Raw genomic sequence first — 104,458 nt, forward strand, 5'->3', positions numbered from 1 at the left:
TTGCAAATTTTTTAAGCAAAATTTTAAAAACTTTTTTATTAATATCCTAGTACTCTATAATTCTTAAATGCTTACCTAAAAGCTCTCCTGCGCTTTACTGATATTCTCTCGTTTTCAGTGGGGCAAAAGTACTCTATTTTAACCTACACTTCCAAATATATTTAACATAAAATTTACTTTTAAATAGTTTTTAACACTTAAATATTTGAATACTAGATATAAAAAAATGAAACACTGGTTAATTTTATCTAAAAGTCATAGATTATGGACTCGAATCCATATTATTTTGAGTATATATAATGCTTAAAAATTCGGCAAATGATTTTTCTAATCCCCTAATATCACCACTTTTTAAATTTAAACCACCTACACCAGATTCATCTGATTTAATTTTTGTAGCGGATATTTGAAAATATTGTGCATCATCACCTAATTTTTGATTTATTTTTATTGTAGAACCCAGGATTTTTTTTGTAGATATTGTATAAATCTCATCTGGTGTTGTCTTAAACACTAAATAAGACCTTGGAGAGATTATAATATCTTCTTTATTAATATTAATTTTTTGATTTTTATCCGATGATGCAAATATATATAATCGATTAGTTTGATTCACCAGCTTATTTTTTGGCATATAATATAAAGCCAGTTTATAATTAGCCGGATTAAAAGGTTGCTTTGTTCCATCTACATTTTCAAAAGGCTTTAATAAAAATGTATTAGCTCCAATTTCTTTTGCTTTTTTATAAATAAGCGAAAAAATAGCTTGGTCATCTTTTGAAAACCCTTGTATTTCAACTTCCCCTAAGTATTGCGCATCATTGGCTTCTTTTTCTATTTTATATAAAAACTTATCTTGATTATTGTTGGTTTTTTCAACTTTGGTTAACAACACATTTTGTGTAGAAACTAAATGTATGAAAAACATAAAAAATAAGATGTTTAAATTTCTCATGATAATTATTAATTTATGTTGAAAGAATTTCTATACATTCTTCTAAACTATTTTCCCAATGTTTTAATTCAATATGATAAGTTTCCTCAATTTTATCCAAACACATAGTGCTCCTTTTAGGCCTTTTTGCTGCAGTCGGATATTCCTCACTGGTTAATGGCTTCAACAGTATAGATGAGTTTGTAAAATCCGCTATTTTTTTTGCAAAGTTAAACCAAGTCGTCTCTGGATAGTTAGAAAAATGATAAATGCCAAATTCTTTATTAGGAGCTTCCACTATATTCATTATTGTTTCTGCTAGATCATTTGCATTAGTAGGTTGTCCAAATTGATCTGCCACAATACCTAATTCATCTTTTTGAGAAAAAAGATGAAGCATGGTTTTAACAAAGTTGTTATTAAATTCTGAATATAGCCACGAAGTTCTCAAAATAATTGTTTCGAAGTTTCGTTCCAAAGCCAATTCTTCTCCCTTTAACTTTGATCTACCATACACTCCTTGTGGATTTGTAAAATCATCTTCGGAATAACAAAGATTTGTTTCACCATCAAAAACATAGTCAGTTGAAACATGAATTAGGACTGTTTTAAAGTCTGAGCAAGCCTGAGCTAGAAAACCAACTCCCTCTGCATTTATAGTAAATGCCTTCTCTTCCTCCTTTTCTGCTAAATCAACAGCTGTATAAGCAGATGCATTTATACAAAATTCAGGTTTGTTGTTATAAAAAAAATCATTAATCTGATCCTCATTAGTAATATCTAACGTATTTGAATCAGTAAAAATAAATTCATAATCATGTTCAAAATTTGGAGCTATTTTTTTCATACAATTACCTAGCTGCCCATTACTTCCTATTACTACTATTTTTTTCATTATGAATTTTTTGCATTTTGCGACCTTAAAAACTTGACTCTTGATTTAAAGTCCTTTTGCTCTAAATCTACGTAAAATTGGTGAAATAAATCTTTAACTTCTGGGGGATGAACTGCGGATTTTCTATTTTTTAGATTAAAGTAGATTATGGTAACCCAAAGTACCGCATGAACTACCTTTCTATCAAGGCTCATCATTATTATTTCTATTTTTGAAGTTCTATCCTCTATTTCAATCGTTTTACTACTTATTATTACTTGTGTATTATATCTTACTTCTTTTAGATAAGCTATTTCATTTTGTATTGCAATCCAAGTACATCCCGTCTTTTTTGTATATTCTTCATAGGTAAATCCATAAAATGTTTCTACATGATCTTCTCTAGCATTAAACATATACTCCAAGTACTTTACGTTGTTCAAATGCCCTATTGGATCGCAATCACTAAATCTGACTTTTACCGTAGTTGATACTTCGTTTTTCATTTGACAAAAATAAAAAAACCACCTCTAAGAGAGATGGCTAATTTTATAAATCTTTGTTAATTTGTCATTCATTGATTAAAGACCTAATGCTTTTTTAACATCTGGTGTAGCATCAATTCCTGCTCTATAAATAAATGCAGAAGAATTAGCGTCCATAATGTAATCGTAACCTTTATCTTTAGCAACTTTTGTCACAATTTCATTTAATTTTTTCTCAATTGGCTCATATGCAGTATCTCTTTTTGCTACGAAATCTTTTTGTGCTTTATCTTGCATCTGATTGATTTCCTCATTCAATTTTGATAATTCTGCTTCTCTGGCTTTGTTTTCTTCAGCTGTTTTTTTAGGAGCTTCATCTGTATACTGCTTTAATTTTGCTTGTCCTGCATCAGCTTTCTTTTTGATTTCAGCCTGTTTTGCATCTAAGAAAGTTTTCAAGTCAGCATCAGCTTTTTTCTTTTCTGGCATTGCATCAAGAACGCCCATTACATCTAAAGTAGCAATCTTTTGAGCTTTTGCCGTACCTACAGACACAACCATCATTACTGCTGCAAATAATACGCTTAATTTTTTCATAATTGGTAAAATAAATAATTTAATTTTTAGATTTTAAATTTTAGCAAAAGTTAATTCTAACAATTATTTTTTGCTTTTAGCACTGTTTTTTTTATCTTTTTCTGTGTCTTTAAGTAAAATATCTAATACTTTGTCTGTATAATCATATCTTTTTTGAAGAAAAATGACATTAACATTATTGCTTTTATCAAGAACTATGCCCAAACCATTTTTCTCGGACATTGTTTTAATTGCATTCCAAATCTGATCTTGAAAAGGTTGAACTAAATTTGTTCTTAGCTTTGTAATTTCTCCATTGGCTCCAAACCTTAAACTTGTTGTTGTTTTAACGTTTTTTTCTAAATCCATTACTTCCTTTTCTCTTAGCTTTAGCTGTTCACCAACCAACAATACTTTTTCATTTTCAAAAGCGGATCGCTTTTTTTCGTATTCTGATTGTAAGTTTTGTAGCTCGGATTGCCAAGTATCAATTTGTGAATTTAGTCTGGATTCTGCTTCTTTGTACTGAGGAAGTTTGTTTAGTATATAATCTGTATCTACTACACCTATTTTCTGTGCATTCCCAAAGCTAAAAAGCAAGAATAATAAAAACGTAAAAATGATTTTAAGATTTTTCATATTGTGATTTATAATGACTGGTTCATTAAGAAGTGTGTCTTCCATCCAGATGGATCTGTTCCACCTATTGTTTTATCAAATCCATAAGCAAAGTCAAATCCAATTAGACCAAATGCTCCCATATATACTCTTACCCCAAAACCAACAGATCTTTTCAATTGAAATGGATTATAATTACTCCAAGAGTTCCAAACATTCCCTCCTTCAGCAAAAGTTAAGGCATAAATTTTGGCTGTTTGACTTAATGAAATTGGATATCTAAGCTCTAATGTAAACCTATTATAAATTGTTCCCCCTCCTCTTTGAGTAATATCATCAGATTCTCCTCCAAATGTGGACGCATTTTCATACCCTCTTAAAGGTATTAACTCTCTACCATCAAATCTACCTCCAAAAAGTCCTGTACCTCCTACATAAAATCTTTCAAAAGGAGGTGGTCCTAATTCTTTATTATACCCATCCATGAATCCCATTTCTGCCGAAGACCTCAATACTAGCTTCCCTACCACTTCATTATAAATATCTGCTTTGAATTTTATTTTGTAAAATTCCATCCATTTATATTTTTCTGTAGGACTCAGTTTTGAATAATCTTTATTATTAAATAATGAATAGGGAGGTGTAAATTTACCTGATAATTCAATATTTGAACCCATTGTTGGGAAAATTGGATCAATTCCTGCAGAATTTCTGCTTAAGCCAATATTAAGACTTAAGTTATTAGCACTTCCATAATATTCTGTTGTTCCTCCAAAATCAAAAGGGTAATTTTTGAAATTATAGTTTTGATATTGGATTCCAGTGTATAATGAAAAGTAATCATCTGGCCATTTTAACAATCTATTTAATCCGACCGATGCCGAAAATATATTTAGTTTTTGAGCCTCACCATATGCATCCGAATATTTTACTCTAGAGTTATTTAAACTCACAGAAAGTGCAGTAGGCCTTGTTCCAAATACCCACGGTTCTGTAAATGATACTCCATAGTTTTGGAAATATTGTCCTGCTTGAGCCTGAATAGATAGTGTTTGTCCATCCCCTTGAGGAACAGGTCTAAAATCTTTAAATTTAAGAAAGTTTTTTAGGGAAAAATTATTAAATGTTAGCCCTAAAGTTCCAATAAAGCTATTTCCTCCATAACCAGCTTGTAGCTGCACCTGTGAAGAGCCTTTTTCAACAAGTTTCCATGTAATATCCACAGTATTATCTTGTTGGTTTGGCTGAATATCTTGTCCTATTTGTTGAGGGTCAAAAAATGACATTCCTGCTAAATCAAAATAGGTTCTTTTAATATCACTTTTAGCGAAAAGATTTCCTGGTTTTGTTCTTAACGAACGAAGAATAACATGGTCATGTGTTGTTACATTCCCTTGCCACGCTACTTTATTCCATGTTGCTTTTTCCCCTTCATTAATACGAACTTCCAGATTAATCTTATCTCCATCTACGGATTTTTCCACAGGTGTTACATTGGAAAAAAGATATCCATTATTCATATAGACCGATTTAATATCAGAGTCATCTTCTTTACCTCCATCTTCTCCCACTTTTTTATTAAATCCTACTGCATCATAAATATCTCCTTTTTTATATCCTAGAAGTCTTTGTAAATATTCTGTAGCATATACCGTATTTCCTGTAAATGTAATATCTCCAATATAATATTGTTTTCCTTCTTTAAGCTTTACATTGATTTCATAATTCCTATTCTTATCATTTCTCCAAACAGAATCGGAAATAATTGCAGCATCTCTATACCCTAAAGAATTATAATAATTAATTAAACTTTGTTTATCTTCTTGATATTTTTCTTCAATGTATTTTGAAGACTTTAAAATACCACCAATTCCAAATCGTTTTTGCTTAGTTTCTTTGAAGGCTTTTTTCCTAAGTTTTGCATCACTTACATGTTCATTCCCTTCAAATTCTATATGATTGATTTTAACTCTTTTACCTTTCTCAACATTAATTGTCCAATCTACTAAAGCAGGATCACTTGCATTTACTTTATCTTGAATAGATATTCTTGCATCTGCAAATCCTTTTTTAATATAGTCTTTAGGAATATTTGTTTTGAGACTGGAAACTAAATTTTGAGTAATTTTCGTTCCTGGTTTAAGATTATTGTCTTTTGCTAATTTTTCATTCTTGGACTTTCCTATACCCTTTCCTGTAAATTTAACCTCTCCAAGTTCCTTAAGATCTTGTAAATAAAACTTCAACACAACTGTTTCTCCTTCAATACTTTGAATATATACTTCAACCTCAGAAAAGGATTGAGTATCCCACAGTTTTTTGATTGCATTACTAATTTTTTGTCCAGGAATATCCACGGCTTCACCTTTTGTAAGTCCTGTAAATCTCAATATTTGAGCTGGCGTATATTTTTTTACCCCATCTACAACAATATCTTTTAATGTATATGTCCCCGCTTGGTTTTCTGTATGCACAGGAGTATTCATTTTTGTACTATCCTGTGGAATAGCCTGTCCATAAAAATGTGCAGATGCTGCAAACATTATGATGGGTAATAGTCTAAGCTTCATATTATCGTAGTCTTTCTTTTCTAAATTTTTACTGGATTTTTATTTGGTCGCCGGTAAGTCCGTATCTTCTTTCTTTGTTTTGATAATCTACAATACATTGAAAGAAAATATCTTTTGTAAAATCTGGCCACAGAACATCTAAAAATTGCAATTCTGCGTAGGCTATTTGCCAAAGTAAGAAGTTACTTATTCTGATCTCACCACTTGTTCTTATAAGTAAGTCTACAGGTGGAAAATCTTTAGTATAGAGATAGCTCTCAAATAGTTTTTGATCAATACTATCAATATCAACTTTTCCTTCTTTTACATCGACACTAATATTTTTCACGGCATTAAGTATCTCGTTTTGTGAGCCATAACTAAGTGCTAATACGAGATTTCCCTTTATATTATCTTTTGTCAGCTCTACTACACGAAGTAATTGCTCTTTTACTAATGGCGGTAATTTCTCTATATTCCCAATAACATGCATTCTTAGACCTTTACTGAAAATTTCATCGGCCTCTAGTAACAATGTTTCCACCAATAAACTCATCAATGCATTCACTTCTTCAGGTGGACGATTCCAATTTTCTGAGGAAAAGGTATACAATGTTAAATATGGGATATTAATCTCATTACATGCATTAATAGCATTTCTAACTGCATCAATAGCATTTTTATGGCCAAAAGTTCGTTTTTCACCACGAGATTTAGCCCATCTTCCGTTGCCATCCATGATAATAGCAACATGTTTTGGTAAATTCTCAGAATTTATTTTATCTTTAATCAATGACATCTTATTAATCACAATAACATGGAGGTCTTCCAAAAGAGTATGTAAGTCCTAGGCTGAATGTATTGATCCAATCCTTAGATCTTGTATCTCCTGTATTTCTTTTAACCAAAAAATCTTGTTCTCGTTCTTTTGATACACTAAGATATGCACCAGATTGCAATAAAGATCCTCCTGTAGCAGGATTCACTATATCCCCATTATAGGTAGATACCACATCTTTGGTGAGAATTTTACTATAATCCAATTGATCTGTCAATGTATATCTGAATGTAGCTTCAGCAAAAACAGCCCAGTTATAATTAAATTTATATTTCAAACCCACTCCAAAAGGGATCGTCATAGTGGTTTTTGTTCCGGTAGAATATATAGGTGTAGTCGTAAAATCCAATTCATTAATTGGAGCTTGAGCTACTCCATCTGCATCTCTTCTAAAGTCGTTTACCAATGTAGCTTTTGGGGCATCAAACATCAAACCTCCTATACCTCCAAAAATATAAGGGCTTACCATACTTTTTTGTTCATTATTTACCGGGAAGAAATTATATTCGAAAACCAAACTCGCTTCATATACATCATTTTTCCCAAATGCTCCTCTATTTCTTCTATAATCTTCTTTCGCAACTTTATCACTAAATTGAATCTGATTATATCCAAGGTCTAATCTAACAGTTTGATAAGGATTAAAATTAAATCGATATAGTACACCTCCATAAATCGGCACCCCCCATTCTGATGCTCTACTTAAATCCAATGGCTTTTGTAAAATATAGTTTGTTCTTCCTATATCCCCTACTAGGCTGCTCATACCTAACCGAACTCCAAGTTCGTGTCTTTGTGCTTTAATACTCACCACAGTCCCTAAAGCGGCAAGGAAGCTAAACAATAATTTTTTATTCATAAAAGAATATGGATTTATAGTTATAATTAAAAATTAATTTTTGCAAATATAAAACTTTTTTATATTAATGATAATCTTAATGTTTCGTTAAAAATAAACAAAAAAACATAATTTGTTATAAAGTAAACGGTAAAGAATCAAAAATATTCTTTTTTTAATAGATTTTACATGTATGACCATGAAATAGCCCTCATTAATTGAGGGCTAAATAGTTTTACTTCTTACTAATCATAGACCTTACCCTATTTCTTAGCCTTATTAATAACGGTTCTTTATAATTTTTATCTTCATCAAAGTAACCATAACCGTAGCCATAACCGTAACCGTAGCCATAACCATAGCCATAACCTTGCTTCGTATTATAGTCATTATATACAAGCCCTAAATGTTCTATTTCTCCATTATGATATTTCTCGGTAATCATTTTTAGCATATACTGTTCAGTATATTCATGACGAACTACGTAAATATTTGCATCCGAATATTTCATCAACTCATATGAATCGGCCACTAAGCCCACCGGTGGTGAATCAATGATAATATAATCATAAATATCTTTAAGCTCTTCAATAAATTTAATGTTTCTTGAACTCATCAAAAGCTCAGATGGATTGGGAGGAATAGGTCCAGAAGTAGCTACATCGAGATTAGGAATTTTCGTTTTATTAATAATCTGATCAATTGACACCTCACCTGTTAAATAGTTTGATATACCATACTGATTATTAATATTAAAATCACCGAAAATTTTAGGTTTCCTCAAGTCCATTCCTAATAAGATTGTCTTCTTATCACTCAAACCAAGAACTGAAGCTAAGTTTATCGAAATATAGGTTTTACCCTCTCCTCCAATAGATGAAGTAACGAGAATAACTTTACTTTTACCATTTTCAATAGATAAAAACCTCATATTTGCTCTTATTCCTCGGAATGCTTCCGATACAGATGATTTAGGTTGTTCTAAAACCGTAAGCATATTGGCATTATTATTATTTCCAATTACTCCGAGTAAAGGAATTTTTGTAGCATTAATAAGCTCTTTAATATTTCTAATCTTAGTGTCTAGAAGTTCTCCAATTAATATAAATAAGAGAGGCAAGAGTAATAATCCCACTATGATTGCAGCTTTTGTACCCTTAACATTAGGACCGATTGGCATCTGCCCTAGATTTTTAGCGGGGTCAATAACTGTGACATCTGACTGATTAGCCGCCATTTTCATTTGTGTATCATTTTGTCTTGACAAAAGACTATTATATGTTGCAGCAATCATATTGTAGCCTCTTTCTGCGTCCAGATATTTTCTTTCTTTTTCAGGATAGCCAGATAATTCTGCATTTGCATCAGAGATTCTTTGATTAATTTTACTAATCTCATTATAATACACTGTATAATAATTCCTTAATAAACCAGAAGAATTGAAACGAGTCTCATTTATTAATCTGTTTATTTCCTTTATAGGTTCAGAATTCTGCGTATAAATAGTAGACATTTCTCTTCTCTTTTCATACAGTGCTTTTAGCTCTGATACGGTAGCCGAAAAGGCTCCATCCTTAAACCCTGCTGCATCTGTACTGATCATTCCATCAAAATCTTTTACATCAATCGAGTTTCTAATACTATTCAAAGAACTTAACTTGCTTTCTATATCTGCTTTTTTAGCTTCTAAATCTTTAATTTCCAATAAAGTTTTCTCATCTCTATTTTTAATATCATAAAGCTTTTCGGAAGTCTTTAAATAGTTCAGTATAGTTGCACTAGAATCTAGTTTTTTCCTTACTGTATCTAAATTCTTTTTAAGATAAATTGCGGTATTCTTATCTACAATCATTTTATCAGCCTCTCTTTTCTTTTGTAGCTGACTCACAGATCTATTTAAGAAGTTTACAGCACCATTAAGATTGTACCCTTTTTTAGTGATAATCATTATAGAACCAATCTCCTTATCAAACTCTACAGACATCGTTGAAACGATATCATTAACCGATTGATTAACCGAACTAAGATTAACTATAATATTATCTAATTTTATTTGTGTAGATACAGGATTTGGTAAAAGCTTAAATTTTAGATTTGGAGAAGTATACCACTCACCGACTTTAATAATTTTATTAGCTGGTCTTGGATATGGGGCCACATTTTGAAGTCCTTCAGCTTCATAGCTATATAAGCTTGTTCCTTCTCCTTTATCAGGTAAATTTACTTCATATGTATTTCCTCCTTTAGGAATCAGAGTAATTGGATAATTGATTTGTTGAAGGTGTTTTCTATCAATTTCTAGGAAAACCGGCGAATCATCCTTATCTAGGTAGGTAGTTTTTATCGTTCCTTTTGTAGAATAGCTAACAAAAAGATCAAGTTCTTTCACAAGAAACTCATTATGAGATCTTGACAAGAGCATTTTCTTTAAATAGATTCCATCCTGATTTCCATTTTGTCCCCAAATGAAATTAATAGACTGGTTAGGCGTAAAGTAACTTGCTGTATTATTGGAAACACTCAATGATAAATCTGAGGCATAAATATTTTGCGCATAATATTTACCATATACCCACGAAATACAGTAACCAATAAAAAGCATCAAGACAAACCAATACCAGTTTTTTAATGTCCTTCCTAAGAAATGTTCAATATTAAATAAGGTAAAAGAACCGTATTTTTCTTTTTGAGAGTCATTCTTCTCTACCTTCGCGTCTTTTTCTGGAATCATGATTAAAGATTTTTAAGAAGTAAATAAATTGACAACGCCGTAGTAATTACAGATACCCCAGTAGTTAAAGTCTGGATAGGATCTTTTCCAAATCCATTTAAACTTTTCCCTCTCGTATTAAGATAAATTTCATCACCATTTTGTACATAATAGTAAGGTGAGTTCATTACATCTTCACGAGTAAGGTCTATTTTTGCAATTTTGATTCCTTCAGGTAACTTTCTATGGATTACAATGCTCTTTCTATCAATGGTTCTATTTAATCCTCCATTAATAGCTAGTGCTTCTGTGATAGTCAGTGTATTCTTATGGGCTACTTTTTCACCTGTAACGCCTGTTGTTTCGACATCTCCAAGGATATAATAAGTAATCCCGTTTGTATTTAATCTTACTTCTGACTTCCCATCTTGAAAGTTTTCATTCACTTTATCTTGAATTTCTTGGGACACCTCCTCAATTGTTCTCCCTTCTGCTTTGATATAGCCAATTCCAAAAACATGAATATCTCCTTTGGAGTCGACTTTTAAGCCATTAAAATAATACATTGAATTTCCTCCTACTCCACCTCCATTAGCACCAATATTAACTGCTCCTTGATTTATCGGAACATTTGTTTGTCCACCATTTCCTACAGTATTTGTATTCAGGGAAGAATAAAACTGAGCTGCATCACCTTTAGGAGTTGTAACAATATTGAGGTTTAGGATGTCATTCTTTGAAATTCTATAAATAGGAATATTATAGGGGACTAATCCTTCCTCGTTAATGACAAGGCTCTCATTTGGCTGCATGTATCTTACATCTTTTGTTGTAATACAAGATGTAAAAAGGAAAGGTAATATCAAAAGGAATAAATATTTATAATTCTTCATCATACTTCTAAGTTGTTTACAAAAATAAAAAATTAATTGTTACTTTTTTTGTTCTTAAAAACATATATAAAATTAGGTAAATAAGCACCTAAAAAACCCAGTATTAATATAATCACCAAAAGTATATTTATATTTATATGTCTCAAGAAATAGGCTATAGCCACGATCATAACATAGTATAATATAATATAAAAGCTTGCTCTTCTATGGGTAAGATTAAGTTTAAGTAATTTATGGTGTATATGATTTTTATCCGCTTCAAAAGGAGATTTCTTATTATATAACCTTATTACAATAACATTCAAGGTATCTACGATTGGAAGAATCAATATTGCAACAGCGACTACCGGAGCAGATTGTAGGTGATATCTAGGAACGTTAGGTAGGTCTTTATCAATGAAAATATCAATAAAACAAATTGAGGTAAAAGCCAATAAGAATCCTAAAAGCATAGAACCTGTATCTCCCATGAATATTTTGTTAGCTCTTTCATTGGAGAGATTATAATATAAGAAAGCTAAAACAGCTCCGATAATAATTACAGAAAAAACGACTAATGGATAATTATATTCACCTAATCTATAATAACTTACCCCAAAAAGCGCACTACAAATAACAGAATATCCTCCAGCAAGTCCATCAATACCATCTATTAGATTAAATGCATTAATAAGAATAATAAATGTAATAATACTAAAGAATACACTTATAAAATATTCTAATTCATAGATACCCAGTATACCAAATAAACTTCTTATCCTTATATCTGACCCTATTACAATAATAGATGAAACAACTACTTGTGCAACAAGTTTTTTGTAAGCTCTCATTACCACAATATCATCCATCACCCCGATATAAAGAAGGATAATCAAAGAAGCAAATAAGAACTTATACAGATCAAAAAGCTCATATGCAAAAATCGAGGCACATATACCTATTGAATAAAAAACGGCAATTCCTCCTAGATTTGGTATTCTTCGAAGATGAGAGCTCCTAATACCTGGCTCATCCATAAGATTTTTTCTTTTGGATATTTTAATTATTGTAGGTATAGAATAAAAAGTTATAAAAAAAGAAAATAAGAATCCCAATCCTATTTTCACGTAAAAAATAGGAATCCCCATTAGAGTTAAGAACAATTCAAAATTTTTCATTTTTCTTTTAAGTACTTTATTACAGACTTATGTAAATGGAATATCCAAAAGGCCTATCGACATAACAGTACTTTAACATTTGTGTTTAAATTATTTTTCTTATCAATTTTTTTTGTCCTGCAAAAAAAAGTAGATAAAATATCTTTTTTTTCAGAGGCAAATATAGAAGATAATTTTTATCAAAACGACTATAGTTTAAGATATCTTTAATTTTAATATTTCTATTTCTCATAAATTGCTCAAGCTCAGACGCCATCAGATAAAAAGTTTCCTCTTTTTTAACAAAAGCAAGATAAGCCAGAAAAGAATATACCCCTTCAAAGATTTGAAAATTTTTCAGTTCTTTTTTTTTATCTGAATATTTAGATTTTTCAAATATTTCTTCTACGTCTTTTACTGCTTTTAATATATCTAAGCCTTTCTCCGTATGTGTTTTTGTTATAGAATCTTTACGCTCTAAGTACTGATAATGAAAACTTTGAGTCTGAGCAATGATCTCACACTCTAATAAAAGTTGAGGAATAAGCTGAATATCTTCAAAATGAGCTCCGGTTTTGAATCTTTTTGTTTTGAAAAGGCTTTTATGAAAAAGTTTATTGCATGCAAAGTAACTTAAATCTGAAAAAATTGAAAAGTTATCTTCCAGCTTTATTTTTTCCGGCATATTAGGTATTTGTGTAAGCTTTTGAACAATTTTCCCCAATTCGTCTACCTTCTGAATATTACAAATAACCATTTTAGACTGATGTTTTTCAGCTAAGTGATACATCTCTTCAAACATAGTTTCTGTGACATAATCATCACTATCTACAAAACCAATAAAATCTCCGGTTGATCTGTCAATTCCAAAATTACGAGCATCACTTAATCCTCCATTTTCTTTATCAAAAGCTTTAATTTTTTCAGGATACTGTTGGGTATACTCTTTAATGATTTTTCCAGAACGATCTTTGCTTCCATCATTTATAACAATAATTTCAATTTCTTGAAGGGTCTGGTGAACCAATGAATCAAGACAATTTGCCAAATAATTTTCGACATTATACACCGGAACAACAATAGAAACTTTTGGGGGAACATTTATTACCATAGATTATATTTTCGTCAGCCGTGAACTTAACCAACCTTTTTTGGCTTCATCAAAATCTTTTCTTGAACAAGGAATACAATTTTCTATATTTTCATCCTCTCCGAAATACCATAAATTAGTAAAGGTATCTCTCTTAAAAGAATATTCTCTATCATCAACCAGCACATAAAAAATCTCATAATGACGTTCTTTTGGATGAGATCGTTGAATATTAATGCCTTCTATTAAATACCAAATCATTTGTGCTAATAGCTGTTGATTTAATTGATTTTCAGAATAAATATTATAATTAAATAAGCCTATAGATTTGATATTTTCACTTAAACCTACTTCTTTCATATAGGCACAGATTTCTCTTTTATTCAAGCCATTTACTTGTGGATTCATCGAAAAAGGTTCTGCAAAACTCTCGACAGCATCACAGTTTATAGTGACCAAATCTGCTTTTCTAAAAAACGGCTCTGTTTTTTCTGTAGAATTCATCATTTCAGCAAGGCGAACGATATCAAACTCAACCTCTTTAATAAGTTTTACAGAATCCATTTCATTTAAATGCTTTTGATATCCTAAATGATGATAGTTTTTAATAGAAAAAGTTTTAGAACTCAAAATTTTGCCCAAAAAAGTATCCTCATTAATATTATCTCCTTGTTTAAGTGATATAACATTACTAATTTGTGTATAGTTGATATTTTTTTGATGAAAATTTAGTGCCGAAAATAATGAAAAAGCAAAATCATTGGATCCTCCAATAATAATCGGAATGGCTCGTTTATAATGACAAGCTGATAAAACTTCCTGTAAAATGTAATGAGAGTCCTGAACTGATTTCCCCGAAACTAAATCCCCTAAATCTACAATCGGAATTTCGAAATCCAATCGGGAGAGTCGATAAAATGTCTTTCTAATATTCGAAAAATCCTGCATTTCCGCATCTCCATTAGCTCCTCTATAATCTGATACAAATAGAAGAACGATACTATCTTCTTTAATCTCTTTTGTGATCAAATTACCAATCTGCCAGCTTTCAGTTTTGAAACTCTTAGGCGAAATAATAAAATCTTCAAAATTCATGCTTCAATATTTCTTAATTCATACCAAAAATATTAAAATAAAATTATTTACCAAGCATTAAAAAGCCGCTAACAACAATGTTAACGGCTTTTGACTTACTATTTCTTTTTTGAAGTTACCTTTTTAACAACTTTCTCTTTCTTAGGAGCTGTAGCTTTTTTAGCAGTGGGTTTCTTTTTCTCCGCAAAAGCATTTTTATCTTGATCGGTAATCCATTTTTTTACCTCATCGAGAGAAATCTGCTTTAGTTCATCAGCTTCATATTTGGTATCATCTTTTTTCTTTGGAATCTTAAACATGGCTTTACCAAATTTGATAAAAGGCCCCCACCTTCCATTTTCGATGGATATTTTTTCTTTTTCCCATTGCTGGATATAACGATTTGCTTCTTTCTCTAATTTTGCATCGATTAATTCGTTAATATCATTTTGTGAAAGATTATCAAAATTGTATCTTTTGGGTACGTTCACAAAAATATCTTTATATTTTATAAAAGGTCCAAATCTTCCGGTTCCCTTTGTTACAGGCTCTCCTTTATAGCTAGCAATAGGAGCATCTGCTTTTTTCTTTTCATTAATAATTTCTTCTGCTCTGTTCTGGTTTACTGAAAGTGGGTCTTCACCTTTTGGAATACTTATGTATGTTTCTCCCCATTTAACATAGGGCCCAAATCTTCCTACTCCTACAGAGACCGGATTACCTTCAAACTCATTTAAATCAAAAGGCAGCTTGAAAAGCTCAAGAGCTTCTTCCAAGGTTATTGTGGCAATATTTTGGCCAGACATTAATGAGGCAAAAGTTGGCTTTTCTTCATCATCAGTTTCTCCAATCTGGATCATAGCTCCAAATCGACCTATTCTTGCATGAACATTTTTACCTGTTTTAGGATCAATCCCTAATAATCGATCTCCATTGGCACGATCTGCATTTTCTTCAACGTCCTGAATAATTGGATGAAATTTTGAATAGAAGTTCGTCATCATTTCCTTCCATTTTTGACCTCCATTTGCAATCTCATCAAAACCTTCTTCTACTCGTGCAGTAAAACCATAATCTAAAATTTCTTTAAAATTATCTGTTAGAAAATCATTGACCACCTCTCCAATATCTGTTGGAATAAATTTATTTTTATCTCCACCAAATTTTTCTTCAAGGACTTCTTTTTTTATTTTATCTTTTGTCAGAGAAATCTTAATCACTTCTCTTATTTGTGGTTCTATTTCTCTTTTATCAACATATTCACGATTTTGAATAGTCTGAATAGTAGGTGCATATGTTGAGGGACGTCCAATTCCCAGCTCTTCAAGCTTTCTTACTAACCCTGCTTCTGTATATCGGGCACTCGGTCTGGTAAACTTTTCTGTTGCTGTAATTTTTTTGTATTCTAATATTTCTCCAATGGATACTTTTGGCAATAGCTTTTCATTATTCTCATCATCATCCTCTTCCGTTTTTACAATACCATATGCTTTCAAAAACCCATCAAAGATAATCACCTCTCCCTGTGCTTCAAATTGTTGTGGAAGTTTTGAATTTCCAATTTCAATTACTGTTTTCTCAATTTTTGCATTGGCCATTTGAGAAGCAAGTGTTCTTCTGTAAATTAACTGATACAGCCTATTTAATTGATTATCGCCAATACTTTTCAACCCAAAATCCGTTGGACGAATTGCTTCGTGAGCTTCTTGAGCTGAGGCTGATTTGGTAGTATAATTTCTTGGTGAAGAGTATTCATCTCCGTATTCTGAGATAATTTGTTTTTTTGCTCCTTCAATAGCCTCTTGAGAAAGGTTCACAGAGTCAGTTCTCATATAAGTAATATGCCCTTCTTCATAAAGAGTTTGCGCAAGGCGCATCGTTGTAGTCACATTATATCCTAACCTTGAGGAAGCTTCTTGTTGTAATGTGGAGGTTGTAAAAGGGGCCGATGCAGAACGAGATCCAGGCTTTGTTTCTACATTCAACACTTTGAATTCCGTATCTTTTGCCTGTGCTAAAAACTTCTCTGCTTCTTCTTCTTTTTCAAAATCCTTCTTTAGCTTAGCTGTAATTTCTTGTTCAGCTTTATTTAAGAAAACTCCATCTAATTTAAAACTCGCTCTTGGTATAAACTCACGGATTTCTTTCTCTCTTTCAACAATTAATCTTACAGCAACGGACTGAACTCTTCCGGCAGATAATCCTGGTTTAATTTTTTTCCATAATACCGGTGACATTTCAAAACCTACGATCCTATCCAAAACTCTTCGTGCTTGTTGAGCATTTACAAGGTTTTGATCAATATCTCTAGGATTATCAATCGCTTTCAGAATAGCATTCTTTGTAATTTCATGAAAAACAATCCTTTTTCTATTTTCGGGTTTTAACTTTAATTCGTCTGATAAATGCCAAGCAATAGCTTCCCCCTCTCGGTCTTCATCGGAAGCCAACCAAACCATTTCCGCTTTTTTTACGGCAGCCTTTAATTCTGTCACCAATTTCTTTTTATCCGCAGAAACTTCGTAATCAGGATTGAATGTGGCAAGGTCTATACCCATTCCTTTTTTAGGGAGATCACGAATGTGTCCAAAGCTGGATTTTACTTCGAAATCTTTTCCTAAATATTTCTGAATAGTTTTTGCTTTTGCCGGAGACTCGACGATTACTAAATTTTTCGACATTCTAGAAATTTTTGCAAAAGTAAAGCTTTTTTATTAGATACTTTTTGTTACGATGATCTAATTTAACAATTAAGATTAGTTAATCAACAATTAATTCAAAAAATCATCCTATTTAAAATGATTCAGAAAGCATCTAAAGCCATGATTAAAAAGCTGAATCTTTTATTTGTAAATAAAGTTTTATATTGTAATTAAATAAAATTTACATTAAAATAAATAAGGATAAAATAATTACTTTATCCTTAATTTATACTTATCTTTTTATCATCTTCATAAGTATTTCAGCATTAATTTTCACTAAATAAACACCCGAGGCTAATGAAGAAACATCTGCTTGATTATTTTCAAATATTCCTGATTTTATGATTTGACCAGACATATTAAAAATCTGATAAGAATATTTTTTACCCTCAGCCCCTTTAATATACAGCATATTTTCTACAGGATTAGGAAATAATACTATTCTATCTGTTATGATCTTGTCATCAGACTCAATGGTTCTAGGTTGAAACGTTACTCCTGGTAAAGAGGTAATTGGGAATGATGAAATCGGACTTTGCTCATCTCCATCATTATTATATTCTACCTTTACACAACGACAACTCATTCCAAAATACGGATCATTATTATCGTGGAAGGCAATCATTCTATTTGCCGTGGAAGCTGTATCAAACCAAAGGCTAATAGGCCTTCCAATATAGTTTGAGTTTAACGCAGCGGTCCATATTCCTGGATACTGAAAGTTTACAAAATCAAATGTTCCTTGAGGAGTCTGATTTCCAGTGACTGTTCTGAATCCTCTAGTTCCTGAATTCGGATAGTTACCTATTGGATATGTCGAATTATTAAATGTATATCCAATAGTGCTGGTTGTACTAGGGTTTCTCACTCGGGTTCCAGAGTAATCATTAATAATGCTATATAATGTTCCTACATTTTTATCTTTTTTATACCATGGTGTAATCCCAAAATCTTGATTCACAACAAAAGTGGTATTTGTTATATCTGGAATTCGCCAACCTTCCGGACAAGGATCAAATGGAGACTTATCACCTCCTCTACCCCATCTGTCTGAGGCAAGATTGGGCTCATTAAGCAACCAGTCTGTTCCATTGGTATAAGTAGGCGTCGCACTATTATAAGGGGCAAAGGTACTAGGTATCATATAAACTAGCGGGTTTCTAACCGAATAAGACAATACTTTAGCTATTTTTTCCGAAGTTTTATCTGATACTAAAACATTAGCGTTAGAAGAGTTTGTATAGGTATTATAAGCTACAATATATCCTCCTGAAAGGTTATTATAGGTTGCCATAGGAAGTGTTGTATAACTCACAGTTCCATTTGTTGTGGTACTTCCTAAAAAAACATTATATGACGCTCTATTATCTGCATTTTGAAATATCGGAATAGGGTCTTTTCTTCCCCATTGGTAATGTAAACCCGTTGCTGATCTTATCCTTGCCATTTCTGCTGTTGTTGGAGTAAGTGGATTTACTACTGTTGGGAAAGCATCTACTGCTCCCAAATTTCTATCCATAAATTCTGTTTCTAAAATTACATCAGCCTTTTCCACATAATTCACATAGTTTGTTATATTAGCGACCGGAAGCTCAGTAGTATATTTCACAGATGCTATCGGAGTATCAGTAACCCAGATATGCCAACTCCAATACACAGGGTTAGAAATACTTCCATTATGTAAAGTGACAACCGCATTTCCACTTTGGTTAGCTCTAATTCCTACCACAATACTAGACGCTGATAATTCGCTCAATGAATTGGGAGAAGGATTGTTGACCAAAACTGTACTAATCAAATTAGAATTTGTTGTCCAAAGAACATTTGCTTTAAGATTATTAAAACTTGTAGTGCTCAGTATACTTTTGTTATTCAATAGTCCGCTTTGTACCGCAAAAGCTTTATTAATGGGGATCTCTATTGTTGAATTAATTGTATTTTTTACCAATTGATAAGAATTAGGATTATCAAGTCCCTCCTTATATTCTTCTTCGTAGGCTATATATTCTGTTGGAAAATTATAGTCATCGATAACATATAAAGGATCTCTAATACATCTACATCCATTGGCATCTGCTGTTGGCATATTATCAAGAGGCTCGTAAAAGTATCTTCCTTTAACATTAGGAAAATTAGGATCCGGAATATCTGGTTGATCTTTGTCTGGAACCATAAATAATCCTCGCGCCCCAATAGAAGGAGTTTGATCAAAATGTCGAGTCATAGTGGCAGTCCATAAAGCGGTATGATGTTGATCTGTATATTGACCTTCGTGTGCATGCAAAATTATTTGTCCTGTCCCTGGAAAGACACCCATCTTATATCCTCCTACATTGGATAGATCATATCCTCCATTAGTAAACATCCTAAAACCTTTCATAAAAGCAGGAACATTGGTGTCTGTAGGCTTTACTTTATGATATTGATTAGCTTCAAAAGTATTTACCCCAAGATTAGTTCTCAGCCCATAGGGCGAAAAATCAACTCTTATATCATCCACATAAGTAGGAGAAGCTAGATTAGCCACCAACATAGAAGGTATTCTCCAACCATTCGGGCAGGGATCATAAGAAGACTTATCCCTATATGGTCTAGCACTATTATCAACTTTGTAGTTGGCATCAATTTTACCTTGCGAATTATCTGACCATAAATTAAGTTCGGAAAGTTGGTTGTCTTTTAACTCACTATATCTTCCAAACCAGTTAACCGGCAAATTGGTATTGTTATTATAATAAGCGGGGCCCGAATTATCATCTTTATTCACGTAGATTAGACTCAACGGATTTCTTACAGAAAGTCTTATATTATTACCTACACTAGCATTTGAAAATGTCACAAATTTTCGAAGGGCATCAAAACTAATAGCATTAGTAAAATTTTTAGCCCCTCTGTGCCTTACCCTACCTATTCTTCCTGAAGCTTCGTAAAAGCCATTTCCTTTCATTACTAAAGGCGGCATTGGGTCTTTCCTTCCCCATTGATAAAGTAACCCTCCATTTCTATTCCATTCCGCTCCCGTTATAGAACTACTGATAGCTCCTAAATTTCTATCCATCCATTTCCAATCAGAAGCGGGAATTGATTCTATCACATTATTATTTCGGATTCTTTTAAGATTTTCAAAACTTCTGTATGTAGAACCTTTTGTAGGATCATCTGTCACCCAAACGTGCCACGACCAATAAATTTCATTGTTTACACTAAAAGTAATAACCGCATTTCCTTCTCTCGATTTGTTAATAGGCACTTTTATTTTGGCATTTTCTCCCGACCCAAAAATTTCCAATGAATATGCTGCGTCTGATTTGATCAAGCCCTGTACATCTTCCCATAATACATTGGCTGTAAGCTTACCTGATGGAATTTCCTTCCCTCCCATATATTTATCATCTCTCCACATGACATATGCCTTTTTTACAGGAATATATAATCCATCACTACTCAGAGAGGGGTCAAAAATATAACTATTAGGAGCCTTTGACCAATCTGCCAACTGAGGCACAGTTTGTATTTTTGTTGTTTGTTGAATTATATTTGATGAATGAATAGATAACCCTTTATCCTCAATATCCTTTACGTTTTTTTTCTTTAAGGAGTCTAAATCTTTAAATAGCGATTCAGAATCTCTCAAATTGTTTACTCTTACATTTTCGGAATAAACCCCAACCGACACTAAGCAAAAAATTGCCACTAAGTTTTTTATTGATTTTTTCATATCCTTACTATTTGGTGTCTTTTAAAAACAGTACAATACCCAAGCCTATGATTGATTAAAATCATCAATTATCTAAATATTATTTTAATAATTTAATTGATAATTTTATAAATAAAAAAATTAATATAAAACTACCAATTTTATATTAATTAAATTCAATATTCAATAAAAATATTATACTAAATAAAAATATTCAATAAAAACCACCATAAAACCTAGATTAAATGACATAAAAAAATCAACAAAAATGTTTTAAACAAAAAAAAGATAGTGAGAACACTATCTTGTTATATATTAGAAAAAATTTATATCGATAAATTAATTATTTCTTAAGGAAGTATATGATTTTTATAGAGCTCATAAGTAAATCTTCCCGCAACAATATTCCTAAACACAGAAAACACTACAAAATTAAAAATCACGAGTGCAATTATAAAAGAATAGATGGCTCTTTTCATATTTAAAGAAACAACATACATTGCATTAGGAATCAGTATATACCCAAATCCAATAAAGGCACCTGCTAATCTTGAAGAGAAAATAGGATTATTCCTACATATGAAATATAAGCAAATTCCCATTACAGCATAATTACGATGATATTCATAATACGGGTATTTCTCTCGCATTGGGGTATCAAAAACGAATAGGAAAAAAGTTAAAATAGCCATCATTACTTCCGGAATACCAATCCCTCCATTAAGTCTTTGAGCACTTTCATCAATATATCCATTAAAACCCTCTACAAGCATACTTTGGGAAGAAACATCATTCATAACATCTCCTAGCACCCGATATACTTCAAAAGGAGATAAAAAGACTGAAGTTATAATCAACAACAACATAACTCCTTTATTAAGAGGCACTCGCGCTAGCCAATACATGGGCAAAAATAAATAACATACATTATGAATACCTGATCCTATAAAGATCCAAAAAAGATAATGCCACAGCTTTCTTTCTTTAATAAACCTTAATGCATAGTACACAATAAAAGTTCCCAAGTTTTGCCTAATTTGACCACTTTCTCCGATAAAGAAATTCGGAATAAACATAAATAATGTAAATGTAAATGGATAAAAGGTATTATCTTCCGTATACTCTACTTTAAAAAAGATGGCGAATATGGCCACAACTAATGTGAGCAGATAAAATGGTGCATTAAAAATATTAAGTAAAACTTTATTAATCAATGCAAAGAGCCACTCTAGATCAACATTTTCAGAACCGTCTATGTGCAATGCCTTTCTAAAAATATCCATGTATTCTTTTGTATCAGAATAGATGTAAATACCTTTATAACTTCCATAATCCGGACCTACATCATCTCGCAGCCCTGCCAATAATATAAGATAAATTCCCAGAAACCAGAACCATTTTTTCTCTACTTTCTTTCCAAAAACCTCTTGAACGCTAAAATATAGCATATAAATAATTGCTATAATATAATACGGGTGTAATAAACTCATCTTTCAGCTATAGTGTCTGTAAACTGGTGATACGAAATAATAATTCCTGTTATAATTAAAGGTAGAAAAAGCCTCACTTCCCAGAAAAGCCCGACCATCGTAACCATAAGAAGATATGGAGAAGAGAAAAAAAGATAATTTTTAAAAACCATTTTGTTTTTATGAGTTATGCACAGTTTATATATAAAATATAAAACAATACATGCAAAAAATAATCCAGCTAAATTAAATGGACTCTCAAAGTTTCTATTAATATAAAAACCTTCTACAAATGTGGTACTCTCTTCATTAATTAAACTACGTAATCCAAGATATGGCAGTATAAAAGCAATCACCAATGGCGTAACCCCCAAAAACAGTTTGAAATTTCCTTTCTTTATGTCATCTAGACAAAATAAAACGGCTGCATAAAAAGCAATATTCAAACATGCCGTTTCTCTCACGAATGTTGAAACAAAAATGATAGCAATTAGCCAGTAATAAAATATCTTTTTTCCTGTATGTAGATATTTCAAGGTTACAAGAACTCCTAATAAATAAAAAAACAATGCAATTGTATCACAGTTTGTAGGAGCATATTGCGTTATAACAATAAAAAAAATAGACAGTAAATGAACAATCCTCCTTACATTATTATTTAGTACAAATCCTAGTGTCTTAAACTGAAGAAGATGATTTATTATTACTGAAGATAAAATCATGAAAAAGCTATTCATAGCAAAAAGTCCATGATAGAACGGTGTCCCATTCTTGGATAAAAAATCTTTAAAAAAGGTTAAATAATTATTAATCATATACTCCATTCCATCTGTCATATAAATACTAAGATAATTAGGAATTATGCGGTAAGCATATACGGAAGTAAAAAGAAAGTCAGGAACTTTTTGAGATGTCTTGAGTCTGGTATAGGAAGATTCAAACCCATAATAAGTCATAGCAAAAAGGAGAATCGGAAGCACTATTATAAATAAAAAACTGCTTATTTTTTCATCATTTTTTTTCAACATATCAGAAATCTATTCTTATATTATAATATTGTATTAAAATATTTTTTATTAAAAAAGGGAACTTTTACAAAAGTAGATTTTTTTTTCATTTTACGTGTAGAATATTTAATTGATTTTCAGATAAGACTTAATCCTTAAAAATTTAAATTTGCAAACTTGATTCTTTCATACCATGCATCGTATTTTTATATTTTTATATTATCTGATCTCTAAAAATAAGATAATGTCAATTCTCATAGGATTGATCACTATGACTTTGTGTGGATACTTTTCTTTTAAAATTAATTTTGAAGAAGACATTACTCAAATAATTCCTAAAAATGAAAAATCAGATCTTACAGCAAGAGTACTTAAACAACTTAACTTTTCGGATAAGATAATCGTCATTATTGAAAATAAATCTGGTAAAGACAATTATGAATTATCTGAAACTGCAGATCTTTTTTTAGAAAAGATTAAACCACTCCACTCATACATTCATAGTATTCAAGGAAAAATAAATGAGGAAGAAATTTCCAAAACCTTCAACTTTGTTAACGAAAACATCCCCTTATTTTTAAACAAAAATGATTATATAGAAATTGAAAAAAGGCTTCACCACGATAGTATTACTAAACAAATTGAAAAAAACTATGTCTCGTTAATTTCCCCAACAAGCTTAGTAACTAAAGATTTCATTAAAAAAGATCCTCTTGGAATTACTTTTTTAGGGATAAAAAAACTCAATGCTCTCAACATCGGAGAAGACTTTAAACTTGAAAATAACTATATCATTGCTAAAAATGGTAAAAGTTTACTTCTGTTTATTGATCCCAAAAACAAAAGTAACGATACGAAAAGTAATGAAGTATTTATTGATGGACTCAATGTCATTAAAGATGATATTAACAAAAATTTCAAAGGAAAAATCGAACTTAGTTATTTTGGATCTCCCGTCATTGCTGTAGCCAATGCAAAGCAGATAAAAAAAGATATCCAAAATACCATAATTATTTCTTTAACCCTACTATTTATAGTACTCATTTATTATTTCAGAAACATTTTCATTCCAATAATTGTCTTTCTTCCAACTATATTTTCAGCATTATTAGCATTATTTATTCTCTACCTTATCAAAGATAAAGTTTCAGCAATCTCATTAAGTATAGGTGCAATTTTAATTGGAATCACCATTGATTATGCTTTACATATTCTTACACATTATAAACATAATAATAATATTGAAGATCTATATAAGGAAATTACACAACCTATCATATTAAGCAGTGCTACCACTGCAGTTTCTTTTCTATGCCTTCTCCTTGTACGCTCTGAAGCTCTGAAAGACCTTGGGATTTTTGCTGCTATTACCATTATACTATCTTCGATTTCAGCTTTACTTATTATTCCTCAACTATACCACCCCAAAGAAATAAAGAAATCCCTCAGCACTAATTTTATAGATAGAATTAGTACTTATCCATACGAGAAAAATAAATTCTTAATTATCGGTTGCTCCTTGGTAATTGTAGCTTGTTTATTTGGATTCAGACATGTGGGTTTCAATGAAAATATAGGGGATTTAAATTACATCCCTAAAGAACTCAAAAACAATGAAGAAAAATTAGCTGCTCTTTCCGATATTACTTCAAAATCAATTTATACCATTTCTTATGGAAACTCTATAGAAGAAACTCTAACTAAAAACTCTCATCTTTCGACATTTCTTGAAAAAGAAAAAAGAGAAAAGAAAATAGTAAACTACCATTCTTTTGGAGACATTATTCTATCAGAAAAAGACCAATACAAGAAAATAGGAGATTGGGAAAAGTTTTGGAACAACGACAAAAAAAATAAAACTATTTCAGAATTAATTGATTCCGGGCAAAAATTTGGATTCAGGAGTTCTGCTTTTGATAGTTTTAATAATAGCTTACATAAAAGGTATTCCATCGTCGGATTAAAAGATTATGAACAGTTAAAAGCCATCCCCATTTCAGAATTTTTAAGTATTGAAAAGGGATTTTACACTATCTCGAATATTATAAAAGTAGGTGATAAAGAGAGAGACAGCTTCATAAAAGACATACAAAAAGAAGATCATGTCATTGCAATTGACCGTCAACAAATGAATGAAACTTTCTTGGGTTTATTAAAAAAAGATTTTAATACTCTTATAAACTATTCTTTACTTGCCATTGTTTTCACAATCATTGTTTTTTTTAGAAACTTGGAGCTAACAATTCTCACTATGCTTCCGATCATATTGACAGGAATTGTAACAGCCGGTATATTATATTTGTTGGGGATAGAATTAAACATTTTCAGTATGGTAGTTTGTACCTTAGTTTTTGGAGTAGGAGACGATTTTAGCATCTTTCTCACAAAAGCAATGCAAAAGGAGCACACTACAGGAAAAAATGAACTTCCTGTTTATAGAACCTCTATTATCCTCGCTGTATTTACAACAATTCTTTCCATCGGATCGTTGATTTTTGCAAAACATCCGGCATTGCATTCTCTAGCATTAGTCGCTTTAATTGGAATGTTTTCTGTAATCATTATTACCTCAACTCTTTATCCGTTTTGGTTCAGATTTTTAATTATAAATAGAACGAAAAAAGGACTTTCCCCCATTACTCTAAGACTATTTATCCATTCAACTTTATCATTTTTGTATTATGGATTAATTGGATTTCTATTTTCTGTTTTTGGAAGTTTCTTTGTAAAAAGCGCAAAAGGGAAAACTCTAGAAGTCATTAAAATAGGGATTGCCAAATTTTTAGCATCCGTATTATATACTAATCCATTTGTTAAAAAAAACTTGATTAAAAACCCCAATGAAAACTTTAATAAGCCCGCAATCATTATTGCCAATCACACCTCTTTTTTAGACACTTTAGCAATGGCTATGGTGTCGCATAAAATCGTATTTCTAGTAAATGATTGGGTATACAACTCTCCTATTTTCGGGAAAATTGTCAAAGCATTAGGTTTTTATCCCGTGTCTCAAGGTATTGAGAACGGAATTGATCAACTCAAAGAAAAAGTGGCTCAGGGCTATTCTTTGATTGTATTTCCAGAAGCTGAGCGTTCTTATACTAATGACATCAAAAGATTTCATAAAGGAGCATTCTACCTTGCGGAAAAATTAAACTTGGATATTGTTCCTGTTTACATTCATGGAAATTCAGAAGTTCTTCCTAAAGGAGATTCCATTATTTATAATGGAAATATTACTATAAAAATAGGTGATAGAATCAAAAATGATGATTTTACCTTTGGAAAAACATATTCTGAAAGGACCAAAAAGATTAACTCCTATTTCAGAAAAGAATTTGAGCAATTGAGAAGTCAACTTGAAAATGAAAATTATTTTAAAAATAAACTATTCTTAAGTTTCCTATATAAAGAGAAGGAAGTAGTTCAAAGTATAAAAACCGATTTTGAGAAAAACAAACAAGCATATTGGGAATTAAACAAACATATTCCTAAAGAAGCTACTATACTACATATTTCCGATGACTATGGACAAAAAGATATTTTGTTAACGCTTTATCAAGCCAACAGAAAACTATTTACGTTTATAGCTAATGAAGAAAAAAGCGAAATCGCAAAACAGAATTATTTAGTTAAAAGAAGAAAAATCAACTACCTAAAAGACCTTTCAGGAGTAAGTAAAGAAATTAATGTTGTATTGATTTCTGATGAAAAGTTCATTATAAACACCCTTCAGCACTTCCCTGAGCTACTCATTTTACTAAATGTTAATACAATTTCATTTGAAAACAAAGATTATGAGAAAGTTTTCAATTCAGAAAATATTAGTATTTATAAAAAAATATAAAAGTATACTTTTGTAATCAATAAAATTTCCATGCAAAAAAACATACTTGTTATATATTATACACAAACAGGACAACTAGAAGATATTGTAAAAAAAATAGCCGAACCTTTTGAAAATAAAGACGGATATCAGATTACCTATTATCCTATTCGATTAAAAAAAGATTTTCCTTTTCCTTGGCCAAGTGACGTTTTTTTTGAAACTTTCCCAGAATCATACCTTCAAATTCCACAAGAAATTCTTCCGCCACCGGAAGATGTATTAAATAAAAAATTTGATCTTATTTTATTTGGATATCAGGTCTGGTACTTGACTCCATCTATACCTATTATTTCATTTTTAAAAAGTGGTTATGCTGAAAACATTCTAAAAAACACCCCTATTGTCACTATTTCAGGAACGAGAAATATGTGGATGTTTTCTCAAGAAAAGCTAAAAGTATATTTGAATAATATGCAAGCAAAGCTCATAGGAAATATTGCTTTGGTTGACAGACATGACAACTACACAAGCGTCTTAACGATACTTCGATGGTTAACTACCGGGAAAAAAGAAAAATCTACCTGGTTACCTGCCGCTGGTATCTCTAATAAAGAAATTGCAGAGTCAATCAAATATGGAAAAATTATAAAAAAACATTTTGATAATAATAATTTCCAACATCTTCAAACAGAATTAGTGAGTAATGGAGCTGTAGAAATAAGACCTTTTTTAGTAAGAGTTGAAAAGGTAGGAAATAAAATTTTTACGATTTGGTCTAATTTAATTATTAAGAAAAAAGAGAAACGGCCATTGCTAATAAAATTCTTTAAGGTATATTTGATGACAGCGATATGGATTATTTCTCCTATTGTTTTAATATTTCATATATTATTAGCCCCAATTTTAAGATCCAAAAGACTAAAAGAGAAAAAATATTTACAAGGAATAAATTTAAAATAAGAGATGAACGACGTATTTATAACCAAAGCTTCAACTTATTTACCAAATGACCCCATCTCCAATGATGAGATGGAATCTTATCTTGGCTTGGTAAACAACACTCCTTCAAAAGCAAGAGCTTTAATTTTAAGAAATAATAAAATCACCACAAGATATTATGCACTAGATAAAAATAATAAACCCACTCATTCCAATGCCCAAATCACAGCAAAAGCAGTAGAAGGACTTTTCGATCAAAATTTCACCAAAGCAGATATGGAACTATTGTCCTGTGGAACTACTTCTGCAGATCAAATACAACCCTCTCACGCTTCTATGGTTCATGGAGAACTCAATTTAGGAAAATCTATAGAAATTAATACATCTACAGGGCTTTGCAATTCAGGAATGAATGCTTTTAATTACGGTTTTCTTTCTGTAAAGGCAGGGGTCCGTCAAAATGCAGTATGTGTAGGATCAGAGCGGTTTTCAGCATGGATGACTGCGGATAAATTCAATCATGAAGCAGAAAATTTAAAACAATTAGAAGAAAGACCTATCATCGCATTCAAAAGAGAATTTTTAAGATGGATGCTGTCCGATGGAGCCGGAGCTCTTTTATTGCAAAATAAACCGAGAGAAAATAGCATTTCTTTGAAAGTAGAATTTATCGATTTTTATTCTTATGCTCATGAGGTAGAAGCATGTATGTACTCAGGTTGTGAAAAGCAGGAAAACGGAGATTTAAAATCTTGGGCAGATTATTCTTCTAATGAATGGCTAAAACAGTCTATTTTTGCTTTAAAACAAGACACTAAATTATTAGACGAATATATCTTAGTAAAAGGTGCTGAAAGTTTAAGAACTTCTTTTGACAAACATAATTTAGATCCAGAAAAGATTGATCATATTATTGCTCATATTTCTTCAGGTTATTTTAAAGAAGGCTTAAAAGAAGAATTTGCGAAAAAGGGACTCGATTTTCCATGGGAAAAATGGTATTATAATCTTTCCGAGGTTGGAAATATTGGTGCCGGTTCTATTTTTATTGCCTTGGAAGAATTAATGAACTCAGGAAAGCTTAAAAAAGGAGAAAAAGTACTCCTATGTGTTCCTGAAAGTGGACGATTTGCTTATTCATGTGCCTTGCTAACGGTTTGCTAATGGAAAACAAACTCCCAACATCTGATCCAGATTTTGTAGAAAGTTTAATTCCACAAAAGTTTCCCTTTGTTATGGTGAATAGTATTACTGATTTCTCAGAAAATCATTTAATTTCAGGATTTGAAATCAAGGAAGATAATATTTTTGTTCAAGATACAATTTTTCAAGCATCTGGACTACTTGAACATCAAGCACAAAGTGTGGCACTTCATACCGGCTATAAATATCATCTTTTAGGCAAGGAAACCCCTACAGGATATATTGGGGCTATCAAAACTTTTGAGACAGAAGTACTCCCAAAAATTGGAGATGTATTGATCACCGAAATAAACATCTTAAGTGAAATAATGGGAGTAACCTTGGTAAATGCCAGCACCAAATTGAATAACAAGATTATTTCAACCTCACAAATGAAAACAGTGATAAAATAATTTTTAATGGAAATCAGAGAAGGTAGCATTATCGATATTAGGAATTTTCTACCTCATCGGGAACCGATGTTAATGGTTGACTCTATACTAGAGTTAACTACAGAGAAAGTAACTACAACCTTTAAAATACTTGAGAATAATATTTTTGTTCATAACAACGAATTGGCAGAAGTTGGTTTAATAGAAAATCTCGCTCAAACCTGCTCTTCTATAACGGGGCAAAACTTTTTTAAAGATACCCATATTGAAGTTCAAATAATTGGTTTTATTACTAATATTAAAAAGATCGAAATTCTCTCTTTACCCAAAGTTGGTAATACCATTATTTCACAGGCTACTCTCCTCTCTCAATTTGAAAATATTTGTAATATACTTTGTGAAGCCTCAAGTAATAATGAATTACTAATAAAAGCTGAAATTACTCTATTTATTCAAGAACTTAAATATTAGATATAGAAATACAAAAGTGAAGCATTTCTGCTTCACTTTACAATATATTTCAATGAGTAAATTAATATCCAAAAATTTCTTCCAAATTTACCTCTTGGAATTCTCCCATTTTATTAATAGATTCCATATTCAAATTTTCTTTCTTTCCAATAATAGCCGTATTATATTTTAACGGTTTAATTTCAGAATCGTAAAAACTTGTAAGCTGAGGTAGTGTTAATGCTTGAATCTCCTTATATACATCTTTTCTAAGATCATAGTCAACCCCTAGTTTCGCATTAGCTAATTGATTGAAAAATATATTAGTTCTATTAATTCTATTAGAAGCAATTTGCTTTAGAGAAGAACCTTTTGCATTTTCAAACTGAGCAGGAATTTGTGGAAGTTGGGACATTAAGTCACTCATAGCAGTAACCGCCAAAGGTAGTTTATTGGCCTGAGTACCTATATAATTTGTCACATAATTAGAGTGATCTTTTTCTGTTGCATTGACATATGAAACATTCGCAGAATATGCCAATGACTTACTTTCTCTGATCTCTTGGAAAACAATAGAAGACAAGCCTTTCCCAAAATATTCATTGAACACATCCGCTTTTCCGAAGTTACCTATATTGACAGCGCCTCCTTTTCCTACTTTGGACATTTCCATCTGAACCATATCATAGTTTGTAAAGTATATTTTCCCTTCTGTTACCGGCTCTGGATAGACTTTTGCTTTTACCGGCTGAAGCTTTGTATTTACAATATAAGGACTAATAGCTTTCTCTAAACCAGACTGATCTTTTCCATATACAAACACTTCATAAGGAAATTGATTTAATTCTTTAATCTTTTTCATCAACTCTGTCACATCAATTTTTTCAAGACGTTCTTTAGAAACAATATCCGTCATTCTAGAGTTCTTACCATATTTAGCATAGTTAGAAAGTGCAATCATAATTCTATTCTTATCTTTTTTAGCCACATCCCTTGCTTCTAAAATAGTCTTAACAGTTTGACTGTAAATAGCCTTATCGGCTTTTGCATTAGTCAACCAATGGTTCAGAAGCTCTACTCCTTTTTTCATATTTCCTTCAAGTCCACTTAATGTAATCACAACTTGATCATTTGTGGTTCTGAAGTTATTAGAAATTCCTAATTTATAGAACTCCTCTTTAAGCTTCTCCGGACTATATTTATCTGTTCCCAAATATTGCAGAACGGTCACCGCAATAGGCAACTCTTTATCATTATCTGAACCAAAAGGGAAAATATAATTTACCTGAGCAACCTCATTATATTTATTCTGAACAAAGCTGATTTTTTTATCTTTGATCTGAGAAGTTTGAATCGCTGTTTTATAATCAATAAATTCAGGTTTAATTTCTGAAGCTTTTATACTTAAAAGGTCTTTAAGGAATGGAGATTGAGCTTCTCTATTAAGTTGAATAGGAGTAATTCCAGGATTTTCAACACGAACTAATTTATCGTTTACCCCTTTTTCTTTATAAATGACCGCATAATTATCTTTAAAAAAGTTATTAGCAAACTTTACAATATCTTCTTTAGATATTTTTTCATATTGATTAATTTCATCAAGCTCTTGTTCCCAAGTTACCCCATTAATATAGGTATTATAGAGTGTAGTTGCTAAACCATTCGCTGTCTCCCAGTTCTTCATTCGCTGAACTTTCTTATCATTGACAATAGCTTTTAGCATCCAATCTGGAAATTCCCCTTTTTTCACTAGTTCAATCTGATCCAAAAGTAACTTTTTAGCTTCATCAAAACTTTGACCTTCTTTTGGGGTAACAATCATCACAAATGCCCCATACATTTTGTAGGGTGATTCATAAGCACCTGCACCTAATGTTTTTTGTTGCTGATTAATGTTAAGGTCAATAAGTCCTGCATCTCCTCTGTTACTCAAAATCTCTGAGACTACATCTGCTAACCTTGCATCTTTAGTACCATAGGAATCTGATCTCCATGCTATCGTCATTCTTGGCGCAGTAGGGCTTTTTACTGTTCTTGTAACGACTTTTGTCATAGGATCTTCAGTGACCATTTTTTTCATTGGGAGTTCTTTATATTTAAAAGCTCCGAAATATTCATCAACTAATATTATCGTTTTGTCAAAATCAAGATCTCCCACTAGTACTACAGCCATGTTATTGGGCACATAATAAGTATCAAAATATTTATGTATAGCAAGCATAGACGGATTTTTCAAATGTTCTGAAGTACCAATCGTAGTCTGTTGTCCATTGGGATGCTTAGGGAAAAGAGCATCCATCATTGCATAATTAACAAGACGACCATCATTATCCTGTGCTCTATTATACTCCTCATAAACCGCTTCTAATTCCGTATGGAAAAGACGAAGAACCAGTTCTGAAAAACGTTCTTTTTCTACTTTCAACCATTTTTCAAGCTCATTAGAAGGAATATTATTTTTATAAACAGTTTCATCAAGCCAAGTATGGGCATTTGTCCCTGTTGCACCTAATGACGATATGGCTTTATCATATTCATTAGCAATTGCATATTTAGACGCTTCTTGGGAAACTTGATCTATTTTTTTGTAAAGTTCCTTTTTCTTTACCGGATCCTTTTCCGCTTTATGTTCTTCATAAAGATCAGAAATTTGTTGTAATAAAACCTTTTCTTTTTCCCAATCCTGAGTTCCTACATGTGAAGTCCCTTTAAATACCATATGCTCCAAATAATGAGCTAATCCAGTATTATCACTCGGATCATTATTAGATCCTGTTCTTACTGGAATATAAGTTTGAATTCTAGGGGCATCATCATTCTTTGCCAAGTATACTTTCAGGCCATTCTTTAAGGTATATACTCGCACTCCAGCTTGATCATTCTTTACGGTTTCATAAGAATACCCTTGGCCATCTGTTAACTTCTGTGTATCAAATTTCTGAGCTATTGCATTAAGCATACAGAAAAGAGAAACAGAAATAAAAAATTTCTTCATAATATTAATTTATTTAACTCAAGTTTCCAAAATCATTAGTATCATTTACTTATAAGCTTGTTACATTTTTTTATAATTAACTTACTTATAAACGATTATAATTTATTTTTTTTATTGCAAATATGCTAAAATTAGAAATAACATCAACATCTAACCGCATTATTTAAAATTAAAACATTTTACCTCATATATAGGCATTAAGCATAATATAATAAACATATTATGGATTTTCATTATTTTAGCCAATCGATTAAATAGTTAAACGATGGAATTATTGAATCGAAAGTCAAAATATATTATTCAGATGAAAAAAAAAGACTTACCCCAAGATGAAAGTAATCTGAAGTCAGCAAATATGACTGAAGTATTATATGTAACTGACGAAAATGATAATTATATAACAGGAAATAGTACGGGATGGGATGCTAAAAAAGCAGCTCTAGATGAATCGATGAATCTTATTAATGAAAGAATAGAGGAGGCAAAAAAAAATGTAGCCGATAAGAAAGTGAGTCCCATTATTTATTTCATGGAATTAAATAAAATGGATTTAGGTGTTCTTTCCGCATATGTGGGAATGTGGCAATGGCGGGTAAAAAGACATACAAAACCAAAAATATTCAATACATTAAGTGAGTCTGTCCTAGAAAAATATGCCAATACTTTCGGAATCTCAGTAGATGAATTAAAAAACTTTGACGGAAAATCATGAAAATTGACTTTGAACATCATCAGACTGCACATTGTGAAAATGGCGTTGCCTCTAATTTACTTCTGAATAAAGGCCTGAAATTAAGTGAACCTATGATATTTGGAATAGGCTCCGGCCTTTTCTTTGTATATCTTCCTTTTCTAAAAATAAATTTTGCCCCGGGATTTAGTTATCGGCCCATGCCTGGCACTATTTTTAATAAGGCAGCCAAAAGATTAGGAATAAAAATAAAAAGGAAAAAATTTTCAAATCCTAAAGAGGCCCAACTTGCTTTAGAAAAAAATTTAGAGAACAACATTCCCACTGGTCTTCAAGTAGGAGTTTTTAACTTAACTTATTTTCCTGAGGAATATAAATTTCATTTTAATGCACACAACCTAGTCGTGTATGGAAAAGAAAATAATCGGTTTTTAATTAGTGATCCTGTCATGAACTCTACAACTTCTCTTTCCGACGAAGAGCTAGAAAAAGTGAGATATGCGAAAGGAGCACTTCCCCCAAAAGGCCATATGTATTACCCTACTTATATTCCGGAAAATATAAATTTGGAAGAAGCGATCAAAAAAGGAATTAAAGACACTTGTAAAAATATGTTGGCTCCTGTTCCCATTGTGGGCGTAAAAGCTATCAAATGGGTAGCCAAAAGTATTCCTAAATGGGCAGAAAAAAAAGGAACAAAAGTAACCAATCATTACTTGGGACAATTAATCCGAATGCAGGAAGAAATAGGTACGGGAGGCGGTGGCTTCAGGTTTATTTATGGTGCATTTTTACAAGAAGCCGCCGATATTCTCAAAAATGATCAGCTAAAAGAATTATCTAAAGAAATCACAATAATTGGCGATTTATGGAGAGACTTTGCTGTAGATATTGCTCGTGTTTATAAGAACAGGAATTCAAAGGATAATATTTATCAAGAGTTATCTAAATCTATGCTCCATATTGCGGATTTAGAAGAGGCTTTTTATAAAAACTTGAGAAAAGCAATATGATTGAGATTCAAAACCTTTGTAAAAAATATAAAAATTCCGATGAATTTTCTGTAAATAACATTTCTTTAACAATTGAAAAAAATGAAATTTACGGAATTCTCGGACCTAATGGAGCTGGAAAAACCACATTGATATCGATACTTTCAGGTTTAATTAAACCCACTACAGGACAATTTAAAATTAATGGATTGTCACCTCAAAAAGACAGTGTCAAATTAAGACAAATCATTGGGATTGTTCCTCAGGAATATGCTCTATATCCAACTTTGACCGCCAAAGAAAATCTAATGTATTTCGGAAGTTTATACGGTTTACGCCATAAAGAATTAAGAAATGTAATTGATGAATCTTTAGAGATCATGGGTTTATCAAAATTTGCTCATAAAAAAGTAGAACAATTTTCAGGGGGTATGAAACGTCGTTGTAACCTCATTGCGAGTACACTCCATCAACCAAAAGTTCTATTCTTAGATGAACCTACTGTAGGTGTTGATGTACAATCTAAAAAGGTAATTATCGATTTTTTACAAGAATTAAATAAAAATGGAACATGTATTATTTACACCTCGCATCATCTTTCCGAGGCAGAAGAGTTTTGTACAAAAATAGCAATCATTGATAAAGGAAAAATTCATGCTGCAGGAACACCTGAAGAACTTATTACTCAAATAGGCAATGCTGAAAATCTTGAAGATGTTTTCATTTCATTAACCGGAAAAGAACTAAGAGATGTTATCATATAAACTATGGAGAAGTTTCGTTAAAGAAATCCTTTTGCTAAAAAGAGATATAGGAGGAATTGTGATCATTTTTGTAATGCCTTTATTATTGATCGTAACCATTACTTTGATCCAAGATTCTACTTTCAAAAACCTAGAAGGCTCAAAAATCCCTATTATTTTCATTGATAATGACAAATCCGAAGTTTCAAAAAACATCAAACAAGAACTAGAAAATAGCAACACATTTCGTTTATTAACTCATTATAATGAAAAGTCTGCCCAAGATGCCGTTTTCTCGGGAAATTATCAAATGGCAATTGTCATTCCGAAAAACTTAACTCACGATTTAAATTCTAATATAGATATAAAAGTTCAAAAGATCGTTAATTCTTTTGGCTTAGAAACCGATTCAACGATAGTTAATCAACCCATTTCGGTAGCCAAAGAAATTCATTTATATTTCGATCCTGCTACCAATGTAGGATTCAAAAATTCGGTCATGAACTCTGTAAATAAAATGATTTTTGAAATCGAAAATAAAAAAATTTACACTGCATTTCAAGATCAGCTCGGAACTACAGAAAATTTAGATGAAAATAAAAACTTTATCAGCTTTAAAGAAATATCACCTAAGAGAAATAATACTGAAATAATACCCAATTCCGTACAACACAATGTCCCGGCTTGGACTCTCTTCGCTATTTTCTTTGTGGTAGTTCCGCTTTCTATTAACTTAGTAAAAGAAAAAAGTCAGGGAACTAGTGTGAGGATAAAAATTAGTCCGACCCCCTATTTTATTCATATTCTAGGAAAGACATTTACCTATCTTATTATTTGTATTGTTCAGTTTTTATTAATGGTTGCAGTTGGTATCTATCTTTTCCCCTATATGAATCTTCCTGCATTTGATATCTCAGGAAAAATGTTTCCTCTTATAGTAGTCACATTATTTGCCGGCCTAGCAGCAATAGGTTTTGGAATATTATTAGGTACTATTGCCAACACACAAGAACAATCAGCTCCTTTTGGTGCAACTTCCGTAGTTGTTTTAGCAGCTATCGGAGGAATATGGGTCCCTGTTTTTCTTATGCCAGAATTTATGCAAAATATTGCTAAATTTTCTCCTATGAATTGGGGATTAAATGCGTATTATGACATCATTCTTAGAAATGGTGGGATTGGCAGCATTATAAAAGAGTTAGCCTTACTATTTTTATTTTATTTTATAATGGTTATTATTTCCATTTTTTACGAAAGAAAACAACATGCAGTCTAAAAAAAATATATTACAACATACAGAAAACGTCAGAGTAAGATTCAACGAAACGGACCCTCTGGGAATTGTTTGGCATGGGCATTACATTGTTTATTTTGAAGATGGTAGGGAGGCGTTTGGTCGCAAGCACGAACTCACCTATTTAGATATTCAAAAAGCCGGATTTGTAACTCCCATTGTGAAAAGCACCTGCGAACATTTTCTTCCCTTACAATATGGAGAAACATTCAATATTGTTACCACATTTGTGAATTCCCATTCTGCGAAGTTGATCTTTAAATATGAAATTTTCAATGAAGACAATAAATTAGTTTGTACAGGGGAAACCATTCAGGTTTTCTTAGATTCTGATCAGAATTTATGTTTATATAACCCTGAGTTTTTTCAGGCTTGGAAAGACAAAATGGGATTATAATGACAAAAGAAGTTTATATTACAGATTACAATTGTGTCACGCCTTTAGGTTTTGATATTTCATCTAATTGGAATTCTATTTTAGAAGGAAAATCAGGCATAGCCTTACATCAAGTTATAGAAACCCAAGAAGCTTTTTATACTTCTATAATCCATTCTGAAAAACTGGAAAATGAATTCAAGCAATACTTCGATAATCAAGACTTTACAAGACTTGAAAAAATGTTTCTATTAGCTTTAAGACCTATCGTTGAAAGGTATAATATTACAGAGAAGTCCGCTTTTATTTTATCTACGACAAAAGGAAATATTAGTTTACTAAAAAATCAATCAACATTACCGGAAGGAGTTTATCTCTCAAATTTAGCGCAAAAGATTGCGGATTTTTTTGGATTTAAAACTAAACCTATTGTAGTTTCTAACGCTTGTGTTTCGGGAGTAGTCGCAATATCTATTGCCAAAAAAATAATCCAAGGGGGAAGATATAAAGATGCTTTTGTCATAGCTGGAGATGAGGTTTCGGAATTTGTGATTTCGGGATTCAACTCTTTCCAAGCCATCGGAATAGCCCCTTGCAAACCTTATGATAAAAACCGCGATGGCATCAATATTGGAGAAGGAGCCGCAGCAATGTATATAACATCTGAACTGAATGAAAACGAAATAATTAGTTTTAAAATTTTGGGTGATTCCTCCATCAACGATGCCAACCATATTTCTGGGCCTTCAAGAACAGGGGATGGGCTCTTTGCAAGTATCACAAACTCAATGAAAGAAGCTAATCTCTCTCCAAAAGACATTGATTTCATTTCTGCACACGGAACAGCAACTCTATATAATGATGAAATGGAAGCCGTTGCTTTCAATCGAATGGGATTACAGAATGTGCCTTTAAATAGTCTGAAAGGTTATTATGGACATTGTTTAGGTGCTTCCGGGCTTCTGGAAAGCATTATTTCAATGGAGAGTGCTTTGAAAAATATATTGATTCCTTCTAAAAATTTTGAAAAAGAAGGTACGTCCCTATCTTTAAATATTATAAAGGAAAAACAGTCTTCGGAAATTAAGTATATTTTGAAAACGGCCTCTGGTTTTGGAGGCTGTAACGCCGCCATTATTTTAGAAAAATGTTAAAAGGATAAGGAAATGATTACGAAAACAGACATTTGCACTATAGAAAATTCAAAAATAATTGTCAATAATGAAATTGTCTTTGAAAGTCAATGTGAAATTTTTTCAGATTTTGCAAAAGAAGCTTATAAAAGTCTACAACTCAATTATCCCAAATTTCATAAAATGGATAACCTAAGTAAACTGGCTTTTCTCGCTGCTGAAAAGATTTTAAAAGAAGGAGACCAAAGCAGAACAGCATTAGTCTTTGCTAATAAATCATCTAGTCTGGATACTGATTATAAATATCAAGAAAGTATCAATACCCCAGATCATTATTTCCCAAGTCCAGCCGTTTTTGTATATACCTTACCTAATATTTGTCTAGGAGAAATTAGTATTAAGCATAGCATGCAAACCGAAAATGTTTTCTTTGTTTTGGATGAATTTGACGAAAACTTTATAAATACCTATTCTGAGCAGCTTTTACATTCAGGGAAGGCCGACAAAGTATTGTGTGGTTGGGTAGAATTGTATCGAGAAAGTTATATGGCTTTTGTATATTTGCTTACTTTGTAATATAACAATATATCAGTTTACCAATTTTAAGCCATGTTAAAGGCTATTATTACATTGCCAAACTGATGCACTATTAATGATATTTAATATTTATGGAAAACTTAAGAGAAGAATTAAAGCACAAAATCATCGAAGTTCTTAATCTTGAAGATGTGGCAATAGAAGAAATCAAAGATACGGATCCTTTATTTGGAGGAGGTCTTGGGCTGGATTCTATCGATGCTCTTGAATTAATCGTTCTTCTTGATAAGGAATACGGAATAAAATTATCAGACCCTAAAAAAGGAAAAGAAATTTTTGCGTCTATTGAAACTATGGCCAAGTTTATTGAGGAGAATAGAACGAAATAGGTAGTTCAGTATAACAATATATCAATGTAACAGCCTAGCAATTACAAGAAACCTCTTACATTGATACATTATATAATACATTGTTACATTAAAATATTGATATATTTTCTATAAAATGAGTCAAAAAATTGCCATAACAGGAATGGGTATCATTTCTTCCATTGGAAACAATGTAGGGGAAAATTTGAGTTCATTAAAAAATGGAAAACATGGAATTTCAGATATTGAATTATTTGAAACCCGTCATGCCGGAAATATCAAAACAGGCGAAATAAAACTGTCTAATGAAGAACTTGCACAAAAACTTCAGCTGGATGAAGGAAATAATGCGACAAGAACCTCTTTATTAGGAATGATTGCGGCAAAAGAAGCAATAGAAAGCGCCGATATTTTAAATATTAATGAATATAAAACAGGTTTAATTTCTTCTACCAGTGTTGGCGGAATGGATATTACGGAAAAGTATTTCTATTCCTATGAAGAGATTCCTGAAAAACAAAAATATATCGACTCTCATGATGCTGGCAGTTCATCATTACTTATAGCTGATTACCTCGGCCTGAAAGGTATCGTTTCAACCATCAGTACAGCTTGTTCTTCTGCCGCAAATGCAATTATGACGGGCGCAAAACTCATCAAAAATGGTATTTTAGATCGCGTTATTGTAGGAGGTACTGACTCTCTTTCAAAATTTACGCTCAATGGCTTTAATACTTTAATGATTCTTACAGACTCATACAACACTCCATTTGATAACAACAGAAAAGGGCTTAATCTTGGAGAAGCTGCCGCTTTTATAGTCTTAGAATCTGATGAGGTTGTTAAAAAAGAAAACAAAAAGGTGTTAGGCTACCTTTCCGGTTATGGAAATGCCAACGATGCCCATCATCAAACCGCGTCATCAGAAAATGGACAAGGAGCTTATCTCGCCATGGAAAAAGCATTAAAAATTTCCGGTTTAAAGAAAGAAAATATTGACTACATCAATGTTCACGGAACCGCTACTCCTAATAATGATTTATCGGAAGGTATTGCGATGATTAGAATCTTTGGTGAAAATCATGTCCCTGAATTCAGTTCTACCAAAGCCTTTACAGGGCATACTTTAGCAGCTGCAGCAGGAGTTGAAGCTATATTTTCAGTGTTAGCCATGCAAAACAATATGATATTCCCCAATCTGAACTTCAAAACAAAAATGGAAGAATTTGATTTAGTTCCTGTAACTAAATTAACAGAAAAAGAGATTAATCATGTTCTTTCCAATTCATTTGGATTTGGGGGTAACTGTTCAACCTTAATTTTCTCCAAATCATGAATGCAGTTTACATCAACGGTGCAGCCTGTATATCCGTTCAAGACACTTTAAACAAAGATTTTATATATCATTTAAAACCTGAAAAATCTGTTCAAGTTTTAAAAGCAATTGAACCCAATTACAAAGAGCTCATTCCTCCGGCCCTGATCAGAAGAATGTCTAAAACAGTAAAAATGAGCTCCATGGCATCACATTATGCTTTAAAGGAAGCAAAAGTTGAAGTCCCTGATGCTATCATTATAGGAACTGGCATGGGGTGCTCACAAGATTCTGAAAAGTTTTTAAAAAATGTGATTGATAACCATGAAGAATTTTTAACTCCGACCCATTTTATCCAATCCACTCACAATACTGTTTCTGGCCAAATTGCTTTAGCGTTACAATGTCATGCTTACAATTTCACGTATGTCAACCACTCTTCTTCTTTAGAGTTTTCATTATTGGATGCAAAACTTCAGATTAATGACAATGAAGCTTCATCTGTTTTAGTAGGTTCAACAGACGAACAAACTGAAAGAACAATGGAGTTATACCGGTTAAATGATACTATTAAAAAAGAAGCTAATCTTCCTGTGGATTATTTAAACTCATCAACAGATGGTGTTATATGGGGAGAAGGAGCCAGTTTTTTTGTAATAGAAAAAGAGAAAAAAGAAAATTCTTATGCCCAACTAATCGATATTCAAATAACTAATAAAATTGAAATCAATATAGTCCCTACATTTATTGAAGATTTTTTAGCTAAAAATAAATTAACGCGGAATGATATTGACGTTGTAATGTTAGGATTCAGTGGAGATTCAAAATCTGACACCTATTATACGAAAGTAATGGACTTATTTTCTAATTCTGAATTATTATATTACAAACATTTGAGTGGTGAGTTTAATACTGCAAGTGGTTTCTCCACATTTATGGCCTGCCATATTCTTAAACATCAAGAAATTCCCGAAGTTATGATGATCAATCATCTAAAAAAAGATAAAATTGAACACATCCTTCTTTATAATCAATTTGGAGGAAATGATCATAGCCTGATATTATTGAGAAAAGCATAATTACAAAGAAAAGTTGTAGATTTATTCAAATTATATACAAATAATACAGGATGAAACACTATCCCTTCATCATATTTTACATGTTCTGCAACGTTTTTATTTATGCGTTTCATGGAAGTTTTTGGGTATATCTTGCGACATTCTTCGCTTTTTCTTCGGTTATCGTTTGGGGATCATTTGATATTCAATTGGGGTATTTTGTTAATAGCATTACCCATAAAAGAACAAAACTTAAAGAGGTGACATTAACCTTTGATGATGGCCCTACTGAATTTACTCCTCAATTTTTAGATTTACTAAAAGAATATAATATAAAGGCCACTTTTTTTTGCATCGGAAAACAGATCGAAAAATATCCAGAAACATTCAAAAGAATTATTTTAGAAGGACATACCATTGGAAATCACACTTTTTCTCATTCAAATAATACCGGTTTTTTATCTACCTCAAAAATAACCAATGAAATTGAACGTTGTGATGAGATTATTTTTAAAGTAGGTAATATTAAAACAAATCTATATAGACCTCCATTCGGTGTTACCAATCCAAACATCGCAAAAGCAATTAAAAAGACTCATAAAAAAAGTATTGGATGGAATATACGTTCCTTAGACACCATTACCTCTGATGAGAAAAAAATTTACAAAAAAGTTACCAAAAGTCTAAAAAAAGGAAATATAATCCTTCTACATGATACTTCACAAAAAACGTATAATGTCTTAGCCGATATATTACTATTTTTGAAGGAGAGAAAATATTCTACTTTTACTATTAATTCAATTATAAAAAATGATTAAAGCGTTTATTTCAGTAACATTTTCGCTTATTTCAGCATCCTTATTTTCACAAAACATGGCTATGTCAGGAGCAGAAGCAAAAGCGTTTGTGGCAAAAATATCATCAGAAACAAAAGAAATAAAAACATTACAGAGTGATTTTATTCAAACAAAAAAAATGGATTTTTTGGATAAAAATATTGTTACTTACGGAAAAATGTCTTTAAAATCGCCCAACATGCTAAGTTGGAAATATACAAAACCTTATCAATATAGTATTGTGTTTAAAGAAAATAAAATTTTCATCAATGATCAAGGTAAAAAGTCTTCTGTTGATGCAAAAAGTAAAACTTTCGAAAAAATCAATAAATTAATTGTGGGAAGTTCAAATGGAAACATGTTTACTGACCCAGAATTTTCCGTGACCTATTTTAAAAATAACAATTCAAATATTGCCAAATTTACCCCAAAATCAGCACAGTTATTAAAATACATTAAACAAATCGAATTGCAATTTCTTAAAAATCAATCCGTCGTTTCACAGGTAAATATGACGGAAGCATCAGGAGACACCACCCATATTATGTTTAAAAACACAAAAATCAATGCCCAGATTCCTGCTTCAGATTTTTCTTTATAGCGGTATTCTTTTACTTTTTGTATGTTGTAAGTCCTACCAGCTTACAGATGCAAAACCTGTTTCAAATACTAAAAAAATAGTCGAAAATCTTTATTTTTCTTCTAGTCAAGATTATGTTTACAAATGCCAAATAGATATTTATAAACATCATGTAAGTGGTATTTTAATAATAAAAAAATTAGATGATTCAACCCATCGTGTTGCCTTAACTTCGGATTTTGGAAATAAATTAATTGATTTTGAAATTTCTCAAGATCGTTTTAAAATTAATTATATTCTGCCGGATTTGAAAAAAAAAGTAATCCTAAATTTTTTAAAAAACGACTTCCAACAACTTCTAAAAAGAGAATATTCAATTAGTGAAAGTTTTGAACAAGAAACCATGTCTATTTATCTTTCAAAAAGTGAAAATAAAAAATATTATCTCTTTCTCAATAAAGAAAATCATTTGTTAAGCAAGATTATTTATACCAAAAATAATAAGGAGAAAATTGATTTTACGTTTGATTCAAAAAAACATAACTTCGCAGATAGTATTCATTTGCAACATAGAGATTTTAAAATCAATATAAAACTATATCAAATAACTGAAACCGAATAAAATGAAAACCATTCTTACTGATTTCTACACGCTACAATCCTACAAAAAACAAGAATCAGGAGGCTTCATTGCTACTATTTATTTAAATAAAGACCATCAAATTTTTAAAGGCCATTTTCCTGGAAATCCGGTGACCCCAGGAGTTTGTATGATGCAAATAGTAAAAGAGCTTACGGAAGAATTTACCTCAACTCAACTTTTCCTAAAATCTGCATCTAATGTTAAGTTTATGGCCATCATCAATCCTTTTGAAACTCCAGAACTGACCTTACATTTAGATATTGATGAAAATGGAGATGATATTAAAGTAAAAAATACCACCCTCTTTGGCGAGACTATTGCATTAAAAATGTCAGTACACTATAAAAAATGACACCATGAACTTCATTGTATCCTTCTTAGCATCTTTCTTACTCTTCTTTCAAACGAATCTGGAATCTATTAGAACTAGCTATGCTAAAGCCAATTCTTCTGCTACAAATACTCAGAATTTTATTACGATTGCAGAAAAAGAAACGGATTCAGATCCTGTAATTTTAGGCTATAAAGCGGCTGCACAAATTATGCAGGCAAAAATTACTAAACAGAACAGAAAATCATTGGTGAAAACAGGAGCTACCAATTTGGAACGCCTTATTAAATCCAATCCTAATATTCTAGAATTAAGAGTCATAAGATTAAGTATTCAGGAAAACCTTCCAAAAATTGTAGGATATCGAGGGAATTTAAAAGAAGATAAAAACTTCATCTTCAATAATTATGCTCAGCAGAATACTTCTCTTAAAAACTATATCAAACAATTTGTAATGCAATCCAAAACGATAAGTGCTTCTGAAAAAGCAACTTTAAAATAAAGCAATGACCACTATAGAAGTCCAAAAAGTAATTTCAGAAAAAAAAGTTTGCATTGTAATCCCTACATATAATAATCAAAAGACACTGAAAAAAATAATTGATGGAATATTAGATTATACCTCTCATATTATTGTCGTTAATGATGGTTCTACAGATTCCACATCCCAAATCTTAGATCATTATTCACAAATTACAACCCTTACACTTTCTCAAAATAAAGGAAAAGGAAACGCATTAAAACTTGGGTTTAGAAAAGCAATCGAACAAGGCTTTAATTATGCCATAACAATTGATTCTGACGGACAGCACTACCCAGAAGATATTCCGGTATTCATTGATGCTCTTTTCAAAGAAAAAGAAGATACCTTATTTATTGGAAAAAGAAACATGACTCAGGATGGTATTCCCAAAAAAAGCAGTTTTGGAAATAAGTTCTCCAATTTCTGGTTTTGGTTCGAGACAGGAATTAAGCTTGAGGATACTCAATCCGGATATAGATTATATCCACTTCTCAGAATACCCAAAAAATATTTTACTCCAAAATTTGAATTTGAAATTGAAATCATTGTAAGAACTGCCTGGAACCATATTCCTGTAAAAAATGTGCCTGTAAAAGTCTTATATGATCCTCTTGAAAGGGTTTCACATTTTAGACCTTTCAAAGATTTTACCCGCATCAGTATCCTAAATACCATTTTAGTAATCATTACCTTGTTTTACATTATTCCAAGAAACTTTGTGAATAACTTCCAAAAAAAAAGTTTTAAAAAATTTCTAAAAGAAGATATATTAGAAAGCGATGGAACAAACCGTACAAAAGCCTTTTCTATTGCCTTAGGGATATTTATAGGATTATCTCCTTTTTGGGGATTTCAGACTTTACTTGTGATATCATTAGCTGTTCTTTTCAAGCTTAATAAAGTTCTCGCATTTTTGGCTTCTAATATAAGCTTACCTCCTTTTATTCCATTTATTATTGCTGCATCTCTATTTTTAGGAACTCCTTTTGTATCCGGTAATAGTAATATTTTATCTCAAGAGCTGAACTTTCAACTGATCAAGAACCATCTCTTCCAATACATAATTGGAAGTTTAATTCTCGCTACCGTAATGTCAATACTCTCTGGTACAGCAGTTTTACTCTTCTTAAATAAACTGGATACAGAAAATAATTAACAATTTAAACAAAGCCTGCAAATAATAATATTGTTGTAATTACCGTAAAAAATATAGATAATACAACCAATGTTAATTGAACATTATAATAGAGTTTAGGTTCATTTTCTACTCTAACAATGTAATTGGCTATTAATTTATCCGGACTTTTGATTAATCTCCAGACAAAAATCACAAAAAAAAGATTCAATACAATAGGAAGGAGAAGTAATATTATGTTTCCGAAACTATCAATTTTATTGCTATACTCATGAATAGTTAAAAGTTTCGAAAAAGAATTATATCTTCTGAGCAGCAGCACAGAATAACATAAAATCATAATAAAAGGCACGTACAATAGTAATTTAATCTTCTTTGACATCATTTCTTTAGTTTTACTTTTTTTAACGTTTTATTGAGGTGTTTTTCTATAGTAGTCTTATCTTGAGTTGTTGTAATTTCTTTAGTAAGAGCCTTCTCAAACTCTATCTTTGATTTCTGATATTCTTTTTTGCTATAATAATACTTTCCGGTTTCAAAGTAAACCTTCCAAAAATCAGCATTTAATGCTTTAAAGTGATTAAGATATTGATCCGATAAAAATTGCCCCTTAGTATCGGTCGCTTTTTCAACCTCAAGCATTTTTTCTTTACATTCTTTATAATCTTCAAATTCTTGGGAATCAATAAAAGGATCAGGAGATATATTCATAGATGAATTAGCAAGCTCTCCATTTTGGAATCTCTTTTCCGAAAAAATTATATTCAAATCATAACAAACATATTCACCTAATTGGTAGGGACTTGAAGAAACCCAAACCAATTTTTTCTCTGGTGAAAATATAATTGAATGGTGAGCTTGAAGTTGATTTATAGCTTTTTCATTACCATAGCCTATTCTTCTATGGTTTAATCCCGATTGATCTCTTAAAATAGCTGCCATTTTTTCAGGATTTAATTCTTTATATTCCTCTAAAAGCTCCCCAAGTTTTTTATATCTATACTCTGAATGACTTTCTAAAATATGTTTTTGGTTTATTTTATCATTTTTATAAGCCTCAGACTGAAAATGATTAGTACAAAAAATTTTACTTGAATTTTTAGCATGATACAATCCAAAATTATTAGGTGATATCTCAATAATAACAGCATTTCTATCGTGGGCACTTCCTATGAGAATGGATTCTGAAACAAAAACTTTACTTTTTTTTGCAATGGTAATTGCTTCATCAATATTGGTTGCATATTGTAAAATTTCTCTTGTTACTAAAGAAACAGGTGTTTTAGCAGCTAATGGTATTTTAGATTTCCCTGCATTAATGGTAACCGTAATTCCCTCTTTATTCATTCCAGAAATTACGCCTATCATTCCTGGCCAACTTACCGATATATAAGGAATACCCTCATTTGGTTCTACAAACTCAACTACTTTATTTTTTGCAAATTCATCATTGACATAAAAATCAAAATTTCGCCCTATTAAAAGCTCTCCATTTTCAGAATTAGCATCCCAAACCGCAAGTGACGTACATCCCACAATAGCTAAATCCTGTAAGGCATGCCCAATATCATGCGCTCCATGTAAATATAGATTTCTTAGATATCTAGGAGCTATAAAATCATATTTTTTTGATGAATATTGAGAAAGGCCGTATAATTCAACCTGATATTCATCTCTAACATTGAGGTACATTTTTCTATTATACCACTTCAAAAATTTCCCTAATATTTTCTGTTTAAATTTGGAAGGCACAAAACTCTCTACTTTGGAAAAGAAAATTTCTTCTTGCCTTAGCATCAAACTTTGTGTTAATGCTCCATTATTATACCCTAACTGTAAAGGATTTCCTTGAATATAAAGCTCCCAAAGTTGTTGTTTATTTTTTGTCAGATAATTTTGACCATAACTAAAAGTAGAATCATTAATTATATTAATTTTTGGAATTTCTAAAGAATACTGATTTATACCCGGTAAATGATGAATTGATTTTCTCACTCCACAAGAAAAAAGGAAAAATATAAGAGGTAGAATAAGTACAAAGCTTATCCTATATTGTTGAATTTGGATTTTATTTTCTAAATTATTTTTTATCACTTATATTTTGATTAATCATTTGTCTAAGACGTTCATTAATCAGATCCTTTCCTACTATTTCGGCACAAGTATTAAATGCTCCTACTGTGACTCCCAATACTCCATGCATAGTAACAGATTGACCCGTTAAAAATAAATTGTTAATTTTTGTACGTGGAGATACCATCGTCTTCATGGGGTTTTCAGAATCTTTAAGATAACCGTAAATACTTCCCTCAAAACTTCCAATATAATCTCGATAAGAAAGTGGTGAAGAGGTATATACCCTTTTAATAGACTTTCTTAGGTCAGGAATTTTCTTTTCAAGGGCTGAAATCATTTTTTCAGCTTTTTCTTGTGTGAATTTTTTATAAGTCTCGCCCCGTTCGTGTTCATTTACAACAGTATTTATTGTATTTTCCCAAGCTCTAACCTCATCAAAATTCATATAAGAAATAGCGGTTAAACTTTCTGCAAAGCCAAAATACTCTTTCGATTTTGTAGAAGAAAGCATATACATTTCAGGCCACTTGTCTTCGTCATAATGTGTAGCATTCCACACGAGCTCTTCGGACGAAAAATGATAAACATTATAATTAAAATTAGATATTCTTTGAGGTTTTAAAACTAAATATACACTAAAACATGATGAAACAGGTTTCCAACTAAAAACCCTATTCAGAAAAGATTTTTTAAATTTCTCTTCTCCTACTAATGTAATAGTAGTACGAATATCTACATTTGAAATAAATTGTTTTGCATAATACTCTTTCCCTGAGCAGATTTTTACAGACCTCAATATATTGTCTTTATCAAAAACCAATTCGGAAACTTCAGAACGTTTATAGATATCTGCACCGTATTCCCTCAGTTTACGAATCAAAAGTTTAGAAATCTGGCTACCCCCTCCAATACATTTATAAGCACTCTGTATATAGGAATTTATTGTCAAAGCATGAACATAGAGTGGTGCATTTTCAGAGTCTCCTCCATATAAAAAATTGGATCCTAGTAAAACTGATTGTAACGTTTTATCATCTGTTATTGATTCTATAAAACTTTTAGTATTGAGATATAGAATGTCTTCATAATCGGTTTCTTCACCTACAATATTATATCGTGAAAATCGACTACATATATTTTGAATTTCTTTACAATATTTTTCTAAATTCTTCCTTTCATTAGGAAAAAATTGTGATAGCTGATATATAAAGTTTTCATGTCCCTGAGCATGGGGATATTCTAATGGATCATTATCAAAAGATATTTTATCATATCCATGAGAATCCATTTGCTCAAGTTCAAGATCCCTCATTATTTCCAAATAAGAAAAATACCAATATAGATTTTGCTCTTTGGAAAGCCCTCCCAAATAATGAACTCCGGTATCAAAAATTAATTTATTCCGTGAAAAGGTCTGTAAGTTGCCTCCATACTGGTTATTTTTCTCTAACACACAGACTTTCAATCCTTCTTTTGCCAAAATAAGGGCTGAAACGAGGCCTCCTAAACCACTACCTATTATAAGTATGTCATAATTTTTTTTCAAAAGAGAAATTATATGTTACACAGACATAGAATATTCTTCTCTAAATTTCAGGTATTCAGGGCTATTTAGTTTTCTGACCTAAAATTAAAAAAATTAATCAATATCATCCCAAAAATCGAAATAATTAAACCATTGAAAAGGATATTTTTTGATCATTGCTTCAAGATTTTGAACATATGAATGTAATAAAGCCTGCGAATCTCTCTTTTTGAAACCTTGTGCTTGTCTGGCATATAAGTGGTAATGAAGCTCTTTTTCTTTCATTACATACACATACACTACGGGAACTCCAAGCCTAGAAGCTATTAGAAAAGGTCCGGCAGGAAACTTTGCTTTTTCTCCTAGAAAGTCTGCTTCTAAATATTTTGAGCCTTCAAAATAACGATCACCAGTAAAACAAATGAGTTCATTTTTTACTAAAGCATTATTAATTTCAAAAATATGAGACATATCATCTTTAATATTGATAAACTTAATATTGCTCTTTTCACTCGCAACACTTTCTAAATATTCTTTAATAACAGTTACTTCTTGATCTGTTGTAACTAAATTAATTTGGCATTTGAAGTCAATATCTGCAAAAAAATATTCAGCAATTTCAAAATTACCAATGTGAGCACTAATTAAAACGCCTCCTCTATTTTCTTTCAAGAGTTCTTTCAGATTTTCAATTCCGTCAAATTCATACGTAAACTGATCCCTTAATCCGGCAGAAATGGCAGTTTTATCAATTAAAATCTGTCCAAAAGTGAAATAACTTCTGAAGATCGCAATTTTTGATTTCCAGTAATTGAAATGTAGCCTTTTATAAAAATAATAATATATATACTGATTACTTCTTTTTAAAAATAGAAAATAGTATGTGGCAACAAAATAAAGTACAAAATAGGAGCTCCTGATCCCTATGTTTTTAATACACCAAACAAATATTTTGTATCCTAGTATTGTACCTTTAGATTTACCATCCCATTTACTCATGATAACATTTGAAACTATTTATCAATATATAGATTTATAGTCATTATATTATTTTAATAACTATTTCTTTTTATTGTAAAATATTTAGAATTTGTCCAATACCCTATCTATAACATTTCCAATAAAAAAATTAAAGTAGAAATGTATTGGCTCATTGTTTTAGTCAATTTGAAACTAAATGCCTTTCTCTATAATTTTATTTTCAATAGCAGTGTAGAAATCATCAAAAGTAACCATTTGCTTGAAATCTGATTCCCCTAACTTCACACCAAAATTAGATTCAATAACAACCACTAAATCAATATAATCTAAACTATCCAGTCCTAACGTTTTTTTCAGATTTGCTTCATTGCTGATTTCATCTCTGTCTACCTCAAACTCATTGATCAAAAAATCATTAACGATAGCAACAATTTTTTCCCTTTCCATCTTTTTAATCAAATTTTTTAACAATTAATGCAGAGTTGGTTCCCCCAAACCCAAAAGAATTTGACAAAAATACATCAATTTTTTGATTTTTCGTTTCAGCGATTAAATTTATATTTTTAGCCTCATCATCAGGGTTTTCCAGATTAATATTGGGAGCAATAAAGTTGTTTTGCATCATCAAAATTGAATAAATGACCTCACTTGCTCCAGCCATCCAGCATTCATGACCTGTCATAGACTTTGTGGAGCTTACAGGTACTTCTCCTCCAAAGATCTCAAAAATTGCTTTTGCTTCATTAGCATCACCAATAGGTGTGGAAGTCGCGTGAGCATTAATATAATCAATATCTTTTGTGGTGAGACCCGATTGTTGTAAAGCTCGGCTCATAGCTAATGCAGGACCATCAATATTAGGGGTTGAAATATGGCCTCCATTGGAAGAGAAACCATAGCCCACCACTTCCGCTATAATATGAGCACCTCTTCTTTGTGCAGATTCTAAGCTTTCCACAATTAAAGTAGCAGCTCCTCCACTTGGAATTAACCCATCTCTCTGAGAATCAAAAGGTCTAGAAGCTTTTGTTGGATTATCCTCCCTCACAGAAAATACACCTAAGCCGTCAAAACTTGCCATTGAATATGAGTTAGTTTCCTGAGCACCTCCACATACAATCATATCCTGTAAGCCTCCTTTAATCATTAAATAAGCTAAACCCAAGGAATGTGATCCACTAGCACACGCTGCACTAATCGTCAAATTGATTCCTCGTAGCTTAAAAATGGTTGAAAGATTCATCGTAACGGTTGAGTTCATTGATTTAAAGATAGCTCCAGACCCCATCAATGTGGTATCTTTTTTATCTCTTACAACATCTATAGCATCCACTACTGCTTTAGAAACGCTATCATTCCCATACAGAATTCCTACTTCATTAGTATCGAGAAAATCTTGATCAATTTGGGCTTGCTTTAGAGCATCCACAGTAGCAAGGTAAGCATATTCGCTTTCTTCCCCCATGCTTATACGTTGTCTTCTATTAAGTAAACTTTTCAAATCCGGCTTAGGAACATAGCCTGTAAGTCCAGACCTATATCCAAATCCTTTTCTTTCTTCATCTAAAATAATCCCCGACTTCCCTTTAAATAGTGACTCTTTAACCTCATCTAAAGAGATTCCAATACAAGAATAAATTCCCATTCCGGTAATGACAACCCTACTTTCCTTCATTTCCAATATTGATTATGAGTAAATTCCTCCGTTAATATTAATTACTTCTCCAGTAATATAAGACGCTTTTTTAGAAGCTAAAAATGCAACTAAATCGGCCACTTCGTCAGCTTCTCCAAATCTATTTGCCGGGATCATCGCCTTAAGATCATCTTCATTAAACTCTTGAGTCATATCTGTTCTTATAAACCCTGGTGCTACTGCATTCACCGTAATATTTCTTTTTGCTACTTCTTGGGCAAGTGCTTTAGTAGCTCCCACTAAAGCTCCTTTTGCTGCAGAATAATTAGTTTGCCCAGCAGTACCTTTAACACCGGATACTGACACCATATTGATAATTCTTCCGTATTTATTTCGAAGCAGTTTCTGTATAAAAAAGTTAGTCACATTAAAGAAACCATTTAAACTTGTATTGATTACATTATTCCAGTCCTCACGAGGCATCCACATGAATAGGCCATCTTTTGTAATCCCTGCATTATTAACAATAACTTCTACAACTGCCTGAGGATTTTCTTCCTGCCAGTTTGTTAAAACATTTTGTACTTCTTCAAAATTTCCCACATCAAACTTTAGTATTTCACCCGTTGCACCTTGCTCTATAACTTTAGCTAAAGTCTCTCTGGCTGCAACTTCATTGGAAGTATAATTAATCAATATATGATAGTTTTTTTCTTCAGCCATCTTTATACAAATGGCTCTGCCAATTCCCCTAGATCCTCCCGTTATGATTGCACATTTCATATATCAATTTTTTAATTATATTCCCTTAAAATATTTTTTCACCTCCTCTAAATAAGGATACATCACCATATCCTCCGAAAAAGAAGGTACTATGCTTCTGATTTCATTATATAATTCTTTTGTTGCAGAAGATACTTTATCTTGATACCCCAGATATTCAATAGCTTGAACAATCGTAATTGCTTCAATAGTCAATACCTCAAAAGCATTCTCTACCACTTTTCTACAGATCACCGCCGAATTGGTTCCCATACTTACTATATCCTGGTTGTCATTATTGTTAGGTATACTGTGGACATACATAGAATTAGATAACATTTGGCTTTCTGCCGTGCTAGAAGTAGCTGTAAACTGTACACCTTGCATACCAAAATTAAAACCTAGCTTTCCTAAATTTACAAAAGGGGGTAAAATTTCATTTATTTTAGAGTTTAAAAGATAATTCAACTGTCTTTCGGCAAGCATTGTAAGTTTAGTAATGACTATTTTAAGCTTATCCATTTCCAAGGAAATATAATCTCCATGAAAGTTTCCTCCATGATAGACCTGTTGATTTTGAAAATCAATAATTGGGTTATCATTAGCAGAATTTATCTCATTTTCAAGGACTTTTTCTGTATATTCTAAAGTATCTAAAACAGGACCTATTATCTGAGGTACACATCTTAACGAATAATACTCTTGAACTTTTTCTTTAAAGACTGTTTCCTCTTCTTCAAAATGATTATACAAATGATCTTCTCTCTTTCTAATCAATTTACTATCCGATAAGTGCGCACGCATTTTTTCTGCAATTTTTTGTTGCCCATTATGCCTTTTTGTTCCGTTTAAAGCCTCTGACAAGTGATCATCGTAAGCCTGAACAATCTCATTAATTGCACAAGAAAGTTTAATCGATATATCAATGAGCTGATTTGCCTTGTAAGTATTAATAGCTCCAATCCCAGACATCACAGAAGTTCCATTCATTAGAGCCAAACCTTCTCTAATTTCAACTTTAACAGGCTCTAAACCTTCTATTTTGTAAACTTCTTTTGTTGATTTTCTCTCTCCTTTATATAAGACTTCTCCTTCCCCAATCAATACTAAAGCCAAATGCGCAAGTTGAACAAGATCACCACTTGCCCCTACTCCTCCATGCTCAAATACTAAAGGGATAATATTCCTATTGATTAACTCTTTCAACAAAAAAACAACAGATTCATCGACACCCGAGTTACCCAATGATAAGGTATTTAATCTTGCTAACATACAAGCTTTAACCTCTTCTTCCGGTAAAAGATTCCCCATTCCCGAACAATGACTAATTATTAAATTATATTGTAACTGCTGAGTGTCTTCATCATGGATTTTAAATTGTGCCATGGGTCCAAACCCTGTGTTTACACCATATATGATTTTATTCTTTGAAAAATCTTTCAAAAACTGAAAACTTTTATTAATCCTGACTAAAAGTGAGTTATCCAGTTCTATTTTTTCATTTTTCACAATGACTTTTTGGAAGTCTTTCAGTTTTAAAAAGTTATCTATTTTCATCAATTAAACCTAATACAATATAAAATTTGTAAAATATTAAATTAATTGTCATTAATTTTGTGGCAAAGATAGAAGTTATTATTAAAATAAAAAATCAAAGATGAGCAACGAATTTGTTGATGTTCTCGTAATCGGAGCTGGACCTTCCGGATGCGTATCTTCTTCATACTTAAAGAAGAATAATATCAACGTAAAAGTAGTCGAAAAAACAAAATTCCCACGATTGGTAGTTGGCGAGAGCTTAATTCCAAGAGTAATGGATCATTTTGATGAAGCCGGACTTTTACCTGCTTTACACACAGTCGGGTTTGAAAAAAAACTTGGCGCCCGCTTTCTTCGAGGGAATGAGGTATGCATCTTTGATTTCAGTGATAAATTTGGAGAGGGTTGGGACTGGACATGGCAAGTTCCAAGAAGTGATTTCGATCATGCATTGGCACAGGAAGTTATTAATAAAGGAGTTGATCTTGAATTTGAAACAGAAGTTATTGATATTAAATTCGACGGAACAAACTCTATCACAACAGTAAAAAGTAAAGATGGAGAAGCAAAAGAAATTCACGCAAAATTTGTCATTGATTCAAGTGGTTACGGAAGAGTCTTACCCCGCCTCCTAGATCTGGAAAAGCCCTCAAAGCTTTCTCCACATTCTGCTATTTTTTCTCATGTAAAAGATCGTAACAGAGAAGAAGGAACGGAAGGAACTTTAATCTCTTTTGATATTATAGAAACCGAAGTTTGGCTTTGGGTTATTCCTTTTTCTAATGGAAATACAAGTTTAGGAATTGTTGGCCCCACCGAATACATTGATAAACTACTTGAAAATAAGAATACTGCCCATGCATTAAAAAAAGCGATTTCTCTCTCAGATTACTATATAAAACGTTTTGGAAATGTAGAATTTCTTTTTGAACCCAAACATCTCAAAGATTACTCTTGCTCAGTAAAAAGCTTATTTGGAGAGGGATTTGCTTTGACAGGAAATGCTTCCGAATTCTTAGATCCAGTTTTTTCATCGGGAATGGCTTTCGCTACAGAATCAGGAATGCTGGCTGCAAAATTAACCTTAAGACAGTTGAATAGAGAAAAAATTGATTGGCAAAAAGAATATGCAGATTATATATTATATGGAGTAGATGTCTTCACTACCTATATAAAAGAATGGTATACAGGCAATCTCCAGGAACTATTTTTTCACCAACCCGCAAATGAAGATATTAAAAGAAAAATATGTGCTGTTTTAGCAGGTTATGTTTGGAATAAAGACAATCCATTTGTTAGAAAACATGATACTGTAATTAAAAACCTTGCTAATCTGATTAAATTGGAGAAACAATAAAAGCATCATAAGTTTCGGCGGCCTTTGGCCGCCGAAACTTATGATGGAAATCGTAAATCTACAAATGTAATGGGCTTTCTATTGTTTGGATTAAATACAATTTTAGATAAAACATCAAAATCTATAATTTCTATCTTTGGACTCACCCTTAATTTGGCACGAAAGCGATCCCTTATCTCATTCTCAAAAAACTCATCCTCTTCTCCTTTACTTAACTTAATAATAATCTCATCCAATCCTATCTCATTAGACTGAATGATAATTTGGTAGCATAAAATATTATTAAAATCATTTAAAATATCATTCATAGCTGGAGGATATAAAGTTGTCCCTTTATATTTTATCATTTGTTGCTTACGACCAATAACAGGACCTAACCTCATGGTATTTCTTCCACATTGACAAGGTTCATAATGAGCTTTCATAATATCTCCTGTTTTAAATCTTAGCAAAGGCATAGCTTCCACTCCTAGCGTGGTAATCACCAACTCTCCACACTCACCTTCTTTAACAAGGTTGCCATTCTCATTAAGAATCTCTGTAATAATTAATTCCGGATGATGATGCCCACCAATTTGGAATTCACATTCCGTGAAAGCAGTACTCATTTCAGTAGAAGCATAGGTTGAGAATAATTTAATATTCCACTTCTCTTTAATTTTTCTTGCAAGAATATTATCTGTAAAATCTTGATTTTTTATACTTTCACCAATACAAATAGCTCCGTAGACACTTGTATTTTGATATTCTAAACCATATTTCTCTGCGTAATCAATCATTTTCAATAAAAAAGAAGGAACTGTAATCAGATATTTAGGCTTATACCTAAAGATAGAGTCCCATTGTAATTCGGGGATTCCCGGACCCATCCTAATGACACTTGCCCCCATTTTTCTTAAGCCTAAAAAGTAAGCCAGTCCTGCCATAAATCTTTTATCAATTGTCGTAATCATTTGTACAACATCTCCTTTTTGAACTCCTGCACAGGCAAATGAAATAGCTTCATTATAAGCTAATCTTTCAAGATCAGGATCAGACAATCCAAAAGTTACAGGATCTCCCAAAGTTCCGGATGTTGTACTATAATCCACAATTTTGTTAGCCGGTATACAAAAAAAATCAAGATTATATTGCTGTAAATCATTTTTTGTAGTAACAGGAATCTTCCTTAAATCATCCAATCCCTGAATATCAACAATATTGATATTACTCTCCTTAAACAGTCTTTGATAAAAGGGTGAACGATTTTCAAGGTATCTTAATAGTTCCTGAAGCTTTTGCTCCTGAAACTTTTCTATATTTGAAATACTTGCTTTTTCGATTAATGGATAAAATTCCACTGATTTTAATTTTTAGAAAACAAATTTATTTATTTAAAATTAAAAGATTTATATATTCAAAAATAAATAGGCCCTTTTACCGTTGAAAAGTGAAAGTCTGCGTATTTGTATTTCCTGCTGTATTAGTAATCACAATTTTCAAGGTCTGCAAACCTGAACCCTTAGGACACTTTTCATCAAAAACATATATAAAATCATTCTTTACACGAGTAAACCGAAGCCACTTCCCATCTAATTCTGCACGAAATGAAACAATATCCCCGACCGCCGTTTCTCCTTTTAATCGTAAAGAACTTGCATTGACAAGGCTTCCATCTTTCCAATTGGGAGAAACAGAGGGCAAACTATTATCTATTATTAGTTTTACAATCCCCAGTCTATTGAATTGACCTTCCACCCAGCCATTATTCCATTTTCCTTTAATAACATTCTTATCATTTCCATAATTCAACTCCATAACCACTTTATCTTTTTCCTCATCTCTTAATTTTTTATTAGGCTTTATCTTTAAAGAGTAGCTATCATGAACCGGAATATTTATAGTGTGTAAAATAACTGTATTTGAAGCGGCTTCAGCATCAGGCTTTTCAGACATATTAAAATGTATGGAATCATAAAACGATTTTTTACTAAAACTGATTTCTGCATTTTCTGTCTTCACAGTTTTTCCTTCATTAGCATTGATCGTTGTACCGTAAGAAGAAATCTTTTCAGAAGCTTTAGTGAATTGAACTTTTGTTACCAAACGACTCGTATTTCCATTAATATCTTTTACCACAATTTCAACATTGTGAATTTCATTATCCTGAAAATTAATAATACCATCCAAACCCGTACTATAATGTTCCAATTTCATTCCCGGCAGCGTTGACAAATGCTGAATACTCATTTTATCTTGTACAAATTTTGTATAATCAATACATCCATTCAAATAGCGTGTATCCTCATAGCTAACCTTATCAATTTTAAAACTATACTTTAATTGACCATCCATAAATAACTTCGCTTCGTAAATTCCCAAATTAAAACCTTGATTGGCCTTATCAATAGCTTTGATCCCAAAACTTATCGCTGGTGAGTTTATCTGGATCAAATTAGTCATATACATATTTCCCACTTTTTTTACTGCAATTCCATTTGCACCGGGTTCATAAGTACTGAAACGACGATCATACCAGTACATTCCACTGATAATCGGTGAAATTCGATCCGGAACATCAAAACCAAAAAGCAAAGGGTTTATACATTCTTCTGTTTTCGTATCTCTAATTTCAAAATGAAGATGTGGCCCTGCAGAACCTCCGGTATTTCCACTCAATGCAATCAATTGCCCTTTACTTACAGGAAATTGTTTCGGTAACAAAACAATATCTTGCTCCCATTTTTCATCTTTATATTGCCTTTCTTTTACATATTGATCAAGTCCATCAAAAAATGAATTTAAATGAGCATACACCGTAGTATATCCGTTGGGATGGGTAATGTATATCGCGTTTCCAAATCCATATCTTTCAATCTTTATTCGACTTACATAACCATCCGCAGCTGCCACTACAGATAAATTTTCCTGGCTATTCGTTCTTATATCCAGTCCCATATGAAAATGATTGGTACGAACCGTTCCAAAATTAGCAGCTAGTTGAATAGGAATATGTAAAGGATTTCGAAAATAATTCTGAGGATAATTATTCTGAGCAAATAGGATAACACCATTGATGAAACAAACAATGAATATCATTTGAGAAAATGCTTTCATACCAGTACAGTTTATGGTTATTTTAAATATACAAAATTCTTGAGTTATAAAAGGATAAAAAGAAAATTTTATACCATCAATTTCGTTTGAATTTTTTAGAAAAACTCCTTCAAAAAAATGACAATTTACAATCACAGTTCATCTATAATGAGTCTTACTATTTATATTTCTGAAATTGAACTTTTTAATAGATGATATCAAAATAAAACATATTATAAACCGACAAATTTTAGTAAATTTGCCAACTTAATTAATCATCGATATTGAGATATTTACAATGAGCCAATTTAAAGAATACAAAAACCTCAACCTTATTGACGTAGCAGAGAATGTAGCAGAATTTTGGAAACAAAATAAAACTTTCAATAAGAGTGTTGAGATTCGTGAAGGGAAACCAGAGTTTGTTTTTTATGAAGGACCACCTTCAGCAAACGGCATGCCCGGAATTCACCATGTAATGGCTAGAGCATTAAAGGATATTTTCTGCCGTTATCAGACCCAAAATGGAAAACAGGTTTTTCGTAAAGCGGGTTGGGATACCCATGGACTTCCGGTCGAACTAGGTGTCGAGAAAGAATTAGGAATCACTAAAGAAGATATTGGCAAAAAGATTTCGATTGAAGATTATAACAAAGCGTGCCGTGAAGCAGTAATGCGCTATACCGATGTGTGGAATAACCTTACGGAAAAAATAGGATATTGGGTAGACCTTAACGATCCTTATATCACTTATAAGTCAAAATATATGGAGACCGTTTGGTGGTTGCTAAAACAATTATATAATAAAGAATTATTATACAAGGGATACACCATCCAGCCTTATTCTCCAAAAGCAGGAACAGGACTTTCTTCACATGAATTGAATCAACCGGGAACTTACCGTGATGTTTCAGACACCACAATTGTAGCTCAATTTAAGGCTAAAAAAGAAACTTCCGAGTTATTTAATGATGTTGAAGGGGACATACATATCCTTGCATGGACAACAACTCCTTGGACATTGCCATCGAATACAGCACTTGCTGTAGGAAGAGATATTGAATATTATTTGGCTAAAACCTTTAATCAGTATACATTTGAACCCGTAACTATTATTTTATCAAGAGCTCTATTACCTAAGGTTTTCGGTAAAAAATATTTTGAAGGCAGTGATGAAGATTTTGTTAATTATACTCCTGAAAGTAAAACTATACCTTTTAAAATTTTAAAAGAATTCACAGGAGAAAAACTTACAGGAACTCAATATGAGCAGTTAATTCCTTGGTTTACGCCAAATGATACTCCTGAAAATGCTTTCCAAGTGATCTTAGGAGACTTTGTTACCACAGAAGATGGTACCGGTATTGTTCACATTGCTCCCACTTTCGGTGCAGATGATGCAAGAGTGGCAAAAGACGCGGGAATACCTCCCATGTTGGTAAAAGACGAAAATGACAATCTTGTCCCATTGGTAGATTTACAAGGTAAATTTATTGAAGGAGAAAATGTTCCTGAATTATTTTCAGGAAAATATATCAAGAATGAATATTATGATGATGGAACTGCTCCTGAAAAATCTTGGGATGTGGAATTAGCCATTCTATTAAAGACTGAAAACAAAGCCTTCAAAGTAGAGAAATACGTACACAGCTATCCACACTGTTGGAGAACAGATAAACCCGTATTGTATTATCCACTGGATTCATGGTTTGTGAAAATGACCGCAGTAAAGGACAGATTGGTTAATTTAAATAAAGAAATCAACTGGAAACCAAAAGCTACAGGAGAAGGACGTTTTGCAAATTGGTTAGAAAATGTGAACGATTGGAATCTTTCACGTTCAAGATATTGGGGAATTCCTTTGCCAATATGGAGAACAGATGATTTAAAAGAAGAAAAAATCATAGGTTCCGTAGAAGAATTATACAACGAAATTGAAAAATCTATTGAAAGCGGATTTATGAAAGAAAATCCATTCAAAGATTTTGTGATAGGTAATATGTCTGAACAAAATTATGCTTTGGTTGATTTGCATAAAAATGTAGTTGACAAAATAGTTTTGGTTTCGGCCTCAGGAAAAGAAATGAAGCGTGAAAGTGACCTTATTGACGTTTGGTTCGACTCAGGTTCAATGCCTTATGCACAATTACATTATCCTTTTGAAAATAAAGAATTCATAGATAATCATAAAGCCTTCCCTGCAGATTTCATTGCGGAAGGTGTAGATCAAACACGAGGATGGTTCTATACACTGCATGCCATAGGAACAGCTGTTTTTGATTCGGTTGCTTATAAAAATGTAATGAGTAATGGACTTGTTTTGGATAAAAACGGTCAGAAAATGTCCAAGCGCTTAGGAAATGCTGTTGATCCGTTTGAAACACTTTCTGTATATGGACCGGATGCTACGCGTTGGTACATGATTTCAAATGCAAATCCTTGGGAAAACCTGAAGTTTGATATTGAAGGTATTGATGAGGTAAGAAGAAAATTCTTCGGAACATTATACAACACCTATTCATTCTTTGCGTTATATGCTAATGTTGATGGATTCAACTATTCTGAAAAAGAAATTGAAAACCGTCCTGAAATCGACAGATGGATTCTTTCTGAATTAAATTTATTAATCAAAGAAGTAAAAGCATTCTACGAAGATTATGAACCTACAAGAGTAGCAAGAGCCATAAATACTTTCGTAAACGACAACTTAAGTAACTGGTATGTAAGATTATGCAGAAGACGTTTTTGGAAAGGAGACTATTCAGAGGATAAAATCTCGGCTTACCAAACTTTATATACTTGCCTTGAGGTTATTGCTAAATTATCTGCGCCTATTGCTCCGTTCTTTATGGATCAATTATATCAGGATTTAAATAAAGTAACAGGAAAAGAAAACTGTGAGTCCGTTCACTTAACAGATTTCCCTGTAGCTGATGAAAGTTTAATCGATGCAGATTTAGTTGAAAAAACTCATTTAGCTCAAAACATTACCAGCATGGTTTTCTCTTTAAGAAAAAAAGAAAACATGAAAGTCCGTCAGCCTTTACAAAAAGTATTGGTCCCTGTAATGGATTCCAAAGCAGAAGAACAAATTTTAGCTATTGCGGATTTAATTAAGCAAGAAGTAAATGTTAAAGAATTACAATTAATCAACGCAGAAGAAGCATCTCATTTAATTGTAAAACAAATAAAACCCAATTTCAAAGCATTAGGTCCTAAATTAGGAAAAGACATGAAATCGGTTGGAGGAGAAATTTCCAATCTTAGCACAGAGCACATTTCTCAACTTGAAAAAGAAGGAAAAATAGATATCCAAGGGTATGAAATAACCCTTGATGATGTGGAAATTTCCACAAAAGACATTCCAGGATGGACTGTTACTTCTGATGGGAAAACAACTGTGGCATTAGATTTGACATTAACAGATGAGTTAAAATCGGAAGGGATTGCAAGAGAGTTTATCAACAGAATTCAAAATCTGAGAAAAGATAAAGATTTTGAGCTGACAGATAAAATAACCATTTTTATGGAAGAAAGCTCTCCATTTTTACACGATATTAAGAAAAATGAAGAATATATTTCGTCAGAAGTCTTGTCAAATAAAATAGAAATTGTATCTTCACTTTCAAATTTTAACGAAATCGAAATCGATGAGGTTAATTTTAAGATAAATGTTGAAAAAAATTAACATATAAGTTATTGTTTTTCAAATTCCATTTCATAATTTATTAAAAAGAGAAACGAATATGGCAGACGAAAGAGTTAGATATAGCGATACTGATTTACAGGAGTTTAAGACAGTTATAAAGGAAAAAATCGCTAAGGCAGAGAAAGATTTAGCTTTGATTAATGAAAGCTTTATTAATGATCAAAATAATGGTACAGATGATACCTCTCCTACCTTCAAAGCTTTTGAAGAAGGAGCAGAAACCTTAAGTAAAGAACAGAATGCAATTTTAGCAGGGAGACAAGAGAAGTTTATTCGAGATCTCAAAAACGCCTTAATAAGAATTGAAAACAAAACTTATGGTGTTTGTAGAGTAACCGGTAAACTTATTCCTAAAGAAAGACTTTTGGCGGTTCCACATGCTACATTAAGCATCGAAGCGAAGAATATGCAAAAATAACCACGAGGTTAACAAAAATAATTTTAGGTTTATACTGTATTCATTAAAGTACTTTATAAACCTAATTTTTAATTTATACCTATGATTGAAATTGTATTTCTATTCATTATTCTCATTCTTGTTTTATTGTTTTTCAATAGAGAATGGATTAAAAACAAATTCTTTCCCAACAAAGAAAAAAACTATACACTTGACGATAAATTTAATTCGGATAAAAGGGAAAGGGAAAAAGAAATTGACAAACTTTTGAGTAAGATGGGCAAAAATGGAATCAATGATTTATCCACAAAAGATAGGAAAAGACTTGATGAATTGTCCAAAATGTAGTATTATAGCAGAAAAATTTAGAAATCTTGAAAAAAATCTTAGCCGTAACATTCTTAATATTATTAATTGATCAGGCTTCAAAAATTTATATTAAAACACATTTTAATCTGGATGACAGCATTTCCGTTTTTCCGGGATTTAAATTAACTTTCGTAGAAAACCCAGGAATGGCATATGGTTTTCATTTTGGAGGAATTATTGGAAAATATTTTTTGGTAATTGTGAGAATATGCTTAATTGGAGGCATGATCTACCTTTTCAAAAAATGGTTACAAAAAGGAGAATCAAACTATCTTTTAATTCCAATGGCCATGATTTTTGCGGGAGCTATAGGCAACCTTATTGACGGGATGTTTTACGGACTTATCTTTGATAGTGGAACCGTATATGACGCGAGTATTGATCGATGGATTGGATATGGTGGGATTTCCAAATTCGTCCCTTTTGGACAAGGATATTCAACTTTTATGAAAGGATGTGTGGTAGACATGCTACATTTTCCCTTGGTTGACTGGAATGTTCCGGAAAGCTTCCCCTTAATTGGAGGCAGGCACATTGAGTTTTTTAAATATATATTCAATATAGCAGATTCTGCTATTACCATTGGAGCTGTTTTTCTATTAATTTTCAGAAAAAAAGCTTTCCCAAATGGATTGGAGTTTTAAAATCCCCTGTGAAATGAAAAATATAGCTAAAAATATATTTAAAATTTTCCTGCTACTTGTTGTTGCAGGATTTATTTTTATTGCTTGGGCAAACTACAACATAAAAAAAGAAAGCGCCCCATTTATTTCATACGATAGTAAAGAGATGCCACAAACAAAAACGGCCTTACTTTTAGGGACAAGTAAATCTTTAAATAATGGATCTCCCAATGCGTATTTCTATAATAGAATTCAAGCCGCATTGGACTTGTATAAAAGTGGAAAAATAAAATATATAATAGTAAGCGGAGACAATAGTAGCAAAGACTACAACGAATCAGAAGACATGCAACTTTCTTTAATGAAGTATGGTATCCCTCAAGATAATATCATTCTAGATTTTGCCGGCTTTAGAACATTAGATTCCGTGATAAGGGCAAAAGATATTTTTGGGCAAAAAAAGTTAATTATCATTTCTCAAAAATTTCACAATGAAAGAGCCGTGTTTTTGGCTAGAAGAAATGGAATGGAAGCATATGGATATAATGCAGAAGATGTAAATAAATATGCCGGACTTAAAACCAATTTGAGGGAATATGTAGCAAAAGCCAAAGCATACTACGATTTACTTTTAGGAATTGAGCCTAAATTTAAAGGAGAAAAGATTGTAATCCCTTAAAAACAAACTTTCTATTTTTTCATAAAATGTCAAGGATATATATCATTGACTATATCCATACATTAATTTTTAAACTAAGATTCTATTTTTTCTACAAAATCTGTATGAGAAATAACTAAATTTGCAGTTCATTAATTTTTAAATATAAATATTAAACAATGTCAAGAATTCTTACCGGCATTCAAGCCACCGGAACCCCACACCTTGGTAATTTGTTGGGTGCAATTATTCCAGCAATTGAATTATCCAAGCAGGAAGGAAATGAATCATTTTTATTTATTGCGAATCTTCATTCACTCACCCAGATTAAAGACGCAAAAGAACTAAAACAAAATACCTATGAGATTGCTGCGGCTTGGCTTGCTTGTGGGCTAGATACCGAAAAAACATTTTTTTATAGACAGAGTGACATTCCTGAAACCTGTGAACTTTCTTGGCATTTATCATGTTTTTTTCCTTATCAGAGATTAACTTTAGCACATTCATTTAAAGATAAAGCTGACCGATTGCAGGACGTGAATGCAGGATTATTCACTTATCCTATTCTCATGGCTGCAGATATTTTACTCTATGATGCAGAAATCGTTCCTGTAGGAAAAGACCAACTCCAACATTTAGAAATTGCCCGTGATGTAGCCTCTAGGTTTAATAATCAAATGGGTGAAGTTTTCGTATTGCCTCAATCTGAGCTTCAGGAAAACACTAAATATGTACCTGGAATTGATGGTCATAAAATGTCAAAATCCAGAGGTAATATTATTAATATTTTTTTACCTGAAAAAGAATTGAAAAAACAGGTAATGAGTATTGAAACAGACTCTAAGTCTCTAGAAGATCCGAAAGATCCGGAAACAGATAAAATTTTTGCTATTTATCAATTAATAGCTACTCCTGAGCAAACAGAAGATTTAAGAGCAAAGTATTTAGCTGGGAACTTCGGATATGGCCATGCCAAGACCGAATTGTTAAATCTAATTTTAACACGTTTTTCTAAAGAAAGAGAAATGTTTCATTACTACATGAATCATCTTGATGAGTTGGAAGCAAAACTTCAAGAAGGAGCTCAAAAGACAAGAATAATTGCTATAGAAACTCTTAAAAGGGTAAGAGAAAGTTTAGGAATTTAAATAAAAAAAGAAGCCGTTTCTAAATGTTTTGAAACGGTTTCTTTCATCTTTCTCAAACTCCGGTTATTTATATCTCCTCTTAATAATGATCTCAATATAGAAGTTTTATTACCGTAAATAGAGCTTAATAAAGATATATAGCTATGATACCAAAGCCTTATAAATATTCTTTAATTTGTAGAAGGTGTGTAATGACTTTTAATCCTTCCTCTTCTTTATTTTCATTTAATACATTGAAAAAAATCACATCCAAACCAAAATTTTGCGCACCAATTACATCGGCAATCCAATCATCTCCAATCAGAATACTTTCCTCTTTGGTAGCTTTTGCTAAATGGAGAGAATATTCAAAAATCTCAGGACGTGGTTTTCTTACTCCAACTGTATCTGCACTTGTAATGGTTTGAAAATAGTGATCTATTCCCGACAAAATACATTTTCTTTCTGTTACTTCTTTAAATCCATTTGAAATAATATGTAGGGTATAATTTTTAGATTTTAAATAGTCTAAAATATATTCAGCCCCTTCAACCAATTCATTATAATTAAGAATTTTATCTAAAAAATGTTCTTCAAAAGACATAGAAAGCTCTTCATTATCTACATTGAAATGTTTAAATGTATCATAGAAGCGATGCTTCCTTAGATATTCTTTATCAATAACCTCATCTCTGATTTTCTCCCAAAGGATTTCATTAATCTCATGATAAACAGAATGAAATTCTTCAAAATCGATATTATATTGTACCGCTATTTCCTCTTTTTTAAAAAGATCTTTAATGGTAAGATAGGCATTCTTACGATGATCCCAAATGGTATTGTCAAGATCAAAAAAAATGTGCTGAATTTTCATACAGCACAAAATTAATAATTTTAATTTTTGGAAATCGGATAATTCTTATTATTGATTTTAATCACCTCAAGATTCTTTGAAAAACTAAGTAAAAATTCAATTGTCTCTTTTTTTGGTTTCAAAGCTCTCACTTTTAAGGAATCATTCTTCTTCATAGGCGAAACTTGTTTTCCTTAAAACGGGAATTTCAAATTATTATTATTTACCTTGTCAAAATAATATTATTTTCGTCCATGATTTTTCTCAGGTTAATCAATGCATAACGAACCCTCCCTAAAGTAGTATTGATACTCATGTCAGTATGATCCGCAATTTCTTTAAAGCTTAATCCGTCGAAAAACCTTAATTTAATAACTTCTTGTTGATTCTGAGGAAGGTATTGTAACATTTTCAGCAAATCTTCTTGAATCTGATTCGTTACCAATTGATCTTCAATATTTTCAGAAGGCTCCCTTAATAAATCAAAAATAGAATACTCATCTGTTTCAAAAGTAGTTTCTGAAATTTTTATATTTTTAGCTTTGGCTCGGAAATGATCAATAATAAGATTGTGGGCAATTCTTTTAGCCCAAAGAATAAACTTCCCTTCTTCGTTATATCTCCCTTCTTTTAGCATAACAATGATTTTCATAAATGTATCCTGAAAAACATCGTTTGCGAGGTCTTCATCATTAATTTTGTAAAAAATGAATGTAAACAATTCTCTCTGATAACGATAAATAAGTGCCGATAAGGCATCCTCGTCTCCTTTCTGATAAAGGGATATTAATAAGCTATCTGATTTTAATTTCATAACTCTTCTCTATAATAAATATTTGTTTATAACCCACCAGCCAGATTTTTCATCTGGTTTTGGTTTCAATTACAAAACAGTTTTAAGAGTAAAGTCAAATCAATAGGCAGTACATTTTAGGGTGTAAATATAAGAATTTTTTAATAACTGTTAATCAATTATTAATTTTTTACAAAAAAGTTTTAAAAAAACTACTTAAATTTATCATGAAGAAAGACTAAAGGTACATTTAATGTAAAATTGATATTTAGCCCTTTTAACTCTTTTCCATTCAGCTTTGCTTCTCCAAGAGAAAATGCATATCCTCCTGTAAGGTCTACAATACCGAAAAGAGAAATTCCGACCTTAGGTGCAATATATTTATTAGTGCCTTCCGCACCCACTAAAAAATAATAGGAATGATAAAAGTCTACATTTTTTTCAAAATTTAATAAAACATCAGCCTGTAACTTTGGCATAATAGCAAATTCAGAATGTGTGGATCCCATAAGCGCAGAAATACCTGCTCTATATATCACATCATCATTTTTAAGGAACAACAATTTACCTCCCACTTCTCCAAATGTTTGATTTTGGTATACATATCCCACATTCAACATTTTATGCATTGTATATTGGGCTTTAACTATGGACGTAGATATAAAAAATACAATAATCGTAATTGTGAATCGAAAATTCATTGATAATATATTTGATGCAAAATTAAAAAAAACTGCTTTATCTAAGATAAAGCAGTCAATTAATTATGTATAGTAAATGATTAAATTCCGAAAGCCTTTTTAATATCATCAACTTTATCTAATTTCTCCCAAGTAAAGAACTCAAGATTTTTCAATGTAAGTTCATTTTTATGCCCCTTATTGAATACCTTATCTGCTACGTAATGCTCTTTACCCATATGTCCATAAGAAGCCGTTTCCTGGTAGATCGGATTTCTCAATTTAAGGTTTTGCTCAATAGCATACGGTCTTAAGTCAAAAACTGAAGAAACTTTTTCCGCAATTTCACCATCATGTAGATCTACTTTGGTAGTCCCAAAAGTATTAATATACAAACCACAAGGTTCAGCAACTCCAATTGCATAAGAAACCTGCACCAAAACTTCATCAGCAACTCCTGCAGCCACTAAGTTTTTAGCAATGTGTCTTGTTGCATACGCAGCACTTCTATCTACTTTTGATGGGTCCTTACCAGAGAAAGCTCCTCCTCCATGAGCCCCTTTTCCTCCATAGGTATCAACAATAATTTTTCTTCCCGTAAGACCTGTATCTCCATGAGGACCTCCAATAACAAATTTACCAGTTGGATTGATATGATACTTAATCTGGTCATTAAATAACGCTTTGATTTCTTCTGTTTGCTTAGCCACTACCCTTGGAATCAAAATGTTTTTAATATCCTCACGAATTTTATTTAACATTTCACCCTCTGTACCAAAATCATCATGTTGAGTAGAAACGACAATTGAATCTATTCTTATAGGCTTATGATCATCCGAATATTCGATCGTAACCTGGCTTTTTGCATCTGGTCTAAGATAAGCGATATCTTTTTCTTCTCTTCTAATTGCAGAAAGTTCTTTAAGAATAGTATGGGCTAAATCTAAAGCAAGCGGCATATAATTTGCGGTCTCATTCGTCGCATAGCCAAACATCATTCCTTGATCTCCAGCTCCTTGCGCATTAGCTTTCGCTTCAAAAGATTCATCAGACACAGCTCTATCCACTCCTTGATTAATATCTGGTGATTGTTCATGAATCGCAGAAATAACACCACATGAATCTCCATTAAACATGTATTCCCCCTTTGTATATCCAATACCATTAATAACTTCTCTCGCAATAGTTTGTACATCAAGATAAGCCCCAGACTTCACCTCTCCGGCCAAAACAACCTGTCCTGTTGTGACAAGCGTTTCGCAAGCTACTTTTGATTCTTTATCATATGCTAGAAAATGATCAATTAACGCATCAGAAATCTGATCTGCAATTTTATCAGGATGTCCTTCTGAAACTGATTCAGACGTAAATAAATAAGACATATAGTTGTTGTTTTTAGATTAAAATACAGTGTACAATAAGGTAAATTGCCTGTGAATCTAAAAGAAATACTGTTTTAGCACTTTTTTATAGAGGTTGCAATCAGGTCAAATTTTTCCTCGTCGTAAACGTTGGCAAATTTAAGTACTATTTTTTTAATACTCAAATTTTTGTTCACAGTTTATACGATATCAAAACTATTGGGGTTTTATGCTAACAAATTCTTTAGGATTTTCATTGAAATTCAATTTTTTTTCTAAAGAAACTTTGATAGAATGAGATAGCTCATCAATAATTTTTTGTTTAAATGTAGGTTTATAATAGATGATACTTATCTCTCGATAAGGAAATGGTTTTTTAAATCTGAAGACATTTTTAGTTTGCTCTTCCGAAAGCTGGCTTAAAGCTAGTTCAGGTAAAATACTAATCCCTCCTACTTTATCCACCATATGGACAAGAGTTTGTATATTAGCAGCCAGGAAATCAAGATTTTTAGGCTTTAAAGTATTTTCCTTTAAATGACATATATTTTCAAACTGATTTCTAAGGCAATTACCTTCTTCAAGTAACCAGACTTTTTCTGCATTTAGTTCCTCAGGTATAATATAGGAGTTCTTTTTATTGGCATCTGTATCAGAACTATAAATCATCAACTCTTCATTAAATAAAAAGTCCTGATAAAACTCATCGGCCGTGTCATAAGGTGTTGAAATAATACCTGCATCCAACTCCCCAGCTTTTAATGCCTTAATAATATTATCAGTAGTCATTTCCTTTACATTCATTCGAATCTTTGGATTTTCTTCCAAAAATTGAAAGATCTCTGTCGGTAAAATAAAAGAAGATACAGTTGGGATAATCCCTATATTAATAGTCCCCCCTAAAATATTATTTAATAAATTGGCTTTATTTTTTAGCTCATTGACAGATTCTATTATTATTTTTGCTTGATCAATAATTTGCACTCCTACATCTGTAGTCCGAATAGGGTGCGTTGTTCTGTCAAACACTTTCACATCCAGTTCATCCTCAAACTTTTGTATCATTGCACTTAATGTAGGCTGTGTAATAAAGCATGCTTGAGCTGCTTTTCCAAAGTGTTTGTACTTATCTACAGCGATAAGATACTCCAATTGCTGAATGTTCATTCTGATTAATATTATCTATTACAAAGATATAATGTTTTTGTTATTAGCAACCAAAAATTCGAATAAATTTGATATTTAGTACCTTTACAGTCTAAACAAAGAATTTTTCATTTAAATAGTAACAATATGGATTCTAAAAAATTAACATTAAGCAATGGTACTCCCTATTTTGAGCACCAGGACTCACAAACAGTTGGTCCAAGAGGTCCGGTTTTGTTGCAAGATTTTATACTTCAAGAAAATCTTGCCCACTTCGTAAGAGAAAGAATACCAGAAAGAATTGTACATGCAAAAGGGAGTGGGGCTTATGGAAAATTTACAGTAACACATGATATTAGTCAATATACAAGTGCCAAGTTATTTTCACAAATTGGCAACTCATGTAAAATGTTTGCTCGCTTTTCAACCGTAGGAGGTGAAAAAGGTAGCGCTGACACCGCCAGAGACCCAAGAGGATTTGCACTCAAGTTTTATACAGAAGATGGAAACTGGGATTTAGTAGGAAATAATACTCCTGTTTTCTTTATTAAAGACGCCAAAAAATTCCCCGATTTCATTCATACTCAGAAAAGAGTGCCTAAAACTAATCTCAAAAGCGCAACGATGATGTGGGACTTTTGGAGTCTCAATCCGGAATCTCTCCATCAAGTTCTTATTTTAATGTCTGATAGAGGTACTCCCTATGGATATCGACATATGCACGGCTTTGGATCGCATACATTCTCTATGATTAATGAAAAGAATGAAAGAGTTTGGGTAAAATTTCATTTAAAAACAAAACAAGGAATTAAGAACTTCACTCACGCAGAAGCTATTAAAATGGCAGGTGAAAACCCGGACTTTGCCCAAGAAGACCTTTGCAATGCTATTGAAAACGGCGATTTTCCCAAATGGACTATGTATATCCAAGTGATGACAGAAGAGCAAGCAAAAGATTTTAGATGGAATCCGTTTGATGTCACAAAAGTATGGTTCCACGAAGACTTTCCCTTAATTGAAGTCGGAGAAATGGAATTGAATGAAATACCAGTTAATTATTTTGCCCACGTTGAACAATCTACTTTTTCTCCAAGTAATCTAATTAAAGGGATTAGTTTTTCTCCAGATAAAATGCTACAAGGTAGATTATTTTCTTATCCTGATGCTCATCGATACAGAGTAGGAGTAAATTCACATCAATTGGAGGTCAATAGATGCCCTTTTGCTGTTAATAACTATCAAAGGGACGGATTTATGGCAGACGCTAGCAATTATCAAGACAAACCTAATTATTTCCCCAATAGTTTCGATACTATAATTCCAGATCCGGCATATAAGAATTACTCATATGAACTAGACAGTGCTCACGTCGAAAATTTTAATAGAAATGAAAATGATGATGATCATTATACTCAGCCCGGATTATTATATTCAAAATCAATGAGTTCTGAAGACAGAGAAAATCTTATTAACAATATTGTGGAAAGTATGAAAAACATAGATGGGGCCAAGAAAAGCGAGATTATAAATAGACAATTATGTCACTTTTTTAGAGCGAATATAGAACTTGGCATGAAAGTAGCATCAAAGCTACACGTCAGTATTGACATCAATATGATGAACCATGCTAAATAAATTTTACTAAATATTAAAAATAGAGGAAATATTTTTTTCTTTTTTTATAAAAAAGTTATAATTTGCAGAGTATAATATTTTAATGTAGAAATGAGTTACGAGAATATCTTATTAGAAAGGGAAAATAAAATATCAATTATTACAATAAACCGTCCTGAAAGTTTAAATGCATTAAATGCAAAAACAATTAAGGAAATAAGCTCTGCCATAGATGAGCTCAATGAGGAGGAATCTTGTAGGGTAATTATTATCACAGGAAATGGGGTAAAATCCTTTGTTGCCGGGGCTGATATTAAAGAATTCAGTGACTTCGGGCAGGAAAAAGCAGAAGAACTGGCACGAAATGGACAAAATTCTCTTTTTAATAAAATAGAAAACTCAACTAAGCCTGTGATTGCTGCCGTCAATGGTTTTGCATTAGGAGGAGGATTGGAACTAGCTATGGCCTGTCATATCCGATATGCATCTGAAAATGCAAAGTTGGGACTTCCTGAGGTTACACTAGGATTAATTCCTGGTTATGGAGGAACTCAAAGACTACCAAAATTGGTGGGCAAAGGATTAGCAAACGAAATTATTTTTTCAGCCAAAATGATTTCTGCACAAAAAGCTAAGGAAATTGGACTCGTAAATGAAGTGTTTCCAATTGAAGAATTATTATTTAAAACAAAGGAATTAGCTCATACTATAGCCAATAATTCACCAATGGCTATATCAAAGGCTATATCTGCTGTGAATTTATATGATACTGAGGATGGATTTGAAACCGAAATCAAATATTTTGGTGATCTTTTCGATCTTAAAGATAAAAAAGAAGGAGTTTCAGCTTTTCTTGAAAAAAGAAAGCCCAACTTCTAAACATTTTTAATCCAAAATTATTTCGAAACTCTAATGATGTGGTATGAATAAGTTTGATATAGCTTATCTTAAAATGGCCCAAGAATGGGCAAAACTTTCCTACTGTAAAAGGAAACAAGTAGGAGCTCTTATTGTAAAAGATAGGATGATTATTTCAGATGGTTATAATGGTACTCCTTCCGGTTTTGAAAACTGCTGTGAAGATAAAAACGGGAAAACCCATTGGTATGTTTTACATGCAGAAGCCAATGCCATATTGAAATTAGCAGCATCTACCCAATCTGCAGAAGGTGCAACTTTATATTTAACCCTATCACCTTGTAAAGAATGTAGTAAACTTATTTTACAAGCGGGGATTAAAAGATTAGTATATATAAATGAATATTCTGATGAAGACGGAATATCATTTTTAAGAAACCATAATATTAAAATAGAGCAAATATCGGATTGTGAATTAAAAAAGTAACACAAATGACTTGGGATGAAAAAATTAAAGATTTTGAAATTTTTCTTCGTTTTGAAAGAAATTTTTCAGAAAACACCCTCGACGCGTACGTACGAGACATTAAAAAATTAAAAGAGTATGCCGAAGAAGATCTGGAAAATGTCGGTCCAGACACTATCGGTTATGAAAATCTGCAAGATTATATTTTTAATCTATCTAAGCAGAAATTCAGTGAAAGATCTCAGGCGAGATGGATCTCTTCTATTAAAGCTTTCTTCAAATATATGTTTGAGGATGAATTTAGAGAAGATAATCCTTCAACCTTGCTGGAAGGGCCTAAACTAGGTTTATACCTGCCAGATACGTTAAGCCTTCTGGATATCAATAAAATTATTGCTGCAATTGAAGTAAGCTCTGATCTTGGTAAGCGAAATCAATGTATCATTGAGGTTCTATATGGCTGTGGTCTACGAGTTTCAGAACTTATTGATTTGAAAATTTCAGACATTAACTTTAAGGAAGATTATATCAAAGTAAATGGAAAAGGTAATAAAATTCGTTTTGTTCCTTTGGCAGATTATACAGCAAAATTATTAAAAATCTATATTCAAGAAGTTCGTTCTAAAAATAAGATCAATAAAAAATATGAAGACACCTTGTTTTTAAATTCTCGAGGTACTTCTATGTCTAGAGTTATCGTATTTTTAATTATAAAAGAACTGACTGATAAGGCGGGTGTAAGTAAAAAAATATCTCCTCATACATTTAGACATTCTTTTGCGACCCACTTATTACAGAATGGCGCGGATTTACGCTATATTCAAGAAATGTTAGGACATTCCAGCATTACAACAACAGAGATTTATACACATCTAAAAACAGAAGAACTTCGGGATGTTATATTAACGTATCATCCAAGAAATATTAATGCGGTATAAGATATAATGAAATTATTGAATTATTGTCCAAGCTGTAGTAATAAGTCTTTACTTTGGGATGGAGAAAAAAAATGGCATTGTTCAAAATGTAACTTTACTTTGTATAATAATGTTGCCGGAGCAGTAGCTGTCGTGATTAGATTTGGTGATGAAATTTATCTTACCCGAAGAAATAGAGAGCCCAAAAAGGGAAAACTAGATTTGGCAGGAGGATTTATTGATCCTAAAGAGATTGCGGAAGAAGCCTGTAGAAGAGAACTTTTTGAGGAGCTACAAATTAATATAGATATTTCTTCTTTAAAGTACTTGACTAGTCTACCTAATGTATATCAATATAAAGAAATCGATTACAATACGATTGATTTATTTTATGAGTATAGTATTTCGGAAAAATTTGATGTGAAATTAGATTTTACTGAAATTTCTGAAGCGGTGTGGATACCTTTAGAAAAGTTAAATTTAGATGAGCTTGCATTTGATTCTCAAAAGAAATTTTTTAAAGAATATTTAAAAAATCATTTAGAATATAAAAACAGTTCATGTAATGAAGAGTTAGTCTAGAAAATATATAATTTTTATAGATAAAACTATCATCAGAATATAGTAAAGCTTAAAATAGGTTGTCTTTTGGACAACCTATTTTTTATTTTATATCGAATTAGTACGATTTCGACTTTAATAGTTCCTCAAAATATTGAGTTAATAAACTTCTTTCTGCATCGGATAAATTAGCGTCCTTATGATAAACGATATAGCCAGGTAAAGGCATCGACTTATTATTTATTGTCTGGATGGATTTAGTAAGCATGCTTTCTTTAAGGTCTTTATTATAAGTACCCCAGATAGAAAAATTAATCCGTTCCCTTCCTTCATTTACGTGATCTTTTATAGACCAAGACAAAGGTGCAATATAAGCGTATTTAGGATATATTGTCTCATTCGAATGGCAGTCATAGCATGCTGCTTTTATCAAACTTTTGATCTTTTCCGGAGATTTCTGAGAATCAACAAAATTGACAGCTTTCTTCACAGGTCTATTGGTTCTGTCAAGTGGAACAAATTGAATAATAACAAAACCTACCAAGCACCAAAAAAATATTTTTTTTGCCGTATCCATAACTATTTTACAGGAGTCAGTATAGCATCCCCAGATCTTACACTTTCATCTTTATTATTTGAATTTTGTATAGGTGATTGTAATACTTTTTCCTCTATATTGCTTTTAGGTAATACTGTACTATTATTATTTGCAGAAGTCTTTGAACTTTTAACATCTCCTAAAGCACGTGTATCTTTTAGATCCCATACTTCATTCGTATCCCACAGTGGTCTTACTAATAATAATTTATAATATGTATAAACATCTTCAGCAAATATTTCGTTTTGAAAATCACTTTCATCCCAGTATTGATTTTCATTATTGTCTACCAGGATTCTCGTGATATATTCACCAGGTTTTAATATATCAAAAGTGACCTTATCTCCCTTAGCATACTTTTGATAAATAATTTTTCCCGCATTATCTAACAATTGAATCCAATAGCTCGTTGTAGGTGCATTTTGCAAACTAAATACTACCCTCCCATAATTTTCAACCTTATCTTGTTCAAAATCGAAGCGTTTCGATACTGAAACTTTACTATAAAAAGATGACACCGTTTCTTTAGGAACAGTAAGCTGATATTTTTTCCCTGTTTGAAAATCTGATTTTACGGTAATTTGATAAGGATTTTTTTCAGAAATTTTTGCGGTAAAGGGGATTGTATTCAAACTATCACCTTCTGTTTTAAGTGTCCACTTTTCCGTATTAATTTTATCAATATAATAATTTGAACGAATTTTAAAATCACTATTTGGTGGTAACATTCCGCCTCCATTATCGCTATTGATCTCCATGGAATTTTTAGTATTATACTTATAAAAAACAGAAACGGTATCTTTTTTAGTACCAGTATCGTAGCTGAATTTTAAATTTTCAGTACCTGTTTGTCCAACCTTATTTTTAACAGCATCAAACCAAATATTGATAGAATCCGATTTTACATTATGTGTTACTTTAATATCCTGAAGATTATCATTGATAGAAAGAACTTTAACACTCTCGGGATTTCCTTCAAACATCATTAAGACCCCTCCCGGAAATTCTTTCATTTCTTTATACTTAACTGGTTTTTTTGATGGATATACCTTTAGATTCAATCCAGATATAGATTTCTCAATATTTATTTCTTCTTTCTGAAAACCAATCTTTTCTTTTCCCGCATCATATACCGAATTACCATTTTCATCTTCGAAAGCTACAATTTTATATTTACCCGGAGAAAGATAGTTAAGTTCATAATAACCATCCATATCTACTTTCGTAATATAATAAGGCTTCTGTTTATAATTAATAGTATCCTTCACTTGATAAAGACCTACAACAAGTTTATTTTCAGTACTTGATGCATCTTTTTTTATAGCTAATGCATCTTTTACTTCTCCACTTATATATAAGTCATCGAGCTTATCACCTGTAGAAAAAGCAAAATTATAATAAGACAATGCATTTCCTTCATTATTATCAATAATTGAATTACCAAAATTAAAATTATAGGTTGTATTTGCTTGTAATGTATCTGCCCATTGAATTAAAACATATTTGTTTGCAATATTAGATGGAAGTATACGCTTGATGCTTTTTATGGGAGGAGATATAATAAGGTTTTTATTGATATCCTTTAGCGTCACATACTCATCAAAATCAAGTCGAAGCTCCTTAATATCCCTAGGGACATTCACTCTTGTTGTATCAATATTAGATCTTAAAAACTTAGGAGCCAATGTATCTTTAGGACCTCCTACAGGCGACCCTACTCTAGCACAGGAGTGTACCAGAAATGTAATTACTAATAATAGAAGAAATCTTTTCATGAATATGTTTAGACAAAAGTAAACATTATTCTCCAAAAACTTCATTATGGCTGCTTAAAGAATCTTTATTATCATTCATTATACTGGTAAGCTTGTCTTTTTGAACGGGAAAATCTTCAAATAAACCTGATAGAGCAAGGGCTGTGTATACCCTATTGGAATATTTATTACCTATAGCCACAATGGTTACTTTTGATTTTAATAGATGGGCAAAGACAGAGTTCGTACCATGCCACCATCCATTATGATATGTTAATTTCTCACCATTATCAAAAATTTTCATTCTAAAGCCCAGCCCATAATTATTCATGCCTGCTTTTTCATTACTGTAAGGAGTAAAAATCATTTGCATAAGCTCGGGTTTGAGAAAATTCTTTGAAAACATAGCTTTTGAAAAATTATAAAGGTCTCTAGGCGTAGTATATACATTTTTATCTCCATATATTAGATCAAGCCTATCCAGAGGATACAATTTATTACCTCCATAATAAAAAGATTGCGCTGATGTAGGAATATCTTTTTCTTGAAAAATATAGCTATTATTCATTTTTAATGGAGTAAAAACCATTTCTTTCATAGCTTGTGGGAAAGGCATTTTAGTAACTTTTTCAATAAGTAATGCTAATAATGCAAAATTTGTATTACAATACATAAATCCGGTATTGGTCTCTCGTGCCATTTCAGGTTTATATCGAATAATCATATTAAGAATATCCTGATTGGTAATAAATGGCTTCAAGAGCTCTTGAGGAGCCGGTTGGATTTTTGTAATAAAATATTCATATTTCGGAAGTCCACTTCTTTGATCCAAAAGTGTCTGAACGGTAACATTAGGATAAGGGAATCCCAGAAAAAATTGGCTAAGAGGATCCGAAAGTTTTATTTTACCCGCTTCAACTAGCTTCATCATTGCCATTGCAGTCATTGTTTTTGACACAGAAGCAACATGTAAAGGTGTGTTTTTATTAATAGGCATTTGGTTACCCTCTCTACCAAAACCTCTGTAGTTTTCATAAAGAATCTCATCTCCTTTTGCTACAAGGATACCACCACTTAAATCACTTCCTTCCCAAACTTTATGATAATATTGATTAATATACGTAATAAGTGATGCCTTATCTTCAATATACCCATCAGTTTTTGTAAAGACCTTATCCAAATCTACATTTCCATAATTGGGCAGATTCGTACTATTTTCTAATGAGGCATTTCCGTTTTCAGATTTTTTTTTACAGGAAAAAAGAAATAACAATATCGTGATAGCAAAGACTAAATGACGCTTCTTCATGAGATTCAAAAATGAGCGGCAATTTAATAAAATGCTAAATAAATATTAAATATAGAATATAAATTATGAATTATTTAACACAAAAATGAGCATATCCAAGAGCCTCCTTGCTAATGCTTCTATATTTTAGCAATATAAGGCTACAATTTTATCAACTATAATTTGCGCTAGCTTCTCTTTGCTTTGTATAGTCCAGCCTGCAATATGAGGAGTTACAATCACTTTTTCTGAGGTTAAAAGATACTTTAAATCTTCATTTTCAGTTTCAATATTTTCAAAAGAAGACTTTTCATATTCTAATACATCTAGACCTGCCCCTTTTATTTTTCCGGACTTTAAAGCAATAACTAAATCTTTCGTTTTTACGTTTTTACCCCGTGCTGTATTGATAAAGTAAATTCCATTTTTCATATCCTTAAAGAACTGATCATCGATCAGATAATGGGTCTCTGAAGTCAAAGGAATATGTAAACTTAAAATATCTGCTGTTCTTTTTAATTCTTCTACAGAAACTTGCATTCCATATTCATCAGAAAGATTCGGAAGAATATCATAAAAAATAACTCGACAGCCAAACCCGGATAGCCTTTTCGCTGTTGCTTTCCCCATATTACCATATCCTATAAGACCTACTGTCTTTCCAAGCAATTCATCACCTCGGTTTTCTTCCCGCTTCCAAATTCCTTGCTTCACTTCTTGAGATGCAATAAAAAGTCTATTCATAAGAATCAATAACATTCCGACAACATGTTCTGCAACAGAATCTCGGTTACCTTCAGGCGAGTTAATCAATTGAATTCCTAGTTTTTTCGCCACTTCAACATCAATATTTTCCATTCCAGCACCCACTCTAGCAATAAATTTTAAATGGGTTGCTTTCTCTAAAAAAGATCGATCCAAAGGAATTCTACTCCTGATAATAACACCTTCATAATTACCAATCTTATCACAAACCTCATCGTAAGAAGATGTAAAATCTTCTTCAAGAATAAAATTTCGATCTAAAAGCTGTTTCGTAATAAGAGGATGATTTTTATCTAAAAGTAGGACTTTCATAATAGAGTAATATTATCGTTAAACGTAAATCTAAAGATTTATGATAAATGCATCTAAGCTTACCAAAAAGCAATAAGATAAAAGCACTTATATAATTATTATATATTATTCGCCCTCTTGAAATAGTTTTTTAAGCTCTACGGATTCCATGGGTTTCATTCTTCCGGACAGAATTAAAGAAAGTTCTTTTCTTCTAAATGCAGCTGCAAATCTTAGTTTTTCTACTTCTGTTTCAGGAATCATTTCAGGAATTGGAATGGGTCTATTGAATTCATCTACTGCCACAAAAGTATAAATCCCTTCATTGGTATGAACTTTCTTTTGATTAATAGGATCATCCAACCAAACATCTACATACACTTCCATAGAAGTGGAAAAAGCTCTTGAAACTTTTGATTCCAAAACTACGACTCCACCTTCTGGAATAGGGTGATTAAAAGACACATGATTTACCGAAGCCGTTACAACCCTTCTTTCACAATGTCTCGCTGCAGAAATAGAAGCACAGCGATCCATTTTTGCTAAAAGTTCTCCTCCGAAAAGATTTCTTAAAGAATTCGTTTCATTAGGTAACACAATATTTGTCATAATCGTCAGAGATTCTGAAGCTTTTTTTATTTTTGCCATGTAATATCCTAGTGTTTATTTTTAGTGGATAAGATTTTAGTCTCTTTTTTATGATTCTCCGATAAAGAATCTTTTTTCAGAGAATCAGATTTTACTTGAATAGAACGCATTGGAACTTTAGAAGAATCTTTAATTCTATGGGTTTTAGTCTGTACAGAAATATCTCGGAACGATTTTTTTCCAAAAAGTAATTCTTGTTGGGTATATGCTAAATACAATAATCCTAGAATAGGAATTATAAGTAAAAAAATCCAAAGAATCGCCCCCTTAAACCGATAATCTTTTTCAGTATTTTTGGGTTCTATCGGTGGCATATCTGATTTTTCTATTTCAGAAAGCTTTATTTCTTCTAATCCATAAAAGTCAGGTTGGTCAGTTTCCAGTCTATTACCTTTAAAATGGATGGTCTTTTCATCCAAAGAAAGCACTCCCAAACTTTGAATTTCCAAATGCTGCTCCGCTTTAAGTCTTTTCTTCCAAAAATCGATCTGAATTTTTAGATCGCTCTTAGAAGCCTCCAAAGACATATGTCTATGATCCGCAATGAAAGCTGCCAATTCATCAGAATCAACCTCGTAATCAAGCATAAAAGCAATTCGTCCCGCAGGGGGAAGAATACTTCCATTTTCGGAATTAATAATCGCTTTAGAGTATTCAACAGAAAATACACCAAAACCCGGAACAATAATAGATCCAAATTGTTTCAAATACTCTAAAATGCAAGCAGAAATATTCATTTGAATGCAAATTTAAGATTTTTTCATGACTTTTTATAAAGATTTCTTCACAACACAAGACTGCAAAAACAGTCTTGTTGATTAAAGTATACTAAAATTTGTTATCTAATTTATTGTCAAAATCATTGGATTTTCCAACTAATTCCGAACATAAAATTGGTTCCGGCCTGTGTAAAAAAATAGGGCTCACCTTCCCCAACAGATCCATTGTTTACATACTTTTTATTAAAAATATTATTAACAAGTATCTTCAATGAAATATCATTATTTGAAATTTTAAATTGATATTGAGCATTAAAATCTGTAAGGAAATAATCTTTCAGTTGGAGATTTTGGTCCTCAGTATTGTTTAGATATTGCTTTCCTACATACTGATTCATTAATGAAAGCTGGACATTTTTCATGGGAAGAAACTTTAATCCTAAATTCGCTATAATATTCGGCGAAAAAGAAGTCTGAGTATTTCCAAGTTCTTGAATAGAACCTTCTTTCTCTATCTTAAAATTTAAGTTTCTATTTTGGCTGAAAGTAACATTTCCATTAACTTCCCATTGTTTAGAAAGCTTTGTTAAAGCTCCAATTTCAATCCCCCTTCTATAACTTTCTCCAGAATTAGTTCTTATAAATGCTCCCACATTATTTAGCTCTCCATTCAAAACCAACTGATTGACATAGTACATGTAATACACATTTGCAGTCATAGATAAACTCCCTAATTGCTTCTCCATTCCCACTTCAAAATCATGAAGCTTTTCGGCTTTTATATTATTATCAGCTAGTAAATCTTCCCGATTTGGCTCTCGTTGAGCATGCGCATAAGAAAAAAACACTTTCCCGCCTGCAATCTTATAATTGATGCCAGCCTTAGGATTAAAGAATAACCATTTTTTATCCAAATCAGCACCTTCTCCATCTCCTTTCATTATAATTTTAGTGTTGTATGTAATATTTCTAAGCTGAAGATCACCAAAAAATTCAATATCATTGATTCGATATAATGCTTTAGCAAAACCCGATATTTCATTTTTTACGGACCTATTTTTATAGTATTCATACTCGTCTATTTGTGGAAAGAAAACCCCAGTAACGTTTCCAAAATGCCTTCCATAATACTGGTTACCAACAATTCCAAAATTAAAATCTACATTTTCATATTTACCATAAAGCGTCGAAACAGCTCCATAAAAATCATTATTTAGCCATTTTTTTCTTATAAAATCTGAACGTTGTAAAAGCTCTCCACCCTGCACTATATCTGGAAGATTATATCTGGAAAATTTATTATCCTGCTTATAATTCTCATAATACCCCTGACCTTTTGTGTAGTGTAATGTGGTTTCTAAATTCCAGTGATCATTAAACTTTTGTTCCCAAAATAACTGATAATGATTTTGTCTGTAATTATCTGTTTCATTATCATAAAAGTTTGTAATATTACCATCTTTATCATAGATTGCTCCTGAAGAATTAAATTTAGGATTTGTTTCCCACGTTTCCCTATTAATTCCATTCCAGGCTTGGTAGGTTTTTTCTTTTCCTCCAAAGGCCATAAGACGCAACCGTGTATTACCTTCTTCAAATAATGCTGTAAAATTATAGGAATGAAGTTGAGATGATGCTCTATCAATATATCCATTGGAAGAAATATGTGTATATCTACCCATTAAGGATAAGCGGTTTTTCCACAGTTTGCCGGAACCAATTTCTCCTGAATATTTATAGCTATCAAAAGAGCTGTAACTATCATCTGTTTTAACATAAAACTTCTCTTCCGGATCTTTGGAAATTACATTAATACTTGCACCAAATGCAGACACCCCATTATTTGATGATCCCACTCCTCTTTGGATAACAATCTGTGAGGCTGAACTTGTCAAATCAGGAACGTTTACAAAAAATGTACCCTGACTTTCAGAATCATTATAAGGTACTCCATTCATCATTACATTAATAGATGTTCCCGAAACTCCCCGAATTCTCAATCCCGTGTATCCAATCCCATTTCCTGCATCAGAAGTGGAAATAATTGAAGTTTGATTTTTCAAAAGAATGGGAAGATCCTGTCCGAGATTTTTACTATCCAAATCTTTTTGGACGTTAATAATTTCCTTAGCAACAGGTAACCTTCTTGTGAAGTTAACGGTTTCAATGTCCTTAATCTTTAAGGAATCTTTGTTTTGAGTTTGTGCCCAACTCAAAGAACTTACGGTAAGTCCTAAAAAAAATAATCCTTTCATTCTATAAATTTTAAAATTTAATGAATAAAAGGGGATCGATAAGATATTATACAGTCATGACAATTAAGTCAGTTCCCTAAACAGCATTACCCGTTCTAGGTTCATTGGGTATAATCTCAGCCTTTTACAGCACCCCTTTATTTCAGCCGCGAAATTACAAAAAAAGATGCAGTCAACCAATTTAATATGCCTGATTATGAGAATCAATATAAAAATAACTTTTACCATCCTTTGAAACTTCAAACATTTTACCTAATTTCCAACTAAAATTTCTTTTAATATCCTGGTATTCAAATGGAATAATTACATTATCATGAATATCAATTACTCCAAAAAGATCATTCTGAGAAGCAACAATCATCGGATTCGAGACATCATCTCCCTCCATAATATGAAGATATTGATATTGAGGATATATTTGAAATTGTTTATAATCATACTCATTAACAAATGTCGATTTATTAATAATGCCATAAAATCCATTCATTATATAGGCTTGATATTGCTGCTGCTTAAACTCATTTTTACACATTCCAATATCTGCGGTTTTATATTGATAAACCCTCTTCCCTGATTTATTTATTCTATACGAAACAAGATCTTTTTCAACAGTTGCATAGTCTTTCGTTCCAAATTTCCTAACAGAAAGATTGGGCGAATTTAAAAGATTACAATCTTCTGCAAAAAATACCGCAATATGATATTCTGGTTGAACAATAAACTTACCTTTTTGATTAATATACCCAAAATTATCTCCTTTTTTTTTAGGTATCAATACAGGAACCTCTTCATTCAGGACGACCAACTCCTGGTTTAATTTAGAAGTTGCTCCCATCTTTTTAGCAGAAATTTTCTGGGCATTTTTCACTGCACTTTTTTTCCCAGATTTCATCTGAGAAAACATGGCTCCTGAAATAATTACACATAAAACAATAATACTCTTTTTCATTTCCATCATTTGTTTGCAAAAATATGACCAAAAATAGAAAATATAAAAAACATATTTATAAAGAATCTAAATAATTTCAACCTTAGAAAATATTAAAAATTTGTAATTTTGGGAACATTTTTAAGTGTTTGATAATTTTAAAACGTTTTTGAAACCTAAATTCATTTAAAAACACTGACTAAAGAGCGTTTTGTAATAAGACAGATTACCCACATTCATCTTTGGAAAGGAATATTATATTAACACGGCTAAAAATGTATGGATTATATTGCATTCATTCCAGTTTATGTATATTATCATGACGCTCTAGCTTATATTGAATTTCTTACACACTGGTAAAGAAAATACTTTAGTAGCAATGCTTTTATAATCTACCTTAATATTTAAAAGACTTCTATATGAATATTTATCAGGATTACATTCAAGAAATTGAAGAACGTAAAAACCAAGGGCTTCATCCAAAGCCCATTGACAGTGCAGAATTATTAAATGAAATTATTGCACAAATTAAAGATACAGCTAATGAATACAGAGCTGAGTCTCTTACATTTTTTATTTATAATACCCTACCAGGAACGACAAGTGCCGCCCGTGTAAAAGCTCAATTTCTAAAAGAAATTATTCTTGGTGATTCTGTCGTAGCCGAAATATCTCCTGCTTTTGCATTTGAATTACTATCTCACATGAAAGGAGGTAAATCAATCGAAGTATTACTAGATTTAGCTTTAGGTAATGATATTGTTATTGCCAAAGAAGCTGCAAAAGTTATTAAAACACAAGTTTTCCTTTATGAAGCGGATACAAACCGTTTGAAGGATGCATTTAATAGTGATAATGAAATCGCGAAAGAAATTATTGAAAGCTACGCAAAAGCTGAGTTTTTCACTAAACTTCCAGAAGTAGCGGAAGAAATTAAAGTCGTTACTTTTATCGCAGGTGAAGGAGATATTTCTACAGATTTACTTTCTCCGGGTAATCAGGCTCACTCACGTTCAGATCGTGAATTGCATGGTAAATGTATGATTACTCCTCAAGCACAGGAAGAAATCAGAGCTTTGCAGGCTCAATATCCTGATGCAAGTGTAATGCTTATCGCTGAAAAAGGAACGATGGGTGTTGGTTCTTCAAGGATGTCAGGAGTAAACAATGTTGCTCTTTGGACAGGTAAACAAGCTAGCCCTTATGTACCGTTTGTAAATATTGCTCCAATTGTAGGTGGGACAAATGGTATTTCTCCGATCTTCCTTACTACAGTCGACGTTACCGGAGGTATTGGTATCGACCTTAAAAACTGGGTAAAAAAAGTTGACGAAAACGGAAATCCTCTTCGTAATGAAAATGGAGATGTCATTCTTGAAGAAGCATATTCAGTTGCTACAGGAACAGTTTTAACTATTAATACAAAAGAAAAGAAATTATATAACGGAGATAAAGAACTAATCGATCTTTCTAAATCTTTCACTCCGCAAAAAATGGAATTCATCAAAGCGGGGGGATCGTATGCAATCGTCTTTGGTAAAAAACTACAGACTTTTGCAGCTCAACTTTTAGGGATTGAAGCTCCTGTTGTTTTTGCTCCGTCAAAAGAAATTTCTCACGAAGGACAGGGTCTTACAGCAGTAGAAAAAATCTTCAATAGAAATGCAGTTGGAACAACACCAGGAAAAGTATTACATGCAGGTTCTGATGTTCGTGTACAAGTTAATATTGTTGGTTCTCAGGACACCACTGGTTTAATGACTTCTCAGGAATTAGAATCCATGGCGGCCACAGTTATTTCTCCTGTTGTAGATGGTGCTTATCAATCGGGATGCCATACGGCTTCGGTTTGGGATAAGAAAGCTCAGGCTAATATTCCTAAACTTATGAAATTCATGAACGATTTCGGTTTAATCACAGCTCGCGACCCGAAAGGTGAATATCACTCAATGACTGATGTTATCCACAAAGTTCTTAATGACATTACTGTGGACGAATGGGCAATTATCATCGGAGGAGATTCCCATACGAGAATGTCTAAAGGAGTTGCTTTTGGAGCTGACTCAGGAACCGTAGCTCTTGCATTAGCAACAGGTGAAGCATCTATGCCAATTCCTGAATCTGTAAAAGTAACTTTCAAAGGTACCATGAAAGAATACATGGATTTCCGTGATGTTGTCCATGCAACTCAAGCTCAAATGCTTAAACAGTTTGGGGGAGAAAATGTATTCCAAGGTAGGATTATTGAGGTTCATATTGGAACACTTCCTGCTGACCAAGCTTTTACATTTACAGACTGGACAGCAGAAATGAAGGCAAAAGCTTCTATCTGTATTTCTCAAGACAATACTTTGATCGAATCATTGGAAATTGCAAAAGGCAGAATCCAGATTATGATCGATAAAGGGATGGATAATAAAAATCAGGTTCTTCAGGGATTGATCAACAAAGCAGATAAAAGAATTGCCGAAATTACATCTGGTGAAAAACCATCTTTAACTCCCGACGCAAATGCTAAATATTATGCTGAAGTAGTTGTTGATCTTGATGTAATTGCTGAACCGATGATTGCCGACCCCGATGTAAACAACGAAGATGTTTCTAAAAGATATACTCACGATACCATTAGAGGACTTTCTTACTACGGAGGTGAGAAAAAAGTAGACCTTGGTTTCGTAGGGTCTTGTATGGTTCACAAAGGTGACTTAAAAATTGTTTCTCAAATGCTTAGGAACCTTGAAAAACAAAACGGTAAAGTTGAATTTAATGCTCCTCTTGTAGTTGCAGCCCCTACATATAATATCATTGACGAGTTAAAAGCAGAAGGAGACTGGGAATTATTAGAAAAATATTCTGGCTTTGAATTTGATGATAGTTCTCCTAAGGGGGAAGCCCGTGTGGAGTACAAAAATGTAATGTATCTCGAACGTCCAGGTTGCAACCTTTGTATGGGGAACCAGGAAAAAGCAGCTAAAGGAGACACCGTAATGGCCACTTCTACGCGTCTTTTCCAAGGTAGAGTTGTTGAAGATTCTGAACGTAAAAAAGGAGAATCTTTACTTGCTTCAACACCTGTCGTTGTTCTATCCGCCATCATTGGGAGAATTCCTAATATAGAGGAATATAAAGCCGCTGTTGAAGGCATTGACCTGACTAAATTTACCCCTCCGATTAAGGAGCTCGTTTTAGTCAAATAATTAATCATTGATTTTCCAGCTTCCAATACATGTAAAATACAAACATTAATTTAAAAGATATGACATTTGATATTAATATGATTAAAAAAGTGTATGAACGTTATCCTGAAAGAATTGCAGCGGCCAGACAAGTCGTAGGAAAACCCCTCACTTTATCAGAAAAAATATTATACACCCACCTTTGGGAGGGTAATGTTACTCAAGTCTACGAGAGAGGAAATTCTTATGTAGATTTCGCTCCGGACAGAGTAGCAATGCAGGATGCAACTGCACAGATGGCTCTTTTACAGTTTATGCAAGCTGGAAAAAGTAAAGTAGCAGTTCCTTCTACAGCTCATGCAGATCACTTAATCCAAGCAAAAGTGGGTGCTGATAAGGATCTACAGGAAGGAATTAACAAAAACTCTGAGGTGTTCAACTTCCTGAGTTCTGTTTGTGATAAATATGGAATTGGCTTCTGGAAACCCGGAGCAGGAATTATTCACCAGGTTGTATTAGAAAATTATGCTTTCCCGGGAGGTATGATGATTGGTACTGACTCTCATACAGTAAATGCAGGTGGTTTAGGAATGGTGGCTATTGGTGTGGGAGGTGCTGATGCAGTTGATGTAATGGCAGGAATGGCATGGGAACTTAAAATGCCTAAACTTATCGGTGTAAAGTTAACCGGTAAAATGTCTGGATGGACCTCAGCAAAAGATGTTATATTAAAAGTAGCAGGAATTCTTACCGTAAAAGGAGGAACAGGATGTATTGTAGAATATTTTGGAGAAGGAGCAGAATCTCTTTCAGCAACAGGTAAAGGAACAATTTGCAACATGGGCGCTGAAATTGGAGCGACCACTTCTACATTTGGATATGATGATTCAATGAGAAGGTATTTAACTGCTACGGGAAGACAAGATGTAGTAGATGCAGCTGATAAAATTTCTGAGCACTTAACAGGCGATGCAGAAGTATATGCAAATCCTGAACAATATTTTGATCAAGTTATTGAAATTAATCTTTCTGAATTAGCTCCTCATTTAAATGGACCTTTCACTCCGGATTTAGCAACTCCAGTTTCTGAATTCAGAGCTAAAGCAGAGGCAAATGGATGGCCTCTTGAAGTAGAATGGGCTTTGATTGGTTCTTGTACGAATTCTTCTTACGAAGATTTATCAAGAGCAGCCTCTATCGTTGAAGATGCTGTTGCTAAAGGAGTAAAACCAAAAGCAATCTTAGGGATCAACCCAGGTTCAGAGCAAGTGAAATTCACAGCAGAAAGAGATGGATTCTTAGATTCTTTTAGAAAATTTGAAAACGCTAGAATCTTTACAAACGCTTGTGGACCTTGTATTGGGCAATGGGATAGAGAAGGCGCTGAAAAAGGGGAGAAAAACTCAATTATTCACTCTTTCAACCGAAACTTTGCAAAAAGAGCAGATGGTAACCCAAATACTCATGCGTTTGTAGCCTCTCCTGAAATGGTAGCTGCGGTGGCTATCTCAGGAAGATTAGACTTCAATCCTATTACAGATACTTTAACAAACGAAGCTGGAGAACAAATAAAATTAGATGAACCGAAAGGGTTTGAATTACCGGCTAAAGGGTTTGCTGTAGGAGATAACGGATATCAAGCACCTTCTGAGGATGGATCTAGTGTTATCGTAAATGTGAACCCAACCTCAGACAGACTTCAGTTATTAGAAGAATTTCCGGCCTGGGATGGTAAAAACATTACCGGAGCTAGACTTTTGATCAAAGCTTTCGGAAAATGTACAACGGACCATATTTCTATGGCAGGGCCATGGTTGAAATATAGAGGTCATCTTGATAATATTTCAAACAACATGTTAATTGGAGCTGTAAATGCCTTTAATATGGAAACCAATAATGTGAAAAATGTTTTAACCGGAGAACACGGAGAGGTTCCAGCTGTACAAAGAGCATATAAAGCCGCAGGTGTACCTTCTATAGTTGTAGGAGACCAAAATTACGGGGAAGGCTCTTCAAGAGAACATGCTGCAATGGAACCAAGACATCTTGGTGTAAAAGCTGTTCTTGTAAAATCATTCGCAAGAATCCACGAAACAAACCTTAAAAAACAAGGTATGTTAGGCTTAACTTTTGCAAACGAGACTGATTATGATAAAATTCAGGAAGATGACGTGATCAATTTCTTAGATCTTGACCAATTTGCCCCTGGAAAACAATTAACTTTAGAATTTATCCACTCCGATGGAACTAAAGACATTATTATGGCAAACCATACTTATAACAGCCAGCAAATCGATTGGTTCAAAGCCGGTTCTGCATTGAATTTGATCAAACACCAAGAGAAAAATTAATTGTTAGATTTAATTAATCATAGAGAAAACAGCTTCAATTGAAGCTGTTTTTTATTTTTAGTCTACCGATTCAATAAGCCTTCTATTACTTTACTTATAAAAAAGAAAAAGGCCTTTAAAACATATAATTATGTAACAAAACAATTTTTTCTGCGTCTAACATAATAACATTAAAAAACATTATGAAAAAGACTGTATTTATTTTATCACTGTTAATTCATACTGTGGCATATTCACAAGAAAAAAGCACCAGTCAGGTTAAAGAAAAACAGATAGAAGGAGTTACCATTACCAAGACAAAAAAGGCTGTTGAACAAAAAGCAGATCGCACTATTTTTGACTTTTCAGAACAACCTCAACTTAATAACGGAAATGTTCTTGAAGGAATAAAAAAACTTCCAGGCCTAGTTTCTACCGATATAGCCGGAATGATGTATCAAGGAAAAATGTTGGATGTATACCTTAATGGGAGGCCCTTAAACATCACTTCTAATGAATTAAATTCTTTTTTAGAAGGAATGCCTGCCAATTCCGTAGACCGAATTGAAGTCATTACCCAACCGGGAGCAGAATTTCCTGCAACTTCGGGAGGAGCTATCATGAATATTATCACAAACAAAAATGCTAATAAATATTTAACAGCAACCTATTCCGGAAATTATTCTTTTACAAATTACGACAAATTCAGGAGCCGCACGAGTAACTCCTTGAATTTAAATGCTAGAAATAAATATTTCGGATGGCAGCTTAATATCGGACAAAACTATAGGGAGAGCATGATGAATACCATGCAGGATATTCTATTAAATACCAATAGTGACAGGATTGGACGTGGATATTTTGCAAAATCCGGAATTACTTTTGATTTAGGACAAGATAGATTATTATTAAACTACGATATTTATCACAATAACAACGATAACTATGCATCAAGTAAAGGTCTAGCAGATATTCTAACACAAAGAAATCCTGATATTTATAAAGAACTTGACTTTACTGCATTAGATGCTTCTCGAACTAATAGCCTGAGACAAGAAGCAGTAGTTACTTATCAAAAAAGATTTACTGACAAATCTCAAAAACTTGATTTTCAATTCGGATACACAAGATCTAATAATAAATTCTCTCAAGACAATTTTTTCCGACAAGGTATTTTCACTCAATCAAATGAAGATTACTTTTTTCCGGGGGAAAAAGATATTTTAAATAACAAATCCGACATGAGAGTGGCTAACTTTAAGGTCGATTACTCTCAACCTATAGAAATCCTTGATGGTGGAAAAGTAAGCTTTGGAGGACTCTACGAAAGACAAGATTTTGATACGGAAAGTAAAGGTCTAACCAATCTTGAATATCAAAGACAAACTGCTTCAACCTATTTAGAATTTCAGGCTAAATTGAAAAAATTTGACTTTATCTTAGGAGCACGAGCCGAAAATTATGATATTTCCGGAATTACCAGAGTTGATAGTGCAGGGACTATCCTTCAGGATAAGCTTATTCCTTTCAAAAAGTTCAAGCTATTCCCCAACGCCAGTGTACAATATAACTTAATGAATCAAGTGTATGTGGCTGCTAATTATAATAAAAAGATTAGCTTACCTAGTATTTCTGCCCTGAACCCCAATAATGTTATATTCTCGGGTCCTAATACACAAATCAATGGAAACCCTAATCTTCAGCCTACCATTTTTGATAATTATGAAATAAAAGTTTCAGCTTTTGATTATGCTTTTATTGGATATAGTGTAAGCTCCGCCAAAAATCAAGTAGCTCAGATCGTTAAAAAGGAGGGTAAAAACCTTTTCAATGAACAGGTGAATATTTCGAATATGAGAATTCACAATTTTAATGTAGGTCTCCCTGTTCCTTTCATGATTTTCAGCAAACCCATGAGTGAAATTATGAAGTTTGATTTTAACCCTGATAAAATTAATTTCATGTATTTGTATGCAGGATACCAAAAACATGAAATTGATAATGTAAATAATAAAGGATTTTGGATTTTTAATGTCATGACTCAATTAATTTTGCCAAAGGAAATTAAATTAACCGCAAATTATAGTTATTTGACACCAAAGGCCGGATATTTTTATTTTACTGCAGAAAAGCCATTTAATAATAGTTTTGATATTACATTGACTAAAAAGTTTATGAGTAATCGTCTTACCGTTTCTGTTTTTGCTAACGATATATTCAATGGACAGGTAATGCAAGTGCGTTCAAATCCTCCTTCAGGAGAAGCAGTCGTATTAAGAAGTAAATATGATACTCGAAATTTTGGATTATCTATTAATTACAAAATTCCTACTCGAAATAAATTGGCAAAAGAAGATCCTAATATATTGAACCAAACTAAAAAAGAGGAAAGTGGAAGTGTAATACAACAAGTACAATAAAAAAACTATCCCCAATATATAAGCTGCCCCAAAAAGGATCTCTTTTTGGGGCAGTTTTTATTCGCAAACTCTCCAAACCGCATCATTTTGAGGAACAGAAGCAATAATTGCAAGATTTTCTTTTGTAACAGGATGGATAAATTCTAATTTCCTTGCATGAAGATTAATTCCTCCATCAGGGTTAGACCGTGGCGAGCCATATTTAAGATCTCCTTTAATAGGAACTCCAATTTTTGATAATTGCGCTCGAATTTGATGGTGTCTTCCCGTTTCAAGATTAATTTCAAGAAGCTGATAGTTCTCTAAAGTCTTTATTATAGTATAGCTTAAAATAGCCTCCTTTGCACCTTCTGTAAGCTTTGGAAAAACTATAGCCTTATTATTTTTTTCGTTTTTCTTCAAATAATGAACTAGTCTTTGTTTTGGGAAAATTTCTTCTTTAGCAACAACTGCCCAATACGTTTTTTTAATTTCTCTATTTTTAACCATCTGAGTCAGACGGGAAAGCGCTTTAGAAGTTTTAGCATAAATGACTAACCCTGAAGTTGGCCGATCTATACGATGAACCAAACCAAGGAAAACATTTCCCGGTTTAGCATCTCTTACTTTTATATAGTTTTTTATTGATTCAAGTAACGACTCATCTCCAGTCTTATCACCTTGTACAAGCTGGCCCACTTTTTTATTAATAACTAAAAGATGATTATCTTCATATACAATCTGTTCTTCCATGACTTATTGGCGATACCTTGGTCTATTAGAGAATGAAAGAATAATCCCAGCTAGAAGCCCAATTGTTTTGAGTAATGAAAGCTTTGAATCTGCCGGAAAAAAAGCACCTACTATACATATTATCGCTGCTGCATACATCGCATATGTAAAGTTTTTATTCGTCAAAAGAGGAGCTTGCAAGAAAAAACTAGCTCCAATCAATACATAAAAAATTTTTCGAGATAGTAAGTCATTAATTTCTGGAGAAAAAAATTTGAACCATCCTGTTGCCAAGCAAACTAAAGCTGCAATAGATAAAATTCCTTGAATAGATTGTTGATTTTTCATTAATTAGTAGCTTTCGTTTTCATTAGGGAAGTTAGCACTCTTAACATCTTTCACATATTGAGATACCGCTCCTGTAATTTCAGTATATAAATCAAGATATCTTCTTAAAAACTTAGGACTGAATCCTTTATTCATTCCTACCATATCATGATACACCAATACTTGTCCATCACAATCAACCCCTGCCCCAATTCCTATAGTGGGAATAGAAATACTTTCTGTTACTTTTTTAGCAAGATCTGCCGGAATTTTTTCCAACACTACTGAAAAACAGCCTAATTCCTCTAAAATTTTAGCATCTTCTATCAGCTTTTCTGCTTCCGCATCTTCTTTAGCCCTTACTTTATATGTTCCAAATTTATAGATAGATTGGGGAGTCAAACCTAAATGTCCCATTACAGGAATTCCTGCATTAACAATTTTTTTAATTGATTTTGAAATTTCTTTCCCTCCTTCAATTTTCACAGCATGTGCACCTCCTTCCTTCATCATCCTTACAGCAGATTCCAACGCTTTTTCCGGATTACTTTGATATGTTCCAAATGGAAGATCTGCGACAATTAAGGCTCTATCAATTCCTCTTACCACACTTTGAGCATGATAAATCATCTGTTCCAAGGTAATAGGTAAAGTTGTTTCATAACCTGCCATTACATTCGCTGCAGAGTCTCCTATCAGTACAGCGTCAACTCCGCCAGCATCGACCATCTTCGCCGTAGTATAGTCATATGCCGTAAGCATCGTTATTTTCTCCTTGTCAAATTTCATTTTACGCAAGGTTTCAGTTGTAACTTTTTTAATTTCAGAATGAACAGACATGATTAAATATATGTTTTTATTAAAGTTAAAAGTCGGCTTCCGCCGACTTGATTTGTATAAGATTTTATAAAACTACGTGCCCTAGTTTCATGAGCTTGTCATGATTGAGAATTTTAATGTTTCTTCCATCCACTTCAATCAGATTATCTTGTTTGAATTCAGAAATCAATCTAATTGCACTTTCGGTTGCGGTGCCAATAATATTAGCAATTTCTTCTCTCGTTAAAGTAATTTTTATAAACCCTTCAGGGTCTACCCCTAATTTCTGCTCTAAAAGTATTAAAATTTCAGCAAGCCTTTCTCTTACTGTCTTTTGAGCTAAGAATGTAATCGTATTAGAGGACTCTCCTAATTCATAAGCAATTTTCTGTAACATAACGAAAGAAAGTTGAGGATCAACTTCTAAAAGGTACATAAAAACTTCGGCTGGGAGAAAAGTACATTCTATGTCTGTCATAGCCTCAGCCTTTGCCTGAAAATTTTCACCACAAAGCAAAGAACGATATCCGATGATATCTCCTTCTTTAATAAATCTTAAAATTTGATCTTTTCCGAATGCACCTGACTTTGATAATTTTGCAGCACCTTTTTCTAGAACAAAAACACCTTTTGGAATTTCTCCATCTTCAAAAATAATATCATGTTTTTGAAAACTAAACTTCTTTTTAGCGCTAATGTATTTCTCATAATCTGTGTTAGAAAGTCTTCCTTTAAATGATTTATCATTAAAAACTCTGGCAAACCTCTCTTCAATGGCAATCTGTTGTTCTTGCGACATTTTATATGATATTTATCACAAAAATAGAACTTTTTAAATCGATAAACAAAAAAAAATGTTATAATTTTGTAGTTCAATAATTTATGAAGGTGAACAATAACTGTTTTCATTGTGGTCAAGGCATCGAAAAGGAAAGAATTTTATTTGATGAAAAAACTTTCTGTTGCAATGGTTGTAAATCTGTTTACGAAATTCTCAATACGAATAATTTACAAAATTTCTACGAATTAAATAAAAGAGCCGGAATACGTCCAAGTGATGAAGTATCTTCTCAATTTGATTATTTAGATACTCCGGAAATTTTTGAAAAAATCAGTGACTTTTCAGAAGGGAATACAAGCTTAGTAACATTTAAAATTCCAGTAATACATTGTTCTTCCTGCATTTGGTTATTAGAAAGTCTCCATACCTTAAACAAAAGCATAAAATATTCACAAGTCAATTTTACGAGAAAAACATTACAAATATCGTTTAATCATAATGATTTAAAACTAACTGAATTGGCCAAGTTCCTCACTCATTTAGGATACAAACCTGTCATAAGTCTTGAAACAGCTGAAAAAAATGTAGACCATTTGGATAAATCTCTTCTCGTAAAATTTGCTATTGCTGCATTTGCCTTTGGAAATGGAATGTTTCTAGCCTTTCCAGAGTATGTAGGAGGAGAAGATTACTGGATGGATCATTATAAAGGGCTCTTTAGAACATTAATGTTTTTATTGGCCTGTCCTGTAGTATTTTATTCCGCATCTGATTATTATAAATCAGCTTGGTACGGCTTGAAAAATAAGATCGTAAATATTGATGTTCCAATTGTCTTAGGAATTCTTGTTCTTTTCGGAAGAAGTGTTTATGAAATAGCCACTGATTATGGACCGGGGTATTTTGATACACTTTGCGGACTTTTATTCTTCATGCTCTTAGGCAAAATCTTTCAAAAAAGAACCTATAATGCCCTTTCATATGATCGAGATTATAAGTCATTTTATCCTATTGCTGTAACCAAAGTTGATTTTGACGGAAAACAGGAAAATATATTGTTATCGGAAATAAAAGTGGGTGACAGAATTCTGGTAAGAAATCAGGAAATCATTCCCGTTGATGCTATTTTAATTAACGGTGAGGGAAATATTGATAACAGTTTTATTACTGGAGAAAGTGTAAGCATTAGCAAACAGCCAGGAGATAAAATATTTGCAGGAGGTAAACAGATTGGATCTTCTCTTGAGCTTGAAGTCATCAAGAACGTAGATCAAAGTTATCTCACACAACTTTGGAACAAAGAAGCTTTCAAAAAGCATGAAACTGGACTTGACACCTTAACCAATACTATTAGTAAATATTTTACTTTCGTAATTTTAGGCATTGCTCTCATTTCCGGTATTTACTGGGCATTTATCGATTTAGAAAAAATGTTTCAAGTAATCTCTGCTATACTTATTATTGCATGTCCATGTGCCCTTGCCTTATCTGCTCCTTTCACTTTTGGGCACATTATGAGAATTTTGGGCAGAAATAAATTTTACGTAAAAGACACCCTCACTATAGAAAAGATTGCAAAGCTTAACACTATTGTATTTGACAAAACAGGAACCATCACCCACAGAAAAAAATCAAACATTCGATTTGAAGGATCCCCTATTCAAGAATTTGATTTATTAAACATCAAAACATTGTTAAAAAACTCCAATCACCCTCTTTCTAAATCTCTATATGAGTTCCTGGATATAAAAGACGAATATTTTCCGGTAGAAAATTTTTTAGAAATTTCAGGAAAAGGCTACGAAGCAAATATCCGAGGAAATATTTATAAAATAGGGTCAGCAAAATATAATAATCAAGAATCAAAAAACCTTGAGACCGCAGTTTATATTAGTAAAAACAATGAGTTTTTAGGCAAATATATATTCAAAAATGAGTATCGTAAAAACCTTGAAAATTTATTTAATAGACTCTTAGACTATAAAATATTTATCCTTAGTGGGGATAATTCGTCGGAAGAAAGTCAACTAAAAAGGATTATTCCCCATTGCCAAGGAATGGCATTTAATCAAAATCCAGAGGATAAGCTTAACTATATCAAAACCCTACAAGACCAGCACTTAAAAGTGTGCATGCTTGGAGATGGATTGAATGATGCGGGTGCTTTAAAACAAAGTAATGTCGGTATTGCGATAGCTGATGACACCAATACGTTCACGCCATCATCAGATGTAATAATGAACGGGGATAAAGTTGCCTATCTCGATCACTACTTAAATGTTTGTAAAGGATCCATCACTATCGTAAAAATGACCTTTATAATTAGCTTCTTATATAATATTGTGGGGCTAAGTTATGCAGTAACCGGGCATATGCATCCGCTGTTTGCAGCGATAATCATGCCAATTAGTTCGATTACCGTGGTTACATTTACGACTCTTTCAACTTGGATACTTGGACGAAAATGCTTTAAAAAGGATAGATAAAGCCTCTTATTTAGACTGATTTTAAATTAGCTGAAATCGGCAATTCGTGATGAATGTCATTATTTTTCACTAAATTTGAACCCCGAAAATAGGTTAATTTTGTTGTCTAATGGATATTCTATATTTAATGATCCTCTGCAGTGTTTCTTTAGCTGCGATTTTCTTGGTCGTATTTATAGTGTATGCCCGAAAAGGACAGTTTGAAGATGATGAATCTCCTGCTGTACGAATTCTTTTTGACTCCGATGAAATCAAGGAACAAGAAGAGATTGGCAACAATAAAAAAGACGAAAAAGAAATAGGAGAAAATAATAAAATTGAAGAAAAAAGTGAATAGTTGATATGGAAACACAAAAGTTTAGTTATGACAACAGTATTGTTCGGGCATTCCTTTATGCGACCATAGTTTTTGGACTTATTGGGTTCACGTTCGGGCTTACAGCAGCATTAATGCTTTTCTATCCTGAACTCCCAGAGTTTTTATTTGGAACAGATGATACAACCATTAAAAGTTTAGCATCAGGTAACATTCAAGGTCTAATAAACACTCATGGAGCATTTGGATTTGGCAGAATTAGAATGTTGCACACCAACACAGTAATCTTTGCATTTGTATGTAATATTGTATATACAGGTATTTATTACTCATTACAAAGGTTATTAAAAGCAAGAATGTATAGTGATACATTGTCTTGGCTACATTTCTGGACTTGGCAAATTATGATTGTTGCTACGTTCATTACATTCTTTATGGGAATTAACACTTCTAAAGAATATGCTGAACATGAATGGCCTATCGACATATTAATTGCATTTTCATGGATCATTTTTGGAATCAATATGTTCTTAACTATTGCTAAAAGAAGAGTAAGACATCTGTATGTAGCTATTTGGTTCTATATTGGAACTTGGATCGCTGTAGCCATGCTTCATATCTTCAATAATTTAGAAGTTCCATTATCTTTTACAGGTTGGAAGTCTTATTCTGCATATGCAGGAGTTAAAGACGCTATTGTACAATGGTGGTATGGTCATAATGCGGTAGCATTTGTATTAACAACACCTGTTTTAGGTTTGATGTATTACTTCTTACCTAAAGCGGCTGACAGACCTGTATTCTCCTATAAATTATCTATCATTCACTTTTGGTCATTAATATTTGTTTATATCTGGGCTGGTCCTCACCACCTTCAATATACAGCTCTTCCGGCATGGGCTCAAGCAGTGGGAACAGGTTTCTCAATCATGCTTATTGCTCCATCATGGGGAGGAATGCTTAATGGACTTTTAACATTAAGAGGTGCTTGGGATAAAGTAAGAGAAAATCCAATCCTTAAATTCTTTGTCGTGGCTGTAACTTGTTATGGTATGGCCACCTTTGAAGGTCCTCTATTGGCAACTAAAAACATCAATAAAATTGGACACTTTACTGACTGGGTAATTGGACACGTACATTTAGGGGCTCTAGGATGGAATGGATTTATGGCATTTGGAGTTATCTATTATCTTGTGCCTATATTATGGAGAACAAAACTTTACTCTGTAAAATTAGCGAACTGGCATTTTTGGCTAGGGACTTTAGGTATTATCTTCTATGCTGTTCCTATGTATATTTCAGGATTTACTCAGGGATTAATGTGGAAACAGTTTAATCCGGATGGAACTTTAGTTTGGAAAAACTGGTTAGATACTGTAACTGCTATTATTCCTTATTTCAAAATGAGATTCTTTGGAGGATTCTTATATATTTCAGGATCAATCATCATGATTATCAATGTGGTAGCAACAGTAAGAAAAGGATCTTTCCAAAAAGAAGTTCCAGCTGAAGCTCCAGCATTAGCAAATATTGGTAATAAACGTAAAGAAGGAGAAGGTACACACCTTTGGTTAGAAAGAATGCCATTCTTATTAGGAGTATTATCATTATTAACAATATCGATAGGTAGTATGGTGGAAATTATACCTACTCTATCACTTAAGAAAAGTGTCCCTACCATTTCAGCTGTAAAACCCTATTCTCCTCTTGAATTGGAAGGTAGAGATATTTATATCAGAGAAGGATGTAACGCATGTCATTCCCAAATGGTAAGACCATTCAGAGATGAAATTGTAAGATTCAATGGTAAAAACGGGCAATATTCAAAAGCCGGAGAATTTGTATATGATAGACCATTCTTATGGGGTTCTAAGAGAACAGGACCAGATTTACATAGGGAGGGTGGAAAAAACCCAAGTTCTTGGCATTACAAACATATGTATAATCCAAGGTCAACCTCTGCGGGATCAATAATGCCTCGTTATCCTTGGTTAATTGCTACTAACTTAGATCGATCTAAAATGGTTGATAAAATGAAGTTGATGAGAAATACATTTGATGTACCTTATACAAAATCAGAAATTGATTCAGCTAATTCTTGGGCAGATCATCAAGCCAATAAAATTGTAAAAGATATTTTCTCGGAAGCCTCAGATTTAAAAGATGCATATGCTAAGAGACCTGCGGGTGAATTAGAGAAAAAAGAGATTGTAGCATTAATATCTTATCTTCAGAGATTGGGTACAGATATTAAAACAACTGAAATTAAAACAGCAAGTAATAACTAAAACATTAAAGGTTCAACATGATTCCTCAGAACTTTAAAGATATATTATCCAATACTGATAATGCTGGTTTTTACCAAACATTGGCTATGATATTCTTTATGTTATTCTTCATAGCTTTAGTAATATATGTTTTTAGCAGACCTAAAAAATATTACAAGGAGGAAGAAGAAGCTCCTCTAGAGGATAATGAAGACGATTTTAATTTAAAAAATTAAACTACTATTATGAAACAAAGAACACCGGTTGTTGTAAACATTTTAATAATAATTGGACTTTTAATAGTTTTTTATTATTTGTTTGTACAGAGCTACTCGTTTTTAGCTTCACCATATTTCTGGGGAACTGTTGTAATAAGTTGTATTTTAGCTTATATCCATAGTGCCATTGGGGATTTAATAGAAAATAATAAATTCAAAAAATTATCTCCAGAAGAGAAAGCAGCTTATCTGGCAGAAAAGAAAGTTCCCTACTTTAAGAGACTGTATGATGCTGCGTTCAAAAAACAATCAGAATCAGAAGAAAAAGACATTCTTATAGATCATGGTTTTGATGGAATTATGGAACTAGATAACCAATTACCAAAATGGTGGTTAGGATTATTTTGGTTTGGGACTGCTTTTTGTATTGTATATATATCAGCCTATTCTTTTACAGATTTTGCACATCCAATTAGCGAATATGAAAAAGAATATAAAGAGCAAATTGCAGCTATTGAGATTTATAATGCTAGCCAACCTCCAGTAACAATAGAAACAGCAAAATACTCAGCTGACAATATTGCAGAGGGTAAAGAATTATTTAAAACAAATTGTGCTTCTTGCCACAAAGAAGACGGGAGTGGTGGTATAGGTCCTAACTTAACTGACAATTATTGGATTAACCAACCAGAAAAAACTTTATTTAAAAATATTTTCCACATGGATTGGAATGGATCTCCTACCAATCCTGCGATGAGAGCATTTGGAAAAAATGGAGAAGTATCTGGAGGTGAGATTGAAAAAATTGCAGCGTATGTATATCACATCAATCAGGAATTACCTCCTGTAACACCTGCTCAAGGTGGTGCCGCTCCTCAAGGAACTGAAGCTCATTGGGAAAAAGAATAATTTAAAAAAATTAAAACATATGAAAAAAACATAATTTGTTATTAAAAAAAATAGTAACGAATTATGTTTTTTCTTTTTTAAACCATATATAAAATGTCAAAAATAGAAGAAGCAGAAGTAAGAGGTGGACAGGGACAAGTACTGGACCCTGAAACTTACCGAGATTCTATAGGCACAATGGATCAATCCGGAAAAAGAAAATGGGTTTATCCAAAGAAACCGAAAGGCAAATATACCAACTATAGGAATATTGTAAGCTACATATTATTAGTGGTCTATTTTGCGATACCATTTATTACGATTAATAATAACCCTTTAATATTATTTAATGTTATAGATAGAACATTCTTTATTTTCGGACAGCCGTTCTATCCTCAGGACTTTTTTATACTTACTCTAGGCGCTATTGCTTCTTTACTATTTATTATTGTTTTTACAATTGCTTTCGGAAGAATTTTCTGTGGATGGATATGTCCCCAGACAATTTTCCTCGAAATGATTTTTCGTAAAATAGAATATCTTATTGAAGGAGATAGAAATAAACAAATGAAGCTGGATAGACAAGAGTGGAATAGTGAAAAGATATGGAAAAGAGGATTGAAATGGTCAATATACATTCTTATATCTTTAATCATTACACATTTTATGTTTATGTATATTGTTGGATATAAAGAAGTATTTAGTATTGTTTCTCAAGGACCATTTGCCCATCCTACCAACTTTTTGGTAATGATTCTGTTTAGTGCGGCATTTTATTTTGTATTTGCATGGTTCAGAGAGCAGGTATGTACTTTAGTTTGTCCCTATGGAAGATTACAAGGTGTTCTAATCGACAAAGATACAATCAATGTTTTCTATGATTTTAAAAGAGGTGAAAACAGAGCAAAATGGAGAAAAGGTGAAGATCGAAAAGCAGCAAAAAAAGGAGATTGTATTGATTGCCACCAATGTGTTGTAGTCTGTCCTACAGGAATTGATATCAGAGAAGGTCAACAATTGGAGTGTGTAAACTGTACCGCTTGTATTGATGCTTGTGATGAAGTAATGGAAAAAGTAGGACTTCCAAAAGGGCTTATAAGATATGCTTCTGAAAACGAAATAGAAAAACAAGAACAATTTAAGTTTACCGGTAGAATGAAAGGTTTTGCGCTCATTCTTTTCTTTTTGGTGGGATTTTTAGCCTACCTTCTATATAACCGAGGAGAAATGGAAGCAAAATTTATTAAGCCGGCAGGGAGTACTTTTTTTGTAAGGGATGGAAAAATTACCAATACTTATAATTATACTTTTCTCAATAAAACTAATGAAAAGAAAATTGTAACAGTAAAAGTAATTGATCCTTCTCATGGAGAGATTACTTATAGTGCATCTAGCAAAATTCCGGTGGAAAGAGATAAAATTTCCAAGGGAACTATTAATATCAGTTTTCCTGAAAATGAAATGAAGCTTTCGAAACAAAATATTAATATTGGTGTATATGATATGAATGGGAAACTTATCGATTCTTATAAAACATATTTTGAAGGACCATTTAAATTACAATTTTAATTTACAAAAATGAAAAACTTTAGTTGGGGACATGGTGTTGTCATTGCACTTTTTGCCTTTATAATTTTTATATTATCCATGTTATTTCTTTTTCCAAACGGACAAAAGAACTCTGAAATGGTAACCGATAATTATTATGAAGAAGAGCTGCAGTATCAGGATGTCATAGATGCTAAAAAAAGAGCTGATAATCTCCTAGAAAAACCTGTATACAGCCAAGATAGTAATGGAATAAGAATTACTTTCCCAAAAGATTATAATAACTCGAATACTACGGTAAAGTTTGTACTCAACAGAACCGATGATCAGAACCTTGATATAAAAAGATCTGAACAGCTTGACTCTAAACAATCGTTCCTTATACCAGCAAAAGTATTAAAATTAGGAAACTATACCCTACGACTGAACTGGACAAAAGATAAAATAGATTATCGAATAGACTATGATGTGATATGGAAGTAGCACTTATTTTATCGGCAGTTGGTTTAGGATTTGCCTCTGGATTCCATTGTATTGGAATGTGTGGGCCTATAGCCTTGTCGATGGGATTAACAAAAAAACAAGCAACTAATTATTATATCCAAAATCTCACCTATCAATTTGGAAGAATATGTACCTACTCTATTTTAGGGGCTTTATTAGGAATTATTGGAGAAGGATTTGAAATGGCAGGATTTCAGCAATACTTAACAATTGCTGTTGGAGTTCTTTTAATTATTATGGCCTTATTTTCTTTTGGGGGAAAAGACTTTGCCTCAAAATTGCCTTTTTTATCTAGATTATTATTTTCAGTAAAATCAAATTTGGGAAGATTACTACAAAAAGCTGATTATAGATCTCGATTTACAACCGGTATTCTCAATGGTTTTCTACCTTGTGGGATGGTCTATATGGCATTAACTGCAAGCCTAGCAAGTGGAGGAATATGGAAAGGAGCATTATATATGGCTTTATTTGGATTAGGAACACTTCCGTTTATGTTTGCTATAGTTATTGCCGGAAATATCATTAATCAAGCTTTTAGAATAAAAGTTTTGAAAGTAATTCCCGTTATTATGACCATTTTAGGTGCTCTTTTTATTGTAAGAGGTTTAGAACTAGGAATTCCCTATATTTCACCTCGAGCAGAAGCAATGATCATAAAAAAAGATAATCAAGGAGATTGTCATTTAGAAGGAGATCACCGTACTCATGATCACGACTCAATGAAATGTCATTAAATAAAAACAATTATGAAAAAAAAATTTTTTTTACTTATTATTAGTCTTTTAATATTACAATCATGTAGTATAAACTCTGAGATTGTATATCATAAAGATGCCGCATCGACTTCTATTATGAATATTGATGTTAAAGAATTAATGAATCAAATGAAGGCCACCACTCCTGACTCTTTAAGGAAAAAAGACTTTGGAGAAATGGATAAAATCCCTACTGAGTGGAAAAGCATCTATGAGTTGGAAAAAGAAGAAGGTAAGCTTAAAACAGATAATCCTGATTCTATAAGGATTATGAAAAAAATCTTTGTGAAATCTACGAAGGAAGATAATGAATTAACAAACTTTTCAATAAAACTGGATCACTTCACTCAAGATGATTACAAAGCTGCCAATAATTTCAATAAAAAAGATAAATTACCTATCGATCAAAATGTTTTTAATGTATGGGATGGTAAGACGCTTACAATAGATACAAAAAATTTCAACTTAAATAATATAACACAAGCTATAAAAAAGCCTTCTAATAAAGATGAGGACGATCTACAAGGCGCAAGTCTAGGAATGATGTCAATGCTATTGAAAAATATGCAAACCACATTAAAATTTGAAAAAAAGATTAAGTCGATTTCTGGAAAGCATGATGAGGGGCGGCAAGGATTCCTGCGTTAAACAGCCATCTTTACTATAATGTATTACATAACAGCCAGTTGTGTTTATGGAAATTAAATCAATTTTATAACTTCTAATACCATATTGTTTTGTAATAGTT

At 32.2% G+C, this 104,458-nt stretch carries 89 protein-coding genes; 45 read left to right on the top strand and 44 right to left on the bottom strand.

The window, feature by feature from the left end; genetic code table 11:
• Positions 1–262: 262 nt before the first annotated feature.
• The 17 genes from CHRY9293_RS07450 to CHRY9293_RS07530 form a co-directional block, all read right to left on the bottom strand.
• Positions 263–955: a hypothetical protein gene (locus CHRY9293_RS07450; protein ID WP_162032433.1), complete on the bottom strand. Its 693-nt coding sequence runs from the start codon at positions 953–955 to the stop codon at positions 263–265.
• Between the two features lie 13 nt (positions 956–968).
• Positions 969–1,829 carry a dTDP-4-dehydrorhamnose reductase gene (gene rfbD / locus CHRY9293_RS07455; protein ID WP_162032434.1) on the bottom strand — a complete coding sequence of 287 codons (861 nt, stop codon included), beginning with the start codon at positions 1,827–1,829 and terminating at the stop codon, positions 969–971.
• The gene (locus tag CHRY9293_RS07460) at positions 1,829–2,314 is read right to left on the bottom strand and encodes an acyl-CoA thioesterase (protein ID WP_122545327.1); all 486 of its coding nucleotides are present in this window, start codon (positions 2,312–2,314) and stop codon (positions 1,829–1,831) included. Before CHRY9293_RS07460 ends, rfbD begins: the two co-directional genes overlap by 1 nt.
• A gap of 75 nt (positions 2,315–2,389) precedes the next feature.
• Positions 2,390–2,890: an OmpH family outer membrane protein gene (locus CHRY9293_RS07465; RefSeq protein ID WP_162032435.1), complete on the bottom strand. Its 501-nt coding sequence runs from the start codon at positions 2,888–2,890 to the stop codon at positions 2,390–2,392.
• Between the two features lie 63 nt (positions 2,891–2,953).
• Positions 2,954–3,508, bottom strand: a complete 555-nt coding sequence (locus tag CHRY9293_RS07470; RefSeq protein WP_122545975.1) for an OmpH family outer membrane protein — start codon at positions 3,506–3,508, stop codon at positions 2,954–2,956.
• Between the two features lie 8 nt (positions 3,509–3,516).
• On the bottom strand, positions 3,517–6,057 hold the full coding sequence (bamA, locus tag CHRY9293_RS07475) for an outer membrane protein assembly factor BamA (RefSeq protein WP_122545329.1): 2,541 nt from the start codon (positions 6,055–6,057) through the stop codon (positions 3,517–3,519).
• 28 nt (positions 6,058–6,085) lie between these two features.
• On the bottom strand, positions 6,086–6,835 hold the full coding sequence (gene uppS / locus CHRY9293_RS07480; RefSeq protein WP_162032436.1) for a polyprenyl diphosphate synthase: 750 nt from the start codon (positions 6,833–6,835) through the stop codon (positions 6,086–6,088).
• Positions 6,836–6,839: 4 nt separating this feature from the next.
• A complete protein-coding gene (locus tag CHRY9293_RS07485) occupies positions 6,840–7,733 on the bottom strand; it encodes a DUF6089 family protein (RefSeq protein WP_122635458.1) in 894 nt (297 codons plus the stop codon).
• A 214-nt stretch (positions 7,734–7,947) separates the two neighbouring features.
• Positions 7,948–10,443 carry an exopolysaccharide transport family protein gene (locus tag CHRY9293_RS07490; protein ID WP_162032437.1) on the bottom strand — a complete coding sequence of 832 codons (2,496 nt, stop codon included), beginning with the start codon at positions 10,441–10,443 and terminating at the stop codon, positions 7,948–7,950.
• A 2-nt stretch (positions 10,444–10,445) separates the two neighbouring features.
• Positions 10,446–11,318 carry a polysaccharide biosynthesis/export family protein gene (locus tag CHRY9293_RS07495; RefSeq protein ID WP_162032438.1) on the bottom strand — a complete coding sequence of 291 codons (873 nt, stop codon included), beginning with the start codon at positions 11,316–11,318 and terminating at the stop codon, positions 10,446–10,448.
• 29 nt (positions 11,319–11,347) lie between these two features.
• Positions 11,348–12,472: a glycosyltransferase family 4 protein gene (locus CHRY9293_RS07500; protein WP_162032439.1), complete on the bottom strand. Its 1,125-nt coding sequence runs from the start codon at positions 12,470–12,472 to the stop codon at positions 11,348–11,350.
• An 85-nt stretch (positions 12,473–12,557) separates the two neighbouring features.
• Entirely contained in the window at positions 12,558–13,562 is a 1,005-nt protein-coding gene (locus CHRY9293_RS07505) for a glycosyltransferase family 2 protein (protein WP_162032440.1), read from the bottom strand.
• Between the two features lie 3 nt (positions 13,563–13,565).
• Complete coding sequence (locus CHRY9293_RS07510) at positions 13,566–14,636, bottom strand: formimidoylglutamase (protein ID WP_162032441.1); 1,071 nt, start codon at positions 14,634–14,636, stop codon at positions 13,566–13,568.
• Between the two features lie 98 nt (positions 14,637–14,734).
• Positions 14,735–17,296: a type I DNA topoisomerase gene (topA, locus tag CHRY9293_RS07515; protein WP_162032442.1), complete on the bottom strand. Its 2,562-nt coding sequence runs from the start codon at positions 17,294–17,296 to the stop codon at positions 14,735–14,737.
• Positions 17,297–17,549: 253 nt separating this feature from the next.
• The gene (locus tag CHRY9293_RS07520; protein ID WP_162032443.1) at positions 17,550–21,035 is read right to left on the bottom strand and encodes a T9SS type A sorting domain-containing protein; all 3,486 of its coding nucleotides are present in this window, start codon (positions 21,033–21,035) and stop codon (positions 17,550–17,552) included.
• Between the two features lie 329 nt (positions 21,036–21,364).
• Complete coding sequence (locus CHRY9293_RS07525) at positions 21,365–22,462, bottom strand: EpsG family protein (protein ID WP_162032500.1); 1,098 nt, start codon at positions 22,460–22,462, stop codon at positions 21,365–21,367.
• Between the two features lie 38 nt (positions 22,463–22,500).
• Positions 22,501–23,511: a hypothetical protein gene (locus tag CHRY9293_RS07530; RefSeq protein WP_162032444.1), complete on the bottom strand. Its 1,011-nt coding sequence runs from the start codon at positions 23,509–23,511 to the stop codon at positions 22,501–22,503.
• Between the two features lie 223 nt (positions 23,512–23,734).
• Between CHRY9293_RS07530 and CHRY9293_RS07535 the strand changes: the two genes are divergently transcribed.
• The 5 genes from CHRY9293_RS07535 to CHRY9293_RS07555 are packed head-to-tail and all read left to right on the top strand — an operon-like array spanning position 23,735 to position 30,303.
• Positions 23,735–27,337, top strand: coding sequence for a 1-acyl-sn-glycerol-3-phosphate acyltransferase (locus CHRY9293_RS07535; protein ID WP_228455491.1), 3,603 nt, complete (start codon positions 23,735–23,737; stop codon positions 27,335–27,337).
• Positions 27,338–27,367: 30 nt separating this feature from the next.
• Entirely contained in the window at positions 27,368–28,279 is a 912-nt protein-coding gene (locus CHRY9293_RS07540; protein ID WP_162032446.1) for a dialkylrecorsinol condensing enzyme DarA, read from the top strand.
• Positions 28,280–28,282: 3 nt separating this feature from the next.
• Entirely contained in the window at positions 28,283–29,422 is a 1,140-nt protein-coding gene (locus CHRY9293_RS07545; RefSeq protein ID WP_162032447.1) for a beta-ketoacyl-ACP synthase III, read from the top strand.
• On the top strand, positions 29,422–29,853 hold the full coding sequence (locus tag CHRY9293_RS07550; protein ID WP_122545343.1) for a hypothetical protein: 432 nt from the start codon (positions 29,422–29,424) through the stop codon (positions 29,851–29,853). Before CHRY9293_RS07545 ends, CHRY9293_RS07550 begins: the two co-directional genes overlap by 1 nt.
• Before the next feature lie 6 nt (positions 29,854–29,859).
• On the top strand, positions 29,860–30,303 hold the full coding sequence (locus CHRY9293_RS07555) for an ABC transporter permease (protein WP_162032448.1): 444 nt from the start codon (positions 29,860–29,862) through the stop codon (positions 30,301–30,303).
• Positions 30,304–30,364: 61 nt separating this feature from the next.
• Here CHRY9293_RS07555 and CHRY9293_RS07560 read toward each other — a convergent pair whose 3' ends face one another.
• Positions 30,365–33,277, bottom strand: coding sequence for a M16 family metallopeptidase (locus CHRY9293_RS07560; RefSeq protein ID WP_162032449.1), 2,913 nt, complete (start codon positions 33,275–33,277; stop codon positions 30,365–30,367).
• 304 nt (positions 33,278–33,581) lie between these two features.
• Here CHRY9293_RS07560 and CHRY9293_RS07565 point away from each other — a divergent pair, with 304 nt between their 5' ends.
• The 16 genes from CHRY9293_RS07565 to CHRY9293_RS07640 all read left to right on the top strand — a co-directional run bounded on the left by CHRY9293_RS07565 (position 33,582) and on the right by CHRY9293_RS07640 (position 45,853).
• On the top strand, positions 33,582–33,989 hold the full coding sequence (locus tag CHRY9293_RS07565; protein WP_162032450.1) for a hypothetical protein: 408 nt from the start codon (positions 33,582–33,584) through the stop codon (positions 33,987–33,989).
• Positions 33,986–34,981: a BtrH N-terminal domain-containing protein gene (locus CHRY9293_RS07570; RefSeq protein WP_162032451.1), complete on the top strand. Its 996-nt coding sequence runs from the start codon at positions 33,986–33,988 to the stop codon at positions 34,979–34,981. The genes CHRY9293_RS07565 and CHRY9293_RS07570 overlap by 4 nt, the downstream gene beginning before the upstream one ends.
• A complete protein-coding gene (locus tag CHRY9293_RS07575; protein WP_162032452.1) occupies positions 34,978–35,724 on the top strand; it encodes an ABC transporter ATP-binding protein in 747 nt (248 codons plus the stop codon). Before CHRY9293_RS07570 ends, CHRY9293_RS07575 begins: the two co-directional genes overlap by 4 nt.
• Positions 35,711–36,979 carry an ABC transporter permease gene (locus tag CHRY9293_RS07580; RefSeq protein ID WP_162032453.1) on the top strand — a complete coding sequence of 423 codons (1,269 nt, stop codon included), beginning with the start codon at positions 35,711–35,713 and terminating at the stop codon, positions 36,977–36,979. The genes CHRY9293_RS07575 and CHRY9293_RS07580 overlap by 14 nt, the downstream gene beginning before the upstream one ends.
• Complete coding sequence (locus tag CHRY9293_RS07585) at positions 36,969–37,394, top strand: acyl-CoA thioesterase (RefSeq protein WP_162032454.1); 426 nt, start codon at positions 36,969–36,971, stop codon at positions 37,392–37,394. Before CHRY9293_RS07580 ends, CHRY9293_RS07585 begins: the two co-directional genes overlap by 11 nt.
• Complete coding sequence (locus CHRY9293_RS07590; protein ID WP_162032455.1) at positions 37,394–38,527, top strand: beta-ketoacyl synthase N-terminal-like domain-containing protein; 1,134 nt, start codon at positions 37,394–37,396, stop codon at positions 38,525–38,527. Before CHRY9293_RS07585 ends, CHRY9293_RS07590 begins: the two co-directional genes overlap by 1 nt.
• Positions 38,528–38,539: 12 nt before the next feature.
• On the top strand, positions 38,540–39,082 hold the full coding sequence (locus CHRY9293_RS07595) for a 3-oxoacyl-ACP synthase (RefSeq protein ID WP_162032456.1): 543 nt from the start codon (positions 38,540–38,542) through the stop codon (positions 39,080–39,082).
• A 92-nt stretch (positions 39,083–39,174) separates the two neighbouring features.
• Complete coding sequence (locus CHRY9293_RS07600) at positions 39,175–39,432, top strand: phosphopantetheine-binding protein (RefSeq protein WP_122545353.1); 258 nt, start codon at positions 39,175–39,177, stop codon at positions 39,430–39,432.
• A gap of 115 nt (positions 39,433–39,547) precedes the next feature.
• On the top strand, positions 39,548–40,747 hold the full coding sequence (locus CHRY9293_RS07605) for a beta-ketoacyl-[acyl-carrier-protein] synthase family protein (RefSeq protein ID WP_162032457.1): 1,200 nt from the start codon (positions 39,548–39,550) through the stop codon (positions 40,745–40,747).
• Complete coding sequence (locus tag CHRY9293_RS07610; RefSeq protein WP_162032458.1) at positions 40,744–41,805, top strand: beta-ketoacyl synthase N-terminal-like domain-containing protein; 1,062 nt, start codon at positions 40,744–40,746, stop codon at positions 41,803–41,805. The genes CHRY9293_RS07605 and CHRY9293_RS07610 overlap by 4 nt, the downstream gene beginning before the upstream one ends.
• Before the next feature lie 50 nt (positions 41,806–41,855).
• Positions 41,856–42,602, top strand: coding sequence for a polysaccharide deacetylase family protein (locus CHRY9293_RS07615; RefSeq protein WP_162032459.1), 747 nt, complete (start codon positions 41,856–41,858; stop codon positions 42,600–42,602).
• Positions 42,595–43,221 carry a LolA family protein gene (locus CHRY9293_RS07620; RefSeq protein ID WP_162032460.1) on the top strand — a complete coding sequence of 209 codons (627 nt, stop codon included), beginning with the start codon at positions 42,595–42,597 and terminating at the stop codon, positions 43,219–43,221. The genes CHRY9293_RS07615 and CHRY9293_RS07620 overlap by 8 nt, the downstream gene beginning before the upstream one ends.
• Positions 43,187–43,822 (top strand): hypothetical protein, encoded by a 636-nt coding sequence (locus tag CHRY9293_RS07625; protein ID WP_162032461.1) that lies wholly within the window; start codon positions 43,187–43,189, stop codon positions 43,820–43,822. Before CHRY9293_RS07620 ends, CHRY9293_RS07625 begins: the two co-directional genes overlap by 35 nt.
• A 1-nt stretch (position 43,823) precedes the next feature.
• Positions 43,824–44,195 (top strand): 3-hydroxyacyl-ACP dehydratase, encoded by a 372-nt coding sequence (locus CHRY9293_RS07630; RefSeq protein ID WP_185153201.1) that lies wholly within the window; start codon positions 43,824–43,826, stop codon positions 44,193–44,195.
• Positions 44,196–44,199: 4 nt separating this feature from the next.
• The gene (locus CHRY9293_RS07635) at positions 44,200–44,676 is read left to right on the top strand and encodes a hypothetical protein (RefSeq protein ID WP_162032462.1); all 477 of its coding nucleotides are present in this window, start codon (positions 44,200–44,202) and stop codon (positions 44,674–44,676) included.
• Between the two features lie 4 nt (positions 44,677–44,680).
• A complete protein-coding gene (locus CHRY9293_RS07640) occupies positions 44,681–45,853 on the top strand; it encodes a DUF2062 domain-containing protein (RefSeq protein WP_162032463.1) in 1,173 nt (390 codons plus the stop codon).
• A gap of 360 nt (positions 45,854–46,213) precedes the next feature.
• On the opposite strand, the gene CHRY9293_RS07645 is transcribed toward CHRY9293_RS07640, so the two are convergent.
• From CHRY9293_RS07645 to CHRY9293_RS07675, 7 genes are all read right to left on the bottom strand, one after another.
• A complete protein-coding gene (locus CHRY9293_RS07645) occupies positions 46,214–47,926 on the bottom strand; it encodes a C45 family autoproteolytic acyltransferase/hydolase (RefSeq protein ID WP_394351025.1) in 1,713 nt (570 codons plus the stop codon).
• Positions 47,913–49,454, bottom strand: coding sequence for a phytoene desaturase family protein (locus CHRY9293_RS07650; RefSeq protein WP_162032464.1), 1,542 nt, complete (start codon positions 49,452–49,454; stop codon positions 47,913–47,915). Before CHRY9293_RS07650 ends, CHRY9293_RS07645 begins: the two co-directional genes overlap by 14 nt.
• Positions 49,455–49,547: 93 nt before the next feature.
• Positions 49,548–50,432, bottom strand: coding sequence for an LpxL/LpxP family acyltransferase (locus CHRY9293_RS07655; protein WP_162032465.1), 885 nt, complete (start codon positions 50,430–50,432; stop codon positions 49,548–49,550).
• A 174-nt stretch (positions 50,433–50,606) separates the two neighbouring features.
• A complete protein-coding gene (locus CHRY9293_RS07660) occupies positions 50,607–50,861 on the bottom strand; it encodes an acyl carrier protein (RefSeq protein ID WP_122545978.1) in 255 nt (84 codons plus the stop codon).
• A 4-nt stretch (positions 50,862–50,865) separates the two neighbouring features.
• Complete coding sequence (locus tag CHRY9293_RS07665; protein ID WP_162032466.1) at positions 50,866–52,089, bottom strand: beta-ketoacyl-[acyl-carrier-protein] synthase family protein; 1,224 nt, start codon at positions 52,087–52,089, stop codon at positions 50,866–50,868.
• A 12-nt stretch (positions 52,090–52,101) separates the two neighbouring features.
• A complete protein-coding gene (fabG, locus tag CHRY9293_RS07670) occupies positions 52,102–52,833 on the bottom strand; it encodes a 3-oxoacyl-ACP reductase FabG (RefSeq protein WP_162032467.1) in 732 nt (243 codons plus the stop codon).
• Between the two features lie 15 nt (positions 52,834–52,848).
• Complete coding sequence (locus CHRY9293_RS07675; RefSeq protein ID WP_185153202.1) at positions 52,849–54,369, bottom strand: HAL/PAL/TAL family ammonia-lyase; 1,521 nt, start codon at positions 54,367–54,369, stop codon at positions 52,849–52,851.
• A 100-nt stretch (positions 54,370–54,469) separates the two neighbouring features.
• Between CHRY9293_RS07675 and CHRY9293_RS07680 the strand changes: the two genes are divergently transcribed.
• Positions 54,470–55,708 carry an NAD(P)/FAD-dependent oxidoreductase gene (locus CHRY9293_RS07680; protein ID WP_162032469.1) on the top strand — a complete coding sequence of 413 codons (1,239 nt, stop codon included), beginning with the start codon at positions 54,470–54,472 and terminating at the stop codon, positions 55,706–55,708.
• A gap of 38 nt (positions 55,709–55,746) precedes the next feature.
• On the opposite strand, the gene CHRY9293_RS07685 is transcribed toward CHRY9293_RS07680, so the two are convergent.
• Positions 55,747–57,048 (bottom strand): phenylacetate--CoA ligase family protein, encoded by a 1,302-nt coding sequence (locus CHRY9293_RS07685; protein ID WP_162032470.1) that lies wholly within the window; start codon positions 57,046–57,048, stop codon positions 55,747–55,749.
• 76 nt (positions 57,049–57,124) lie between these two features.
• Complete coding sequence (locus tag CHRY9293_RS07690) at positions 57,125–58,804, bottom strand: M23 family metallopeptidase (protein WP_162032471.1); 1,680 nt, start codon at positions 58,802–58,804, stop codon at positions 57,125–57,127.
• Between the two features lie 277 nt (positions 58,805–59,081).
• Between CHRY9293_RS07690 and ileS the strand changes: the two genes are divergently transcribed.
• From ileS to trpS, 6 genes are all read left to right on the top strand, one after another.
• Positions 59,082–62,471 carry an isoleucine--tRNA ligase gene (ileS, locus tag CHRY9293_RS07695; RefSeq protein WP_162032472.1) on the top strand — a complete coding sequence of 1,130 codons (3,390 nt, stop codon included), beginning with the start codon at positions 59,082–59,084 and terminating at the stop codon, positions 62,469–62,471.
• A gap of 58 nt (positions 62,472–62,529) precedes the next feature.
• Complete coding sequence (locus CHRY9293_RS07700; RefSeq protein ID WP_122545370.1) at positions 62,530–62,910, top strand: TraR/DksA family transcriptional regulator; 381 nt, start codon at positions 62,530–62,532, stop codon at positions 62,908–62,910.
• Between the two features lie 81 nt (positions 62,911–62,991).
• Positions 62,992–63,237, top strand: a complete 246-nt coding sequence (locus tag CHRY9293_RS07705; protein ID WP_162032473.1) for a DUF6576 domain-containing protein — start codon at positions 62,992–62,994, stop codon at positions 63,235–63,237.
• A 26-nt stretch (positions 63,238–63,263) separates the two neighbouring features.
• Complete coding sequence (locus tag CHRY9293_RS07710) at positions 63,264–63,902, top strand: lipoprotein signal peptidase (protein ID WP_162032474.1); 639 nt, start codon at positions 63,264–63,266, stop codon at positions 63,900–63,902.
• Between the two features lie 13 nt (positions 63,903–63,915).
• Entirely contained in the window at positions 63,916–64,560 is a 645-nt protein-coding gene (locus CHRY9293_RS07715; protein ID WP_162032475.1) for a SanA/YdcF family protein, read from the top strand.
• A 158-nt stretch (positions 64,561–64,718) separates the two neighbouring features.
• On the top strand, positions 64,719–65,687 hold the full coding sequence (gene trpS, locus CHRY9293_RS07720) for a tryptophan--tRNA ligase (RefSeq protein WP_162032476.1): 969 nt from the start codon (positions 64,719–64,721) through the stop codon (positions 65,685–65,687).
• Positions 65,688–65,844: 157 nt separating this feature from the next.
• On the opposite strand, the gene CHRY9293_RS07725 is transcribed toward trpS, so the two are convergent.
• From CHRY9293_RS07725 to CHRY9293_RS07745, 5 genes are all read right to left on the bottom strand, one after another.
• A complete protein-coding gene (locus CHRY9293_RS07725) occupies positions 65,845–66,540 on the bottom strand; it encodes a YjjG family noncanonical pyrimidine nucleotidase (protein ID WP_162032477.1) in 696 nt (231 codons plus the stop codon).
• 202 nt (positions 66,541–66,742) lie between these two features.
• Complete coding sequence (locus tag CHRY9293_RS07730; RefSeq protein ID WP_122545376.1) at positions 66,743–67,333, bottom strand: RNA polymerase sigma factor; 591 nt, start codon at positions 67,331–67,333, stop codon at positions 66,743–66,745.
• A gap of 191 nt (positions 67,334–67,524) precedes the next feature.
• A complete protein-coding gene (locus CHRY9293_RS07735) occupies positions 67,525–68,013 on the bottom strand; it encodes a hypothetical protein (RefSeq protein ID WP_162032478.1) in 489 nt (162 codons plus the stop codon).
• 80 nt (positions 68,014–68,093) lie between these two features.
• Positions 68,094–69,374, bottom strand: coding sequence for a methionine adenosyltransferase (gene metK, locus CHRY9293_RS07740; RefSeq protein WP_122545378.1), 1,281 nt, complete (start codon positions 69,372–69,374; stop codon positions 68,094–68,096).
• Between the two features lie 195 nt (positions 69,375–69,569).
• On the bottom strand, positions 69,570–70,520 hold the full coding sequence (locus CHRY9293_RS07745) for a LysR substrate-binding domain-containing protein (protein WP_122545379.1): 951 nt from the start codon (positions 70,518–70,520) through the stop codon (positions 69,570–69,572).
• 126 nt (positions 70,521–70,646) lie between these two features.
• Here CHRY9293_RS07745 and CHRY9293_RS07750 point away from each other — a divergent pair, with 126 nt between their 5' ends.
• The 5 genes from CHRY9293_RS07750 (at position 70,647) to CHRY9293_RS07770 (ending at position 74,936) form a co-directional block, all read left to right on the top strand.
• Entirely contained in the window at positions 70,647–72,134 is a 1,488-nt protein-coding gene (locus tag CHRY9293_RS07750) for a catalase (protein ID WP_162032479.1), read from the top strand.
• 90 nt (positions 72,135–72,224) lie between these two features.
• Complete coding sequence (locus tag CHRY9293_RS07755) at positions 72,225–72,992, top strand: enoyl-CoA hydratase/isomerase family protein (protein WP_162032480.1); 768 nt, start codon at positions 72,225–72,227, stop codon at positions 72,990–72,992.
• A 43-nt stretch (positions 72,993–73,035) separates the two neighbouring features.
• On the top strand, positions 73,036–73,458 hold the full coding sequence (locus tag CHRY9293_RS07760) for a deoxycytidylate deaminase (RefSeq protein WP_122545382.1): 423 nt from the start codon (positions 73,036–73,038) through the stop codon (positions 73,456–73,458).
• A 5-nt stretch (positions 73,459–73,463) separates the two neighbouring features.
• The gene (xerD, locus tag CHRY9293_RS07765; RefSeq protein ID WP_122545383.1) at positions 73,464–74,375 is read left to right on the top strand and encodes a site-specific tyrosine recombinase XerD; all 912 of its coding nucleotides are present in this window, start codon (positions 73,464–73,466) and stop codon (positions 74,373–74,375) included.
• A gap of 6 nt (positions 74,376–74,381) precedes the next feature.
• Entirely contained in the window at positions 74,382–74,936 is a 555-nt protein-coding gene (locus CHRY9293_RS07770) for an NUDIX hydrolase (RefSeq protein WP_162032481.1), read from the top strand.
• Positions 74,937–75,033: 97 nt separating this feature from the next.
• Here CHRY9293_RS07770 and CHRY9293_RS07775 read toward each other — a convergent pair whose 3' ends face one another.
• The 8 genes from CHRY9293_RS07775 to CHRY9293_RS07810 all read right to left on the bottom strand — a co-directional run bounded on the left by CHRY9293_RS07775 (position 75,034) and on the right by CHRY9293_RS07810 (position 84,182).
• Entirely contained in the window at positions 75,034–75,492 is a 459-nt protein-coding gene (locus CHRY9293_RS07775; protein WP_162032482.1) for a heme-binding domain-containing protein, read from the bottom strand.
• Positions 75,493–75,494: 2 nt separating this feature from the next.
• Positions 75,495–77,288, bottom strand: coding sequence for an Ig-like domain-containing protein (locus CHRY9293_RS07780; protein ID WP_162032483.1), 1,794 nt, complete (start codon positions 77,286–77,288; stop codon positions 75,495–75,497).
• A gap of 25 nt (positions 77,289–77,313) precedes the next feature.
• The gene (locus tag CHRY9293_RS07785) at positions 77,314–78,576 is read right to left on the bottom strand and encodes a serine hydrolase domain-containing protein (protein WP_162032484.1); all 1,263 of its coding nucleotides are present in this window, start codon (positions 78,574–78,576) and stop codon (positions 77,314–77,316) included.
• A gap of 126 nt (positions 78,577–78,702) precedes the next feature.
• Positions 78,703–79,632, bottom strand: a complete 930-nt coding sequence (locus CHRY9293_RS07790; RefSeq protein WP_162032485.1) for a 2-hydroxyacid dehydrogenase — start codon at positions 79,630–79,632, stop codon at positions 78,703–78,705.
• Positions 79,633–79,737: 105 nt separating this feature from the next.
• Positions 79,738–80,259: an acyl-CoA thioesterase gene (locus CHRY9293_RS07795; protein WP_162032486.1), complete on the bottom strand. Its 522-nt coding sequence runs from the start codon at positions 80,257–80,259 to the stop codon at positions 79,738–79,740.
• 8 nt (positions 80,260–80,267) lie between these two features.
• Positions 80,268–80,996 carry an HU domain-containing protein gene (locus tag CHRY9293_RS07800; RefSeq protein WP_162032487.1) on the bottom strand — a complete coding sequence of 243 codons (729 nt, stop codon included), beginning with the start codon at positions 80,994–80,996 and terminating at the stop codon, positions 80,268–80,270.
• Positions 80,997–81,118: 122 nt separating this feature from the next.
• Positions 81,119–83,233 carry a TonB-dependent receptor gene (locus CHRY9293_RS07805; RefSeq protein WP_162032488.1) on the bottom strand — a complete coding sequence of 705 codons (2,115 nt, stop codon included), beginning with the start codon at positions 83,231–83,233 and terminating at the stop codon, positions 81,119–81,121.
• Positions 83,234–83,414: 181 nt separating this feature from the next.
• The gene (locus CHRY9293_RS07810) at positions 83,415–84,182 is read right to left on the bottom strand and encodes a WG repeat-containing protein (protein ID WP_228455492.1); all 768 of its coding nucleotides are present in this window, start codon (positions 84,180–84,182) and stop codon (positions 83,415–83,417) included.
• 398 nt (positions 84,183–84,580) lie between these two features.
• Here CHRY9293_RS07810 and CHRY9293_RS07815 point away from each other — a divergent pair, with 398 nt between their 5' ends.
• The 3 genes from CHRY9293_RS07815 to CHRY9293_RS07825 all read left to right on the top strand — a co-directional run bounded on the left by CHRY9293_RS07815 (position 84,581) and on the right by CHRY9293_RS07825 (position 92,087).
• Positions 84,581–87,358 carry a bifunctional aconitate hydratase 2/2-methylisocitrate dehydratase gene (locus CHRY9293_RS07815; protein ID WP_162032490.1) on the top strand — a complete coding sequence of 926 codons (2,778 nt, stop codon included), beginning with the start codon at positions 84,581–84,583 and terminating at the stop codon, positions 87,356–87,358.
• A gap of 59 nt (positions 87,359–87,417) precedes the next feature.
• Entirely contained in the window at positions 87,418–89,688 is a 2,271-nt protein-coding gene (locus CHRY9293_RS07820) for an aconitate hydratase (RefSeq protein WP_162032491.1), read from the top strand.
• 182 nt (positions 89,689–89,870) lie between these two features.
• Positions 89,871–92,087: an outer membrane beta-barrel family protein gene (locus tag CHRY9293_RS07825; protein ID WP_162032492.1), complete on the top strand. Its 2,217-nt coding sequence runs from the start codon at positions 89,871–89,873 to the stop codon at positions 92,085–92,087.
• 57 nt (positions 92,088–92,144) lie between these two features.
• Here the strand turns inward: CHRY9293_RS07825 and CHRY9293_RS07830 are convergent, their stop codons facing one another.
• The 4 genes from CHRY9293_RS07830 to CHRY9293_RS07845 form a co-directional block, all read right to left on the bottom strand.
• Positions 92,145–92,819: an RluA family pseudouridine synthase gene (locus CHRY9293_RS07830; RefSeq protein WP_162032493.1), complete on the bottom strand. Its 675-nt coding sequence runs from the start codon at positions 92,817–92,819 to the stop codon at positions 92,145–92,147.
• A gap of 3 nt (positions 92,820–92,822) precedes the next feature.
• A complete protein-coding gene (locus CHRY9293_RS07835) occupies positions 92,823–93,146 on the bottom strand; it encodes a hypothetical protein (RefSeq protein ID WP_122545397.1) in 324 nt (107 codons plus the stop codon).
• A gap of 3 nt (positions 93,147–93,149) precedes the next feature.
• Positions 93,150–93,965: a 3-methyl-2-oxobutanoate hydroxymethyltransferase gene (gene panB, locus CHRY9293_RS07840; RefSeq protein WP_122545398.1), complete on the bottom strand. Its 816-nt coding sequence runs from the start codon at positions 93,963–93,965 to the stop codon at positions 93,150–93,152.
• 64 nt (positions 93,966–94,029) lie between these two features.
• Positions 94,030–94,743, bottom strand: coding sequence for a Crp/Fnr family transcriptional regulator (locus tag CHRY9293_RS07845; RefSeq protein ID WP_122545399.1), 714 nt, complete (start codon positions 94,741–94,743; stop codon positions 94,030–94,032).
• 89 nt (positions 94,744–94,832) lie between these two features.
• On the opposite strand from CHRY9293_RS07845, the gene CHRY9293_RS07850 reads away from it, so the two are divergent.
• The 9 genes from CHRY9293_RS07850 to CHRY9293_RS07890 all read left to right on the top strand — a co-directional run bounded on the left by CHRY9293_RS07850 (position 94,833) and on the right by CHRY9293_RS07890 (position 104,358).
• Positions 94,833–97,211 (top strand): heavy metal translocating P-type ATPase, encoded by a 2,379-nt coding sequence (locus tag CHRY9293_RS07850; protein ID WP_162032494.1) that lies wholly within the window; start codon positions 94,833–94,835, stop codon positions 97,209–97,211.
• A gap of 109 nt (positions 97,212–97,320) precedes the next feature.
• On the top strand, positions 97,321–97,548 hold the full coding sequence (gene ccoS / locus CHRY9293_RS07855) for a cbb3-type cytochrome oxidase assembly protein CcoS (protein WP_122545400.1): 228 nt from the start codon (positions 97,321–97,323) through the stop codon (positions 97,546–97,548).
• A gap of 5 nt (positions 97,549–97,553) precedes the next feature.
• Positions 97,554–99,815: a cytochrome-c oxidase, cbb3-type subunit I gene (ccoN, locus tag CHRY9293_RS07860; protein ID WP_162032495.1), complete on the top strand. Its 2,262-nt coding sequence runs from the start codon at positions 97,554–97,556 to the stop codon at positions 99,813–99,815.
• 17 nt (positions 99,816–99,832) lie between these two features.
• Positions 99,833–100,030 (top strand): cbb3-type cytochrome oxidase subunit 3, encoded by a 198-nt coding sequence (locus CHRY9293_RS07865; protein WP_122545402.1) that lies wholly within the window; start codon positions 99,833–99,835, stop codon positions 100,028–100,030.
• Positions 100,031–100,039: 9 nt separating this feature from the next.
• Positions 100,040–100,921 carry a cbb3-type cytochrome c oxidase N-terminal domain-containing protein gene (locus CHRY9293_RS07870; protein ID WP_122545403.1) on the top strand — a complete coding sequence of 294 codons (882 nt, stop codon included), beginning with the start codon at positions 100,040–100,042 and terminating at the stop codon, positions 100,919–100,921.
• A gap of 93 nt (positions 100,922–101,014) precedes the next feature.
• Positions 101,015–102,469 carry a cytochrome c oxidase accessory protein CcoG gene (gene ccoG, locus CHRY9293_RS07875; protein WP_162032496.1) on the top strand — a complete coding sequence of 485 codons (1,455 nt, stop codon included), beginning with the start codon at positions 101,015–101,017 and terminating at the stop codon, positions 102,467–102,469.
• Between the two features lie 9 nt (positions 102,470–102,478).
• Positions 102,479–102,931, top strand: coding sequence for a FixH family protein (locus CHRY9293_RS07880; protein ID WP_162032497.1), 453 nt, complete (start codon positions 102,479–102,481; stop codon positions 102,929–102,931).
• Positions 102,922–103,689: a sulfite exporter TauE/SafE family protein gene (locus tag CHRY9293_RS07885; RefSeq protein WP_162032498.1), complete on the top strand. Its 768-nt coding sequence runs from the start codon at positions 102,922–102,924 to the stop codon at positions 103,687–103,689. Before CHRY9293_RS07880 ends, CHRY9293_RS07885 begins: the two co-directional genes overlap by 10 nt.
• A gap of 12 nt (positions 103,690–103,701) precedes the next feature.
• The gene (locus CHRY9293_RS07890; RefSeq protein ID WP_162032499.1) at positions 103,702–104,358 is read left to right on the top strand and encodes a hypothetical protein; all 657 of its coding nucleotides are present in this window, start codon (positions 103,702–103,704) and stop codon (positions 104,356–104,358) included.
• Positions 104,359–104,458 lie beyond the last annotated feature (100 nt).

Origin of the sequence: Chryseobacterium potabilaquae, from assembly GCF_902728265.1 — a bacterium.
Taxonomy (GTDB): Bacteria; Bacteroidota; Bacteroidia; order Flavobacteriales; family Weeksellaceae; genus Chryseobacterium; species Chryseobacterium potabilaquae.

Coding starts and splice junctions, on each gene's coding strand:
- CHRY9293_RS07535 (WP_228455491.1), top strand. CDS start 23,735: ATGTCAATTCTCATAGGATTGATCACTATGACTTTGTGTGGATACTTT.
- CHRY9293_RS07585 (WP_162032454.1), top strand. CDS start 36,969: ATGCAGTCTAAAAAAAATATATTACAACATACAGAAAACGTCAGAGTA.
- CHRY9293_RS07620 (WP_162032460.1), top strand. CDS start 42,595: ATGATTAAAGCGTTTATTTCAGTAACATTTTCGCTTATTTCAGCATCC.
- trpS (WP_162032476.1), top strand. CDS start 64,719: ATGTCAAGAATTCTTACCGGCATTCAAGCCACCGGAACCCCACACCTT.
- CHRY9293_RS07665 (WP_162032466.1), bottom strand. CDS start 52,089: ATGAAGGAAAGTAGGGTTGTCATTACCGGAATGGGAATTTATTCTTGT.
- CHRY9293_RS07715 (WP_162032475.1), top strand. CDS start 63,916: ATGAAAAATATAGCTAAAAATATATTTAAAATTTTCCTGCTACTTGTT.
- CHRY9293_RS07795 (WP_162032486.1), bottom strand. CDS start 80,259: ATGGCAAAAATAAAAAAAGCTTCAGAATCTCTGACGATTATGACAAAT.
- bamA (WP_122545329.1), bottom strand. CDS start 6,057: ATGAAGCTTAGACTATTACCCATCATAATGTTTGCAGCATCTGCACAT.
- CHRY9293_RS07660 (WP_122545978.1), bottom strand. CDS start 50,861: ATGGAAAGGGAAAAAATTGTTGCTATCGTTAATGATTTTTTGATCAAT.
- CHRY9293_RS07745 (WP_122545379.1), bottom strand. CDS start 70,520: ATGAACATTCAGCAATTGGAGTATCTTATCGCTGTAGATAAGTACAAA.
- xerD (WP_122545383.1), top strand. CDS start 73,464: ATGACTTGGGATGAAAAAATTAAAGATTTTGAAATTTTTCTTCGTTTT.
- rfbD (WP_162032434.1), bottom strand. CDS start 1,829: ATGAAAAAAATAGTAGTAATAGGAAGTAATGGGCAGCTAGGTAATTGT.
- CHRY9293_RS07595 (WP_162032456.1), top strand. CDS start 38,540: ATGATTACGAAAACAGACATTTGCACTATAGAAAATTCAAAAATAATT.
- fabG (WP_162032467.1), bottom strand. CDS start 52,833: ATGAAATGTGCAATCATAACGGGAGGATCTAGGGGAATTGGCAGAGCC.
- CHRY9293_RS07635 (WP_162032462.1), top strand. CDS start 44,200: ATGAACTTCATTGTATCCTTCTTAGCATCTTTCTTACTCTTCTTTCAA.
- topA (WP_162032442.1), bottom strand. CDS start 17,296: ATGTCGAAAAATTTAGTAATCGTCGAGTCTCCGGCAAAAGCAAAAACT.
- CHRY9293_RS07750 (WP_162032479.1), top strand. CDS start 70,647: ATGGATTCTAAAAAATTAACATTAAGCAATGGTACTCCCTATTTTGAG.
- panB (WP_122545398.1), bottom strand. CDS start 93,965: ATGTCTGTTCATTCTGAAATTAAAAAAGTTACAACTGAAACCTTGCGT.
- CHRY9293_RS07525 (WP_162032500.1), bottom strand. CDS start 22,462: ATGCTATATTTTAGCGTTCAAGAGGTTTTTGGAAAGAAAGTAGAGAAA.
- CHRY9293_RS07890 (WP_162032499.1), top strand. CDS start 103,702: ATGAAAAAAAAATTTTTTTTACTTATTATTAGTCTTTTAATATTACAA.
- CHRY9293_RS07530 (WP_162032444.1), bottom strand. CDS start 23,511: ATGTTGAAAAAAAATGATGAAAAAATAAGCAGTTTTTTATTTATAATA.
- CHRY9293_RS07605 (WP_162032457.1), top strand. CDS start 39,548: ATGAGTCAAAAAATTGCCATAACAGGAATGGGTATCATTTCTTCCATT.
- CHRY9293_RS07520 (WP_162032443.1), bottom strand. CDS start 21,035: ATGAAAAAATCAATAAAAAACTTAGTGGCAATTTTTTGCTTAGTGTCG.
- CHRY9293_RS07820 (WP_162032491.1), top strand. CDS start 87,418: ATGACATTTGATATTAATATGATTAAAAAAGTGTATGAACGTTATCCT.
- CHRY9293_RS07680 (WP_162032469.1), top strand. CDS start 54,470: ATGAGCAACGAATTTGTTGATGTTCTCGTAATCGGAGCTGGACCTTCC.
- CHRY9293_RS07495 (WP_162032438.1), bottom strand. CDS start 11,318: ATGATGAAGAATTATAAATATTTATTCCTTTTGATATTACCTTTCCTT.
- CHRY9293_RS07450 (WP_162032433.1), bottom strand. CDS start 955: ATGAGAAATTTAAACATCTTATTTTTTATGTTTTTCATACATTTAGTT.
- CHRY9293_RS07610 (WP_162032458.1), top strand. CDS start 40,744: ATGAATGCAGTTTACATCAACGGTGCAGCCTGTATATCCGTTCAAGAC.
- CHRY9293_RS07600 (WP_122545353.1), top strand. CDS start 39,175: ATGGAAAACTTAAGAGAAGAATTAAAGCACAAAATCATCGAAGTTCTT.
- CHRY9293_RS07835 (WP_122545397.1), bottom strand. CDS start 93,146: ATGAAAAATCAACAATCTATTCAAGGAATTTTATCTATTGCAGCTTTA.
- CHRY9293_RS07470 (WP_122545975.1), bottom strand. CDS start 3,508: ATGAAAAATCTTAAAATCATTTTTACGTTTTTATTATTCTTGCTTTTT.
- CHRY9293_RS07865 (WP_122545402.1), top strand. CDS start 99,833: ATGATTCCTCAGAACTTTAAAGATATATTATCCAATACTGATAATGCT.
- CHRY9293_RS07510 (WP_162032441.1), bottom strand. CDS start 14,636: ATGAATTTTGAAGATTTTATTATTTCGCCTAAGAGTTTCAAAACTGAA.
- CHRY9293_RS07505 (WP_162032440.1), bottom strand. CDS start 13,562: ATGGTAATAAATGTTCCCCCAAAAGTTTCTATTGTTGTTCCGGTGTAT.
- CHRY9293_RS07885 (WP_162032498.1), top strand. CDS start 102,922: ATGGAAGTAGCACTTATTTTATCGGCAGTTGGTTTAGGATTTGCCTCT.
- CHRY9293_RS07580 (WP_162032453.1), top strand. CDS start 35,711: ATGTTATCATATAAACTATGGAGAAGTTTCGTTAAAGAAATCCTTTTG.
- CHRY9293_RS07640 (WP_162032463.1), top strand. CDS start 44,681: ATGACCACTATAGAAGTCCAAAAAGTAATTTCAGAAAAAAAAGTTTGC.
- CHRY9293_RS07500 (WP_162032439.1), bottom strand. CDS start 12,472: ATGAAAAATTTTGAATTGTTCTTAACTCTAATGGGGATTCCTATTTTT.
- CHRY9293_RS07630 (WP_185153201.1), top strand. CDS start 43,824: ATGAAAACCATTCTTACTGATTTCTACACGCTACAATCCTACAAAAAA.
- CHRY9293_RS07705 (WP_162032473.1), top strand. CDS start 62,992: ATGATTGAAATTGTATTTCTATTCATTATTCTCATTCTTGTTTTATTG.
- ccoG (WP_162032496.1), top strand. CDS start 101,015: ATGTCAAAAATAGAAGAAGCAGAAGTAAGAGGTGGACAGGGACAAGTA.
- CHRY9293_RS07655 (WP_162032465.1), bottom strand. CDS start 50,432: ATGAGTAAATGGGATGGTAAATCTAAAGGTACAATACTAGGATACAAA.
- CHRY9293_RS07870 (WP_122545403.1), top strand. CDS start 100,040: ATGAAACAAAGAACACCGGTTGTTGTAAACATTTTAATAATAATTGGA.
- CHRY9293_RS07575 (WP_162032452.1), top strand. CDS start 34,978: ATGATTGAGATTCAAAACCTTTGTAAAAAATATAAAAATTCCGATGAA.
- metK (WP_122545378.1), bottom strand. CDS start 69,374: ATGTCTTATTTATTTACGTCTGAATCAGTTTCAGAAGGACATCCTGAT.
- CHRY9293_RS07460 (WP_122545327.1), bottom strand. CDS start 2,314: ATGAAAAACGAAGTATCAACTACGGTAAAAGTCAGATTTAGTGATTGC.
- CHRY9293_RS07785 (WP_162032484.1), bottom strand. CDS start 78,576: ATGAAGAAGCGTCATTTAGTCTTTGCTATCACGATATTGTTATTTCTT.
- ccoN (WP_162032495.1), top strand. CDS start 97,554: ATGGAAACACAAAAGTTTAGTTATGACAACAGTATTGTTCGGGCATTC.
- CHRY9293_RS07565 (WP_162032450.1), top strand. CDS start 33,582: ATGAAAAAAAAAGACTTACCCCAAGATGAAAGTAATCTGAAGTCAGCA.
- CHRY9293_RS07735 (WP_162032478.1), bottom strand. CDS start 68,013: ATGAATTTTCGATTCACAATTACGATTATTGTATTTTTTATATCTACG.
- CHRY9293_RS07825 (WP_162032492.1), top strand. CDS start 89,871: ATGAAAAAGACTGTATTTATTTTATCACTGTTAATTCATACTGTGGCA.
- CHRY9293_RS07550 (WP_122545343.1), top strand. CDS start 29,422: ATGGAAAACAAACTCCCAACATCTGATCCAGATTTTGTAGAAAGTTTA.
- CHRY9293_RS07570 (WP_162032451.1), top strand. CDS start 33,986: ATGAAAATTGACTTTGAACATCATCAGACTGCACATTGTGAAAATGGC.
- CHRY9293_RS07690 (WP_162032471.1), bottom strand. CDS start 58,804: ATGAAAGCATTTTCTCAAATGATATTCATTGTTTGTTTCATCAATGGT.
- CHRY9293_RS07490 (WP_162032437.1), bottom strand. CDS start 10,443: ATGATTCCAGAAAAAGACGCGAAGGTAGAGAAGAATGACTCTCAAAAA.
- CHRY9293_RS07845 (WP_122545399.1), bottom strand. CDS start 94,743: ATGTCGCAAGAACAACAGATTGCCATTGAAGAGAGGTTTGCCAGAGTT.
- CHRY9293_RS07880 (WP_162032497.1), top strand. CDS start 102,479: ATGAAAAACTTTAGTTGGGGACATGGTGTTGTCATTGCACTTTTTGCC.
- CHRY9293_RS07755 (WP_162032480.1), top strand. CDS start 72,225: ATGAGTTACGAGAATATCTTATTAGAAAGGGAAAATAAAATATCAATT.
- CHRY9293_RS07805 (WP_162032488.1), bottom strand. CDS start 83,233: ATGAAAGGATTATTTTTTTTAGGACTTACCGTAAGTTCTTTGAGTTGG.
- CHRY9293_RS07615 (WP_162032459.1), top strand. CDS start 41,856: ATGAAACACTATCCCTTCATCATATTTTACATGTTCTGCAACGTTTTT.
- CHRY9293_RS07590 (WP_162032455.1), top strand. CDS start 37,394: ATGACAAAAGAAGTTTATATTACAGATTACAATTGTGTCACGCCTTTA.
- CHRY9293_RS07465 (WP_162032435.1), bottom strand. CDS start 2,890: ATGAAAAAATTAAGCGTATTATTTGCAGCAGTAATGATGGTTGTGTCT.
- CHRY9293_RS07725 (WP_162032477.1), bottom strand. CDS start 66,540: ATGAAAATTCAGCACATTTTTTTTGATCTTGACAATACCATTTGGGAT.
- CHRY9293_RS07770 (WP_162032481.1), top strand. CDS start 74,382: ATGAAATTATTGAATTATTGTCCAAGCTGTAGTAATAAGTCTTTACTT.
- CHRY9293_RS07800 (WP_162032487.1), bottom strand. CDS start 80,996: ATGAATATTTCTGCTTGCATTTTAGAGTATTTGAAACAATTTGGATCT.
- ccoS (WP_122545400.1), top strand. CDS start 97,321: ATGGATATTCTATATTTAATGATCCTCTGCAGTGTTTCTTTAGCTGCG.
- uppS (WP_162032436.1), bottom strand. CDS start 6,835: ATGTCATTGATTAAAGATAAAATAAATTCTGAGAATTTACCAAAACAT.
- CHRY9293_RS07555 (WP_162032448.1), top strand. CDS start 29,860: ATGGAAATCAGAGAAGGTAGCATTATCGATATTAGGAATTTTCTACCT.
- CHRY9293_RS07545 (WP_162032447.1), top strand. CDS start 28,283: ATGAACGACGTATTTATAACCAAAGCTTCAACTTATTTACCAAATGAC.
- CHRY9293_RS07700 (WP_122545370.1), top strand. CDS start 62,530: ATGGCAGACGAAAGAGTTAGATATAGCGATACTGATTTACAGGAGTTT.
- CHRY9293_RS07775 (WP_162032482.1), bottom strand. CDS start 75,492: ATGGATACGGCAAAAAAAATATTTTTTTGGTGCTTGGTAGGTTTTGTT.
- CHRY9293_RS07815 (WP_162032490.1), top strand. CDS start 84,581: ATGAATATTTATCAGGATTACATTCAAGAAATTGAAGAACGTAAAAAC.
- CHRY9293_RS07675 (WP_185153202.1), bottom strand. CDS start 54,369: ATGAAAATAGATAACTTTTTAAAACTGAAAGACTTCCAAAAAGTCATT.
- ileS (WP_162032472.1), top strand. CDS start 59,082: ATGAGCCAATTTAAAGAATACAAAAACCTCAACCTTATTGACGTAGCA.
- CHRY9293_RS07625 (WP_162032461.1), top strand. CDS start 43,187: ATGCCCAGATTCCTGCTTCAGATTTTTCTTTATAGCGGTATTCTTTTA.
- CHRY9293_RS07760 (WP_122545382.1), top strand. CDS start 73,036: ATGAATAAGTTTGATATAGCTTATCTTAAAATGGCCCAAGAATGGGCA.
- CHRY9293_RS07780 (WP_162032483.1), bottom strand. CDS start 77,288: ATGAAAAGATTTCTTCTATTATTAGTAATTACATTTCTGGTACACTCC.
- CHRY9293_RS07790 (WP_162032485.1), bottom strand. CDS start 79,632: ATGAAAGTCCTACTTTTAGATAAAAATCATCCTCTTATTACGAAACAG.
- CHRY9293_RS07730 (WP_122545376.1), bottom strand. CDS start 67,333: ATGAAATTAAAATCAGATAGCTTATTAATATCCCTTTATCAGAAAGGA.
- CHRY9293_RS07540 (WP_162032446.1), top strand. CDS start 27,368: ATGCAAAAAAACATACTTGTTATATATTATACACAAACAGGACAACTA.
- CHRY9293_RS07485 (WP_122635458.1), bottom strand. CDS start 7,733: ATGAATAAAAAATTATTGTTTAGCTTCCTTGCCGCTTTAGGGACTGTG.
- CHRY9293_RS07810 (WP_228455492.1), bottom strand. CDS start 84,182: ATGAAAAAGAGTATTATTGTTTTATGTGTAATTATTTCAGGAGCCATG.
- CHRY9293_RS07830 (WP_162032493.1), bottom strand. CDS start 92,819: ATGGAAGAACAGATTGTATATGAAGATAATCATCTTTTAGTTATTAAT.
- CHRY9293_RS07560 (WP_162032449.1), bottom strand. CDS start 33,277: ATGAAGAAATTTTTTATTTCTGTTTCTCTTTTCTGTATGCTTAATGCA.